Below are 111,953 nucleotides of genomic sequence, written 5' to 3' on the forward strand. Positions count from 1 at the left end.
TGTCGGCGGCTTGCCGGTGCGCGCCAACGCCGCGCGGCTGCCGTTGCGCGGCTGGAGTAGCGAGGGCCGCTGGACCGCGGTGACCGGGCTGTCGAGCGTGTGCGCGGAGAAGGGCACCGACACGGTGGTGTCGGCGAACGAGGCGCACCTCGACGCGCGCAACGCCAAGTATCCGGCGCACGCGTACGCGGATCACGCCTACCGCGCGCGCCGCATCCGCGAGCGCCTCTCCGAGCAGCCGCGCGTCGGGGTGGATGCGTGTCGCGAGCTGCAGCGCGACGTGCTGGATCTCGCGGCGGTCGAGCTCTTGCCGCACGTCAAGCGCGCGCTGTCGCGTCCCGAGGCGACGAGCCACCCGGTCCTCGCGCGCGCCATCCCACTCGTGCAGGACTGGCAGGGCGAGGCGCGCGCCGACTCCGGTGCCGCGGCGCTGTTCTACGTCGCGATCTTCGGCCACCTGCTGCGCGATCTGTTCCCGGAGCAGCGCTTCGGACCGCTCGCGCGCTTGTGGCGCTACGCGTGGTGGGGCGTCGCCAAGATCGTGACGGCGCCGACGTCACCGTGGTTCCCGAGCGAGGAGGACAAGGACCGCGCGCTCGTCGGTGCGTTCACGCGCGCGGCCTCGTGGCTCGCGGAGCGCCAGGGCGGGGACCCGGCGGCGTGGTCGTGGGGCGCCGTGAACGAGCTGGCGCTGCGCCACCCGCTCGCCTTCCACGAGACGTTCGCCGCGGGCGCGCCGGAGCCGTGGGCGGCGCCGGGCTCGCCGTTCACCGTGCTCCAGCACCGCATCGCGGGCGCCGAGCCGCCGTACCGGATCGTGCTCGCGCCGGTGGCGCGCATGATCGCCGACCTGTCGACCGACGAGGTGAAGCTCGCGCTGCCGAGCGGGCAATCGGGACAGGTCCGCAGCGCGCACCTCGTCGATCAGCTCGAGGCCTGGCGTCGCGGCGACTACTTGACGCTGCGCCTCGGCGTCGAGGTCACGGGCGACACGATCGAGCTCGTGCCCGGCTGACGTTTGCGCGCCTGAGAAGGACGCTCGCTCAGGAGAGGACGCCGGAGGCGTGCAGCTCGGCGATCCGGCTCTCGTCGTAGCGCAGCACCTCGCGCAGCACCCAGTCGGTGTCCTCGCCGAAGCACGGCGCGGCGCGCCAGACGCGCAGCGGCGTCCCGTGCAGCTTGTACGGGATGCCCATGTGGCGTCGCGTCCCGACCTCGGGGTGCGGCAGCTCGACGAAGTAGTCGCGCGAGCCGAGGTGCGGATCCTCGTGCAGGTCCTTGTTGGTCATCGCCGGGTAGGCGGCGACGCCGGCGGCCTGCAGCACGTCGCGCACCTCCGTATCCGTGCGCGACGCGCACCACGCGGAGATGATCTCGTCGAGCACGTCCTCGTTGCGCTTGCGCTCGGCCATGGTCGCGAAGCGCGGGTCGTCGGCGAGGGCAGGGTCGATCACGCCGGCGAGCGCGCGCCACTCGTCGTCGTTCGCGACCACGATCGACACCCAGCGATCCTCGCCCGCGCAGCGGTAGACGTTGTGCGGCGCCCAGAGGACGTCGTGGTTGCCGTCGCGCTCGGGGGCCTTGCCGGTCATCGTGTACGCCGTGATCGCTTCGGGGAGGAGCGCCATCGTGCTCTCCCACTGCGACAGGTCGATGTACTGGCCGCGGCCGGTCTTGCGCCGGTGGACGAGCGCCGCGAGCACCGCGATCGCGCCCTGCAGTCCTGCGGTCGGATCGCCGTACGAGATGCCGATGTGCATCGGACGCCAGCCGCGGTAGCCGGTGACCGACGAGAAGCCCGAAAGCGGCACCTGCGCGGGGCCGTACGACACGTACTCGCGCTCGGGGCCGGTCGAGCCGTAGCCCGAGAGCGAGATCATGATGACGTCTTCGCGCAGCGAGCGGCAGACCTCGTAGCCGAGGCCCATGCGCTCCATGACGCCCGCCGCGAAGTTCTCGACCACGACGTCGCTCGCGCGAATGAGATCCTTGGCGATCTCGAGCGCGGCGGGGTCCTTCAGGTTGAGCGCGAGGCTGCGCTTCCCCTGGTTGTACTGGTTGAAGTAGCCCGACCGGTTGATGCCCGGCTGGCCGTCCGGCCACGGCGGCAGCAGGCGCGTGACGCACGTGCGCGTCGACGACTCGACGCGGATCACCTCGGCGCCGAGGTGCGCGAGCTGCAGGGTGCAGAACGGCCCCGCCCACACCCACGTGAAGTCGGCGACGCGGATGCCCTCGAGCGGTTTTTTGCGATTGGCGGTCGCGCTCATGCGATCACTCCCGAAGCACGCAGCGACGCGATCTCGTCGGGGCCGTAGCCGAGCTCGCCGAGCACGGCGTCGGTGTCCTCGCCGAGGCGCGGCGCGCGCTTGCGGATGCGCCACGGCGTCAAGGAGTGCCGGTACGGCGCCCCCGGCATGGTGACCGAGCCGCCGCAGCCGTCATCGACGGTCACGAAGAAGCCGCGCGTCTTCAGGTGCTCCGACGCGAGCAGGTCGCCCATCGTCGACACCGGCGCGAACGGAATCCGATGCGCCTGCGCCTGGTGGTAGAGCTCCTGCACCGTCAGCCCCGACGCGTACTCCGAGAGGAAGATGTTGAGCGCGTCCCAGTTCGCCGCGCGCAGCATGCGGTTCTCGAAGATCTCCATCGTCGCCCACTCGGGAGTCCCCGCGAGCTCGACGAAGCGCTGCCACTGGTGCTCCTCGACGCAGCAGATGAAGATCCAGCCGTCCTTGCACTCGAGGAAGTCGAGCGGGGCGATCGGCTTCTGGCCGAGCCGGGACGCGATCAGACCCATGTACGGGTAGTACTCGTAGGTCATCTCGAGGATCGACGTCAGGCACTCCTGCACCGACACCTCGACGAGCTGTCCCTCGCCGGTCGCCATCGCCGACAGCAGCGCGCCGAGCGAGCCGACCGCGGCGTTGAGCCCCGCCTGGAAGCCCGCCTGCTGGCCGAAGCCCTTGAGCGGCGGCAGGTCGTCGGTGCCGGGACCGCCGCCGTTCAGCGTCGCGACGCCGCCCGCGCACCAGAGGTTCAGGTCGTGCGCCTTCAGACGCGAGCCCGGTCCCGTGAGCCCGAAGGGGCTGATCGCGGTCACGACGAGCGCCGGGTTCTTCGCGCGCAGCTCGCGGTCGTCGAGCCCGAGCCGGCCGATCTGATCCGGCGGAACGTTGTGCACCAGCAGGTCCGCGCTCGCCGCGAGCCGGGCGAGCACCTCGCGGCCCTCGGGACGCTCGAGATCGAGCGCGATGCCGTGCTTGTTGGTGTTGAGGTAGAGGAAGAGGCCGCTGCGGTCGGGGTGCGGCTCGCCGGCGTAAGGACCGCGGTGGCGCGCGGTGTCGCCGCGCCCCGGCGGCTCGACCTTGATCACGTGCGCGCCGAGGTCGGCGAGCTGCTTCGTCGCGTAGCTCGCGGAGACGAAGTCGCCACACTCGACGACGCGGATCCCCGCGAGGGCGTCCTGGCGCAGGTCGCTGCCGCTCACCGCTGCGTTCTCAGACCAGTGTCTCGGCCGGCAGCGCCGCGAGCAGCTCCTCTGCGGTCTCTGGCTCCTCGGCGCGGCCCAGCGCGACCAGCAGCTCCGTGTGCGAGTACACGCTCGCCGGCCATTCGCGCAGCACGCGCCAGTCGCGCGTGTTCTCGCCGGGCGCCAGCACCCGAACGTTGCCCGTTTCGGTCAAACCGATCGCCGCACGACCGCGCGGCGTGGTCGAGAACCAGACGTAACCCGAAATCCCGCCCATGGTGACGAAGTACATCGACGCGGGTCTAGCCCGATCGAAAAAAGGGGGCAAGCTTGGCCGCTCGGCGGTCGGCCGTTATGCAGCGTCGGTGCTTCGTGTCGGGCTGACGGGCGGGATCGCGTGCGGGAAGAGCCTGGTCGCGAGCTTCTTCGCGGCTCGCGGCGTGCCGGTGGTGAACGACGACGACGCGGCACGCGACGCGGTCGCCAAGGGCACCGAGGGCCTCGCGGCCGTGGTGCGCGAGTTCGGCGAGGACGTCCTGCTGCCCGACGGTACGCTCGACCGCCCGAAGCTCGGCCGCATCGTGTTCGCCGACGACTCGCTGCGGCGCAAACTGATGGCGATCACGTTCCCGTACATCGGACGCCTGCTGCAGGAGCGCTTCGCCGCGGCGGAAGCCTCAGGCGCGCCGATGATGGTCTACGAGTCGGCGCTCTTGATCGAGAACGGTGGTCACGACGCGTGGCGGCCGCTGGTGGTGGTGCGGGTCGACGAGGCGCAGCAGCTCGCGCGCCTGTGCGCCCGCAACGGGCTCACGCACGACGAGGCGGTCGCGCGCATCGCCTCGCAGATGCCGGTCGCGCGCAAGGCGGAGCTCGCCGACTTCGTCATCGACAACTCCGGCACGCCCGAGGAAACCGAGCGTCAGTTCGCGCGCGTCTGGGAAGAGCTCGCGCGGCGCGCCGGTCGGAGCTGATCCGACGCGCCGGCGAGAGTGATCAGCTCTGCAGCGCTTCGCGGACGAGCGGCTCGAGCTCGCCGTTGGCGTGCATCTCGCGCACGATGTCGCAGCCGCCGATGAAGCGTCCGTTGATGTAGACCTGCGGGATCGTCGGCCAGTTCGAGTAGCGCTTGATGCCCTCGCGGATCTCGGGGTCCTTCAGGACGTCCACCGTCTCGTACGGGACGCCAAGCTCCTCGAAGACCTCGATGGTGGCGGCCGAGAAGCCGCACATGGGGAACGTGGGCGTTCCCTTCATGTAGATCAAGATCTTGTTCTTCTCGATGGCTTCGCGGATGCGATCGTTGACGTCCATTGCGACTCTTTCCTCTTCGATTCGTGCGGCGGCTCAGGCCTTCTCCGCCTGGGCCGGGGTGAGCGTCTTGAGCGACAGCGCATGGATGGTGCGGCCGTCGACCGCTTCGCCGAGCGCGGCGTAGATCATCTTGTGACGCTCGACGAGCGGCTTGCCCTCGAAGGCCGACGCTACGACCCGCACCTCGAAGTGGTCCCCGGTGCCCGTGTAGTCGCGGACCTCGGCAGCCGCCCCCGGGATGTGAGCCTCGATACGCTGCTGGATCTCCTCGGGTGTCATCGGAACGAACTAAGGTAGCACCCGGGTCGCCGACACGAAACGGGCCCCGCCGTGCGGCTCAGCCGTCGCGGCGCGCAGCGCCCTTGCGGTGCGAGCTGTAGCCCGGGAAGACGTGCGCTCCCGGAAGGATGGTCGCGGCGATGTTGTTCACCGCGATGCAGGCCTCGCCGAAGTCGACGGCGAGGACGCGCACCTTGCCGGGGTAGGTCGCGCCGTCGCCGGCGGCCCAGATTCCCGGCCGGTCGCTCGCCATGCGCGAGTCGACCAGCACCGCGTCGCCCTCGAGGCGTACGCCGAAGCGCCGCAGCGTGCGGGCGTCGGCGTGGAACGCGTAGCAGGGCAGGACCACGTCGGCCGGCTCCTCGAGCGTGCCGCCGCCGCGGCGGTCGATCAGGCGGATGCGCTCGACGCGGTCTTCACCGAGCAGCGCGTCGAGGTCGTGAAAGGGCAGGAAGCGCACCGGCGACGCCTCGAGCTCGCGCTGCATCTCGGCGCCGGCCGCGAGCTTGTCGCGACGGTGGACGAGCGTCACGCGCGCGCCCTGCGCGACGAGGCGGAGCGCGAGCTGCACGGCGCGCTCGGTGCCGCCGAGGACGAAGGCGTCACGCCCCGCCACGCGCTCGGTCGGCAGCGGGTAGTAGTGCAAGCCGCGTCCCTCGTAGCGCGACGCCGGCTCCTTGAGACGCTGCGGCGAGAAGCTGCCGATGCCCGCCGCGATGAGCACGGCGCGGGTCCGGTAGAGGCGCTGCCCGTCGCCGTTCGCGTCCGCCGTGCGCTGCGCGCGCACGAGCAGGTGCTGCTCGTCGCCCTCGACGATCTCCGTCACCTCCTCGCCGAGGCGGACGTCGATCGGGAAGGGGCTCATCTGCGCCGTCAAGCGCTCGACGAGCTCCGCACCGCGCACCTGTGGGAAGCCCGGCACGTCGTAGATCGCGCTCTCCGGGTAGAAGGTCACGATCTGCCCGCCGAGCATCGGCAGCGACTCGAGCAGCACGGTGTCGAGTCCGCGGAAGCCGGCGTAGTACGCGGCGTAGAGGCCGACCGGCCCCCCGCCGACGATCACCAGCTCAGCGGTTCGCGTGACCGACGAGGGTAGGGCAGATGCCGAGGGCGCCATGCTTGACGGCCCGCGAGTACGACAGCACCTCGAGGCCTGCGTCGCCGAACCCGCCGATGTTGACCCATCCGCCGTCGCGCGACTGGGTGGAGGACCAGTCCCAGTGCTTCGCGAGCAGCCGCGTGTTGCGCGCCGCCGCGTACGCCAGCGTGTCGAACGCGATCTCCGCCGCGCGCCGCCGCCGCCACGGGACCGACCCGGCGCGCTGCGCGAGCGCCTTCTCGCCGACCGGGTAGGTCTTGTTGAGCGTCTCTGGCCACGGCTCCTTGGCGACCAGCGCCCAGCCGGCCTCCACCGGCTCGGTCCCCGCGACGGGATCCTCGATGAACCACGGATCGTCGCCGGCGAACGCGACGATGCCGCCGCCGCGGTTGCTGGCGACGTCGGCGAGGGTGGCGAGCGTCAGCGGACGTCCGTCGGCGAGCGCCGCGGGCCGGTAGATCAGCAGACAGCCGGCACGCTGGGCGGCTTCCGCCGTCTCGCGGGAGAACGGGATCGCCGGCACGGACACGGGCTCTTCGCCGAGCAGCGCGTGCAGCGCTGCCGGATCGATCAGGTCATCGCCGAACAAGCGGCGGGCTTCTTCGGAATCGAGGCTGCTCATGGGAGGGCTTGCTTTAAGGCGTCGGCGAAGCGACGCGCAACCGCGGGTTGGTCAGCCGCCGAGGTGGTGCATCGAGCGCTCGACGGTTGACACGCCGGCATGCAGCTCGTGCCCCGTGGGCTTCGCCCCGACGGCGCGCAGCAGGATCGCCGCGATCTCCTCCTGCGCGGCACCACCGCGCAGCGCGGCGCGCACGTCGAGCTCGTCGTCGCGCAGGAGACAGAGGTGAAAGCGGCCGTCGGCGGTGAGCCGCATGCGATTGCAGGAGCCGCAGTACGGCTCCGAGACCGGATTGATGAACCCGACGACGCCGCGAGCTCCGGCGAAGCGGTAGTTGCGCGACTCGTCGGACGGGCTCGACGGCGCGATCGGCAGGAGCGGGCCGAGCGCGCGCTCGATGCGTGCGCGCGTCTCGACGTTCGAGACGAAGGAGTCGACCGCGACGCGCGCGCACTCGCCGCCGCCGAGCGGCATGAGCTCGATGAAGCGCACGTGCCAGTCGCGCTCGAGCGTCAGCCGGGCGAGGTCGACCACGTCCTCCTCGTTGTGTCCCTTGACGACGACGCAGTTGAGCTTCATCGGCACGAGACCCGCCGCGCACGCCGCCTCGATGCCCGCCCAGATGTCGTCGAGCTTGCCCCAGCGCATCACCCGCGCGACGCGCTCGGGATCGAGCGAGTCGACGTGCACGTTGACGCGCTTCAGTCCCGCCGCGGCGAGCGCCGGGGCGAGGCGCGGCAGCAGGATGCCGTTGGTGGTCAGCGCCACGTCGGCGATGCCGGGGACGCTCGCGACGCGGCCGACGATGTCCACGAGGTCCGGACGCAGCGTCGGCTCGCCGCCGGTGAGCCGCACCTTGCGAAAGCCGACGCTCGCCGCCGCGCGCACGACGCGCTCGATCTCGCTCGCCGTCAAGAGACCTTCGAGCGGCGCGTACGCCGCGCCGGTGAGCGGCATGCAGTAGACGCACCGCAGGTTGCAGTGGTCCGTCACCGAGATCCGCAGGTAGTCGATCTCGCGGCCGAAGCGGTCGAGCGGCATTCCTGGGCAAGATAGTGCGATGGGAAAGCCCATGCCAGGCGCGGTTCTCCGCGCCGCAGGGCAGATCCCGCTACGTCGTGCGCGCCAGGAGATCTTCGGCGAGATCGGCGAGCGCGCTGCGGAACGGCGACGGCGGCAGCAGGTCGATCTGCGTGCTGGCGCTGCGGATGCGCTCCGCCGCGAGCTCCCGGACCCGAGCGATCACGCGCGACCCGCGCAGCGCCGCGAGGGCGCGGTCGATCGTCGCCGCGCTCGGCAGCTCGCTGACGAACGCCGCGCGCACCTCGGGGATGTCGAGTCCGAGCACGATCGGCAGCGCGGGCGCGCCCTCGCGCAGATCGCTGCCGACCGGCTTGCCGATCAGCTCCGCGGGGCCGAGCACGTCGAGCAGGTCGTCGACCATCTGGAAGCCGAGGCCGATCTCGTAGCCGAGCCGGTACATGCCGTCGACGACCTCCGGCGACGCGCCGGCGAAGTGCGCTCCGATCCGCGCCGCCTGGCTGAACAGCGACGCCGTCTTGCAGCCGGCGATCGCGACGTAGTCGTCGAGCGTGACCGCGGGATTGCGCTTGAAGCGCCGCTGCATGACCTCGCCCTCGCAGAGGTCGATGCACGCATCCATCGCCCAGCCGACGACGGTCTCGTCGAAGCGTCCCGCGACGCCGAAGGCGCGGGTGAAGAGGAAGTCGCCGGTGAGCAGCGTCATGCCGACGCCGTGACGCGCGAGCGGCGAGGGGCGTCCGCGACGCGTACGTCCGGAGTCGAGGATGTCGTCGTGCAGCAGCGTCGCCGAGTGGATCAGCTCGAGCGCCGCGCCGACGTCGATCGTGTCGCGCGGATCCTGACCGCCGTTCGCGCGGAACACGAGCAGGGCGAGCGCCGGTCGCACGCGCTTGCCGCCGGAGTTGATGAGCTCGTTCGCGATCTGCGTGAGCTTGCTCTCGCGCGATGTCGTGAGCTCGAGGATGCGCTTCTCGACGGCGGCGATCTCCTCGGTGATCAGAGCGAGCGGCCCGAGATAGCTCGGCGTCGTGTCGGCAGATGGAGTGGAGGCGATTGGCATGGAAGAGCTGGCGGGGCGATCGGCCGTGGCGGGTCGTTTCACCGTCGGGTCCGCTGTCAAGTTTTGGCCGTCACCGGCCGCCTGTTATAGGGTTCCCACGTAGCCGAGGCCATGGGCGACGACAAGCCGACACCGGAGCGCGTGCGCGAGCTCCTCGGCCGGGTGAAGTATCCTGGCTTTCCGCGCGACATCGTGTCGCTCGGCATCGTCGCGGACGTGCGCGTCGACGGACAGGACGCCGAGATCGCGCTCCGTCTGCCGGGCGGACGCACGGACGTGCCGCCGGTGCTCGAGCGCGAGGTCACGTCGGCGCTCGCCGAGCACGGCATCCGGGCGCGGCTCGTGCTCGCGGACCGCGCGGCGGAATCGCCTCGTGCCGCAGCGCGACAAGCGCTCGCCGATCCGGTCGATCTGCCGGGCGTGCGCACCGTGCTCGCGGTGTCGAGCGCGAAGGGGGGCGTCGGCAAGTCGACCGTCGCGACCAACCTCGCCTGCGCGTTCGGCGCCTCGGGGCTGCGTGCGGGGCTGCTCGACGCCGACGTCTACGGTCCGAGCCTGCCGATCATGATGGGCACGACGGACCGTCCGCACGCCGCGGGCGGCAACCGCTTCCACCCGATCGAGCGCTACGGCGTTCGCTGCATGTCGATGGGCTTCTTCCTCGACGAAACGTCGCCCGTGATCTGGCGCGGTCCGATGGTCGCCGGGATCGTGCGCCAGTTCCTGAACGACTGCGTGTGGGGCGATCTCGACGTCCTGGTCGTCGATCTGCCGCCGGGAACCGGCGACGCGCAGCTCACGCTCGCGCAGTCGATCCGCCTCGACGGAGCGGTGATCGTCACGACGCCGCAGAACGTCGCGCTGCGCGACGTCGTGCGCGGCGCGGCGATGTTCCGCCAGGTCAACGTGCCGATCGTCGGCGTCGTCGAGAACATGAGCGCGTTCGTCTGCCCGGAGTGCGGCGAGCGCGAGGAGATCTTCGGCCACGGCGGCGGTGAGGCCCTCGCCGCCGCGACCGGCGCGCCGCTGCTCGCGAGCATCCCGCTCGACGTCCGGATCCGCGACGAGGGCGACCGCGGCCATCCCGTCGTGCTCGCGGCACCCGAGTCCGAGCCCGCCGAGATCTACCGCCGGCTCGCCGCGACGATCGCCCAGCGCCTCGGCGTCGCGACCGGGGCTCATCCCGTCGCCAGCGCGTGAGCCGCACCGTTCAGATCGCGATCTCGCTGCTGATCTCCGCGGCGGCGGTTTGGTTCAGCATGCACGGGGTCGACCTGGGTAGCTTCTGGAGCGACCTCGCGAGCGCGCGCCTGGTCTGGCTCGGTCCGATGGTGTTCTTCGCCGCGGCGTCGATGTGGCTGCGCGCGCGGCGCTGGCGGCTGCTGCTCGAAGGTCTCGGCCCGCTCGGCGACACGCCGGTCTTCTACGCGACGTGCATCGGCTTCATGGGCAACATGGTCCTGCCGCTGCGCGCCGGTGAAGCGATCAAGCCGCTGGTGATCGCGCGCGGCGGGCGCATCACGATGCCGGCCGCGCTCGCGACGGTCGCGATCGAGCGCCTCCTCGACATGGTGATGCTCGGTCTGTTCGCGGGCATCACCTTGCTGATCGTCCCGACGACCGACTTCCTGCGCAACGCGGCGCAGACGCTCGTCGTGCTGGTCGCGGTCGGGATCGGGCTGCTGGTGACGGTGATCCGCTACGCGCCGTGGATCGAGCGGCAGACGCACTCGGTCGCCGACCGCTTGCCGTCGTTCGCCGGCCGCATCGTGCGCGAGGGCGCGCACGGCTTCCTGCGCGGCGTCGGGGGGCTGCGCGACGCGCGCACGCTGCTCGCGGTCTTCGTCTACTCGGCGCTGGTCTGGCTCGTCGCGGCGTTCGGCTTCATCACGGGCGCCTGGGCGCTCGACATCGCGGCGCCGGCGCTGCCGCTCGGCTTCGCCACCACGGTGGTCGTCGCCGCAGCGGTCTCGGTGCCGTCGGCGCCGGGCTTCATCGGCGTCTTCTGGGCGGGGTCGGAGATCGCGCTCGGGCTCTTCGGCGTGCCGAAGTCGATGGGCTTCACCTTTGGCGTGCTGAACTGGCTCGTGCAGATGGTGGTGATCATCGCGCTCGGCATGTGGTCGATGTCGCGCCTCAACCTCTCGCTCGGCGACGTCAAGGCGGCGCCGAACGAGATCTCGAGCTCGGCATGAGGCTCACCGACAAGACGGTCGTCCTCGGCGTCACCGGCGGCATCGCCGCGTACAAGGCCGCAGAGCTCGTGCGCGCGCTGCGCGAGCGCGGCGCGCGCGTCCGCGTCGTCATGACGCGCAACGCGCAGCAGTTCATCACGCCGCTCACGCTGCAGACGCTGTCGGGCCATCCGGTCGCGACCGATCTGTGGGATCTGACGCAGGAGTCGCAGATCGGCCACATCGACCTCGCGGACTCGGCGGACGCGCTGCTCGTCGCTCCCGCGACCGCGAACGTCATCGCCAAGCTCGCCTACGGCATCGCCGACGACCTGCTGACGACCGTTGCGCTCGCGACGCGCGCGAAGATCGTCGTCGCCCCCGCGATGAACGTGCACATGTTCGAGAACCCGGTCGTGCAGGAGAACCTCGGCCGGCTGCAGGTGCGCGGCGTGCGCGTCGTGACCCCGGACTCGGGCTCGCTCGCCTGCGGCTACGAAGGACAAGGTCGTCTTCCCGACGCGGACGTCCTGGTCGACGAGGTCGCAGCCGCGCTCGCGCCGCAGGACCTCGTCGGCGAGACCGTGCTCGTCACCGCGGGTCCGACGCGCGAGTACCTCGACCCCGTGCGCTTCCTCTCGAACCGCTCGTCGGGGAAGATGGGCTTCGCGATCGCACGCGCCGCCACGCGCCGCGGCGCGAAGGTCGTGCTGGTCTCCGGGCCGACCGCGCTGCGCGATCCGCGCCACGTCGAGGTGGTGCGCGTCGAGTCGGCGGACGAGATGGCGCGCGCCGTCGACGCGCACGCCAAGGACGCGACGATCGTCGTCGCCGCCGCGGCCGTCGCCGACTACCGACCGAAGCGACGCGCCGACGACAAGGCCGCGAAGGTGCAGGGCGGGCTCAGGCTCGAGCTCGAGACGACGCGCGACATCGTCGCGACGCTTCCGCGCGGACGCCGCGATCGCATCGTGGTCGGCTTCGCCGCCGAGACCGGCGACCCGGTCGCCCGCGCCCGCGAAAAGATGGCGCGCAAGGGGCTCGACCTCATCGTGGCCAACGACGTGACCGCGCCCGGCGCGGGCTTCGACGTCGAGACCAACCTCGTCACGCTGATCGACGCCCACGAGGAGCGCAAGCTGCCGCTGCTCGACAAGGACGACGTGGCGGACGCGATCCTCGACAAGGTGGTCGCGATGCGCGGCGCGCGCGGTCGCGTCACGCGTGCGACGATGACGAAGCCGCGGCTGCGTACGGTGGGGCGGGGTCTCCGCGTCGCCCGCCGCCGGTCGCGCTGACGCCGCACGGGCACGTCGGCCCGGGCCGCGTCAGGCGTGCGCGCTGCCCTGGACGTGCGCCTGCGCTTCGAGCGCGGCTTCGAGCTCCGGGATGAAGCCCTGCACGAGCGCGTGCTCGCGCTCGACGTCGAGCGCCCCGCGGCGTGCGAGCGCGCGCAGGCGCTTGCGGATCTGGTTCGCCCGCGACAGGTTCTCCTCGCCGGTCGGATCGGCGGCCTGACAGCCTGACTGCTTGCCGTTGATCAGCAGGTCGACGATCGCGTCGGCGCTCAGGCGGTTGAAGCGGTCGATGTCCCTGCGCTCGAGCGGGTAGCGGTTGCTGCCGGTCACGCGCTGCATGACGGTCTGCCAGTACTCGAGGCGCTGCAGGGCGAGCAGGGAGTCGAAGATCCGCTTGTTGGTCTTGAACGAGAACAGCGTGCGCTCGACGACGCGCTCGACGAGGTCGTCGCAGTGCGGGTAGACGTGCGCCGCGACGACGGTCAGCACCGGCCAGCGCTCGGGCTCCTGGTTGGCGTCGAAGCGCGCTTCCCAGTAGACGTGGCGCATCGGCGCGGCGCGGAAGCTCGTGATCAAGCGGATTGGGAGATAGTAGTTGTGCGAGAAGGTGTCGCTCGCGAGGTGCGAGAGGTAGCCGTACGCGAAGGCGCGCTCGGGATCGGTGCGCGCGGCTTCGAGCACCGACCAGCCCGTCCGCCAGTGGTGGCAGTGGGTGTACAGGCTGCGGGTGAACTTCTTTGCTTGAATGATGTCGGCGCCGATGCAGCCGTAGAGGTACTCGTACGGATGGCGCGCGAGCAGGCTCTGCAGAGCTGGCGTCAGCAGCGCGATGCGGTCGAGCACCATCGAGCCGTGCACCAGGTGGGTGACCGGACCCCAGGCGAACGCCTCGTCCGGCAGGCCGAGCAGGAACGCTACGGCGAACAGTACGGCCGCCAAGGACGACCCGAGCATCATCGTGTCGAACAGAGTAAGTACTGCGCGGGGATGGCTCAATAGTGCGACGCGAGATTCGCAAGCTGGCATGGGAGCTCGCGGCGCATGGCGAGCTCCTCGCGCTGGGCGGTGCGCGCTCGATCCCGGTCGGGCTCGAGCTGCCGCGCGCCGCGACGCCGGCGACGGCGCCGAGCGACGCGAACGGCGACGCGCCCATTGACGAATCCAGCGATGCTGCCATGGACGCGGCGATGGATCAGGAAGCAGCTCCGCAAGCGGAGGCGGCCGACGCCTCATCGCACGATCTCGCCGCGCGGGTCGCGGCGGCGTCCGACCTCGACGCGCTCCGCGGCGTGATCGGCGACTGCACGCGCTGCCGTCTCGCCGGCGGACGCACGCACCTCGTGTTCGGCGTCGGCAACCCGAAGGCGCGGCTGATGTTCGTCGGCGAGGGCCCGGGACGCGACGAGGACCTCCAGGGCGAGCCGTTCGTCGGCCGCGCGGGAGCCCTGCTCACCGACATCATCGAGAAGGGCATGCGGCTCAAGCGCTCCGACGTCTACATCTGCAACGTCGTCAAGTGCCGGCCGCCGAACAACCGCAACCCCGAGCCCGACGAGGTCGAGGCGTGCTCGCCGTTCCTGCTGCGTCAGGTCGACCTGGTCGCGCCGGAGGTGATCGTCGCGCTCGGCAAGTTCGCGGCGCAGACGCTGCTGCGCACGACGACGCCGATCATGCGGCTGCGCGGCGTCTGGCACGAGTACCGCGGCATCCCGCTCATGCCGACGCTGCACCCGGCGTACCTGCTGCGCAATCCGGGTGACAAGAAGCTCGTATGGCAGGACATCAAGCAGGTGATGGCGCGCCTCGGGCTCGACGTTTGAGGCGCGGACGCCGCGGTGTCGGCGCTCGTGTCGCGGGCCTCGGGCGCGCTGTCGCGCTGGCGCTGAGCGTCGCGGCGACCCTCGTCGCGCTCGGCGCAGCACTGGTCGTCGACACGGCCGTCACCGCCGCGGTGGCCGCCGCGGCTCCGACGCGGACGCCGGTCCCGAGTCCGACGACGGCGACCTCCTCGCCGGCGCCGGCGGCGAGCGCCGCGGCCGAGGTTACTCCCGCGCCCGGCGCGCACGTCAATCAGCTGACCATCGACGGCACGATCAACCCCGCCGTCGCCGAGTACGTCCGCGACGCCATCGAGCGCTCGCAGGAGGACGGCGCCGCGGCGCTGCTGCTCGTGATCGACACGCCGGGCGGGCTCCTCGCCTCGACGCGAACCATCGTCAAGGAGATCCTCGGCGCGCCGCTGCCGACGCTCGCCTACGTCGCGCCGAGCGGCGCCGGCGCCGGCTCGGCGGGCGTCTTCATCGTCATGTCGGCCGACGTCGCGGCGATGGCGCCGGGGACCAACATCGGCGCGAGCACGCCGGTGCAGGGCAGCGGCAAGGAGATCGAGGGCGCGATGGGCGAGAAGGTGAAGAGCTTCGTCGCCTCGTTCGCGAAGGCGATCGCCACGCGCCGTGGTCGCAACGTCGAGTGGGCCGAGCGCGCGGTGCGCGAGGCGGTCTCCGCGACCGACGAGGAGGCGCTGTCGCTGCACGTGATCGACTTCGTCGCGACCGACGTCCGCGATCTGCTGCGCAAGGCGAGCGGGCGGGAGATCACCGTCGGCGACACCAAGCGCACGCTCGAGCTCGCCGACGCGCGCGTGGTGCCGCTCGAGATGCGCTTCAAGCACCGCGTGCTCAATCTGCTCGCGGATCCGAACATCGCCTACCTGCTTTTCCTCGCTGGTCTGCTCGGTCTCTACCTCGAGCTGTCGAGCCCCGGGACGCTCGTTCCCGGCATCGCGGGCGCGATCTGCCTGCTCGTCGCCCTCGGCGCCTTCCAGGTGCTGCCGATCGACACGACTGGCGTCGCCTTGCTGCTGCTCGGGATCGCGCTGCTCGTCGCGGAGCTCTTCCTGCCGAGCTTCGGCGTCGTCGGCGCGGGCGGGGTGATCGCCTTCGTGCTCGGCTCGATGCTGCTCTTCGATCCGGAAGAGGGCGTGGTGGTCGACCGTCGCGTGATCGGCGCCATCGCGGGCTTCTTCGCGATCGCCATGCTGCTGGTCGCGACGCTCGTCGTGCGCTCGCAGCGCCGTCCGCCGGCGACCGGACGCGAGGCGCTGCTCGGCGAGATCGGCGAGGCGCGCTCGGCGCTCGCGCCGCGTGGTACGGTGATGGTGCAGGGAGAGATCTGGCAAGCCGTCGCGAGCGTCCCGCTCGAGCGCGGTGCGCGCGTCCGGGTCACCGGCGTGGACGGCTTGACGCTTCGGGTCGAGCCCGTCGGCGCGCCGGCTGCGCGCAAGGAGGGGAGCGAGGAATGATCCAGCCCTTGTCCATCTTGGTGGTGCTGCTCGCGGTGCTGGTGCTCAGCGCCGTGAAGATCGTTCAGGAGTACGAGCGCGGCGTCGTGTTCCGCCTCGGACGAGCCGTCGGCGTCCGTGGCCCCGGCCTCGTGTTCATCATCCCGTTCATCGAGACCATGCGCCGGGTCGACCTGCGTACGGTGACGATGGACATCCCGCCGCAGGACGTCATCACGCGTGACAACGTCTCGGTGAAGGTGAGCGCGGTGCTGTACTTCCGCGTCGTCGATCCGATGAACGCCGTCATCGCGATCGAGAACTACGTCTACGCGTCGAACATGATCGCGCAGACGACGCTGCGCAGCGTCTGCGGTCAGGGCGACCTCGACGACCTGCTCGCGGAGCGCGAGAAGATCAACGAGCAGATCCAGCGCATCGTCGACGAGCAGACGGAGCCCTGGGGCGTCAAGGTGACGGCGGTCGAGATCAAGGACATCGATCTGCCGCAGGAGATGCGGAGGGCGATCGCGCGTCAGGCCGAGGCCGAGCGCGAGCGACGCTCGAAGGTGATCGCGGCGGAGGGCGAGTACCAGGCCGCGCAGCGTCTCGCGGACGCGGCGGGCGTGCTCGCGACGCACCCGATGGGGCTCACCCTGCGCTACCTGCAAACGGTGGTCGAGGTGTCGAGCGACCGCAACACGACCACGATCTTCCCGATCCCGCTCGAATTGCTGCGTGCCTTCGCCGATCCAAAGTCCAGCTGACGCCTCGGACGTCGAGACGTCCGCGCCCGCGGCGGGCTTCGACTACGAGCTGCCGCGCGAGCTGATCGCGCAGCATCCGGCGCCATCCCGCGAGCAGGCGCGTCTCATGGTGGTCGAGCGCGGCGGCGACGCACCGCCGGTGCACTCGTCGGTCGCCGAGCTGCCGCGGTGGCTGCGCGCCGGGGACGTCCTGGTCGTCAATCGCAGCCGCGTCGTGCCGGCGCGGCTGCGCGCGCGTCGTGCGGGCGGCGGTGCCGCGGAGGTGCTGCTCGTCGCGCCGCTGCAGGACGCGCGCTGGAAGGCGCTCGTTCGTCCGGCGCGTCGGCTGCGTCCGGGGCAGCGCTTGACGCTCGTGCGGCCGCAGCACGCGCCCGAGGCCGGCGCCTTCGAGCCGCAGGAGGTCACGATCGTCCGCCTCGCCGACGGCTACGCCGAGGTCGAGCTGCCGGCGGGCGTCGATCCGCTGCAGCTCCTCGAGCGCTTCGGCGAGCCGCCGCTGCCGCCGTACATCCGGCGTCCCGACGGCGCGCTCGCGGAGGACTGGGGTCGCTACCAGACGGTGTTCGCCGCGGAGCCCGGCTCGATCGCGGCGCCGACGGCGGGCCTTCATCTCACGGAGAAGAGCCTCGCCGAGCTGCGCGAGCTCGGCGTCGAGATCGCCGAGGTCGTGCTGCACGTCGGGCCGGCGACGTTCCTCGCCGGACGCCCGGGACGCACGCCGCTCGCCGTCGAGCCGGAGCGCTACGTGATTCCTCCCGAGACCCGCGAGCTCGTGCGGGAGGCGAGGGGGCGGCGCCGCGTGGTCGCCGTCGGCACGACGACGACGCGCGCCCTCGAGTCGGCGGCGCGCGCGGGCTGGCCGGAGGGCGAGCAGTGGACCTCGCTCGTGATCACGCCCGGCGCGCGCTTCGAGGTGGTCGACGCGCTGCTGACCAACTTCCACCTGCCGGGCTCGTCGCTGCTCGCGCTGGTGGCGGCGTTCGGCGGCGTCGAGACCATGCGGCGGGCGTACGAGGCGGCGGTCGCCGCCCGCTACCGCTTCTACAGCTACGGCGACGCCATGCTGATCGCGTGACCGGCGCCGATCTCGCGAGCCGGGCCGCGTCTGCTAAACGACCCGGGATGTCCCGCAACGCCGCAGACGGCGCCGCGACGAGCGCCCCGGCGCCGCAGCTCGGCTTCGAGGTGCTGCGTCGCGACGGCACGACCGCCGCGCGTCGCGGCCGGCTGTACACGGCGCACGGGACCGTCGAGACGCCGGCCTTCATGCCCGTCGGCACGCTCGGCGCGGTGAAGGCGATGGCGCCGTGGGAGGTCGAGGAACTCGGCGCCGAGATGGTCCTCGGCAATACGTACCACCTCGCGCTGCGGCCGGGCGTGGAGGTGATCGCGCGGCACGGCGGCCTGCACCGCTTCTCCGGCTGGCCGCACGCCATCCTCACCGACAGCGGCGGCTTCCAGATCTTCAGCCTGAACGCGCTGTGCCGGATCGAGGAGGAGGGCGTCGAGTTCAAGAGCCACATCGACGGCAGCCGGCACTTCTTCCGTCCCGAGGACGTGATCGCGATCCAGGAAGCGCTCGGCGTCGACGTCGCGATGGTGCTCGACGAGTGCGTCGCCGCGGACGCCGGACCCGACGCGGTCGCGCGCGCCGTCGGCCGCACGACGCGCTGGGCGCGCCGCGCCCGCGACGCGCGCCGACGCGACGACCAGCAGGTCTTCGCGATCGTGCAGGGCGGCATGGATTACGCGCAGCGCGAGCGCAGCGCGGCAGAGCTGTGCGCGCTCGGCTTCGACGGCTACGCGGTCGGCGGCCTGTCGGTCGGCGAGGAGCGCGGGCTCACGCACGACGTCGCTCGTCACACGGTGCGGCTCCTGCCCGAGGATCGCCCGCGCTACCTGATGGGCGTCGGCACGCCGGAGGAGCTGGTCCGCTTCGTCGCGATGGGCTTCGACCTGTTCGACTGCGTCCTGCCGACGCGCAACGCGCGCAACGGCATGGCGTTCACCTCGCAGGGCAAGCTCGCGATCCGCAACGCCGAGCACCGTGACGACACGCGGCCGCTCGATCCCGCGTGCGAGTGCATCGCGTGCCGCCGCTTCTCGCGCTCGTTCATCCGACACCTGTTCGTATCGAACGAGATCCTCGCGGCACGCCTGCTGACCACCCACAACCTGCATTTCTACCTCGATCGGATGGCGCGTCTGCGTCGCGCGATCGAGCGAGGCGAGCTGCGCGCGGAGGCGGCGGCGTTAGGGGTTGACCTCGACGCGCCGGTCGGCGACGCGGCTCAGCGTCGAGAAGAGGAACGAGAGAAATGAACGACGGAGGCGCGCTCGGACCGAACAGCCCGCTGCTGCAGCTGGCGCCGTTCGCGATGATCCTGATCGTGTTCTACTTCCTGCTGGTTCGCCCGCAGCAGAAGAAGGCACGAGAGACCCAGCAGATGCTGGACAACCTGAAGGTCAACGACGAGGTGGTGACGACGGGCGGTCTGTACGGCAAGATCGTCCGCCTTGCGGATCGGAACATCGTGCTCGAGATCGCGCCCAAGGTTCAGGTACGGATGGAGCGCACGTCGGTGAGCCGGGTGGTTCCCAAGTCGGAGAAAGGCAGCGAGGAGAAGTCGGCATGAACCCGAGCAACGTCATCTACCGCATCATCGGGCTCGCCGTCCTGACGATCGGGGCGCTGGTCTACCTGTCGCCACTGGTGCTGCCGTCGGACGTGCCGCTGCCGAGCTTCCTTCCGCGCGAGCCGCTCCACCTCGGCCTCGACCTGCGCGGCGGCACGCACCTCCTGTTCTCGGTCGACGTCGACAAGGCGGTCGCGAACAGCGTCGGACGCACCGCCGAGGAGCTGCGCCGCGAGCTCAAGGAGCAGAGGATCGCGACCGGCGAGATCACGCAGCAGGGGATCGAGCTCACCGTGCCGCTCTCGTCGTCGGATCAGCGTGCGGCGTTCGAGGAGCTGATCAAGAACCGCTTTCCGAATCTGACGCTGCAGGTCGCGAGCAGCGGGGAGCAGGTGACGTTCAAGCTCGCGCCGAGCCCGCGCGAGCAGGAGCAGATCCGCCGCTTCGCGATCGACCAGTCGCTCGAGACGATCCGCAACCGCGTCGACCAGTTCGGCGTCGCCGAGCCGAGCATCCAGCGTCAGGGCGATCACGACATCGTCGTCCAGCTGCCGGGCGTGCAGGATCCGCAGCGCGCGAAGGACCTGATCGGGCGCACCGCGGTCCTCGAGTTCCGTCTCGTCTCGGAGAGCGGCGGCGCCGGCACGGAGAAGGTGCCCGCCGCGGAGCCGGTCGCGGGCGCGCCGCGCGAGTACATCCTCGAGAAGAAGGTTCTCATGACGGGCTCGGCGGTGGCCGACGCGCGCGTGCGTCCCGGCACGCAGCTCGAAGGGCCGTACGTCGAGCTGGTGCTGTCGGATCGCGGCGCCCGCGAGTTCGAGGCGATCACCGGCGAGAACGTCGGGCGCAACCTCGCGATCGTCCTCGACGGCAAGGTGTTCTCGGCGCCGGTGATCCGCGAGAAGATCGCCGGCGGCCGCGCATCGATCACCGGCAACTTCGACATCAAGGAGGCGCGCGACCTCGCGATCGTGCTGCGCGCGGGCGCCCTGCCGGCGCCGATCACGATCATCGAGGAGCGCACCGTCGGTCCGTCGCTCGGCCGCGACTCGATCCGTCAGGGCATCGTGTCGCTGCTCGTCGGCGGCGCGCTGGTCGTGCTGTTCATGGCCTGGTACTACCGCGGCGCCGGCGTGCTCGCGGACTTCGCGCTCGCGCTGAACGTGCTGTTCATGCTCGCGATCCTCGCGGCGTTCAACGCGACCCTGACGCTGCCCGGCATCGCGGGCATCGTGCTCACGATGGGCATGGCGGTCGACGCCAACGTGCTCATCAACGAGCGCATCCGCGAGGAGCTCCGCGCCGGGAAGACGCCACGGGCCGCGCTCGAGGCGGGATACGACCGCGCTTGGGACGCGATCCGCGACTCGAACATCACGACGCTGATCTCGGGCATCATCCTCTTCCAGTTCGGCACGGGACCGGTGCGCGGCTTCGCCGTGACGCTGTGCATCGGCATCCTGACGACGGTGTTCACGGCGGTGTTCGTGACCCGGATCTACTACGACTGGAAGCTGTCGCGGCGCCGGCTGGTGGCGGTCAGCGTCTGAGGCGTTCGCCGCAGTCCGTGCGGGGTCGCGCGGGCGGCGGCGAGGGTGTCTCCCGGAGCGGCCCGAAAGTCGGTTTTTCTCGCCCCCGGGCGCCTCCGGCGCCGACCCGTGCTGGTCTGTAAGTCCTCGAAAAGGCTAGGATTTTTTGGATCGAGCGGCCGTCGCCGAAAGCTTTTGCGGGCACCGTCCAGTTGACCCGGCGGAGCGCCGCATGGTAGCCAGATTCATCCCCTTCAGCGCGTGGACGTGAGTCATGATTGAGAGAGACGACATTTTGCTCAACAGCCGTGACGTCGCGAAACTGCTCGACATGAGTCCGGACACCGTCAACGAGTACGCGCGCAAGCAGATCCTGCCCGCCTTCAAGACCGGTCGCCAGTGGCGCTTCCGTAAGCAGGACATCACGTCCTTCAAGCGGCAGCTGCGGGGTGCGACGGCGGCCTGAGACGTCGTTGATCAGGGTCGGCACGGTCGTCGCGGCGCTACATTCGTTCGAGTTGCCCGAATGCCAAGGATGGCGGTTGCCACGGGGTCGGGCGTCCGGCGCCACCCGCGGGCGAAGCGCTTCTAGGAGGTCGGCATGGCCGCTCCGGTAGCACTTCCACACGAGAGCAAGATCTATTCGGAGTTCGCCCGCTACTACGACAAGATCTTCGAGCGTGTCTTCTACCCGCGGATCGAGCGGGTCATCCGAGAGCTCGGCATCGAGCGCGGTGCGGAGGTGCTCGAGGTCGGGGTCGGAACGGGGCTCGCGCTGCCGGCGTATCCGCGCCACTGCCACGTGACGGGCATCGACCTCGCGCCCGACATGCTCGAGCGGGCCCGTCGCAAGATCAACCGCGAGGGCTGGACCCACATCGACCTCGCCGTCGGCGATGCGCAGAACCTCGAGTTCGCCGACGACAGCTTCGACTACGTGACGTCGTTCCACGTCGTCAGCGTGGTGCCGGACGCGCAGCGCATGATGCGCGAGATGGTGCGCGTCTGCCGCCCCGGCGGAACGATCGTCATCATCAACCACTTCCGCAGCGAGCGGCCGGTGATCGCGTCGGTGGTCGACCGTCTCGATCCGATCACCCGCAAGCTCGGCTGGCGGACCACGCTGCGGCTGACCGAGCTGCTCGAGAACGTCTCGGTGGAGCTGATCCGCCGCTACAAGACGTCGCCCCGCTCGCTGTTCACCGTGATGATCGCGCGCAAGCCGGGTGAGCGGCGCGCGCGCGCCGCGTCCTGAGCGCGTCCACGGCCGGGGCCCGGCGTCGTCGCGGGGCCGGCGCCGCGTCGCGCTCAGTGGTGCGCCTTGCTCGGCTCGCTCGGGATGATGCCGCGACGCACGAGCAGCGAGGCGTCGACCGCGCCGCGCGTCAGCAGCCAGCGCCGGTAGATGCGTAGCGTGTCGCGGTCGCTCGAGAAGAGCTCGCGCGTGCTGATCTCACCGAGGACCCGCACGAGGTCGGTGAACTGCGCGGCGAGGTTCTCGAACATCTCCCGCACCGTCGGGCTGCCGACGTCTGCGACGCGGCGGTAGGCGAGCTGTCCGAGCGACACGTAGTACACCGGCTGCACGAGCGTACGCTCGAGGCAGTCGGCGAACAGGCCGAGGATGAAGAGCGCCGTGTCGCCGACGAGCTTCATGCCGTGGAAGCGCTCGACGCCTCCCGCGTTGGCGGCCTCGAGGTAGGTGAGGGCGAGCGGCTTGCTGAGGAGGTCGCCTCGCATGCGCAGGTGCTGCTCGAGGAGCTGGACCAGGTAGAACTCGGTCTCCTCCTGCGAGGTCAGCCCTTGGGAGTGCATCGCTTCCTGAACGAGCTCGCGGAAGAACTCGGTCGGGTGCGATTCGATGATGGGCTTCTGAGTCATGCCTGCATCGACTCTACGCCCATTGCGCGCTCGACGCTAACGCTGAAGATCAGCTTCGCTTCAACAACTGGAACATCGTCGCGTCGCCGCGCTGGACGAGCAGCAGCGCGTCGCGATCGCTCTGGCGAAGCGCATCCTGCAGCTCGCGCGTCGAGCGCACCGGACGACGATTCACCTCGCGCACGATGTCGCCGGGGCGCAGACCCGCCTCGGCCGCGGGGCCGTACGGATCGACCGCCGTCACGACGACGCCGCTGTTGCGCGCGAGCCCGCGCCGGCGCGCGAGCTGCGGCGTGATGTCGGCGGCCGCGAAGCCGAACTTCGCGTCCGCGCCCGCGTCGGTGTCGTCGACGGCGGAGAGCCGTCGCTCCGGCTCCTCGGGGAGCTCCGCGACGTCCACCTCGAGCACGCGCCGCCGACCGTCACGGATCACGACGACGCGCGCGGAGCGTCCCACCGGCGTCTCTGCGACCAGCGCGGGCAGCTCGTGGCTGTCCTTGATGGGTCGCCCGTCGTACTCGACGATCACGTCGCCGCGGCGCATGCCGGCGCGCTCGGCGGGACCGCCGGGTGCGATGCTCGCGACCAGCGCGCCGTGCGCCTCGTCGAGGTCGAACGACGCCGCGAGGTCCGGCGTGACGTCCTGGATGCCGACGCCGAGCCAGCCGCGCCGGACGCGGCCCGTCGTGCGCAGCTGATCGAGGATGTTCTTTGCGAGCCCGATCGGGATCGCGAAGCCGATGCCGTCGTTGCCGCCCGAGCGGCTCGAGATCGCCGTGTTGATGCCGACGACGCGGCCCGAGCTGTCGACCAATGGACCGCCGGAGTTACCGGGGTTGATGGCGGCGTCGGTCTGGATGAAGTCGTCGTAGGGACCGGCGCCGAGGACGCGCTCCTTGGCGCTGACCACCCCGACCGTCACCGTCTGCTCGAGGCCGAACGGGCTGCCGATCGCCATCACCCACTCGCCGACCTCGAGCGAGCTCGAGTCGCCGAGCTCGACCGGCTGCAGCGGCTCGCGCGGGTTGATCTTGATCAACGCGACGTCGGTCTTCGGATCGACGCCCACGACCCTCGCCGGATACTCCTCCTTGTTCGCGAGGCGCACCGTGATCTTGCTCGCGCGGTCGACGACGTGCGCGTTGGTCGCGATGTAGCCGTCGGACGTCAGGATGAAGCCCGAGCCGAGGCTGCGTGTCGTGCGCGGCAGCTGGCCGCCGAAGAAGCGCTCGAAGAACTCGTCGTGCGGCAGCGCCGCCGGGCCAACGTTTGCCGTGACCGACAGGTTGACCACCGAGGGGCTCACGCGCTTCGCGACCTCGGTGAAGTCCGGCAGGCCGGCGAACCCGCCGCCGGCGGCCGTGGCGTTGCCGGCCAGGAGGGCCAGCGCGATCGTGCAAGCGGTCGTCAGGATTGCGCGCATCGAAGCGAATCTCATTCGATCGTCACCTCTCGATCCGGCCGCGGCAGAGCGGGCCGTTCAAGGACGCCGTTTAGACGCCGGATCCGCGACCAAGCTTCGGCGACGCGGGGCCTCGTCCTCGTCTGGCCGCCGCGCGGAAGGCTTCCTTGACTGCTCTACCCGGGGTGGCTACCCCGAAGAGGTGATGAACGACGGTGTACCAGCCGATCGACACGAGGAGCCATCGTCCGCCGAGCAGGTGGCGATCGAGCCCGTGATTCTCTCTCCGACCGCGATCGGACGCGTGAAGGTCCTGTTGCAGCGTGAGGGGCGCCCGGCCGAGGCCGGGCTGCGGGTGTCCGTGGTCGGCGGCGGCTGCTCGGGGTTGCAGTACTCGCTGGGCCTCGAGGATCGGCCGAACGAGGACGACACCATCTACGAGTACGACGGCGTCCGCGTGTTCGTCGATCCGACCAGCGCTCCGTATCTCAGCGGCACCAAGGTCGACTACGTCGACGGGCTGCACGGCGCAGGCTTCAAGTTCCTCAATCCGAACGCGGACCGCACCTGCGGCTGCGGATCCTCGTTCTCGGTCTGAGCTTTCGCCACCTCATCTTCGATCTCGACGGCACGCTGATCGATTCGGTCGGCGACCTCGTCGCGTCGGCGAACGCGACCCTCGAGCGGCTGCGTCTTCCGCCGCAGGATCCGCACACGATCGCGGGATTCATCGGCGAGGGGGCGCGACGTCTCGTCGAGCGCGCGCTGCGTGCGGCCGGCGCTTCGTCGGACCGCGCGACGGTGGACGAAGCGCTCGCGCTCTTCCTCGAGATCTACGGCGCGCACCTGCTCGACACGACGGTCGCGTATCCCGGCATCGAGGAGATGCTCGAGCGGCTGCGCGCCGCGGACGTCCGGCTCTCCGTGCTGACCAACAAGCCGCGCGGGTTCGCCGCGCGCATCCTCGACGGCCTCGGTCTCGCCTCGCGCTTCGGCGCCGTGCTCGGCGGCGACTCGCTGCCGACGCGCAAGCCGGATCCGGCCGGCTTGCGGCGGCTGATCGACGACGCCGGCGTGCCGGTCGAGGAGACGCTCGTCGTCGGCGACTCGCTGGTCGACGTGGAGACGGCGCGCAACGCGAAGGTCGCGGTATGCGCGGTCAGCTGGGGATTGACGCCGCGCGCGACCCTCGAGGCCGCGGCGCCGGACTACCTGGTCGACCGGCCCGAAGAGGTGGTCGCGATCGCGACGTCACGCTAGCGACGCGCGCGCTGCTTCACTTTTGCGCCGCCCCGGCCGTGGCGCGCGACTCGCCCTCGGTCTCGCCCGTCGGCTTGTCCTCTGGCTCGAGCGCCAGCGCGAGCACCTCGTCGATCGTCTCGACGAACTCGAAGTTCATCTCCTTGCGCACGTTCTCCGGGACGTCGTCGAGGTCCTTCTGGTTGCGCTGCGGCAGGATGACCGTGCGGATCCCGGCGCGCCGCGCCGCGAGCACCTTCTCCTTGACGCCGCCGATCGGCAGCACCGTGCCGCGCAGCGTGATCTCGCCCGTCATCGCGACGTCCGGACGAACGGCGCGACCGGTGAGCAGCGACGCGAGCGAGGTCGCGATGGTGACGCCCGCGGACGGCCCGTCCTTCGGAATCGCGCCCGCCGGGACGTGGATGTGGATGTCGGAGTTCTCGAAGAACTCGGGATCGATGCCGAGCTTCTCCGCGCGCGAGCGGATGAGCGACAGCGCGGTCTGCGCGGACTCCTTCATCACGTCGCCGAGCGACCCGGTGAGCGTGAGGCCCTTCTTGCCCTTCATGCGGGTCGACTCGATGAACAGAATGTCGCCGCCGTTGGGCGTGTAGGCGAGGCCCGTGACCACGCCGGGCTCGCCGACCCGCTCCGCGACCTCGTTGAAGTACTTCTCGGGCCCGAGGAACTCGCGCACCTTCTCCGGCGTGATGAGCGCCGGCTCGGTCTGCCCCTCGGTGACGGCGCGCGCGACCTTGCGGCACACGCGTCCGATCTCGCGCTCGAGGTTTCGCAGCCCGGCCTCGCGCGTGTAGTCGCGGATGATCTTGGTGATCGCCGCGTCCTCGAAGCGGATCATCTCGTCGTTGAGGCCGTTCTCCGTGATCTGCTTCGGGATGAGATGGCGGCGCGCGATCTCGAGCTTCTGCTCCTCGGTGTAGCCGCTGAGCTCGATCACCTCCATGCGGTCGCGCAGGGCGTGCGGGATCGGATCGAGGTAGTTCGCCGTCGTGATGAACATCACGCGCGACAAATCGAACGGCACGTCGAGGTAGTGATCGACGAACGCCGAGTTCTGCTCGGGGTCGAGCACCTCGAGCAGCGCGGACGACGGGTCGCCGCGGAAGTCGGCGCCGAGCTTGTCGATCTCGTCGAGCACGAACAGCGGATTGTTCGAGCCCGCGGCTTTCAAGCTCTGAATGATGCGTCCGGGTAGCGAGCCGACGTAGGTGCGGCGGTGACCGCGGATCTCCGCCTCGTCGCGCACGCCACCGAGCGACAGGCGGACGAACTTGCGTCCCATCGCGCGCGCGATCGAGCGTCCGAGCGACGTCTTGCCGACGCCGGGCGGTCCCGCGAAGCAGAGGATCGGGCTGCGCGGATCCTGCCTCAGCTTGCGCACCGCGAGGTACTCGAGGATTCGGTCCTTGATCTTCTCGAGGTCGAAGTGGTCCTCGTCGAGAATCGCGCGGGCGTGGTGCAGGTCGAGGTTGTCCTCGGTGGAGATCGCCCAGGGGAGGTTCGCGAGCCACTCGAGGTACGTGCGGACCACGGAGTGCTCCGCCGACTCGGGCGGGATGATGCGCAGACGCTCGAGCTCCGTGTCGGCGGCCTTGCGCGCCGGCTCGGGCAGCTGCGCCTCGTCGAGCCGCTTGCGGAGCTCGTCGAGCTCGGCGGAGCGTCCGTCGCCTTCGCCGAGCTCACGCTGGATCGCGCGCATCTGCTGACGCAGGTAGAACTCGCGCTGGTTCTTCGAGAGCTCGGTCTGCACCTGGCTCTGGATCTTCGAGCCGAGCTCCAGCAGCTCGATCTCGCGGTTCAAGATTCCCGACAGCCGCTGCAGGCGAGCGCGCACGCTGAGCGTGTTGAGGAGGTCCTGCTTCTCCTCGAGCGAGATGTTGAGGTTCGAGGCGATGAGGTCCGTGACCTTGCCCGGATCCTTGATGTTCATCACCACGAGCTGCAGCTCGTCGGGCAGGTACGGGATCATCGACACGAACTTGGCGAACTGATTGACGACGTGCGCCTGGATCGCGTCGAGGTCCTTCGACTCCTCGTACTCGTCCATCAACGTCCGCACGCGGCCGACGTAGAAGGGCTCCGTCTGCTCGTACCCGCTGATCTCGATGCGCCGCAGACCCTGGACCAGGATGCGGACGCTCTGGTCCGGGTAGCGCAGCATCTTCAGGAGACGTCCCGCGGTGCCGCGCGTGAAGAGGTCGTCGGGCGTCGGGCGCTCCTCGTCGGCGGTCTTCTGCGCGACGAGCCCGAGGATCTTGTCCTCGCGCGCGATGCAGTGCTCGACGAGCTGCAGCGACGGCTTGCGCGAGATCGGCAGCGGCACGATCGCCGAGGGGAAGATCACCACGCCGCGCAGCGGTAGGATCGGCAGCTGCTCGGGGATCTCGATGCCGCCGGTGTCCTCCTCGAAGCCGTAGAACTTCTGCCCCGCCTCGCCGGATTCTTCGTCAGCCATGCCTCGACTCGATCTCCACGCTGGATGCTCGTGCGCTAGTACATGCCCGCAACTGGCTCAAGGACGTGCCAACGGCGTGCCGTCCGCGGGGTTTGCGCCCGTCCGGGCGCGCCTTCGCCCCGTCGTCTGGTGTCATCGGCCAATACCGCCCGGGATATAACGACGGGCGGGTCGCGGAAATTCAGTCGACCACCCGTGCGGCGGTCATGATGAACCCGGTATGGGCCACCATGCGGTGCTCCGGGCGGACGGAATTCGGTGCAACGTGCCAGTAGCGCTGCAAGGTTTCGAAGGTCTCGACCAGCGCGAAGCGGGGCTCCGCCCGCAGCGCCGCGCCGACCTGGTCGACCTGAACGGTCGTCGGGACGTAGACCACGAGGATGCCGCCCGGCCGCAGCGCCTGTGCCGCGCCGGCGAGCACCGGACCGGGCTCGGGCAGATCGAGGATCACCCGGTCCGCGCGCAGGCCGGGTAGGGCGTCCGCCGCGTCGGCGAGGATCGTCGTCCAGTTCGGAGCCTCGCCGTGGAAGCGCCGCACGTTGTCGCTCGCCATCTGGATGTGGTCCTCGCGACGCTCGATCGAGGTGAGGTGGCCGTGCGGGCCGATCGCGCGCAGCAGCGCGAGCGTCAGGGCGCCGGGCCCGACGCCGCTCTCGATGACGCGCGCGCCGGGGTATACGTCGCCGTACATCAGGATCGACGCGGCATCCTTCGGATAGATGACCTGCGCCTGACGCGGGAGGTTCGGGATCAGCCGCGCGTAGGTCGGCCGCAGCACCAGGAACGGCTGACCGAGCGACGAGCGGATGCGCAGGCCAGCGGGACGTCCGATGAGCGCGTCGGCGTCGACGACGCCGGCGTGCAGCGAGTAGCGCCGTCCGGGACGCAGCTCGCGCAGATACTCGCGACCCTTCGGGTCGATCAGCAGCACCGATTCGCCGGCCGCGAGCGGAGCGCCGAGATCGGTCGCGTCCTCCGGGGGCGGGGCGCCGGTCGGCGCCGTCTCCTCGCTCATCCCTCGGGCGCCGCCGGAGCCGGCTTGGCGCGGGCGGCGAGCTTGCGGTCGACCTCCGCACGCAGCGAGCAGAACGAGCACAGCGTGCCGAACGACGGCATGCCGCAGCCTTCGCAGGTGCGCGCCGCGCGATCGCCTTCCTCGCGGGCGAACGCGTCGCTCGCGCGCGCGACGAAGTCCCGCACGAAGCCGACCTTCGTCCCCGGCGAGACGTCTTCGAGCCGATCGAGCACGCTCTTGTAAGTGAGCTGCGTCGCGCCCACCGCGTTCGGGCACTCCTCGACCACGTAGTCGATGCCGCGCATGAAGGCGTAGGTCGCGGTCTCGAACTCGCTCGTCAAGTACAAAGGCTTGACCTTGCGGACGAACTTTTCGTGCCGCGGCTGCATGACCGGCTTCTGCCGCGCCAGGTGGTCGACTTGCCAGTGCAGGACGTTGCCGAGCAGGCGGGCCGCCTCGTCGTCGAGGTTGTGCCCGGTCGCGATCACGTTGCAGCCGAGCTCGAGCGCCGCGGCATCGAAGTAGTGACGCTTGAACGTGCCGCACGCCGAGCACGCCGGACGACGCGTCGCCGAGACGATGTCCGGGATGGCGAGCCCTTCGTCGGCGAGCGAGTGCACGTGCAGCTCGAGACCGCGCTCCGCGGCGAACTTCTCGGTGCGCTCGCGCGAGCGCTGCGAGTAGCCGCCGATGCCGAGCGCGAGGTGGAAGCCGACGGTCTGGTAGCCTTCGTTGGCCAGCACGTCCCAGAGTGCGAGGCTGTCCTTGCCGCCCGACACCGCAACCAGCACGCGCGACGAGCGGTCGAACATCTTCTCGTGCTCGATCGCGCGCGTGACGCGACGCTGGAAGAAGAACAGGAAGCACGGCCGGCAGAACGCCGAGTTGTGCGCGCGCAGCTTGACCTCGGCCGGCTGTCGACAGCGCGTGCACTTCACGGCAACACCTCGACCATCAGCCGCCGCTCACCACCGAGCGCAGCTCGATGTCGTCCTCCGGCGAAAGCGGCGCGTCCTCGGTGAGCAGCCGGTCGCCGCGAATGACGAGCACCGTGCCGGGCAGGATGTCCAGGCGGCGCAGGAGGTCGCCCACACGCGCGACGCCGTCGATCTGAAGCTCGCGACCCTGTGGGTTGAGGCAGACTCGCACTGCACCGCGGGTACCAGAGCAGGCAGGTCAACGCCACCTTGATTTCCCGTGGTCGAATCCCGAAGATCGAGCCGTTCCTACCGCGCTCGCGGGCACGAGCGCGAGCTCGCAGCCGGCGTGGAACTGCGCGAGATGCGACGAGTCGACAAGCGTGCCGGACGTCACGGCACGGCGATGACGTGGGGGGCCTCGGAGGCTCTGCCCATGGGCGGCCGAGGGGCGTCGGTCCCCTCGTTGGCATAGAAGGACGGGCGATGCCTCGTACCACCAAGAAGAAGTCGACGGCGAAGGCCAAGGCGCCGAAGAAGGGCTTCAGCATCTTCGACGAGGAGGAGCGCCCTCGGGGAGACGAGGAGGATCTTCCCAAGGACGAGGTCGGACGCCGCAAGATCAAGCGGCAGTACGAGGAGCTGCTCGGAATCCGCATCGACAAGCTGCGCGGCCGGATCCTGAACCGCGAGCGCATCGACAAGACCGTCGAGGGCATCTACTTCGTGTGCGCGGTCTGCAAGAAGGTCTGCCACAACCTCGACGAGGGGCTGATCGAGGATCCGGAGAACGTCAAGAACGTCTGCGGCGGCTGCGCCAAGACCAAGGGCGACAACGGCAAGGAGTCGAAGGGCGGCCGCGCCGCCTAGCAGGCGGTCTGTTCACCGCGCGCAGTGAGTCTCCGAGCGGAGTGAGCCACCGAGCGCGCTGAATCACCGAGCGCCGTGAGGGCGTGGGTCCGCACGACGCGCGTCGCGGACATCGGGCTCGAGCTGCGCGAGCGCCGACTCGACCGTCGCCGGCAGCGGCAGCTCGAGCCAGCGCTCGCTCCCGGTGCGCACGTCGTGCCAGCGCAGCGCCGACGCGTGCAGCACGAAGCCGGGCAGGGCGGCGAGCGTCGGGCCGCCGTAGGTCGTGTCGTTGACCAGCGGGTGTCCGATGCTCGCGAGGTGCACGCGGATCTGGTGACGCACGCCGCTGCACGTCGTCGCGCGGACGAGCGTCGCGTCGGCGAAGACGCGCAACGGCACGACGTCGGTCGTCGCGGGACGCGGCGTGTAGCGCTCGCTCGGCATGCCGGGCGCGACCGTGCGCATCCGCGTCCGACTGCGCCGGTGCTGACCGATCGGCGTCGCGATGCGCACCTCGTCGGTGAGGCGTCCGGCGACCAGCGCGAGGTACTGCTTCTCGACGCGGTGCTCGCGGAACTGCGCGCGGAGATTGGCGTACGCCTCCGCCGTGCGCGCGACCAGCAGCAAGCCCGACGTGCCGGTGTCGAGCCGGTGCACGAGCCCCGACTCGCCGGGCTGGCCGATCGCGGCGCACTCCGGAAAGCGCGCCGCGATCCGCGCCGCGAGGCTGTCGCCCGCCGCGCCGCGTAGCGCGACCGTCGGCAGACCGGCCGGTTTGGCGACCACGAGCACGTCCTCGCCGTCGAGCACGACCTCGAGGCTCGTTTCGGACGCGGCCGGCCCCGGCGCGGCCTGCACGACCACGCGATCGCCCGCGCGCAGGCGCTCGCCTTTGCTTGCGCGTCGTCCGTTGACGCGCGTGCGCTCGACGAGACGCACCGCGGTGCGCCGGCCGACGCCGAGAGCTTCCGCCAGCACGTCGTCGAGCCGTCGCCCGGCGTGCTCCGCGCCCGCCACGAGCTCGGTGGCGCCGTCGCCTGCCGACACGCTCATGCGGGTGGTTGTACAGAAGCGTCGGGATCCGCTTAAGTGACGTGGAGCTCGACGCAGCGCGCCGTCAAGCAGCACCGGGCGGCTCGGTCGCCCGGAAACAGGGCGCAACCACCATGAGTCGGGTCTGCACCGGACACGCATCACGACCGTCGCGGCACCGTCGCCGCGGCGCCACGAACGTGGACTGCGCCGGGCGCGCGCGTACCATCGTCCCATGGACCGCTTGCTCCGCTGGCCGCGGCCAGTGCAACCTGGCTCGGATGACGACGAAGCGTTACCCGCACCACATGCTCGATCTCGCGACCACGATCGACGTCGCCACGACCAGGAAGGGTTTTGCTTGATGGCGGACGAGCGACATCCCTCGGCGATGACCGAACGCTTCGGCTGGCTGCAGCGGCTGGTCGCGTCCGGCTTGACCGAGCACGTGCACGTCGACGCGAACGGCGTGAGCCAGGTCCGCCAGCTCGCCGCGCGTGGGACGATCGTCTACGTCCTGCGCAACCGCTCGCTGCTCGACTACTGCCTGATCAACTGGCTGATGATTCGCGAGGGCCTTCCGCTCGCGCGCTTCGCGAACGGGGTGTCGTCGTGGTGGTTCGTCTCGCTGCGCGAGATGCTGCGACGCCTGGGGCGCGCGCTCGCGGCGCCGCGGAAGCTGTTCGCCCGGAAGGCGCAGCGCGGCAGCAACGCCGTTCTCGCGGGCGACCTCATCGAGCACGGCGAGCCGGTGCTGCTGTTCCTGCGGGCGCGCAGCCCGCGGCTGCTGTCGAACCGGCGCTCGCGGCTCGCGGCGGCGCGTCCCGGAGCGGAGTTCCTGCAGGAGATCGTGCGGCGCGCGCGGCGCAGCGACCGTCCCGTCTTCCTCGTGCCGGTGTCGTTCTTCCGCGGGCGCGTGTTCCGCCGTCAGGAGGGACGCCTGTCGGCGTTCGCGTACAGCGTGCACGACGCGCCGAGCGACCTGAAGAAGCTTCTCACGTACCGCTTCAACCGGGAGGATCTGCTGTTCAACGTCGGGCGCGTCATCAACCTGTCGAGCTTCCTCTCGAGCCATCGTTCGCTCAGCGAGGCGCGACTCGCGCGGCGTCTCAACAACTCGCTGCAGCGGGAGCTGGCGCAGGAGGAGCGCGCCGTGTGGGGCCCGCTGCTGCTGCCGCGCGAGGTGATCGCCGAGCGCGTCTTCGAGGGGCGCGAGGTCGCGGCGACGGTGGCGCGCATCGCACGCGAGCGCAACGTGCCCGAGCGTCGCGTCATGCGCGAGGCGCGCGGCTACTTCTGGGAGATGGCCGCGAACTTCAACGGCCTGGCGTTCGCGATCATCGAGGCGCTCTTCCACCAGGTCTGGAAGCGGACGTTCAGCGGCGTCGAGGTGCGCGGTCTCGAGCGCGTGGTCGAGTGCGTCAAGCAGCACCCGGTGGTGCTGGTGCCCTGTCACCGCAGCCACTTCGACTACATGGTGCTCTCGTACATCTTCCGCGAGCACTTCCTGTCGCCGCCGCACATCGCCGCGGGGATCAATCTGTCGTTCTGGCCGGTGAGCTGGCTGCTGCGCGGCTCGGGCGCGTTCTTCATCCGGCGCTCGTTCGACAACAACGAGCTCTACAAGCTCGTCTTCCACCGCTACCTGACGACGATGATCCGTCAGGGCTACACGCTCGAGTTCTTCATCGAGGGCGGACGAAGCCGGACGGGCAAGATCCTCACGCCGAAGCTCGGCATGCTCGGCGGCATCGTGCGCGCCTTCCTGCAGGGCGCGCGGCGCGATCTCTACCTCGTGCCGGTTTCGATCCACTACGGACGCATCGCGGAGGAGAGCGCGTACGACGCCGAGCTGTCGGGGCAGAAGAAGCAGAAGGAGTCGTTCGGCGCGCTGATCAAGGCGCGCAGCGTCCTCAAGCAGCGGCACGGCACGGTCTACGTGAGCTTCGCGGAGCCGATGTCGTTGCGCGAGACGCTCGGCGAAGACCGCATGCGCCGCTTCGTCGAGAACGCCGACAACCCGGACGTGCAGGAGGAGCAGCGGCGCTTCGTGCAGAAGCTCGGCTTCCGGATCCTGCACGAGGTGAACGAGGTCGCCGTCGTGGGCGCGACCTCGCTGTCCGCGACGGTGCTCCTGTCGAGCGAGAAGGGCGCGGTCCGCTTCGACGACTTCGTCGTCGCGGCGCGGACGCTCGCCGAGCTGCTGCGCTGGCGCGGCACCGCGTTCACGCCGTCGCTCGAGCGCAACCTCGGGCAGGCGAACTTCAACGAGATCGTCGCGTTCCTCGCGTCGTCGGGGCTGACGGAGGTCCGCGAGGACAACGGCACGCGGCTCCTCGTCGTGCCGCCGAACAAGCGCAAGGTCCTCGACTTCTACAAGAACAACACCATCCACTTCTTCCTGCTGCCGTCGCTGCTCGCGCACGCGTACGTGCGCTCCGTGCCGCGCGCGGAGCTCAAGGAAGATCTGTGGTGGTGGCTCAACATGCTGCGCTGGGAGTTCGCGCTGCCCGAGCGTGAGAACGTCGCCGCCGAGGCGGGGAGGCTGCTCGACTACTTCCGCGCGCACGGCGCGAGCTTCGACGGCGATCGCCGTCCGGTGCCGCTCGTCAACTCGCTGGTCGGGATCCTCGAGAATTTCCGCGAGGCGTACTGGATCGCGGCGCGCACCGCGCTCCAGCTCGACGGCGAGCCGCGCAGCGAGTCGCAGCTCATCAGCCAGATGTCGAAGAGCTTCGAGGCCGCGCTGCTGCTGGGCGAGGTGCGAAAGCCCGAGGCGGCGACGACGGTCACCTTCGGCAACGCGATCTCGCGCCTCGTCGAGATCGGCTGCCTCGAGCGCGAGGCGGGGAAGGGCGAGCGGGACCGCGACCGCGTGGTGCGGCGCGGCCCGCAGTTCCAGGAGCTCGACGCGATCGCGGCCCGCCTCGGGAACTCCTTGACGCACGGCGGGCGCGTCCCGCGTTGACAATCGATATTCGCTGCTCTAATGCGCCGACCGCGAGAAGGAAACGCCGGACACCGCCGAGTCGGCGGGCGAGGAGACGTCATCGAGCGCAAGGGCGGCGACGAGGTCGACGCACGGATCGACCAGCTCACGCGCGAGCTAGCCGAGGCGATCAACGAGGCGGAAGCCGAGGGTCGTCTCGTGAGGCGCGACTACGCGATCGACCTCCTTCGCGACGAGGTCGAGACGCAGGGGCCGTCGCCGAGCACGGCCGCGGCGGCGGCTGCGGGCGTCCCCGGACCGCTCAACCCGTTCGCCTTCGGCATCCCCCTCTTGCTCACCGGCTCCGTCCTGACCTTCATCTTCACGCCGCTCGGGGTCGCGTTGCTCGGGCTCGGCGTGTTGACCTGCATCGTGGGTGTCATCGCGGCCGTCGCGCGCAGCGCGCGCGACCGCTGGAGCGCCGGTGGTCAGCAGTAACAGACACTCTTATGTAACGATCAAAGGGATTTTCATTTGGAGCGCCTCGGCGCACGGGACTAGGTATGGCCGGCTTCGACCGCCCGCTCGCGAAGGCGGATCGCTCTCAAACGAGGCAACGGACACTCGATGGCGACTGACGCACTAGCGAAGAATGAGGCGAACGAACGGCTCGCGCTCGAGCAGCAACGGCGCGAGGAGCAGCGTCGAGAGCGCGCCAAGCGCGAGCGCGAGAAGGCAGCGCTCGGCGGCCTCTGGTCGCGGCGGGACATCATCGGCCGGTTCGGCTGGGTGCTCTTCGGGGCGTTCTCGCTGACCACCATCCTCGCGGCGATCCGTTCCGCGTTCCCACGCGTCCTCTTCCTTCCGCCGACGACCTTCAAGGCGGGCTATCCGCGCGACTTCGCCGTCGGCGAGGTGAGCGAGAAGTTCAAGAAGGACTACCGCGTGTGGATCGTCCGCGACGAGGAGGGCTTCTACGCGCTGTTCGCCAAGTGCACGCACCTCGGCTGCACGCCGCGCTGGCTGCTCGCCGAGTCCAAGTTCAAGTGTCCGTGCCACGGCAGCGGCTTCTACAAGAGCGGCATCAACTTCGAGGGTCCGGCGCCGCGGCCACTCGAGAGGGTCAAGATCACGCTCGCGGACGACGGCCAGCTGGTGGTCGACAAGGGCGTCAAGTTCCTCTTCGAGAAGGGGCAGTGGGGTAAGCCGGGTTCGTTCGTGAAGGCTTGATCGGCGCCGTGTGCACGGGGCGCGAAGCGCGTCCGAGCGACGCGTAGAGCACGATTCAGGGGGGAGCACCCGTGAGTTGGTGGACAGACGTCAAGCAGCAGATCACCGAGTCGCAGGTGTGGCAGTCGATCTTCCGCCACGGCTACGACGACACGCCGCGCAACCGCATCTTGATGGTGTCCGGCAACGTGTGGCTGCACCTGCATCCCTCGAAGGTGCGCCGCCACGCGACGCGCATGCGCTTCACGTGGTGCATGGGTGGCATCACCTTCCTGATGTTCCTCATCACGGTCGTCACCGGCGTGTACCTGATGTTCTACTACCGTCCGGTCGCGCAGTACGCGTACGCGGACATGAAGTACCTCGAGTTCGACATGCCGTTCGGGATGCTGATGCGGAACATGCACCGCTGGGCGGCCCACGGCATGGTGATCGCCGTGTGGCTGCACATGTTCCGCGTCTTCTTGACGGGGTCGTACAAGCCGCCGCGCGAGTTCAACTGGGTGGTCGGCGTCATCCTGCTCGTGCTGACGCTGCTCCTGAGCTTCACCGGCTACCTGCTGCCCTGGGACCAGCTCGCGATCTGGGCGGTCACCGTGGGATCGAACATGGGCCGTGCGACGCCGCTGCTCGGGCACGAAGGTCCGTTCGGCGAGATGGTCGGCGTCAACGCGATCTACGACGTGCGCGCCTTCCTGTTCGGCGGCGGCGAGGTCGGACCGCACACGCTGCTGAGGTTCTACATCCTGCACTGCGTGTTCATCCCGCTGGTCACGAGCTTGTTCCTGGCCGTGCACTTCTGGCGCATCCGACGCGACGGCTTCTCGGGCCCCGCACTTTGAGGGAGGCAACGGGAGGGACCAGCAATGCGCGTGATGGTTCTGCCCATCCTGTTCTGCGTGATGATCTGGGCGTTGTACGTCCTGGCGAAGCCACGCGACCTCTGAGCGCGCCGACGGAGCCCTGAAGATGGCAACAAGCGCTGCAGCGACGAAGCCGGCTCAACCGACCGGCAAGCGGATCGAGGTCTCGATCAAGAAGGCGGTCGGCCCGGGGGACGACAAGGTCCACACCTGGCCGCACCTGGTGCGCGCGGAGTTCCTCTGCGCCGTGCTGGTGATGGTCGGCATGATCGCCTGGGCGTTGCTCCTCGACGCCCCGCTCGAGGAGCCGGCGAACCCCTCACGCACGCCCAACCCGTCGAAGGCGCCGTGGTACTTCCTCGGCCTTCAGGAGATGCTCGTCTTCTTCGACCCGTGGCACGCCGGAGTCGTGCTGCCGACCCTCATCATCGTCGGGCTGATGGTGATCCCGTACATCGACATCAACCCGAAGGGGAACGGCTACTACTGCTTCCGCGACCGCAAGTGGGAGATCCTCACCTTCATCTTCGGCTTCCACATCTTGTGGGTGTCGCTGATCATCATCGGGACGCTGCTGCGCGGTCCGGGCTGGAACTGGTTCTGGCCGTGGGAGAAGTGGGACCCGCACAAGGTCGAGGCGCTGACCAGCGTCAACCTCCCGTACCTGCTCGGCCTGCGCGACTACTTCTGGTCGGCGGTCTTCGGCGGCGTGGTGGTCGTGCTGTACTTCGTCATCGGCACGATCGCGATGTACGCCTGGGTCGTGTGGCTCAAGGGGCAGGAGTTCATGAAGCGGTGGGGGATGGCGCGATTCTTCATCACGTCATTCCTGTTCCTGAACATGCTGGCCGTGCTCATCAAGATGCTGATGCGTCACATGTTCAACATCAAGTACGTGATGGAAACTCCGTGGATCAACATCTAGCTTCGTGAGATTTCTCTCTGCCAAGCTGCTGCAGCTGATGGGCATCAGCACCGTGGGATTCGGGTTGGTCTATGGCTTGACCCACGAAGGCGGGCTGCGGTTCGAGCTCAAGATGCTGATCGTCGGCTCGGTGATTTTCCTCCTGGGGCGTGTGATCGAGGGCCGTGGTCCGGCCTGAGTCGAGCCGGCCGCGCGGGGACCAATGGCAAGACGAGACCTGAGTTCCGACGAAGAGAAGCGAAGCTACGCCGTCATCTGGTTGCTGGGGGCCGTCCTGCTCGTCGTCGGCGCCGTCTGGGCGATCCTCGACGACACCTTCTTCCGCCGCCCCTGGAAGATGTACCAGCGTCAGTTCTTCGCCCTGGAGGAGCAGCGCGAGAAGCAAGCGCTCGACGCCGAGCACGCGAAGCTCGAGTCCGACGCGCAGTACCAGGAGCTGAAGAAGCAGCTCGCGGAGGCTCAGGCGAAGCTCGAAACCGGCGAGACCGCGCAGCAGCTCGCCGCCGCGCAGCAGAAGCTCCAGGCGGCGATCATGGAGGAGCAGGACGCCGACCTTCAGGTTCGCTTCGTCAAGAGCGAGCTCGAGGAGGCGTGGTACGAGTACGACCACGCGCTCGAGGCCGGCGGGGACGTCGAAGCCAAGCGTCGGCGGCGCGACGAGCTCGAGAAGGAGAAGCAGGAGCTCGAGGCGAAGTGGCGCGCCGCGCAGCAGGTCGTCGCGAAGTACCAGGCCGAGGTCGACGAGCTGCGCGCGCCGGTCGAGACCCTCGAGAAGAAGCTCGCGGCGCTCGAGGAGGAGCGCATCCGCATCGCGAACAAGCTCGACGGCATGAAGTCGATGCTCGGTCCGGTGCCGGTGTCGCGCATTCCCGCGATCCAGCAGATCGTTCTCCCCGACTTCGACATCAACAACTTCGAGGAGCCGGTGGCGCGCGTCGACCGCTGCACGTCGTGCCACATGGCGATCGACAAGGCCGGGTTCGAGGATGAGCCCCATCCGCTGAAGACGCACCCGAAGCGCGACCCGCTGCTCATCAAGCATCCGCCGGAGAAGTTCGGCTGCACGCCGTGCCACGAAGGGCAGGGCGTCGCCTTGAACTCGCCGCAGCAGGCGCACGGCTACGTGAAGTTCTGGGAGCACCCGCTGCTCACGGGTCCCGAGCAGCAGTCGCGCTGCCTCAACTGCCACGTCGACGTGTCACTCTTCCCGGAGGCCGCGACGCTGCGCCGTGGCGAGTATCTGTTCGAGCAGCTCGGCTGCCACGGCTGCCACCTGGTCGAGGGCTACGAATCGCTGCCCCCGGTCGGCCCGAACCTGCAGCGGGTCGCCGCGAAGGTCGACCCGCAGTGGATGGTCGACTGGATCCGCGATCCGTACGCGTTCCGCCCGCGTACCAAGATGCCGAGCTTCGGATTCACCGAGGAGCAGTCGAAGGCGGTCGCCGCGTACATCTGGACCTCGAGCAAGGCGGACGGAGACGCATGGCTGGACGCGCGTCCCGATCCCGGCGGCATCTCGCCCGACGATCCGGAGCTCGTCGCGAGGGGCAAGGAGCTGTTCGACTCCGTTGGGTGTCGTGCCTGCCACGCGATCGCGCCCGACGAAGTCGCGACCCCGCTCGGCGCGACGAAGGACTGGGGGCCGAATCTGCAGAACGTCGGGCGCAAGGAGTCGGCGCGCTTCATCTACTGGTGGATCAAGGACCCGCGCGGCTACAACCCCGACTCGCGCATGCCCGATCTTCGCTTGACGGACGACGAGGCGCGCGCGATCACGTCGTACCTGGTGAGCCTCGCGCCGCCGGCCGAACCGGGTGAGGTCACGTCGGCGACGCTCGAGGATCCCGAGCTCGTCGAGCAGGGCAAGGCTCTCGTCCGCAAGTACGGCTGCTACGGCTGCCACGTCATCAACGGGATGGAGAACGAGTCCCGCATCGGCGTCGAGCTGTCGACCTTCGGCGCGAAGCCGATCGAGGAGCTGTTCTTCGGCAACAACCCGCAGATCCCGCGCACCTGGAACGACTGGACGTTCTACAAGCTCAAGAATCCGCGGATCTACGCGACCGAGCACGTCGAGCAGCTGATGCCGAACTTCCAGCTCGCCGACGAGGACATCGTGGCGCTCCGCGTCTGGCTCCAGAGCCGCACCGAGCGCATGCCGCCGAAGAGCTTCCAGGATCCGCAGAACGACCCGCGCCTGATGCGCGTGCGAGAGGGACGCTGGGTCATCGAGAACTACAACTGCATGGGCTGTCACGAGATCGACGGCCGTGGTGGCTACATTCGCCGTCTCTACGAGGACAACCCGACGAGCGCGCCGCCGATCCTGAACGGCGAGGGCGCGAAGGTGCAGCCCGACTGGCTGTACGCGTTCCTCAAGGATCCCGCGCGGCAGCCGCTGCGCTTCTGGCTGAAGGTGCGCATGCCGACCTTCCACCTGAGCGCCGAGGAGACCACGAAGGTCATCGAGTACTTCAGCGCCGTCGCCAACCAGACGCAGCCGTACTTCTTCTTCGATCCGCGCCAGGACTCGACGCCGGAGCTCCTCCAGGTCGGCGAGCTGCTGATGTCGGACGAGTACTTCTCGTGCTGGTCGTGCCACGTCCGCGGCGACAAGACGCCCGAGGGGCCCATGGAGCAGTGGGCGCCGAACCTCGCCTACGCGCACGAGCGTCTGAACCCCGAGTGGATCCTCGCCTGGATCAAGGATCCGCCGGCGCTGATGCCGGGCACCAAGATGCCGTCGTTCTACCCGGGCGGCCCGGAGGACGTCTTCGACGGCAACGAGGATCTCCAGATCCTGGCGATGCGCGACTACATCATGTCGCTCGGCTTCACGGGCCCGCAGACGCAGCAAGCGTCCGCGCCGGCTTCGTCCGCGCCGGAGCGGCCAGCTCCCGCACCTGCGGAGAACCAGGCTGCGGCGCAAGCGGCGGCGGGCGGCGCGAGCTGACCCGACGCGCCGCGTCCCCTAGGGCGAGCGCGATGAAAAAATGGCGCGATCCGTTTTGGGTCGCGCCATTTTTGTGGTCTCGATGGAGTGCCGTTAACCCTTGCGAACGGCGGAGAAGAGGTCGGCTTTCGCGTGCGAGCAACCCGCAAATTTTCGCGAAAGCTATTGGTTCTTCTCCCGATGTCGATACAGTGGCGAGGGAATAGCGTCCCTTTGCTTCGCTATTGCGAAAAGGTATAGAAAAACGTCCCTTGTTTTGGCGTACGGGGGACAGCCGGACCCGATATTCGGCGCGATGCTGGGGTACAGCCGCTCGAGCCGTGGCGGCTCGGTAGGCGGCGTGGACGGACAAAGAGGAGGTGTCTGATGTATCGGAGGTTGATTGCCGGGTTGATCCTGGCAACGTTCGCGAGCGCCTGCTCGGCCCACAAGCCGTGGGGCAAGTGCGCGGTGGGCGGCGCGATCATCGGCGCGGCTGCGCTGGGTACGGCCGGTGGCGCGATCGCGAACAACGTGAATCCGCCGTTCAAGAAGCAGGATGAGGATCGCGGCGCGGGTATCGGTATCGGTATCGCGACTGGTGCCATCCTCGGTGCGCTCATCGGCCACGCGCTGTGCGACGAGGAAGAGGTTCCGCCTCCGCCTCCGCCGCCTCCGCCGCCGCCGCCGGCTCCGGTTGCCAAGAAGAAGATCGTGCTCCGTGGCGTGCACTTCGACTTCGACAAGGCGACGCTGCAGCCGCAGGGCAAGCCGATCCTCGACGAGGCGGCTCGCATCCTGAAGGAGAACCCCGACATCCGCGTCGAGGTCCAGGGCTACACCGACTCGATCGGCACCGAGGCGTACAACCTGCGTCTCTCCGAGCGTCGTGCTCAGACCGTGAAGAACTACCTGGTCAGCCAGGGCATCGCGGCGAGCCGGCTCGTGACCAAGGGCTTCGGTGAGTCGAACCCGGTGGCGAGCAACGACACCGCGGACGGCCGCGCGCAGAACCGGCGCGTCGAGCTGGTCCCGCTCAACTAGTCCCACCACGAAGGTCCGGCCCGCCTCGTGCGGGCCGGACCGGCCGCAACGCCGTGCCGGCGCTCGAGGCGCAGACCTCGACGCCGGCACGTTGCGTTTTCCGGCAAGCGACGACGGCTCTCGCGGCCGTGCGTACGCTGCCCCCCGCCGGCCCGAGATCACGAGAAGTGGAGAGCAACGTCGGGCCTGGCGCCCTCATCAAGCTGATCGGCGGCGCGCTGCGATTCGATCGCGAGCTGTACACGCGCGCCATCGAGGACTCGACCTACAACCGGCTCGGTCTCGCCGTCGTCATCCTCGCCGCGCTGTCGAACGGCTTCGGCTACGCAGCCGAGGGCGTCGCGAGGGGAATGATCGGCGAGCGCGAGTACGCGGTCTACCGTCTGCTCGTCATCGTCGGCGTCGCCGAGGTGATCGTGCACTTCTTCCTCTTCACGGCGGCGGCGTGGCTCGTCCGCTTGCTCGTCGATCGACCGCGGGCGCCGTACACGCGCCTCATGCGCCCGCTCTCGCTCGCGCTCGCGCCGAGCTGTCTGCTCTTCCTCGGGGCGCTGCTCGGCTTTCCGGACGCGGTGCGTGGCGTGCTCGCGCTGTGGCGCATCGCGGCGTCGGTGTGGGCGCTGCGCCTCGCCGTGGACGCGTCATGGCCCGGCGCGATCGTGACCGTGCTGGTCGCCGACCTGGTGGCGGCGCCGGTCGTGCACCTCGCCTTGTTCGGCGTCTCGGACGGGGGCCCCATCCCCGCACTTCCTGCAATCTCGGCGTAGCGCGCGACACGAACGCGCTCGCCGTCCTGGACGCTTCGTCAGCGGATCTATAGAAGCGCGCACGATGCCCGCGCCCGAGGTCGACGTCGAAGCGCTCATCGAGGAGCTGCGACGCGATGCGGCGGAGATGCGGCGGAAGCTGGGCGCGACCGCGTTGCCCCCGGAAGAGGACCGCAACGCAGCTCTGCGCGCCATCGCCGAAGCGCAGCCTCGCGACGACGCGCCCGTGGAGGGCGTGACCGCACGTCTGGTCGACGGCGGACGCCTCGCCACGCTGAGCGCGCTCGCCGACCCCGGCAACGTCGAGTTCCACTCGCACCGCGCGTCGATCGGTCGCGCGGTGATCTTCGTGAAGCGGGTGCTGCGTCGGCTCTTGACGCCCATCCTCGACCGTCAAGCTGCGTTCAACCGCGCGGTGCTACAGGCGTTCGCCGGGCTCGACGAGGACCTCGGCCGGCGCCTCGAGGCGAACGAGCGTCGCCTCGGACGGATCGAGCGCCGTCTGCTCGTCCTCGAGGAGGCGATCGCGCGCACCGGCGCCGTGGTCCCGACGGAGGCGGCGTTCGACTACGCCGCGTTCGAGGACGCCTTCCGCGGCTCGCGCGAGCACGTGCGCGCGCAGCTCGCGCGCTACGTGCAGTACTTCGCGACGCCGTCCGCCGGACCGGTGGTCGACCTCGGCTGCGGTCGCGGCGAGTTCCTCGAGCTGCTGCGCGACGCCGGCGTCGAGGCCTTCGGCATCGAGGTCGACCAGCAGCGGGTCGACGAGGCGCGTGCGCGCGGGCTCGACGTCCGTCTCGGCGACGCGGTCGATGCGCTCGAAGAGATCGCGGACGGCTCGCTCGGCGGCGTGGTGTCGTTCCAGATGGTCGAGCACCTGCCGCTCGCGAAGACCGTGCGGCTGCTCGCCCTCGCGCGCCGCAAGCTGCGCCCCGGCGGCTGCCTCGTCGTCGAGACGGTGAACGTGCAGAGCCTGATCACGTTCTCGCGCGCCTGGAGCATCGATCCGTCGCATCGTCAGCCGCTGCACCCGCTGACGCTGCGCTTTCTCACCGAGCAGGCGGGCTTCACGCGCTGCGAGCTGGTGTACGGCGGCGAGGTCGAGCCGGACGTGCGCCTCGAGCCCGAAGCCGGCGAGGCGGAGCAGCGCAACGTCGCGCGCCTCAACGCGCTGCTGTTTGCGCCGCAGGACTATGCGGTCGTGGCTTGGGCGTAGGCGCGCGGCCCGGCGCCGGGTCGCGATCCTGGTGCCCTCGCTGGTGCGCGGCGACGCGACCGGCAACGACGTGCTCGGGATGCAGCGCGCGCTCGTGCGCCGCGGCTGGACCGTGCGCCTGTTCGCCGACGGTGGCGATCCCACGCTGGGCTTCGAGCCCGCCGTGCAGGCCCGCGACTGGCTGCAGCAGGGCGTGCCGGTGATCTTCCACCAGGCGACGCAGTGGGACAACGGCTTCCAGCTGCTGAGCCGCGCGCGCGGCCTGCGCATCGTGCGCGACCACAACGTGACGCCCGCCTCCTTCTTCGAGAACGTCAGCACGGACTTCGTCCGCGCGTCGCAGGTCGGCGAGCGCCAGCGCGCGCAGCTCGCGCGCGATTCGCAGGTCGCGTGGATCGCGGCGTCGGAGATGAACGCGGGAGAGCTCGTGCGCCTCGGCGCGGACCGCGCGCGCATCGCGGTCGTGCCGCCGTTCAACCAGGCGGAAGAGCTCGCGCGCACCCCGCCCGACGAGGCGGCGTTGCGACGCTGGGCGGCTCTCCCCGCGGACGTGCTCTTCGTCGGCCGGCTCGCGCCGAACAAGGGACACCGCAGGATGTTCCGCGTCGTGGCGACGTACGCGGAGCTCTTCCAGCGACGTCTGCGCGTGCGTCTGGTCGGCTCGTACGACCGTCGCTGGAGCGCGTGGCTCGAGCTCTTGCGACGCGACCGCGAGCGGCTCGGGCTCGACGGCAGCGTCGAGCTGGTCGGCAGCTTGACCGCGGCGGAGCTGCACGCCGCATACTTGACGTCGCGACTCCTGCTGTGCTGCTCGGAGCACGAGGGCTTCTGCGTGCCGCTGGTCGAGGCCGCACGGCTCGGCGTGCCGGTCGTGGCGACGTGGCAGGCGGCGGTCGCGGAGACGCTCGGTCCGAACGCGCCCGTGCTGCGCGACGCCTCGGACGACGTCGTCGCGCTCGCGATCGACCGCGTGCTGCGCGACGCGGCGCTGCGCGAGAAGCTCGTCGCCGCGCAGGCCGAGCGCTTCGCGGATCGTCATTCCGACGAGGCGGTCGAGCGCGCGTTTCTCGCCGCGGTCGAGCCGCTGCTCGAGCGCGCCGAGGCCGCGTGATGCGCATCGCGGTCGTCGTCCAGCGCTACGGCGCCGACATCCTCGGCGGCGCCGAAACCCACGCCGCGCTGATGGCGGGAATCCTCGCCCGGCGGCACGAGGTCGAGGTGCTGACGACGACGGCGCGCGACTACCATCAGTGGCGAGAGGCGTACCCCGCCGGCGCGAGCCGGGAGAACGGCGTCACCGTGCGCCGCTTCGCCGTCGCCCGCGGCCGCGAGGACGCCTGGCAGGTGCTGAACCGCCTGCTGCACGACGGCTTCACGTCGAGCGAGTTCGCGCTGCTGCCGGAGCCGGTGCGCGCGGCGCACGCGGAGCGCGTGCGCGGCTGGCCCGACGCGCTGCAGGAGGCGTTCATCCGCGGTCAGGGTCCGCACGCGCCGGAGCTGCACGAGTGGCTGCGGCGCACGCCGTACGACCGCGTGCTGTTCGTCACCTACCTCTACCCGACGACCTACGACGGTCTCGCCGCCGTCCCCGAAGGGCGCGCGTTCGTCGTGCCGACGCTGCACGACGAGGCGCCGGCCTACCTGCCGGTGTTCGGACGCCGGCTCGCGCGTGCGCGGCTGCTGTGCTCGACCGACACGGAGGTCGCGCTGGTCTCGCGCCTGTATCCCGACACGCCGATCCGCGCGCGCCGCATCGGCTACGGGATCGAGCTGCCGCCCGATCGTGGGCCGCGCCCGTCCGGCACCGATCCGTTCCTGCTCTACGCGGGGCGCATCGACGTGCAGAAGGGCGTCCCGCAGCTGCTGCGCTGGTATGCGGCGCTGCGCGCCGCGCTGCCGAAGCCGCCGCGGCTCGTGATGATCGGCGAGCTCGCGATGCCCGTGCCTTCTCAGCCGGGCGTCGAGCTTCGCGGCTTCGTCGCCGAGGACGAGAAGTTGCGCTTGATGCGCGACGCGCTGGCGCTCGTCCACCTTTCGCCGTACGAGAGCCTCGGCATCGTGCTGCTCGAGGCGCTCGGCTCGCGGACCCCGGTGCTGGTGCACGCCGACTGCGCGGTGATGGTCGAGCACTGCCGACGCAGCGGGGCCGGGCTCTGGCTGCGCGACGCGGCGGAGTTCGCCGCCGCCGTCGGTCGGCTGGCGCGCGACCCCGAGCTGCGCACCGCGCTGGGCGAGCGCGGACGGCGCTACGTCGAGCGCGAGTTCGCGCTCGACGCGTACGCGGAGCGCCTTCTGGCCGCGTTCGAGCAGGACGAGCCTCCTGCGTCCGACGACGGCGGGGTCGGCGCTCATTTCACACGCCCGTAACGTTCCGGTAACCGAGCGGCGATCTGCGGCCGCTAGGAGGCGACCCATGACGATCCGAGACCGCAGCGCCGGACGACCGAAGGACCTCGTCGAGCACCTCCGCCGCTACCCCGAGGACCTGAAGGACATCCGACGGCTGCAACGTCGCTTCGACCTGTCGGCCGACGAGGCGGCGCGCGCCCTCGAGGCATCGGTCGCGCCGGAGAGCGGCCAGCAAAGGCTCAAGCGCCTGCTGACCCACTGAGGCGGCATGCGGACCCTCGAGTCGCCGGGGCGCGTGCGGCGTGATACCGCAGCGCAGCAGAACCGAGACGCCGTTCTGGCTTCGCGTCGCGGCCGACGCAACGAGGGAGCGCCCATGGCTGTGCACACCGATCGTCGATACGAGGAAGAGCTCGCGTACCTGCGCAAGCTGATCCTCGAGATGGGCGGGCTGGTCGAGCGCCAGATCGGCGACGCCATCGCGTCGCTGGCGAGCTCCGACCGCACGCTCGCCGAGCGCACCATCGAGCGCGACCACGAGGTCAACCGCTACGACGTCGACATCGACGAGGAGTGTCTGCGTCTGCTGGCGCTGCACCAGCCCGCGGCGCGCGACCTGCGCTTGATCACGACGGGCCTCAAGATCACCACCGACCTCGAGCGCATCGGCGACATGGCGGTCAACATTTCCGAGCGCGCGCTCGAGCTCAGCGAGGCGCCGTTCCAGCTCCAGGTCGACCTGCCGCGGATGGCGGACACCGTGCGCAAGATGCTGCGCGAGAGCCTCGACGCGTTCGTGCGCGAGGACGCCGAGCTCGCGCTCTCGGTGTGCAAGGAGGACGACGCGATCGATGCCATGCACGCCGAGATGTTCGCCGATCTCCTCGCCCGCATGACGCGCGATCCGTCGCTGGTCGTGGCCGGCACCGCACAGCTCTTCGTCTCGAAGTACCTCGAGCGCATCGCCGACCACGCCACCAACATCGCCGAGATGGTGATCTTCATGGTGAAGGGAAAGAGCATCCGGCACCTGTCCGTGCCGACGTCGATCTGATCATGCCAGGGAGCGTTCGGGCGTGATGGCGCGAGCGGGAGAGCGCACCGCCGCCGCGAGCGGCGAGCGTCGCAAGGCGCTCGTGATCGAGGACGAGCGCGACATCCGCGAGCTGGTCCGCGTCAATCTGGAAGCCGAGGGCTTCACGGTGCTCGAGGCGGGAGACGGCGAGCTCGGCCTCGCGCTCGTCAAGCGCGAGCGTCCGGCCGTGGTCATCCTCGACCTGATGCTGCCGGGCCTCGGTGGCCTCGAGGTGTGCCGCCGGATCCGCGCCGAGGAGGCGACGTCGCGCGTGCCGGTCGTCGTCCTGACGGCGCGCTCGTCGGAAGCGGACAAGGTGGTCGGCCTCGAGATCGGCGCCGACGACTACGTCACCAAGCCGTTCAGCCCGCGCGAGCTGACCGCGCGCGTCAAGGCGCTGCTGCGACGCGCGTACAGCCCGCCGCCCGAGACGCCGCACGAGGTCTACGAGCGCGGCGGGCTGCGCATCGACTTCGACACCTACGAGGTCTACCTCGACGGCAAGCGCGTCGAGCTGTCGCTGCGCGAGTTCGAGCTGCTGCGCTTCTTCGTCAAGCACCCCAATCGGGTCTACGAGCGCGCACAGCTGCTGGATCTCGTCTGGGGTCCGGACACCTACGTGGAGCCGCGAACCATCGACGTCCACATCCGCCGCCTGCGTCGTCGCATCGAGCGCGACGACTCGTCGCCGGAGCTGATCGTGACCGTGCGCGGCGTCGGCTACATGTTCGACGAGCGCCGTCTGGGGAACTGATCGGGTGGCCCGGGGGACGGGCGCGGAGCGGCGCTTCGGGATCGAGCCGAAGGCCGTCGCCCGCGCGCTGGCGCCGGCGCTGGTCGGCGGGCTCGCCGCGGCGCTGCTGCCGATCACGTCGGACCTCTGGCGCGTCGTGGCGGCGCTCGTTGCCGCCGCGGCGACGGCGGTGCTGGTCGCTGCGGGCAGCGCGCGGCGCATCGGCCGGGTCGCGGCGTGGGCGCGGGGCGTGCGCTCGGGCGAGCGCGTCACGCCGCCGCTGCCGACGCGGGCTCCCGACGCGTTCGACGCGCTGACGATCGAGCTCGGCGAGATGGCATCCGAGCTGCGCGACGACATCGCCCGGCTCGAGAACGAGCGCGACCGCCTCGAGGCCATCCTCGCCGCGATGGTCGAGGGCGTCATCGTCATCGACCGCAACGGCACCATCCTGCGCGCCAACGATCCGGTCGTTGCCACCTTCGGGCTCGAGCCGGGGCGTCCGCTCGTCGGGCTGCGGCTCTGGGACCTGACGCGCGACGTCGAGTTCAACGCGGTGGTGCGCGAGGCGATGGCAAGCCGGACGCCGACCTTTCGCGAGGTCGAGCTGCGCGGGGCGATCGAGCGCCACCTGCGGGTCGCCGTCGGCCCGACCGCCGACCAGAGCGCCTGGGTGCTCGTGTTCCACGACGTCACGGAGACCAAGCGCCTCGAGCGCGTGCGCACGGACTTCGTCGCCAACGTGTCGCACGAGCTGCGCACGCCGCTGACCGCGATCAAGGGCTTCGCCGAGACGCTGCTCTCGAGCGGCTTCGACGACCGCGAGCGGGCGCAGCACTTCGTCGCGATCATCGACCGCCACGCGGAGCGCCTCGGCCGGCTGATCGACGACCTCCTCATCCTGAGCGACCTCGAGCTCGGCAAGATGCCCATGCGGGTCCGCGCGAGCGAGGTCGCGCCGATCGTCCGCGACGTCGTCGAGCTGCTCGGCGAGCCCGCACGTCGCAAGCGGATCGACGTGCAGACGAGCGTCCCGGACGGGCTTCGCGTGCAGGGGGATCCGGATCGGCTCGCGCAGGTCGTGTCGAACCTGCTCGACAACGCGATCAAGTACACGCCTGAAGACGGCCGCGTGCGCGTCCTCGCGCGCAGCATCGAGGGCGGCGCCCGGGTCGAGCTCGCCATCGAGGACACCGGTGTCGGCATCCCGGCGGACGAGCTGCCGCGCCTCGCCGAGCGCTTCTACCGGGTGGACAAGGCGCGCCTCCGCGAGCGCGGCGGCACGGGGCTCGGGCTGTCGATCGTCAAGCACATCGTGCACGCGCATTCCGGGTCGGTGCGCTTCGACAGCCGGCTGGGCCACGGGACGACGGTGACGGTGACGCTGCCGGGTTGCCCGCAGGCCGATGCGGGTGGCTGAGGGGGAACCGCGCGCACGCCGTCGTTTGCCCGCCGGACGCGCGCGCGGTACGAGCTTCGCCGTCGGACCGGCCATCGGCATGACGCACGGCCGTCGTCCGGCGAGGGACGGGTGGTGGCGCTGCGAGCGGTCAGCAGGGACGACATGCGGGCGAGCGCCGCGGCGCGCAGGCCGCGGGGCGCGCAACCGCAGAGGCGACGCCGGCGCAAGCGCGCGACCTTTCCCCCGCTCGCGTACCGGATCGGCGAGCACGCGCTGGTCGCGGCGCTGCTCGCGACGCTCGGCCTCGCGGTCCTCGGCCGCGTCGCGCTCGACGGCACGCCGCTGACGTTCGCCGTTACGCTGGCGGGTGTCATGCTCGCAGCTGCGGCGGCGATCCTTCCGCTCGACCGGCTGCGCCGGCGGAGCACCCCGGGCTGGCGCCACACGCTCAACGGGAGCTTGCTCGCGCTCCTGGCGCTCGTCCTGTGGTACGCGGACCCGGGCTGGGCGCTCTACAAGCTGCGCGAGCTGCTCGCCGGCGAGCGCGCGACGCAGGTCCGCGTCGTGCAGCACCAGGTGTTCGCGGCGTACCGCCGCATGGACCTCGAGGCGCAGCGCAAGATCCTCGAGCGTGCCGAGGTCTACGCGCCGACCATCGAGCAGGCCGCTGCGGCCTTCGGCGTCGATCCGGAGCTGATGATGGGGATCGCCGCCGCCGAGTCGAGCTTCTACCCGCGCGACAGCCGCGACGGCGGCAAGGGGCTCTTCCAGATCACGTCGGTCCCCAAGGCGGCGGAGGAGGCCGCGAAGCAGAAGCTCGGCGTCAAGTCGCTCGATCCGTGGAACCAGCGACACAACGCCTACGTCGCGGCGGCGACGCTCGACCTCTACCGCAAGCAGATGCGCGGCGACCTGTTCTTGACGCTGCTCGCCTACAACATCGGACCGCACAATGGCGGGCTGCGTACCATCATGGACACCTACGGCGCGCGGAACTTCGCGCAGGTGCAGCCGTACCTCCAGGCGCTGCCGCGCGACTACCCGATCCGCGTCCTGTCGAGCGCGCTCTCGTACCGCGTGTGGCGCAAGCTCGGACGGCTGCCGCGCTTCGAGGAGGGAACGGCGGCGCGCGAGATCCAGAAGATCGGCATCCCCGGGCTCGAGGACGCGCTTCAGCCCGGGCTCGAGACCGCCGCCGCTTCTGCCAAGGGGCGCTGACGCCGGCGGACGAGGAGGACGAGGACGACCGCGAGCACGGCGACGCTGAGCGCGGTCTCGTACGGGACCTCCTCCGCGAAGCTCGTGTCGCGCAGCAGCTCGAGCGGCGGGCGCAGCGCGGCCATGCACGCGACGAAGACGAGCGTCGCCCGACCCGGACGGGTCGCGCGCCGCGCCGCCCAAATGCTCACGATGAACGCCACGAGCCCCGCGAGGCCGAGGTAGAGCTGCAGCGGGTGCACGGCCAGCGAGCGTCGGCCGTCGTCCGCGATCAGACCCTGCGCGACGTGGCTCCAGTACGCCGGGCTGCCGGGTGGAAACGAGACCGCCCACGGCAGCAGCGAGGGGACGCCGAAGCAGCACCCGTCCGCGAAGCAGCCGAGCCGCCCGACGAAGATCGCGACGCCCGCGAGCGGCACGACCGCGTCGAGCAGCTCGGCCCGCGTCAAGCATCGTCCGAGCGCGCGCGGGCCGAAGACGAGCAGCACGCCGAGGCTCGCGAGCAAGCCGCCGGTGATGCGCAGTCCCGCACCTTCGACGCCCGTGCCCGGCAGCAGCAAGCTCGGATCCTCGAGCAGCAGCTCGGGCGCGGCGGCAGCCCAGTGCAGGCGCGCGCCGATCACGGCCGCGACGACGGTAGCGACGAGCAGCGCGACGATCCGTAGCCGGGACGCGCCGCCTCGCTCTCGCGTCCTGCGGACGAGGAGGAGGGTGCCGCAGGCGATCCAGGCGATCGCCGCGGCACCCCAGGCGCGACCGTAGAGATGAAGCTCGGGAACCATCCTAGAAGAGGCTGAAGAACGAGAAGCCGAGGCCGAAGTCGATGTCGACGTCGACGCCGGCGTGGACGCTCACGTCCGGGATGTCACGCGGCCCCATGATGCTCGTCGCGATGAACATCGCGCCGGGACGCGACGCGGTGATCATCCCGAGCACCCACGGGAACTCGGCGCCGCGGCCGAGCGGTGGGCTCGCGACCGAGATCGAGGGCGACTGCACGATGTGCCAGTGCGAAGGGCAGCCCTGCGAAGGATCGCAGATCCCGTAGCGCGTGTACTCGACGACCCCGCCGCTGTGGTCCTTGAGCCAGAAGTTCGGCGTGTCCTCGTCGACGTCGAGCGCGATCGAAGGATCGTCGCCGTCGTCCGGCCCGTCGGCGATGGTGACGTGCATGTGCGTCGCACCGGAGACGCGGCCCTCGACGTAGGCGAAGCCGCCCTCGTATCCCGGCCAGCTCACGTTGAACGCTTCGAGGAAGGGCTCGTTGACCCACGGTGACCACTTGCCCTTCGGACCCTGGCTGCGCAGCCGCAGCGCCGTGTAGATGCCGTCGAGGCCGTCCGGCCGGCTGGGCAGCGTCGCGATGAGCTGCAGCGCGTACTCGGAGTCGATGTTCCGGAAGACGAAGCGACCCGCGCCGTCGGAACGCGTGCGCGCGATCGTCGTCCAGCGACACTGATTGATGCAGTACGAATAATTGTTGCCTGACGGACAGTCGGGCGGGCAGACCTTCAGGCGCTTGAGGTGCTGCTGCGAGGCCGCGAGCTCGACCGGGGCGTTGCGGGGAGCGCAGGCGCCGCGCAGCTCGAGCAGGTCGTTGCCGCGCATCTTCACCGACTGGATGATCGGGATGCCGTTCGCCGGACAGCCGCAGCCCGCCGCCGACGCCTCGCGCGCCGTCCCCAGCGCACCGACGAGCAGCGCGGCCGACAGCACGCCGAGCGCGCGAGCCAAGAATGTGCTTCGAGCGCGCATCTCAAGCCCCCTTTCTCGCCGCGATCGCGGCGTTGGCCATGCCGAGCGCGGTCTGCGCGTCCGCTGCGGCCGGCCGATCGAGCGCTCTCACCAGGAAGGCGAGGACCCCCGTCGTCTTGTCGGTGCGGCCCGCGTAGAGGCGCGCGAGACGGGCGACGAACTCCTGCGGTGGAAGCCGCAGGTCGATCAGCCGCACCGTCGACGCGCCGTCGACCGCGGACGTCGACGGCGTCTTCTGGGCGAGACGCTCGAGCGTCTTGCGGGCCGCGATCGGCGCTCCGGCGTCGATCTGCGCGAGCCCGATCGCGAGCTCGACGTCGTCGCCGAACGTCGAGCCGCGGACCAGGCGACGCAGCGCGCGCAGCCAGCGCAGCTCCTGCTTGTGCTCGCCGCGCGCCGCGTGGGCGCGGGCGAGCGTGAGCCCGGCGGCGACCCGGAGCATCGGCTCCGAGCCGCGCGTCACGAGCGCTCGCAGCTCGGTCGGAACCTCGGTCGCGTCGCCCTGCGCGATCAGGCGCGACCACGCGAGCCCGAGCACGCCGAGCTCGTTCACGAAGCGCTCGTTCGTGCGCGAGGCAATCAGGCCGAAGTGGCGCGCCGCGTTGCCGCCGTCGCCGCGCGCGAGCGCGAGCCAGCCGCGGGCGAGGAGGACCTGCGCCGAAGCCTCCCCGGCGGCGAAGTCGCGCTCCGCCGCCGCGAGCACCTCGTCGGCGGTCGCGCCGTTGCCTCGCGACAGCTCGAGATCGGCGAGCATTAGCGCCGCCTCGAGCCCGCGACGCGTCCGTGGCTCCTTCGCGCGCGCCTCGCGGAGCTTGGCGACGGCGTCGGCGGTGCGGCCCTCCGCGATCGCGTAGCGCGCCTGTCGCAGCAGCACGCCTGCCGACGCCTGGTTGCCGTACGCGCCGGTCGGGACGAGGGCGATCAGCAGCGCTGCGAGGAGCGCCGGCCGGCCCCAATCACCGGGCGCACGTATCCTCTTCTTGACTCCGTGGGACATAGCACCCTCCACGCCGCCGCGCCCGAGCGGCGGCGTCGCTCGGCGCCGCCCGAGGCGACGGCGCGGTGGCTGCGGTGGGGGAGGCCGCAAGCCGCGCCTTCTGCACGCGCCGTGCCTGCGCGAAAGCGCGGACACGCAAGCGCGCGAGCCCGAAGCGTTCGTTGCACTGCGACGCCGCGGCGAACGGCGTCGCTGCACCGTGCAACACGCGGTTGTCCGCCGACGCCCTGCGGACGCGGGTTGCGTCGCGGCACGCGAGCAGCGAGAGGATCTGACCGCCGTGGACGACGTCGCGAAGATCGCCGCCGACGACGAGCCGCTCGCGCGCCTGCCGGACGCCGACCAGCTCGCGATGCTGGCCTCCGCGCTCGGGCCGTTCGCCGTCGTCGACCTCGAGACGACCGGCCTCGACCCGGAGACGGCGCAGGTGATCGAGGTCGGCGCGGTGCGCATCGCCCCCGGCGAGCCGCCCGCGACGTTTCATCGCTTCGTCGATCCGGGCGCGCCGCTACCACCGCTGACCACGACGCTGACCGGTCTCACGCACGACGACCTCCGCGGAGCGCCGCCGTGGACGCAGGTCGTGGGCGAGCTCGCGGCGTTCGTCGCCGACGCGACCATCGTCGCGCACAACGCGGCCTTCGAGCGTGGCTTCCTCGGGCGGTTTCTCCGGAGCAGCGAGTACCTCGACACCCTCGAGCTCGCCTGCATCCTCCGACCCGAGCTCGCGGGCCACAGCCTCGAGACGCTGGCGCGCGACCTCCTCGGGCGCACCAAGCGACACCGCGCGCTCGACGACGCGCTCGACACGCTCGCCGTGCTGGCGCGCCTCGCGGCCGAGATCGCCCGCGGCGAGCATCCCGAGCTTCGTCTGGTCCTGCAGGACCTATCGGCGAGCTGGCCGTGGGCGCGCCTGCTGCGCGTGCCGCGCGCGACCGCCGCGAGTCGTCCGGACGAGCTGCGCGACGGCGGGGCAGCGACGCTTCGGGTGCAGCCCGCCGAGATGCGTCGCACCCGGATTCCCGCCGAGTGGTACAGCGCGGACTTCGTCACCCAGCTCCTCGCCGACGAGGCCCGCTGGCGACGACACGTGCCCGGCTACCGCGCGCGCGACGGCCAGATCGAGCTCGCGCGCGCTCTCCTGGTCGCGCTGCGCGAGGACCGCGCGCTGGCCGCCGAAGCCGGGACCGGCATCGGCAAGACGCTCGCCTACGCGCTCGTCGGGCTGCTGCACGCGCTGCACACCAACGAGCGCGTCGTCGTGAGCTCCGCCAACCGGACGCTGCAGGAGCGCGTCGTCGACGAGGAGCTGCCGCGCATCGCGGCCGTGCTCGGCATCCCGCCGCAGCCGGCGATCGTGCTCAAGGGACGCGCCAACTACGGCAGCACGACGCGAGCGCTCGATCTCGCGACGCGTCCGGCGGACTTCGGCTTTCCGGATCTGCCGGCGGCGACGCGTCTCTACTTGACGTCGTACTTCCACCGCTGCCCGGAGCGCGACCTGCAAGCCTTCGGCGGCTGGCTGCTCGCGCGTGATCCGGCGCTGCGCGGCATCCGTGACGTGATCGCCTGCTCGACGGACTGCAGCGAGCGCGCGTGCCGCGAGGCGCCCGGCGGACCGTGCGGGTACCTGCGCCGCGTCGACGCGCTCGCCGACGCGGCGATCGTGTCGATCAACCACTCGCTGCTGCTCACCTGGCCGGCGCGCTACGGCGCGATCGAGCGGCTGATCATCGACGAGGCGCACGAGCTCGCGCACGAGGGCGACCGCGCGTTCCGCGAAGAGGTCGCGGCGCGGGACGTGCGTCAGTGGCTGTCGCAGCTCGCGGCCGGCGGCAGGGGAGGGTTGCTCGCGGCGCTCGCGGCCGGCGCGGGTGATCTCGTCGCCGCGCGCCGTGCGATCGATCTCGCGCGGCGCTGCGAGCTCGCGGTCGAGGCGGCCGGACGCGCGCTCGTGCCGCTGTGCGGCGAGGGCGAGACGCTCGTGCCGTCGGCCGAGGTCGCGGCGCAGAGCCCGACGTGGTCGCACGCCGCGCGCTGCATCACCGACGCGGCGAGCGCCCTCGCCATGCTCGGCGAGGAGGTCGAGCGGCTCGCCGGCCGCTACCGCGAGAAGACCGGCGACGGCGCGCCGCGCGACGACGCGGTGTCGGCCCGCGCGGCGACGCTCGGCGCGTCGCTCGCGGCGGTCGGCACGGGCCTGCTCGCCGATCTCTTCGAGCAGACCCGCGACGCGACGGTGTACTCGGCCTGGGCGCGTCCGGTCCGCGAGAGCACCGACTGGGGCGTGCGCGCGACACCTCTCAACGTCGCGGAGCTGATCCACGCGCGGCTGCTCGAGCCGGCGCGCACGGTGGTCGCGGTGTCGGCGACGCTCGGCGTCGGCGGCAACCCGAAGCCGACGCTCGAGAAGCTCGGCTGGCAGCTGCTGCCGGAGGAGCGCCGCCTGCCGGAGCTCGTCATCCCGTCGCCGTTCGACTACCCGGGGCGCTCGGTGCTCGCCTTCGCGGAGGCGGGAACCTACCGCACGAGCGGCTTCGCCGCGGAGTGCGCGCAGGCGATCGCCAGCATCGCGCGTCTCCTCGGCGGGCGTACGCTGGTTCTCTTCACCAGCCGCAATCGCCTCGCGGACGTCGCGGAGCGGCTCGAGCCGCTGCTGCGCGACGACGGGATCACGGTGCTCGTGCAGCGACGCGGCGGCGGCGCGTCGCGTCTCGTCGAGCAGTTCGCCGCGAGCCGGCGCGCCGTGCTGCTCGGGACGCGCTCGCTCTGGCAGGGCATCGACGTCCCGGGCGACGCGCTCTCCTGCGTCGTGATCGACAAGCTGCCGTTCCCGCGGCCGAACGATCCGCTGCAGCAGGGACGCGCGCGCGTCATTCGCGAGAGCGGCGGCGACGACTTCCGCGCGCTGTCGCTCGAGCCCGCGGTGGTCGCGTTCAAGCAGATGTTCGGCCGCCTGATCCGCAGCGAGAACGACCGCGGCTTCGTCGTCGTCCTCGGCGCCGACACGAGCAAGGCGTACCTGCAGGACTTCGTCGGCTCGCTCCCGGGGCCGCCGCGCGTGCTGGTCGCCGGGATGCCGTCGATCCTCGCCGAGATGAACGCCTTCTTCAGCTCGCAGCCCGACGCGGCGACAGACCGAGCTGGTTGAGCTTCTTGCGCAGCGTGTTGCGGTTGATGCCGAGGATCTGCGCGGCGCGCACCTGGTTGCCGTTGGTGCGCTCGAGCGTCGCCTCGAGCAGCGGGCGCTCGAACTCCATCAGCAGCGTCGCGTAGACGTCGACCGGGTCGCGATCGCCGTGCGCCTCGAACTGGCTGCGCGTGCGGCGTCGCACCACCTCGGCGAGCGAGTCGCCGTTCGACGGCGGCGCGGTGGTCTCGGCGAGCTGGAAGTCGCTCGGCATGAGCGTCCGACCCGGCGCCAGCACCGCGGCGCGCACCAGCGTGTTCTCGAGCTCGCGGACGTTGCCCGGCCAGCTGTACTGCATCAGCATCGCTTCCGCCGCAGGCGCGATGCCCGTCATCTCCGTGCCGAGGTCGCGGTTGATCTTGGCGATGAAGTAGCGGATCAGCTCGGGGATGTCGCTCTTGCGCTCGCGCAGCGGCGGCACGTGGATCGGCACGACGTTGAGCCGGAAGTAGAGGTCTTCGCGGAAGCGTCCGGCGCGCACGGCGCGCGCGAGCTCCTGGTTGGTCGCCGCGACGATGCGCAAGTCCGCGCGCAGGCTCTCGCGTCCGCCGACGCGCGAGAACTCGCGCTCCTGCAGGACGCGCAGCAGCTTCGCCTGCAGCTCGAGCGGCATGTCGGCGACCTCGTCGAGGAACAGCGTGCCGCCTGCCGCCTGCTCGAACTTGCCCGCGCGGCGCTCGATCGCGCCCGTGAAGGCGCCGCGCTCGTAGCCGAAGAGCTCGCTCTCGAGCAGCTCGCGCGGGATCGCGGAGCAGTTGAGCGCGACGAACGGTCCCTGCCAGCGCGGCGAGTGGTAGTGGATCGCCTTCGCGATCAGCTCCTTGCCGGTGCCGCTCTCGCCCTCGATGAGGACCGTCGCGTCGCTCTTCGCGACGCGGCCGAGCAGCTTGTAGATGTTCTGCATCGCCGGCGAGCGGCCGATGATGTCGACGCCGACCTCGTAGCGCTTGCGCAGCTCGCCCTTGAGGACGCTCACCTCGGTCGAGAGCTGACGCGTCTCGAGGACGCGCTGGACCAGCAGCCGCACGACGTCGAGGTCGAACGGCTTGGTGAGGTAGTCGTAGGCGCCGCGCTTCATCGCCTCGACGGCGTTCGCCATCGTGGTCTGCGCGGTCATCACGACGAGCGTCGTCTGGCAGCCGGCCTCGCGCGCCTTGGTGACGACGTCGAGACCGTTCATGTCCGGCATGCGGATGTCGAGGAAGGCGACGTCGATGCCGCCGCGGTTCAGGATCGCGAGCGCCTCGCTGCCGGTCGATGCTTCGGTGACCTGGTGGCCGTCTGCGGTCAACGCTTCGGACAAGACCCAGCGGATCGAGCGCTCGTCGTCCGCCACCAGGATGCGTGCGGTTGCGTTTCCGTTGTTCTCAGGCATGGCTGCTGCCCCGGTCGACGGGAAGCGTCACGGTGAAGATCGACCCGACGCCGGGCTCCGATTTGACGCGCAGGACGCCGCCGTGCTCGCTGATGATGCGCTGGCTGATCGCCAGCCCGAGCCCGGTCCCGCCATCCTTGGTCGTGAAGAAGGGTGAGAAGATGCGCCCGAGGTTCTCGGGCGCGATGCCGGGCCCCTGGTCGCTCACGTCGAGCGACAGGAACTGCTCCCGTCCGTTCGCGCCGGCGACGTAGTACGACGTCTCCATGCGCGTCGTGATGGTGATGGTGCCGCCGGGGGGCGACACGTCGACCGCGTTGCGCACGAGGTTGAGCAACACCTGCGTGAGACGTCCGGCGTCGCCGAGCACGTTCGGCAGGCTGGGGTCGAAGGCGCGGACGAAGTTCAGCCGTCCGCCGCGTCCGGCGCCCTCGATCGCGATCACGCGGTCGATGATCTCGTGGATGTTGACGCCGCGCCGCTCGAGGCGTGGCGGTCCGGTGAGGTCGAGCAGCTGCGCCATCAGGCTGTTCAGCCGGTCGATCTCGCCGAGGATGATCTGGGTGCACTCCCGCATGCGGTGCGGATCGGGCGGGTTGCTCGACAGGAGCTGGGCTGCGCCGCGCATGCCGGAGAGCGGGTTCTTGATCTCGTGGGCGAGCCCCGCGAGCAGGATCTCGAGCTGGTTCAGCCGGTCGGCCTCGCGCGTGCGGGACTCGAGCTCGCGCTGGTAGCTGAGGTCGTGCAGGGTGACGAGGCTGCCGACCTCACGGCCGTCGTCGTCGACGAGCAGCGTCGCGGCGGCGCGGACCGGACGCTTGCCGCCGTGCCGGCTGACCAGCGACGCGTCGCCGCGGACGTTGCGCACCCCGGAGGCGCGGGTCGCCTGCAGGAGGTCGATCAGCCAGGGGTTGGCCGCGAACAGCTTGCTCGCGTGCTGACCGACGGACTGCACGGCGGACAGACCGGTCAGCTGCGCGGCGCCCTCGTTCATGAACTCGAGCGTCTGATCGCGGTTGAGGACGATCAGGCCGTCATCGAGGCTCTCGAGGACGTTGAGCCATTGCTCGGCAAGGTAGCGTGATCCTGCCCGTCGCATAAGCAGCTGCACATCTTTTAAGCAGCGATCCGCCCACAAGCGAATCAAGAAGCGGCAAAATCGCTGTCTTCCGGGCGCGATGCGCCGGCGTAGCAAGCGGGTCGCCCACCAGAAGGCCGGTGCCCACGGCGCGGGCGGGCAGGGTCGAGAGGTGCTTCGGGAGGCCAGGCGGGCTTTTCGGGGGCCGGCGGGGCTACCTCGAGCGGACCCGTCTTGACGCGCCGCGACCCGGCAGGGAGATTCCCGGCGTGGTTTCCGTCGCAGACGCCATCGAAGCCGTGATGTCCGCCGTCGTCCCGACCCCCGCCGAGGAGGTCCCGGTCGCGGAGGCCGGGGGGCGGGTCCTGGCCCAGGAGGTCACGGCGCCGTTGGACATCCCGCCGTTCGAGAACTCGCAGATGGACGGCTTCGCCGTCCGCAGCGAGGACCTGGTGGGGGCATCTCCCAGCACCCCGGTCGGCCTGCACGTGATCGGGACGGTGCCCGCGGGGCGGGCGGCCCAGGTCGCCGTCGGGCGGGGCGAGGCGCTGCGGATCATGACCGGCGCGCCGCTGCCGCAGGGCGCCGACGCCGTGGTCAAGGTCGAGGACACCCGCGTCGAGGGCTCGCTCGTCGAGATCCGGCACGCGCCGGCGCGCGGCGAGTTCGTCCGGCCGGCCGGCGAGGACGTGCGCGCCGGCGAGACGGTGCTGCGGCCGGGACGAGCGCTGCGCGCGGCGGACGTCGGGCTGATCGCCTCGATCGGGCTCCCGACGGTGCGCGTCCGGACGCGTCCCCGGGTCGCGATCCTCGCGACCGGCGACGAGCTCGTCCCGCTCGGCGGGACGCTCGGACCGGGGCAGATCTACAACTCGAACGCGTACGCGCTCGCCGCGGCGGTGCGCGAGGTCGGCGGGACGCCGACCATCCTCGGCATCGTGCCCGACGAGCCCGACGCGATGCGCGCGGCGTTCGCATCCTGCGCGAGCTTCGACGTGATCCTCTCGACCGGCGGCGTGTCGGTCGGCGACTTCGACTTCGTCAAGCAGATCATGGACGAGCTCGGGCTCGAGCGCCGCTTCTGGCAGGTCGCGCAGAAGCCGGGCAAGCCGCTCACCTTCGCGGCGCAGGACGGACGGCTCTACTTCGGCCTGCCCGGGAACCCGGTGTCGTCGCTGGTGTGCTTCACGCTCTACGTCGCGCCCGCGCTGCGTCGGGCGATGGGGCTCGACGCCGTGTTCGCGCCCTCGGTCGAGGTCGAGATGGCGCGCAGCGTGCGGACGGCGCGCAGCCTGACCGAGCTCGTGCGCTGCACGCTCGAGTGGCGCGAGAACGGCATGCTCGCGACGCCGACCGGGACGCAGAGCTCCGGCGTGCTGCGCTCGCTCTCGCTCGCCGACTGTCTGGTGATCAGCCCGCCGGGTCAGGAAGAGCTCGCGGTCGGGGCGCGGCCGCAGGCGCTGCTGCTCGGCCAGGAGCTGGCGCTCTCGCCCGCGCATCCCTTCGCGTAGGTCGCGACCCGTATCGCGTCGCGACGCTGCTGGACGTGGACGCTAGAGGTCGCTGACGTCGTCGGCGCCGCCCGCCTCGGCGACGGTATCGCTCGACGGGCCGGCGTCGTCGCCGCCGTCGTCGCCCGACAGGTCGCCGCCGGCTTCGAGCTCGTCGATCATCTCGTCGAACTCGGGTCCGGCGACCTCGTCGCCGAGCTCCTTGCCCATCTTGCGCATCCAGCGCGCGATGCTCCGCGGGTCGTTCTCGTCGAGCCCGGCGAGCTGCGACGGGTCGCCGAGCGCGTCGAGCCGGCTCTCTTCGGAGCGCGCGACCGCGAAGCGCGACATCAACCGGTCGAGCTCGCGGCTCCCGCAGCGGTCGCAGACGGCGTCGGGCTGCTCGCTGACGCGCAGCGTGAGGACCTGCACGCGGCGACGGCACGAGCGGCAGCGGTATTCGTAGATCGGCATCGCTTGTTGGAACTTACTTCAGCGTCTTGGTCGTGAAGCCCTGCTCCGAGAACGTGAGCAGCGTCTTCTTTCCATTGATGAAGGTCTCGAGCGCGACCTCGCGACCCCACAGACGGTGCAGGTGCTGCAGGGTGCGCTCCGCGTACTCCAGCAGCAGGTCGCGGCCGTCGTGCTCGTGTACCATGTAGAGCGTGCGATTGCCGCCGAAGTCGGCGTCGGTGATCTTGATCACCGGAATCGTGCCGGTGCCGATGTTCTTGAGCAGGGTCTCCTTGACCTCGCGCCAGCTTTCCTTGTCCGACACCTTGGTGACGACGTAGTCCTCGTTGCGCTGCTCGTACTGGAAGAGGTCGAGCTCCTGCATCAGCTTCTCGCTCAGGAAGCGGCGCAGGAAGGACACGTCGCGGTCGGCCTCGCGCGCGGCGAACATCGCGCGGCGTCCGCTCATCGTCGGACGGAAGCCGGCGCGCAGCTCCTCGTCGGTCGGCTCGTCGTGCAGGCGCTTGATCTCGTCCCACACCTTGAGGCCGATGTGGTACGGGTTCAGCCCGCCCGGGTGCGGGCGCACGACCTGGTTGTGGCGCACGAGGAACTCGAGGTGCAGGTCGGGCGGCAGCTCGAGCGCGTTCAGGATCTCGCGGTGCCAGTACGAGGCCCAGCCCTCGTTCATGATCTTGGTCTCGATCTGCGGCAGGAAGTAGCAGGCTTCCTCGTGCACGATCGTGAGCAGATCCTTCTCCCACTCCTCGAGGTAGGGGTTGTGGTCGCGGATGAAGAGGAGCAGGTCCTCCTCCGGCGACGCCGGCACGCGGCGCAGGTTGGGCGCCTGGTACTCGACCGGCCGGTGGATCTTGTAAAACGGGTCGGGACGCGGCTGCGCCGCCTGCAGCAGACGCTCGCGCTCCTCCTCGTCGCTGAGCTTGCGCACCGCGCGGTTGCGCCGCATCTGCAGCGATAGCGCGTGCGCGGCGTCGAGGATCTGCTCGACGCGGTCGAGGCCGATCGACGGGTCCTCGATGTACGAGCGCACGCGCTGCGCGTGCGCCTTGAAGGTGCCGATCGTGAACTCGGCGCGCGTCTGCTGGAAGTTGAAGTTGTTCTTGAAGAAGTCGTTGTGCCCGTAGACGTGCGCGATGGTCAGGATCTGCAGGCACAGCGTGTTGTCCCGCATCAGGTAGGCGAGGGCGGGGTTCGAGTTGATGACCATCTCGTACGGCAGCCCGGAGACGCCGTAGTCGTAGAGGGTCTTCAGCTTCTCGTAGGCCTTGCCGTAGGACCAGTGCGGGTAGTGCGACGGCATGCCCGAGTACGCCATGTACCCGAGCATCTCGTTGTGGTCGCAGATCTCGAACTCTTGCGGGTAGACGTCGAGACCGAACTCGTCCGCCTTCTCGCGGATGCGTTCGTCCCACATCTCGAGATCGGCGATCGAGTAGTCCGGCATGTGCGACCTCCGGTCAGGCGGACGAGGTTTCGCTGAGCTTCGCCCGATCCTTGGAGAGGAACGCGCGGAAGGAGGGCCAGATGTCCTCCTTGCGCTCGATCACCACGGTCTGGAAGTTGTCGGCGTCGAGGCGGCGGAAGAGGTTCAGCATCGAGCTCTCGTAGTAACGCGAGCCGAGCGGCTTGATCTCGCCGTAGCCGAACAGGTTCGCGACCTCGGCGAGCTGCTTCGCGGTGCGCAGCGCCGCCGGGTTGTCCGAGTCGAAGTTGTCGCCGTCGGAGCAGTGGAACACGTAGATGTTCCAGAGCGACGGGTGGTAGCGCTCCTCGATGATCTCGAGCGCCTTCTGGTAGCCCGACGAGATGAACGTCCCGCCCGACTCCGCCTTGTGGAAGAACTCCTCCTCGGTGACCTCGCGCGCCTCGGTGTGGTGCGCGATGAACACGATCTCGACCGAGCGGTACTTGGTGGAGATGAACTGGTAGAGCAGGAAGAAGTAGCTGCGCGCCAGGTACTTCTTCATCGTGTCCATCGAGCCCGACGTGTCCATGATGCAGATCACGACGGCGTTGGACTCGTTGCGCACGTCGCTCACGACGTGCCGGTACGTCAGGTCTTCGATGTGGAACGGCTTGCGCTTCTGCTCGATCTCGGCGGGATCGATCGGCGAGTCCTCGAGCCGGGCGTGGCGCTTCGTCGCGAGAAGACGCTTCACGCGCTCGCGCGCCGTGCGCCGCTTGTCGAGGCGCACCCGGATGCCGACCTGACGATAGCCCTTGCGCTTCGCCGTGCGCTCCGCGGGAATCTGCCGCAGCGCGCGGCGCTCGAGGTCGGGGAGCTCGAGGTCCTCGAACATGATGTCGATGAGCTCCTCGAGCGTGATGTCGGTCTCGTAGTAGTCCTGCCCGGGGCGATCGCCGGCCTTGTCGCCGCCGGGTCCTTCCTTCTGGCCCTTGCCGATGACCTGACCGGGCTGGGTCTCGCCCTCGCCCTGGCCGACGCCGGGCGCGTTGTCGCCGTAGACGAAGCGGTACTCGCGAACGCCGCGAATCGGAACCTTGATGATCTTGTCGCGGCTCTTCCCGATGATCGACTCTTCCGCGACGATGTCGGCGATGTTGTCGCGGATCGACTCGCGCACCTTCTCGCGGTGACGGAGCCGGTCGCCGGCGCTGCGGTCGCTGCGCTCGGCTTCCGAGTGTCGGAACGGTCGGAAGATCGCGCCGGGCAAGTCAGTCCTTCCAGAGGTTGTTGGCCGCGTACTTGAGCACGACGTCGACGCAGCTCTCGCAGTAGCCGTTGTCGAGCAGGTTCGAGACCATCGCGTTGTACTTCTGCGTCTGCTCTTCGTCGCGGGTGCGGGCCTTGGTGATGATGCGCGAGATGTCGCGCACCGACGTCATCAGCCGCTTCTCGATCGCCTCCTTGAGCGGCTCGTAGCTCTGGTAGGTGATCTTCTCGCCGCGTCGCGAGGCCGCCCAGAGGTACGCGATCACCTCCTGGCGGAAGCCTTCCGCGGCCGAGCCGATGATCGCGATCTGCTCCTCGATCGACTTGAGGAAGCCCTCGTCCGGCTGCAGCTCCTCCTTCGTGTTGCGGTCCTTGACGCGCGTCTTGTTCACGAAGGCTTCGGCGTGGTCGAGGTAGTTCTGGAACAGCGACTCCGCCTGCTCCTGGTACGAGTAGACGAAGGCCTTGGTGATCTCCTTCTCGAGGATCTCGAGGTACTCCTTGTGCAGGACGTCCTGCAGGAACTCGAGCAGGCGCTTGCGCTCGTCGTCCGCGAAGTCCGCTTCCTTCACCATCGTGATCAGCGCCTCGCGGACGTTGATCGGGTTGATGCAGTTGCCGTCGACGTTGTCCGACAGCGCGTTGTCGAGCGCCTTCATGATGAAGCGCGTCGAGATGCCGCTCATGCCCTCGCGCTTGGCTTCGTCGCGCAGCTCGCGGACGTCGATCTTCTTGGTCTTGCCCTTCTCGACGACCTCCTCGCCGTTGTAGAGCTTGAGCTTGGTCATCAGGTCGCACTTCGCGGTGGGCTCGAGACGCGACAGGATCGCGAACATCGACGCCATCTCGAGCGTGTGCGGCGCGACGTGGGCGCGGAAGTCCGAGTTGCGGATGATCTTCTGGTAGATCTTCACTTCCTCGGACAGCCGCAGGTTGTAGGGCACCTTCACCACGACGATGCGGTCGAGGATCGCCTCGTTGGTGTGGTCCGCCTTGAACTTCTGCCACTCGGCCTCGTTCGAGTGCGCGATGATGACGGTGTCGACGTAGACCATCCCGTGGCGGCCGGGCGCGGGGATGACCTTCTCCTGCGTCGCCGTGATCATCGCGTGCAGGTACTCGGTCTCGTTCTTGAACACCTCGATGAACTCGACCATGCCGCGGTTGCCGACGTTGAGCGCCCCGTTCAGGTCGAGCACCCGCGGATCGCCCTCGGAGTAGACGTCAAGCTTAGAAATGTCCTCGCTGCCGATCAGCACCGAGGTGTCCTGGTTGTTCGGATCGACCGGCGGCACCACGCCGATGCCGACGCGCTCGCGCTTCGAGAAGTACTTGAGCTCGACCGGGAACTCCTCGTAGCGGCCGCCGAACTCGTGCTCGAGGCGGAAGCGCGTCACCGGCGACACGTCGCCCTCGATGTGCACCCCGAGCATCTTCTCGAACTCCTTGCGGAGATGCTTCGGGATGAGCTGCAGCGGCTCCTCGTTCATCGTCGAGCCGGCGATCGCGTAGAACGGCTCGGATTCCTCGAGGCCGCGCTGCAGCCGCTCGACCAGCGAGCTCTTCCCGGAGCCCACGGGGCCCATCAAGTAGAGGACCTGTCGACTCTCCTCGCCTTTGAGCGATGCGGAGTGGAAGTAGCGGACGATCTGGGAGATCGTCTTCTCGATTCCGAAGAACTCGTCGCGGAAGAAGTTGTAGACCTTGAGCGGCTCGTCTTTGTAGAGCCGTTTGGCGCCGGCGTCGTCGGTGTTCTGGATGTCCTCGCAGCCGGCTCGCATGATGATGTCGTAGATTCTGGCGTGGGCGAGCTTGGGAATGGTGGGATCTTCGCGGACCTTCTCGAGGTAATCCAAGAAGGTGCCTTTCCAGGTTTTGCTCTCGTGAGCGGCGCGATCTTCTTGGATGATCCTCGCGAACGTATCCTTGCTAGCCATAGGGCCGGCTCCTCTCGGCTGTCCCACGGCGACGGGGCCGGGGAAACCTGCCGTGCGCGTCGCACCGACGGTGGAGAGATCGGGTCGTCGAGGTCCCCTCGATGCTCACTTCAGAGAAATTATACGTGCGTCCCGTTGGAGGAACAAGGCGAGAAGCACTTGCGCGGCCCGCACGCTTGTTGTTCCACGCTTTCGCTCCGCAGACCCACGGCTGTGGAGCGGTGTGAGAACACGCGCCCGCGCCTCGGCGCGCGCTGCGCGCTTCTTTCGGAGGACAACCGGTGAACATCAAGGATTGCGTGGCGCTCGTCACGGGCGGCGCTTCGGGACTCGGTGCGGCGACGGTCGAGAACATCGTCGCGAACGGCGGTCGAGCGATGATCCTCGATCGCGAGAACTCGCAGGGCGCGGAGCTCGCGAAGCGTCTCGGTGATGCCGCGCGCTTCGTCGCGGCCGACGTGACGAGCGAAGAGCAGGTGCGCGCCGCGGTCGCGGCGACGGTGGATGCCTTCGGCAAGCTGAACGTCGCGGTGAACTGCGCGGGCGTCGGCGTCGCGGCGAAGACCGTCAGCAAGCGTGGTCCGTTCCCGCTCGAGCTGTTCGCGAAGTGCGTCGAAGTCAATCTCATCGGCACCTTCAACGTCATCCGACTCGCCGCCGAGCAGATGACGAAGAACGAGCCCAACGCCGACGGCGAGCGCGGCGTGATCGTCAACACCGCGTCGGTCGCCGCGTTCGAGGGACAGATCGGGCAGGCGGCGTACTCGGCGTCGAAGGGCGGCGTCGTCGGCATGACGCTGCCGATCGCGCGCGACCTCGCGTCGTACGGCATCCGCGTGATGACGATCGCGCCCGGCTTGTTCAACACGCCGATGCTCGCGCTCATGCCCGAAGAGGGACGGCGCAAGCTCGGCGCGCAGGTGCCGTTCCCGCCGCGTCTCGGCGAGCCGCCCGAGTTCGCCGCGATGGTGCGCGCGATCATCGAGATTCCCATGCTCAACGGTGAGACCATCCGCCTCGACGGCGGCATCCGGATGCAGCCGAGTTGAACGCGCGGGCGTGGCGCTGGTTGCGGCTCGCGCTGTTGCTCGTGCTCGCGGCCTGCTCGCGCCCGTTGCCGGACGAATCGTCGCCGGGCGCGCTCGTCTACGTGCAGCAGTGCGGTCTGTGTCACCCACCACATCACCCGGGCCTGATGAAGGCCGAGATGTGGAAGGTCCAGGTTGCACGCATGGCGGAGATCCGCGCCCGGCGCGGTTTGCCGCCGTTGAGCCCGACCGAAGAGAAGCTGATCCTCGACTATCTCACCCGGCACTCGGGTTGAGAACGGAGCCGTAGTCCATGGACATCAAACGCGTCAGCGAGCCGGCGGAGCGCGTGCGCGCCGACCTGCTCGCGGTCCCGCTCGTCGCAGGTGCGCCGACGTCGCGCGAGATTTCTGCACTTGACGCCGCGACCGGCGGGCGCTTGCTGCGCGAAGTGCGCCGTCGCTCGGCGGACCCTGCGAAGCAGGGCACCGTGTCCGTCTACCAGACGCACGGCGAGATGCGGGCGGATCTGATCGCGGTGATCGGCGTCGGGCGCGCCGACGGCCAGACGCTGCCGCCCGACGCGTGGCGCCGCTTCGGCGGGCAGGCGGTCGAGGCCGCGCGCTCGGCGCGCGCCAAGACGCTCGCGATCTCGGTCGGCGCGGCGGGCGGCGCCGCCGTGGGCGCGGCCGCCGAGGGCGCGCTGCTCGCGGCCTACCAGATGAACGGGTTCAAGAGCTCGCGGACGCCGTTTCAGGTCGAGCGCTGCCTGCTCGCGGGCGTCGCGTCGAGCCGCGAGGCGCAGCGCGCGCTCGAGCGCGCGCAGGTCGTGGCCGAGGCGACCTGCTTCGCGCGCGACCTGATCAACGGTCCGGCCGAGACCATCACGCCGGACCACCTCGGGCGCGTCGCGAAGCGCCTCGGCCGCGAGCACGGCTTGAAGGTGCGCGTCCTCGAGCCCGCCGACATGCGCCGCCTCGGCATGGGCGCGATCCTCGCGGTCGGACGCGGCAGCCGGAACGAGCCGCGCGTGATCGAGCTGATCCATCGTCCCAACGGGGGACGCGTGCGCGCCGGCGCCGGTCCGGTCGCGCTCGTCGGCAAGGGGATCACCTTCGACTCGGGCGGCTTGTCGCTCAAGCCGCCGGGCAGCATGGAGATCCAGAAGCGCGACATGTCCGGCGGCGCCGCGGTGCTGGGCGCGATGCGCGCGATCGCGCAGCTCCGTCCGGCGATCGAGGTGCGCGGCTACATCGCGGCGGCGGAGAACATGCCGGACGGTCGCGCGTACCGTCCCGGCGACGTGCTGCGCACGTTCACCGGCAAGACGGTCGAGGTGCTCAACACCGACGCCGAAGGCCGGCTCGTGCTCGCCGACGCGCTCGGCTGGGCGGCGAGCGGCGGCTCGACGCGGCAGAGCAAGCCGCGCTGGATCGTCGACCTCGCGACCTTGACGGGCGCGGTGACGACCGCGCTCGGACGCAGCGTCGCGGGCATCATGGGCAGCGACGAGGCGCTCGTGCGCCGCCTCATCGAGGTCGGCAAGGAGACCGGCGAGCCGATGTGGGAGCTGCCGCTGGTCGAGGACTACATGTCGGCGCTCGAGAGCCCGATCGCCGACCTGAAGAACACCGGCGACGGCACGGCCGGGACGATCTTCGGCGGCCTGTTCCTGCGCGAGTTCGTCGGCGGGCTGCCGTGGGCCCACCTCGACATCGCGGCGGTCGCGTACACCGACAAGCCGCGCCCGTACGTGCCCCGCGGCGCGGTGGGGTGGGGCGTGCGCACGCTGGTCGCGCTGATCGAGAAGGAGGCGTCGCGAGCCTGAGCGCGCGGGCCTGGCTCGCGCAGCGACCGAGCGCGCGCGAGCCAGGCGCCCCGTGCCTCAGGCCGCCTTCAGCGCCAGGATCTCGTCGGCGGACTTCGGGATCGCCGCCGACAGCACCTCGTGGCCGTCCGGCGTGACCAGCACGTCGTCCTCGATGCGGACGCCGATGCCGCGGTACTCCTCCGGCGCCTCGGTGAGCGAGCGCGCGAAGTAGAGCCCCGGCTCGATCGTCAAGACCATGCCGGGCTCGAGCTCGCGCGGCTTGCCATCGCGCCGGTACGAGCCGACGTCGTGCACGTCCATGCCGAGCCAGTGGCTCGTGCGGTGCATGTAGAAGGGCTTGTAGAGCCCTTCCTTGACGATCTGCTCGTGCGTGCCCTGGAGCACGCCGAGCGACAGCAGGCCGTCGACCAGGACGTCGACCGCGCGGGCGTGGACGTCCTCGAGCGTGACGCCGGGACGCACGGCCTCGATCGCCGCGAGCTGCGCCGCGAGCACGAGGTCGAAGATGCGGCGCTGCGCCGGCGTGAAGTCGCGTCCGACCGGAAAGGTGCGCGTCACGTCGGCGCAGTAGCAACCGAGCTCGTCGCCCGCGTCGATCAGCAGCAGCTCGCCGTCGCGCAGCTCGGCGTCGTTCGACGTGTAGTGCAGCACGGTCGCGTTGTCGCCGCCGGCGATGATCGACGGATACGCCCAGCCGGCCGCGCCGTTCTTGCGGAACACGTACTCGACCAGCGCCTCGATCTCGTGCTCCCACATGCCGGGCCGCGCCTCGCGCATCGCCGCGGTGTGCGCTTCGCCCGCGATCGCGATCGCGCGCCGCATCCACGCGAGCTCGGCCTCGGTCTTGTAGAGGCGCATCTCGTGCACGAGCGGGCCCGCGTCGAGCAGCGACGTCGGCAGGTCGTTCGCCGTGCGCGGACGCTGCGCCCACGCGCTGCGCGCGATCTCGAGCATGCGCAGGTTGAACGGCTCGTCGAAGCCGAGGTGGTAGTAGAGGGCGCCGCCGCGCGCGATGATCGGGGTCACGCGCTGCGCGAACTCCTCCATCGGGAAGGCGGCGTCGGCGCCGAAGTCATCGATCGCGCCCTCGACGCCGGCGCGCTTGCCCGTCCAGGTCTCCTTCTCCGGATCGCGCGGCTGCACGAAGAGCACGAAGCGCTCGCGATCCGCGGTGCCGTCGAGCACCGCGACCGCGTCCGGCTCGGCGAAGCCCGTCAAGTAGTAGAAGTCGGAATCCGGCCGGTAGCGATACTCGACGTCGTTCGCGTGCACCCGCGCGGCGGGCGCACGAAACACGGCGACGCCGTTGCCGATCTTGTCGAGCACCGCGGCGCGTCGTGCGGCGTAGTCGAAGCGGGGAAGGCCGTGAAACGGATCGGGCATGGGAATCCTAGCGAAAGATGTCGAGGCCGCGCCCGGCCGACGGCGGCCCGGCGATCGCGATCAGACGCGCGCGCGCGAGGGTGCCGTCCTCGGCAGGCTCCTCGAGCGTGACGACGATCCGGTCGCCGCGGCGCAGCTCCTTGATCGAGCCGTCCGCCGAGCCGCGGCGGACGATGGTGTCGCCGCCGTAGACGAAGGCGATCTTCTTCCCGGCGTCGAGGAGGGTGATCACCTGCGCGTCCTCGTCGACCACCCAGACGTTGCCGGCGAGGCGCGTCGACGCGTGGGCGGCCCGCGGCGCCGCCATCTGGACGGCCAGCACGAGCGCGACGAGCGCGAGAGCGAGGGGCCGACCAGCGCGCCGGAGCATCGCGCCTACGCTAGCGACGCCTCGTCGGACAGACAAGCCGACGCCGCCCGCGCCGCGGGCCATTCGCCGCCCGACGCGGCGCGCTGTACTATCGCGCGGACTCAGCTAAAGGGCTGCCGAACATGATGGACATCGTCACGTTCTTCGATCTGATCCAGCAGGGCTACTACGCCACCTATCCGCTCCTGCTGTGCTCGATCGTCGCTCTCGCCGTCGCCGGCGAGCGGATGTGGGCGCTGCGCGGCCTCGACGCCCGCATGCTGAACGTCGCGAAGCAGATCGGCTTCTTCCTGCGTCGCGGCGATCTCGAAGGCGCGCGCGACATGGTCGAGCGTGACGCCGGCGACCTGCCGCTCGGCCGCATCTACCTCGAGCTGCTGCCGCGCGCCGCCGACACGCCGATCGAGGATCTGATCGCCCTCGCCGACGGGCACCGCGTCGAGCAGACCCAGGCGCTCAAGCGCAACGTCTGGCTGCTCGGCACGATCGGCAGCGCGGCGCCGTTCATCGGACTCTTCGGCACCGTGGTCGGCATCATGCGCGCCTTCCACAGCATGGCGCAGACGGGCACCGGCGGCTTCGCCGTGGTCGCGGCCGGCATCTCCGAGGCGCTGGTCGCGACGGCGCTCGGTCTCGGCGTCGCGATCATCGCGGTCGCGCTCTACAACTACTTCCAAGTGCGCTTGAACGACATGGGCACGACGATGCGCGTCGGCATCACGCGCTTCGTCGACGGCGTCTGCGCCTGGCGAGGGGAACGTGGCAGTCGGCAGGTTGCCTGAGCACGACAACGGCGACGGCGACGCGATCGTCGCCGAGATCAACATCACGCCGCTCACCGACATCTTCCTCGTCCTGCTGATCATCTTCATGATCACCAGCTCGGCGATGATCGAGTCGGGGCCGCGCGTGGATCTGCCCGAGGCGGGCGTGACCTCGACCGAGACGAAGGGCGTGGTGGTCACCGTCGACGCCGAGGAGAACATCTACGTGAACGGCGAGCAGACGAGCCGCGAGCAGCTCGCCGCTGGCCTCAAGGCCGCGGTCGACAGCAGCGACGTCAAGCGCGTCGTGCTGCAGGGCGACAAGGGCGTCCAGCTCGGCGACGTCGTCTACATCCTCGACGAGGCGCGCAACGCCGGCGCGCTGGAGGTCGCCATCGCCGCCACGCGGCGGAAGTGACGGAAGCGGAGCCATGCCGCGCGAAGATCTGCTGCTCGCCCCGGAATCTCTCGAGACGCTGATCGCGGGGCTCGGCGACCTGCGCGTCGTGCTCGGTCCCGGGGCCGGTCCGGGCCTCGAGCAGGTGAAGGCGCGGCTCCAGCACGCGCTCGCGGCGCAGCGGGCCGGCGAGCGCGAGCGAGCGATCCGGGAGATCACCGCGGCCATGCATCTGCTCAGCGAGCTCGCGGCGACGCTCGACCCGCAGGAGGCCGCGATGATGCGCGCTCTCGCCGCGCAGTTCGAGAGCGCGCTCGTGCGCGGCGACGCGGCGCACGCCGCGCAGTCGGTCGACGCCATGCGCCGGCGCTCGGGCGCGGTCAAGAAGCGCGGCGACGAGTTCAAGCTTTGACTCGGGGTCGCGAGCGGCTATTTTGCCGCCGCGACGGCCGGCGAGGAGCCCTGCGCGGTAGGCGGGCCCAGGACCGCAGGGAAGACGCGACATGGCGAAGGCGAGCGAGCGCAAGGGAGTTCGGACCGAGGAGTACGAGTGCTGCGCGGCGGAGCGGAAGCGCCAGATGGACCGCATCCGCAAGAACTACGTGACGTTCCCCGTGATCCGCTCGGTGCCCTGTCCGACCTGCAAGATGATCCTCAAGATCCGCGTCTACGAGCGTCCGAGCGACGAGGCGACGGCCTGACACGCCGCGCGACCGCGCGTCCATGGCAGCGAGCGACGACGTCGCGCCACCCGAGCTCGGTGAGGAGCCTGGCTCCGAGGACGCTCTGCTGCTCGCCCTGCTGCTGCGCGGCGCGCTGAGCATCGAGGAGCTCGCCGTCGCGAGCGGCGTGTCAAGCAACGACGCGGAACGCGACGTCGAGCGCCTGCGGGCCGAGGGGTTGCTGGGCGTCGAGCCGCGTCCGCTGGGCGAGGCGCTGGCGCTCACCGCGTCGGGCCGCGAGCGCGCGTCGGCGGTCCTCGCACGCGAGGCGGATACGCTGCGGCCGTGGCTCGAGCCGCGCTACGGCGCGTTCATGGCCCTCGACCGACGCGTCAAGCAAGCGCTCCACCGCTGGCAGGTCCGCACCGACCTCGGAGCCGATCGGCCGAACGACCACCGCGACCGCCGCTACGACGCGCTGGTGCTCGCCGAGCTGCGTGCCGTGCACGCCGAGGCGGACGCCTGGCTCGCGCCGCTCGCGGCCGCGCGCCGACGCTACGCGAGCCTGCGCGCGCGGCTCGCCGGCGCGCTCGAGCGCGCCGCAAGGGGCGACGTCCGCGCGGTGGCCGGCGTCGTCGGGGACAGCTTCCACCTCGCCTGGTGGCAGCTGCACGCCGACCTGCTGCGCATCCTCGATCGCGAGCGCGGTCCCGAAGACGCCTGAGACGCTCGGTCGAGGCGAAGGGCGGCGGACCGCGGCCTGCGGAGCGGCGCCGCGTGTCCCGCACGCGTCCCACGGGTTGCGCACCGCACCGCCGCATGGCACGAGCGCGCGCATGGACGAGACGCTGCGCCGTGCCCTCGAAGCCGACATCCGCATGACGCAGGAGCGGTTCTGCGCCGCAATGGAGGCGCGGCTGCCGTCGATCGAGAGCGACTCGCTCGAGCGCTACTTCGCCGTGCTCTCGAAGCTGGTGGCGAAGCTCGAGGACCCCGAGAAGAGCCTCGGGCAGATCATGAACGAGATGATGGCGGAGAGCGCCGCCATCCTGATGCAGGAGATGCAGAGCCGCCGCTGAGCGGCGACGGGCGCGCGCCGGCACGAGCGCGTCCACGCTCCGACGATCGTACGAACGCCTGCGTCGCGTTTCCGTGTCCGTGCAATGACCACCTTGGGCCGATCCGCTCGCTCCTGCTAGAGTCCCCGCGATGGCTTCGACGTTCGCCCCACGGCTGGTGAACGGCCCCTTCGGCGACCCGGGGCTGTTCGTCGAGCTGCGCTGGCAGGGCACCGCAGTGCTGTTCGACCTGGGGCGCAACGACGGGCTGCCCGCGGCCGACCTGCTGAAGGTGACCCACGTGTTCGTGTCGCACACGCACATGGATCACTTCATCGGCTTCGACCGCGTGCTGCGTCTCTTCCTGAACCGCGACAAGCGGCTCTACCTCTACGGACCCGAGGGCATCCTCGACTGCGTGCAGGGCAAGCTCTCGGGCTACGTCTGGAACCTCACCGAGAGCTATCCGTTCGTCTTCGACGTCACCGAGGTCGCGGCGTCGGGCTCGCGCCGCTCGGTGTTCCGCGCGAGCACGGGCTTCCGGCGCGAGGACGCGGAGCTGCTGCCGGCGCAGGCGTCGAGCGGGCCGAGCACGACGCCGCTGCTCGTCGACGAGGGACACTTCCGCGTCCGCGCGGCGATCACCGACCACCGCATCCCGTGCCTCGCGTTCGCGATCGACGAGCCGACCCACCTCAACGTCGACGGCGATCGGCTCGCGCGCGGCGGCTATGCGCCCGGACGCTGGCTCGCCGAGCTCAAGGACGCGATCCGCGCCGGCGCGCCCGACGACACGCGGATCACGGCGCAGCGTGCGGATCGCACGCAGGCCGAGCGCACGCTCGGCGAGCTGCGCGATCTCGTGCGCATCACGCCGGGGCAGAAGATCGGCTACATCGTCGACACGCGCTTCCTGCCGGAGAACCTCGCCGTGCTGCTGCCGGTGATGCACAACGCCGACGTGCTGTTCTGCGAGTCGCCGTTCCTCGACGAGGACCGCGATCAGGCGGCGATGCGCTACCACTTGACGGCGGCGGAGGCCGGCACCATCGCGCGGCTCGCGCGCGCGCGGCGCCTCAAGGTCTTCCACTACTCGCCGCGCTACCAGGGTCGCGGCGATCTGCTGCGGCAGGAGGCCGAGGCGGCGTTTCGCGGTCGCATCGACCCCGGCGTGCTCGCGGAGCTCGGCGCCGCGGTCGCCTGACGGAGGCACGGATGCCGGCCGCGCGGGTCGCCGCGCCGAGCGACGAGGTCCGCGCGTTCCTCCTCGCGGCGCGCCGCGCGCACCTCGCGACGGCAAGCGTCGACGGCGCGCCGCACGTCGTGCCGGTGTGCTTCGCGCTGCTCGACGAGCGGACGCTGGTGTTCGCGGTCGACGACAAGCCCAAGCGTCCCGGCGTCAAGCTCAAGCGCCTGCGCAACCTCGAGGAGAACCCGCGCTTCGCGCTGGTCGTCGACCGCTGGGACGAGGACTGGAGCAAGCTCGGCTACGTCCTCGTCACGGGGCGAGCCGAGCGGCTGCGCGACGACGCGCGCCGCGCCGCCGCGATCGCGGCGCTGCGTGAGCGCTACCCGCAGTACGTCGCGATGGATCTCGACCCGTCACGCCACGAGGTGGTCGCGCTCGCGATCGAGCGCGTGCACGCGTGGGGACGGCTCGCCGACTGACGGCGCGCGCCGCCGCCGCGCGGCTCAGCGCTTCTTGCGCGCCTCGTCCTGCGCCGCGCGCCAGCGGGCGAGGCGCTGCGCGATCTCGCGCTCCTCGCCCTGGTCCCCGGGCTGGTACCAGCGTCGTCCGCGCAGCTCGTCGGGCAAGTACTCCTCGACGACGAAGTGACCGGGCGACGCGTGCGGGTACTGGTAGCCCTCGCCGTAGCCGAGCGAGCGCATGAGCCCGGTCGGCGCGTTGCGCAGATGCAGCGGCACGGGCAGCGTGCCGGTCGCGCGCACCTCGGCGGTGACCCGGTTCAGCGCCTCGTAGCTGGCGTTCGATTTGGGGGCGGTCGCGAGGTAGGTCACGCCCTGCGCGAGCGGGATGCGACCTTCCGGCAGGCCGACGAAGTGCACCGCGTCCTTGACGGCGAGTGCGACCTGCAGCGCGCGCGGGTCGGCGTTGCCGATGTCCTCGGCGGCGAAGATCACCATGCGCCGCGCGATGAAGAGCGGATCCTCTCCCGCCTCGAGCATGCGGACGAGCCAGTAGAGCGCCGCGTCGGGGTCGCTCCCGCGCATGCTTTTGATGAAGGCGGAGATGACGTTGTAGTGCTCCTCGCCTTGGCGGTCGTAGCGCAGCGAGCGGCGCTGCGCGGCCTCCGCGACCTGGTCCGCCGTGATGCGGCGAGCCTCCGTGCGCGCGGCGATCTCGGCGGCGACCTCGAGCGTCCCGAGCGCGATCCGCGCGTCGCCCTGCGCGTGCTCGACGAGCAGGTCGCGCGCGTCCGGCGCGAGCGTCACGCCGAGCCGACCGAGACCGCGCTCCGGATCGGCGAGCGCGCGGTCGATGAGCTGCCCCAGCGACTCCGCGTCGAGCGGCTCGAGCGTGAGCACGCGCGAGCGCGACAGCAGCGGCGAGATCACCTCGAACGACGGGTTCTCGGTCGTCGCGCCGATCAGGACGATCGTGCCGCGCTCGACATGCGGCAGCAGTGCATCCTGCTGCGCCTTGTTGAAGCGGTGGATCTCGTCGATGAACACCACCGTGGACCGACCGCTTGCCCGCTGCTCGAGCTCGGCGCGCTCGACGATCGCGCGCAGCTCCTTGACGCCCGACAGCACCGCCGACATCTGCGCGAAGGGGAGATCCAGAGACTCCGCGAGCAGACGGGCGAGCGTCGTCTTGCCGCTGCCCGGCGGTCCCCAGAGCACGAGCGAGTGCAGCTTGCGGCCCTCGACCATCGACTGCACGAGGCGTCCGGGCCCGATCAGGTGGCGCTGCCCGACGTACTCCTCGAGCGTGCGCGGTCGCATGCGCTCGGCGAGCGGCGCGCTCGCGGCGACGGTCTCGCGCCGCGACGTCGCCGCACCGCGGGCATCGGTCGCCTTCGCTGCTTTGGCGCGCGCCGGCGGCTCGCCGAGGCGCGAGAACAGGTCCGGTTCGCTCATGGACGTCGGCTTCGAGTGTGGCTTCCCCCGGGCGCGAAAGCGAGCGCGACGGCGTGCGAGCCGTGCGAATTCGACACGCCGGCTACGCCCGTGCTAACGCCGGCGAGGTTGAGTGTGGATGCGTCCATGGTCGGCCTGGTGCTGAAGCGCAAGGCCCCGCGCGCTCGTGACGTCGCGCGGCAAGTGGTCGCATGGCTCGAGGAGCGCGGCGTGCGAGCGCTCGCCGAGCCGGACGACGCGGCGTGGCTGGGGGCCGTTGCGAGCGACAAGTCGGCGATGTTCGCGCGGGCGCGCGCGATCGTCGTGCTCGGCGGCGACGGCACGCTGCTCGCGACCGCGCGTCTCGCGGGCGAGCGCGAGGTGCCGATCGTCGGCGTCAACCTGGGCGGGCTCGGCTTCCTCACCGAGATCACGCTCGACGAGCTCGAGGCGACGCTCGAGCGCACGCTGCGCGGCGAGGCGGCGATCGACCGGCGCAGCATGCTGCGCGCGACCGTGCGCCGCGGCAGCGGCGAGTCGGAGATCTACCAGGCGCTCAACGACGCGGTGCTGAGCCGCGGCGCGCTCGGCCGCACGATCGACATCGAGACCAACGTCGACGGACAGTTCCTCGCGCTCTTCAAGGCGGACGGCGTGATCGTCGCGACGCCGACGGGCTCGACGGCGTACTCGTTGTCGGCGGGCGGACCGCTCGTGCACCCGTCGGTGCGCGTCGTCGTGCTGGCGCCGATCTGTCCGCACAAGCTCAGCGTGCGGCCGATCGTCGTCGACGACGGGTCGACGCTCTCGTTCCGCCTGCGCTCGCCGGGCGAGGAGCTGCTGCTGACGCTCGACGGCCAGCAGACCGTGCGGCTCGGCGTCGACGACACGGTCGAGGTGACGCGCTCGCCGTACGTCGTCTGCCTCGTGCGCTCGCCGCAGCTCAACTTCTACGATCTCTTGCGCACCAAGCTCGGCTGGGCGCGCTGACGACGACATGCTGCGGCTCCTGCGCGTCAAGGACTTCGCGCTGATCGAGGACCTCGAGCTGCGCTTCGGTCCAGGGCTCAACGTCGTCACCGGCGAGACCGGCGCCGGCAAGAGCCTGCTGCAGCGCGCGCTGGCGATCGCCGCCGGACACCGCGCGGGCAGCGAGATGGTGCGCGCCGGCTGCGACGCGGCGTTGGTCGAGGCGACGTTCGATTCCGGCGAGCGCCGCGCGGAGGTCGAGGCACGGCTCGCGCGGCTGGGCGTCACGCCGAGCGCCGGGGGCGAGATCGCCGTGCGGCGCACGATCGCGCGCAGCGGCCGCTCGCAGGTGACGATCAACGGACGCGCGTCGACGGTCGCGGCGCTGCTCGAGCTCGGCGAGCTGCTGATCCACCTGCAGGGCCAGCACGAGTCGCTGCGCCTCGCCACAGCCGAGACGCACCTCGAGATGCTGGACCAGGCGGCCGGCACGTCGGCCGACGCGGCCGCCTTCCGCGCCACGTACGCGCGCGTCGCGGAGCTCGTTTCGCGCGTCGACGCGCTCGAGCGCGGCGCCGCGGAGCTCGAGCGCCGACTCGAGATCGCGCGCTACGACCTCGACGAGCTCGTGCAGGCGCGGCTCGAGCGCGCCGACGAGGAGGAGGCGCTCGCGACCGAGCGCACGCGGCTGCGCAACGTCGAGCGCCTCGCGCAGGGCGTGGGCGAGGCGGTCGAGCGGCTGCACGCCGCGGACGGAGCCGCGCTCGCCACCGTGCAGACGATGGCGCGCCGGCTCGGCGACCTCGCGGCGGTCGATCCGGAGCTCGACGAGATCGCGGCCGAGCTCGGCCGCGCCGCCGAGCCGCTCGCGGAGGCGGTCCGCGCGCTGGTCGACTACGCGGAATCGCTCGAGGCCGACCCCCAGCGTCTCGAGGCGATCGAGGAGCGCCTCGCGCTGCTCGCGCGGCTCGAGCGCAAGCACGGCGTCTCGGACGTCGCCGGTCTGATCGCGAAGCGCGACGCGCTGCAGGCGGAGCTCGCCCGCTCCGCGTCCGACATCGCCGACCCGGCGGCGCTGCGCGGCGAGCTCGAGCGCGCGGCCGACGACGCGTGGCGCGCGGCGATCGAGCTGTCGCGCAAGCGGCGCGCGGGCGCCGAGCGTCTCGCCCGTGCGCTCGAGGCGGAGCTCGCGCTGCTCGGCATGGCCGACGCGCGCTTCTCGGTGCGCTTCGACCCGCTACCGCCGGGTCCGTCGCGGGGCGCCGGGGCGGTGCTGACGCGCGACGGCGCAGGTCTCGGCCCGGACGGCGTCGACCGCGTCGAGTTCGATCTGGCGGCGAATCCCGGCGAGGGCGCGCGACCGCTCGCGCGGATCGCGTCGGGCGGCGAGCTCTCGCGCCTCATGCTCGCGCTGCGCAACGTCGCGGGCGGGATCGAGGTGCCGACGCTGGTCTTCGACGAGGTCGACGCCGGCATCGGCGGCGCGACCGCCGAGGTCGTCGGACGCCGCCTGCGCGCGCTCGCGGGGCGTCACCAGGTGATCTCGATCACGCACCTCGCGCAGATTGCCGTCTTTGCCGACCATCATTACGCAGTGCGTAAGACGCGCGACCGGGGACGGACGCGCACGCAAGTGGTCGAGGTGCAGGACGAGGAGCGGGTGAGCGAGCTGGCGCGCATGCTGGGCGGGACGTCGAGCGAGGCCGCACGCGCGCACGCGCGGGAGCTGCTCTCGCGGGCGCGGGACGGCGACGCCGCCGAGGTCGCCGCCCCGACGCAGCGGCGCGCCGGCGGACGCGGCCCGCGGACGCGCGCCGCGACGCGGTCGTCCTGAGCGAGCAAGGGAGCCAGGGCGAGTGCGATTGATCGAGCGGGTGGCGGTCGTGACCGGCGCCGGAAGCGGCATCGGCCGGGCGATCGCGACGGCCTTCGCCGCCGAAGGCGCGGACGTGGTGCTGGTCGGGCGGCGGGTCGAGCCGCTCGAGGAGACGGCGGCGATGGCGACGGCGCACGGCACGCGCGCGCTCGTCGTGCCGTGCGACGTTTCGATCGAGGAGGACGTGCGCGCGATGGTCGAGCGCGTGCTGGCCGATTTCGGCCGCATCGACGCGCTGGTCAACAACGCCGCGACCGTGGGCGAGGACCAGACGGTCGCCAACATGACCCTCGAGAACTGGAACTCGACCATCGCGACGACGCTGACCGGCGCCATGCTGTGCGCCCGCGAGTGCTTGACGCGCTCGATGCTGCCGCGCCGGACCGGCGTGATCGTCAACGTCGCGTCGACCGTGGCGCGCCAGGGGCTGCCGCGCCGCTCGCACTTCAGCGCCGCCAAGGCCGGGCTGATCGCGTTCACCAAGGCGCTCGCCGGCGAGGTCGGCCCGCAGGGGATTCGCGTCAACGCCCTGGTGCCGGGCCTGGTCGCGACGGAGCTGCTGCACCGCTACCACCAGCGCCTCGCCGCCGAGCGCGGCCTCGCCTACGAGCGGGTGGTCGCGGAGGCGACGCGGACGACGGCGCTGCGCCGGCTGATCACGCCGGAAGAGGTCGCGGCGGTGGCGGCCTTTCTCGCGAGCGAGCAGGCGAGCGCCATCACTGGCCAGACGATCGACGTCACCGGCGGGTGAGCCTCTCGAGCCGCGTTGCAATCGGGCGGGGGTTCGCTTACCTAGGGCGCCACGGGTTTTCGGGGCCGTAGCTCAGTTGGGAGAGCGCTTGAATGGCATTCAAGAGGTCGAGGGTTCGATTCCCTTCGGCTCCACCTGAACCACCCGGGAACGCGCACCGCTTGCCCGCGCGTGCGCTCCGCTGCAGCGCCCGATCGCGGCGTCCGCACGAGGCCGCAGGTGCTGCGTGCGGGCGCGACGATTGACGCCGCCGAGATCGGCCTCGAGGTGAGATCCGGGGCATCGGCCCGAGGGGCCGCGGCGCGCGCCATGGCGGATTCCGCATCGCCGTGGCGTAGCGCACTTGCGAGCTTTCGGAGGCCGAAGACACGTGTATGGTGAAGCGCGTGGGGAAGGTGCGTGTGGCAGTGAGGCTCGTTCCACGGACGTGCGCGCAGGGCGCCGCGCGGCTTCTTCTCGCAGCGGCGATCTGGCTTGGCGCGAGCGCCGCTGCCGAGGCGTCCGAGACCGCCCCGCAGAGCGGGCTCGCGCCGCTCATCTCCCAGATGCTGCTCGATCCGCAGCCGCTGGTGCTCGAGGGCGCGCGGCTCGACTCGAAGGTCCTGCGCGCGCTGTACGACACGCGCGGCTCCGCGCCGCTGTGGGTCGAGCAGCCCGACGCCGATGCGCGCATCGACGCCGTGCTGTCGGTGCTGCGCGCGGCCGATCGTGAAGGGCTCGAGCCGCAGGCGTACCGCATCGCGCAGATCGAGCGGCGGCGTGGCAGCACCGATCCGATCGCGCGCGCGGAGCTCGATCTGCTGCTCAGCGAAGCGGTGATGCTCTACGGCGTGCACGTGCGCACCGGAGCGCGCCGCCCGCGCGTCGACATCCCGGACGTCCCGCCCGCGGTCGTCGACCCCGATCCCGTGCGCATCGCGCTCGACGTCGCCGGAACGCCCACGGACGGCATCCCGGCGCTGATGGCCGAGCTGCCGCCGCAGACCAACGCGTATCGCGCGATGCGCGATCTGCTCGCGCGCTACCGCGAGATCGCGGCGAGCGGCGGCTGGCCGCGGGTTCCGGACGGTCCCAAGCTGACGCTCGGCGTGGTCGATCCTTCCGTGCGCGCGCTGCGCGCCCGTCTGCGCGTCACCGGCGACCTGACGGAGCCCGACCCGCCGGGCAAGAGCAACGTCTACGACGCGACCGTCCAGGAAGCGGTGCGACGCTTCCAGCGGCGCCACGGCCTCGTGGTCGACGGCACGGTGGGGCCGCGCACGCGCGCCGCGCTCAACGTGCCCGCCTCGGCGCGCGTCCAGCAGATCGTCGCGAACATGGAGCGCATGCGCTGGCTGCCGGAGGACCTCGGCGAGCGCTACGTGCGCATCAACATCCCGGAGTACCGCCTCGAGCTCGCCGAGCAGGGCGAGACCAAGCTCGAGATGCCGGTGATCGTCGGACGCACGAACTGGCAGACGCCGGTGTTCAGCAGCGAGATCCGCGACATCGTCTTCAACCCGCCGTGGAACGTGCCGCCGCGCATCGCGTCCGAGGAGCTCTTCCCGCGCTCGCTCGCCGATGAGTCGTACTTCGCGTCGCAGTCGATCACGGTGCGCGCCGGCGGTCGTCTGCGTCAGGCGCCCGGGCCCAAGAACCCGCTCGGTCGGCTGAAGTTCAACCTGCCGAACCCGTACGGCGTGTACCTCCACGACACGCCGAACAAGGACAAGTTCCGCCTCGGAACGCGCAGCCTGAGCCACGGCTGCGTCCGGCTCCAGGACGCGAAGGCGCTCGCCGCGGCGCTGCTCGAGGATACGCCGGAGTGGAACGAGGAGCGCCGCAAGCGGGCGCTCTCGACCTGGACCACGCGCACCGCGCGGCTCAGGGCTCCGGTGCCGGTCCACTTCACGTACGCCACCGCCTGGGCGACGCCCGACGGCGAGGCGGAGTTCCGCGAGGACATCTACGGCATCGACGGCAAGCTCGCGAAGGAGATCGCGCGTCCGCGCGGCGTCCGACTCCCCGAGCCGACGGCGCCGGTGCTGGTCGCGCGCGACACCGTTGCGAGCGGGCTCACGAGCGGCGCACGACCGTAGCCACCTCGCGCTCGCGCGCTGACAAGTCAAAAGTTCGCGGTCGTCGATCCTGCCTGGCGGCCGCCCCGGACTGACCTCGCGGTCGGGCCCGAAGAGCGGAAAATCGCGCTCCAACTCTGGACGCGCGCGATCTCGTGTTGTACGGGATGCCGCACGTTGGGGTGGCGGCTCGGGAAGAGGGAGCCCGAGTCGTCGCGGTACGATCAGTCCCAGGGAGGGGGAATGACGGAACCGGAACTGGAGGGGAGGGGTGTGTCTTCCGCTAGCCGGCGTAGATTCCTCTGGCTCGGCGGGATCGCGGCGGGCTTGCTGCTCGTCCCGAACTCTTCTCTTGCAGCGAAGGTAGCGAACGCGGTCAAACGCTCGTCCGGTTCGAGCTCGGGCAAGTCCGCCAAGTCGACCGCGACCAAGGGCAAGTCGGCGACCAGCCGCACGAGCAGCCCGGCGAAGCGTCCCTCGACCGTCAAGGGCAAGTCGACCGCCAAGGCGAGCGCCAAGCCCAAGGCGGTGGTGAAGAAGTCGGTGCCGGCGCGGACCGCCGCCCAGCGCAAGGCGCCGGCGCGCACGACGCGCACCGTCGCCCATTCCGGCGGCGCACGCCGCGAGATCGTGCGCGTGCCGTCGCGCCTCGAGTCGCCGGAGCCGTTCGCTCCGGGGCGCGCGTTCTCGTTCGGCGGCGCGGGGTCCTCGCAGGTTCGCAGCCTGTCGCTCTACAACATCCACACCGGCGAGAGCCTGTCGGCCGAGTACTACGTCAACGGCCGCTACGAGCCGGAAGCGCTGCGCGCCTTCGACAACCTGCTGCGCGACTACCACACCGACGAGGTCTGCCAGTTCGATCCGCGCGTGCTGAACCAGCTCTTCGAGCTGCGCAACGCGCTCGGCAGCCGGGAAGCGTTCCACGTCTGCTCGGGCTATCGCTCGCCGACCACGAACGAGAACTATCGCCGGGCCGGTGCGCGGGTGGCCGAGCACAGCTTCCACATGACCGGGCAGGCGATCGACGTGTTCCTGCCGGGCCGCGACCTCCGTCAGCTGCGCAACGTCGCGGTCGCGATGCGCGCGGGCGGCGTCGGCTACTACCCGGGCGACGGCTTCGTGCACCTCGACAGCGGCCCGGTTCGTCGCTGGTAGGGTAGGCGGTTCGTCGCCTGCCGCGGTCGCCGGCTCTCGCCGCCGTCGCGGCGCCCGCGACAAAAAATCGTTGCGCCGCGCACAGCAGCGCCTGTAGGGTCGTCCCGATGCGGTCCTTTCGGCCGCGTCCGGAGGGACCCGACGTGCACGCGCTGCGCTTTGTCACGGGACTGCTGGCCTTCGCGGTCGGACTGCTGCCGCTCGAGGCGGCCGCAGAGTTCGTCGCCACCCAGGTGAACGCCGGCAACGTCGCCGAGACGCTGTTCACCGGTACGGACGCCGACGGCGGGATCGACGACTGGTACCTGTCGAACGGCGTCGTCCAGGCGATCATCGACGACGTCGGTCCGCAGGCCGACCTGGTGCCGCTGCTCGGCGCGAGCGCGCCGCCGAAGGTCAGCGAGTTCGCCTTCACCGGCTGCTCGCTGATCGACCTCGGCAACAACGGGCAGAACAACGACCACCTGACGCAGATCTTCACGGTCGGCGGTCTCAGCACGTCGAATTTCATTCTTTACAACGGCATCAGCGCCTCGACGACGGCGTCGTCGGCGACGATCACCTGCACGGGCAACCTGCTCGGCTTCGACACCGGTCCATCGCCGGTGCCGCCCGAGGACCTCCAGGTGGTCACGGAGTACACGGCCGCCGGAAGCGATCCGTTCCTCACGGTCGTGACCACCGTGACCAACACCCATCCGACGAACACGGCGATGGGGCTCGGCGGCTTCCTCGACGCGAGCCTGTGGACGCAGCAGGCGCAGGTGCCGTTCTCGCCGCTCGTCGGACGCGGCTTCCGTCACCCGGTGCTGGACTTCTCGGCGATCGTGCTGGCGCTCGAGACGCCCGCGTTCGCCGCGGCGCCCGGCATCGCGCGTCCGAGCGACGGCGTGATCGATCCGCCGAGCGGGCTGGCGGCGGGCGAGAACGCGTACGGTCTGCTCGGCGTGGAGGCGAGCATCGACCAGGACGGTCCCGGTCCGAACCCGCCGGTCGTGTCGACCGTGAACACGCTCTTCGGCGTGAGCAGCAACCTGCTCACCGCGTTCGGCAACTTCCCGCTCGGCTCGCTGCAGCCGGGCGGCGTGCTCACCTACAAGCGCCGCATCTACGTCGCGCCGAAGAACGACGTCGCCGCGGTCGCGAACGCGATGATCACCGAGCTCGCGGCGCGCCAGTCGTTCGCGACCGGCACGATCTCCGGCGACATCGACGCGGTCGACACGCCGGACGTCGAGGCGAGCGTCATCGCGACGCGCACCGGCGGCGCGGCGGTGCCCGGCTTCGCGAACGACTCGCCGGTCACGCAGTTCCGCACGGACGCGACCGGCGCCTTCTCCGGCGTCGTGCTGCCAGCCGGCGTCTACAGCTTCGAGATCCGCGCGGCGGAGCGCGATCCGGTGACCGTGAGCGGCATCGTCGTCGCGGCGTCGACGAACACGGTGGTGACGACGCCCCAGCTGAGCGCGCTCTCGACGCTCGAGTTCCGCGTGCTCGAGATGGTTCCCGGACCGGATCCGACGATGCCGGCCAAGATCACGTTCAAGGGCATCGCGCCGACGCCGGATCCGCGCTTCCGCAGCGATCTGCTCGCGATCGCCGTTCCGCTTGCCGGGCCGGAGTTCGACCTGCGCGCCGAGACGTTCGGCGGCGGCCCGGCGCAGGCGAACTTCCTCTACCTCGCGAGCGGCGAGGGCAGCGTGCAGATCCGTCCGGGCAAGTACGAGATCATCGTGTCGCGCGGTCCGGAGTACTCGATCCGGCGGCGCAAGGTGACGATCCGCGCCGAGCGCAAGCGCAAGATCAGCATGCGGCTGCGGCGGGTCGTCGACACGGCGGGCTTCGTGTCGGGCGACTTCCACGTCCACTCCGCGCGCAGCCTCGACTCGACCGCCATGCTGCGCGACCGCGTCGCGAGCTTCGCCGGCGAGGGCGTCGAGGTGATGGTCAGCACCGACCACGACTACCACGTCGATTACGCGCCGATCATCGCGAGCCTGAATCTCGGCAACCACATCACCTCGATCGTCGGCAACGAGACGACCGGCTCCGTGCCGAACCCGCCGGCGTTCCCGGACAGCACCGGGCACATCAACGCGTGGCCGTTGACCGTGCAGCCGGACGCGCGCCGCGACGGCGCGGTCGAGGACGAGTTCGTCGCGCCGAACTGGATCTTCAAGCGGCTGCGCGACCAGGGCGCGCAGGTGATCCAGTACAACCACGTGCGCGCGGGCGTCTCGGGGATCACGTCGATCGGCTTCTTCAACAACTTCGGCTACGACCCCGGCCTGCCGATCAGCGCGTCGCCGAACGACCTGCTGCTCGACGACGACGTCACCGGTCCGGGGACCTCGGGCGTCTCGAACCCCGACGGCATCCGCAACATCGATTTCGACGTGATGGAGATCATCAACGGTACGAGCGTCCCGGGGTACATCGCGGTGCGGCGCGACTGGCTCTCCCTGCTGAACCAGCTCGATCCGCCGACGGTGCCGTTCATCGGCGGCACGGGCACGTCGGACTCGCACCGGGTCACGCTCGAGAACGCCGGCTACGCGCGGACCTACGTCGGCGGTGCCGGCGACGATCCCGCGACGCTCGACGTCTCGGTCTTCGACGCCAACATCAAGGCCGGCAACATGATGGCGACGACCGGTCCCTTCGTGCGCTTCTCGGTGCTCGACGCGGGCGGCGCGTCGGCGACGCTCGGCGGGACGCTCGTGCCGAGCAGCTCGACCGTGCGCCTGCGCATCCAGGTGCAGGCGGCGAGCTGGATCCCGGTCGAGGAGGTGCGGGTCATCGCGAACGGCTTCACCGTCCTGACCTTCGACGGGACGACGAAGCCGGCCGTCAAGGCGGCTCCGAAGAACGCGTTCAGCCAGGCGCTGAACCGCGTCGTGCGCTTCGACGCGGAGATCCCGGTCGACGTCGCGGTCGACACGTACTTCATCGTCGAAGCGGGCGCGAAGCTGTCGCCGCTTCCCGCGCCGACGCCGCTGATCGACACGATCGTGCCGGGCATGGTGCCGATCGCGTTCACCAACCCCGTGTTCGTGGACCTCGCGGGCGACGGCTTCGACGCGCCGGGCTTGCCGGTCATGGCGAGCGCGTCTCCTGTGCTTGACGCGCTGCCCGCGTTCGCGCAGGTCGAGCGCGCAGACCGGCCGTGGTACGCACGCGCGGGCGGCTGGCTGCGTCGCGCGGTCGCGTCGCTCGGCGGTCCGCGTTCCGCGATCGCCGACGACGAGGAGCGCGTGCTCACCGGACGCGAGCTCGCGGAGAAGGTGCAGCGCGACAAGAAGCAGGCGACCTCGGACTACGTGCCGCTGCACCAGCTCCAGATCCCGACGAGCGCGGTCGAGGAGGCGCTGAAGCAGCTGCCGGAGTCCGAGCGCGCGCGGATCGAGGCGGAGCGGGCGCGCGCCGCGGAAGGAGTCGAGCCGCAGCGGTGATCGGCAGCGAGCTTCGTTCGGACCGCAGCGGACGCGCGCTCCGCGCGGCGACGCTGGGGCTCGGCCTCGTGCTCGCGGCCGCCGTCGCCGGGGCGCACCAGCTCTCGGCGGACGACGTCATCGCGCGCCTGCGCGCCCCGGCGGCGCGCGAGGCGTACGACGTCGTCGACGTCGAGCGTCATCCCGGGCTGCCGCGGATGCTGCTCGTCCGGGTGGGAGAGCGCTGGCGCACGCTGCCGGCCGAGCGTCGGCGCGAGGCCGCCGAGGACTGGCTGCGCGCCTGGCGCCACGCGGTCGCGCAAGGCGTGGTGTCGATCCTCGACGTGCAGACCGGCCGCGCGGTGGTGAACTTCGACGCGCGCGGCAACGCCCTGGTCCGTCCTTGACGCCTTTCTCGACGCCTTGACGACACCTTGACGAGACGCCGGACGTTCGACATCCGCCGCGTGCACGAGGCGTCGCGATGAGCGAGCTGGCACGCTCGGTCGGCCTGCTGAGCTTCCGTCAAGCAGCGCAGCTCGTGCTGGGCGCGATCCGCGCCAAGATCGTGGCGGCGCTGCTCGGGCCGGCGGGCACGGGGCTCCTCGCGCAGGCGTCGTCGCTGCAGGATCTGCTCCGGCAGCTCAGCGTGCTCGGCTCGGCAAACGGCTTCCTGAAGCTCGTCGCGGAGGCGTACGGACGGCGGGATTCCCGCGCGCTCGAGCGCTTGATGGTGACCTCGCTCGCGCTGTTCGGCGCGCTCGCGCTCGTGCTCGCGGGGGCGAGCGTCGCGCTCGCGCCTCGAGTCGCCCGCTGGGTGTTCGACGACGCCGGGCAGGCGCCGCTCGTCGCGCTGGTCGCGCTCACGCTGCTCTTCGCCGTGCCGAAGACGCTCGCGATGCGCGTCCTCTCCGGGGCGCTGCAGTTCCGCGCCTTCGTTCAGGTCGCGCTCCTCGAGTCGCTGGTCGTCCTCGTGGCGATGGCGCTGCTGGCGTGGGGCTTTGGCTTGACGGGTGCGGTCGCGGCGTTCGCGATCGCGGAGATCGTCGCACTGGCGACGGCGGCCGTGCTCGTGCGCCGACACGTCGCTGCACCGCTCGAGCTGCGGCTCCGTCCGAGCGCCGCCGACGGAGCGACCGCACGCAAGCTCGTGCGCTACGCGGGCGCGCTGGCGCTGACCAGCATCGCCGCCGCCGGCTCGACGCTGTTCGTGCGCGGCGAGATCGTCCGCCAGTACGGCTCCGAGGCGAACGGCTTCTACCAGGTCGCCTGGCAGGTCGGGCAGAACTACCTCGGCATCCTGGCGACGTCGCTGTGGACCTACGGCATGCCGAAGGTCGCGACGAAGCTCGACGAGCCCGGCGCCGTGCTCGCGCTGCAGAACGACTTCCTGCGCATCGCGCTCGTCGTCCTGGCGCCCGGGATCGTCGTCCTGCTCGCGACGCGCGAGCTGTGGATCCCGGTCCTCTACACGAAGGAGTTCCTCGCGGCGGGAACGATGCTGTGCTGGCAGCTTGCAGGTGAGCTCGTCGCCATGCTGCGGCAGTCGATGAACATCTCGCTCCTGCCGCGCGAGCGTCTCGGGTTCCTCGTCTTCCAGGCGTTTCTCTACTGGGGCGGCTGGGCGGTGCTGTCGTGGCTGCTGCTGCCGGGGCTCGGCGCCGTCGCGGTCGCGCTCGCGTACTGCGCCGCGAACGTCGTCGCGCTGATCGCGACGTACGCCTACCACCGCGCGGCGCTCGGCTACCGCGTGCAGCGCGAGAACGCGCTGCGGCTCGCGCTCGTCGTGCCGGGCTTCGCGCTCGCCGTCCTGCTCGCGAGCGGTGCCGACGTGGTCACGGCGCGGCTCTTGCCGATCGTTCTCGCGAGCGTCTGGACGCTCGCCCACCTGCGCGTCTACCGCGAGCTGCTCGGCGTGCGCCGGCTCGCGCGCCGCGGAGCGGAGCGCTAAGGGCAGCCGATGGCCGTCGTCCGCGCGGAAGAGCTGACCTCCACGAAGCTCCGACAGCTGAGCGGAGCGCGCAGCGTCGCGTTCCTGCCGGTGAGCGCGCTCGAGGTGCACGGGCCGCACCTGCCGCTCGGAATGGACCTCTTCATGGCCCGCTGGATGGCGGAGGAGACCGGGCGTCGCTTCGCCGAGCGCCATCCCGACTGGATGGTCGTGCAGCTGCCGCCGCTGCCGCTCGGCGCCGACGAGCTGCCGCTCGCGGGCTCGGTCGAGGCGTCGCCGCGCACCGTGTACACGGCGCTCGTCGCGCACGGGCGAAGTCTCGCGCGCGCGGGCTTCGCGAACGTCGTGGTCACCAACGGACACGGCGGCCCGCGTCACGCGGCGGCGCTCGAGGCCGCGTGCCGCAAGGTCAGCCGGCGCACCGGGATCCGGATGTTCACGCCGTCGATCGTCACGCTGCACCGGATCGTCACCGGCGGACGTTTCGCGCGCGTCGAGGAGCTGATCGGACGCGCGCTCACCGAGCGCGAGCGCACCGGTCTGCTGAGCGGCGAGCACGCGGCCGCGTGGGAGACGAGCTTCATGCTCGCGCAGGACGCGCGGCTCGTCGAGCCCGGCTACGAGACGCTGCCGCCGCTGCAGCCGCCGGTGTGGCGTCCGCTGGCGCGCGTCGGCGCGTGGGCCGTCCGGCTGCGCGAGCGCACGGGTGGGGATGCGGCGAAGCTGCGCGAAGCGGTCGAGGCGCTGTCGGGCGCGATCGGCTGGCTGCTCAACGCGCGCTACGGCTACGGCGGGGAAGCCGTCACGTACAAGGGCGATCCGTCCGTCGCGTCGGCGGAGATCGGTCACGCGTTCCGCGAGATCCTCGCCGAGGACTGCCTCGAGATCGTCGAGAACGTCTGCCTCGGTCGCGTCGCGGCGCACGAGGTGCGCAGCATCGCTTCGGAGCACGCGGTGATCCAGCCCGGCTTCGCGGCGCGCGTCGGCATCGCGGCGGCGCTCGTGGTCGCGCTGCTGCTTCTCTGACGCGCTCGTTCTTGAGTGCGTCTCGGGGCTCGGATAGCTGTAGCGCTTCCCAACGACATCAGCCTCGCGAGGAGCCCATGGCGATCAAGGAAGGCGACAAGATTCCCGACGTGAAGGTCACCGAGATGGTCGACGGCAAGCCGACGCCGATCTCGCTGGCGGAGCTCTCGGCCGGCAGGCGGGTCGTGGTGTTCGCCGTCCCCGGCGCGTTCACGCCGACCTGCTCGATGAAGCACCTGCCCGGGTTCATCGAGCACTACGACGCGATCAAGAAGAAGGGCGTCGACGAGATCGCGTGCCTGTCGGTCAACGACGTGTTCGTCATGGACGCCTGGGGCAAGAGCAGCAACGCGACCGGCAAGGTGCGGATGCTGGCCGACGGCAACGGCGAGCTGACGCGCGCGCTCGGCCTCGACATGGACGCGAGCGGCTTCGGCATGGGGCCGCGCTCGCAGCGCTACGCGATGATCCTGCGCGACGGCAAGGTCGAGGCGCTGATGGTCGAGCCGGGTCCCGGGCTCAACGCGTCGAGCGCCGAGAAGGTTCTCGAGCGACTCTGAAATCGACGCCCGTGCGGCGTCGCTCGAGTCCGGGCGGCGCCGCGTGGGCACGCTCGGCGCTGCCGAGCGAGTCTTGCGCGGCGCCGAGTGACGCGCCCCGGCGCTGCGTTCCAGCTTCGTGCGCGACGCCGCTCAGACGAACCGCGTGCGACCGAGCGCGCCGTCGCGGCGCCACATGTAGCACGAGTCCGGGAAGCCGCCGGTCTCGTTGCCGCGCATCCACGGCACCTTGGTCCAGGTGTCGATGAACGAGGCGACGCACTGCACGGTCGCCGGCGCGAGCATCAAGAGCGCGTCGAGCAGCGGCTGGTCGTCGCCCGCGCCGCCCTGGCCGCCGAACTGATCGAGCAGGGCAGCCGTGATGCCGGCGCGCAGCGAGAGCCCGACGACGGGCTCGGCGCGGTCGGGACGCGGACGCCACTCGGCGGTGTCGAACGAGCGCGCGTCGCGCCGACGCTCCTCGAGCGCGAGCTCCGCGATGCGGAGCTCGCTCATCGCGACGCGCGCCGCTCCACGCAGCTCGAGCTGCGCGGCGAAGCGCTCGCTCGCCGCCGTCGCGTCCACCTCGGGCGCGAAGCACAGATCGTTCAGCTGTAGCGTCAACCACAAGTCGCCATCGCTCTCGTAGCCGTCGACGACGACGTCGCGGCGGAACACGCGCTCGCCGCGCCGGCGCGGCGCATCGGAGCCGTGCAGGCGCCCGTCCTCGCGCAGCGCCCACGTCGCCGTCGGCCCGACGAGCTGCGCGAGCGTGAGGACGTGCGAGCAGCCGCGCGGGCCGCCGATCTCCTCGCTCAGCCGGCGCGGGTATCCTTTGTCGAGCGTCGTTCCGGCGAGCGCGTCGACGCGCGCGACGAGGTCGCGGCAGCTCTCCCCCTGCGTGGCCGCGCTCGCCTCGAAGGCCACCGTCGGCATGCGCGCCGTGAGCCGCGTGAGGCGTTGCGCGCGCCGGTCGATCGCGCCCGCGAGCTGCATGTGGTGGATGATGCCGGTTCCCTGCAGGTCGCCCGCGACCGGCACGAAGCCGCGCTTGCGCAGGTCGAGCACGTAGGCGGCGAGCTCGAGCTCGGCGCCGTCGCCGCCGAGCAGGGTCACCGAGAGCGTGCGGGTGTGGATCGGGATGCCGCGGGCCGCGATCTGCATGCTCCGTATGTGCTCCGGCTTCCGGCGTCCCGGCAAGCCGCGCGCTCGTGGCGATCGGCCGGAGAGGGCAGGGCGCCGCTCGGGCCGCTTGCTCAGGCGCTCGCGCGGGCCACGAGCAGCTCGTCCGCGAGCCAGCGACGCAGGAGCTTGAGCGCTTCGCCCGCCGCCGCGTCGTCACCGACGCGTGCCGCGAGCCACTCGCAGAGGTCGGCGAAGGTGACGCCGCCGCCGCGCAGCCAGTCGAGCGCCGCGAACTCGAGCTCGTCGACGCGGCGGTGGAAGACCTGCCAGCCCTGACGCCAGACGCGAAGCCACAGCGTGGCGCGCGGCACGTCGCCTAGCTCCTCGCCGCGCAGCAGCCGCTCGCGCGCGTCGTCGACGGGAGCCGACGTCGCGACGAGCCGGAGCGACCGCACCGGGCGGACGTCGAGCGCGGGCCACGCCTCGGGCGCGAGCGCGGCGAGATCGTCCGGCCGCAGCACGGGCTCGTCGACGGCGTCGAAGGCCTCGACCAGCGCCCACTCGAAGCGGGCGAGATCCTGCTGCCAGGGCGCGTCGAGGAGCTCCGGGTGGTGCTCGAGAAAGCCCGGCAGGTGACGCCCGAGGTCGCGCAGCGACGGGCTGTCGCTCGGGTGGCGGACGAGGTAGGCGCGCACGAGGCGCGCGAAGCGCTCGTCGCCGAGCGAGCATCGCAGCGCGCCGTAGTCCTCGGCGAGCGCGTCGTGCAGCCGCAGGAAGTACATCTCGGCATAGATCGCGACGCGCCCCGCGGCGGAAAGCCGCTCGTCGCCGGCGACCGGCAGCTCCGCGACCAGGCGCTCCACCTCGTGCGGCGCGAGCCCACGCGCGTTTGCGATCAGCTCACGCAGGCGGAGCTGCAGCTCGCGCAGCGGCAGCGGGGCGGCGCTCATGCCGCCTGCTCGCCGCGCTGGGCGACGGTCGCGAGCGCGATCTCGCGCGCCCGCAACGCCTGCTCCTCGACCGTCGCGAGCGGCGGCACCTCGCCGTCCCACTCGACCAGCGTCGAGACCCGGCCGAGGCGCGCGATCGTGTAGCGGTAGAGGTCCCACACGGCGTCGGTGATCGGCGCGTCGTGGGTGTCGCGCAGGTGCGTGCCGTAGTCGCTGTGGCCGGCGAGGTGGATCTGCGCCACGCGCTCCGCCGGGATGGCGTCGATGAAGCGCCGCGGGTCGAAGCCGTGGTTGTGCGCGCTCACCCAGACGTTGTTGACGTCGAGCAGCAGATCGCAGTCGGCTCGCCGGGTGAGCTCGGCGAGGAACTCCCACTCGGGCATCGTCGAGTGGGTGAACGTCAAGTAGCTCGACACGTTCTCGAGCACGAGCCGTCGGCCGAGCGCGTCCTGCACGCGCTCGACGCGCGCGGCGACGTGCGCGAGCGTCTCCTCGGTCCACGGCAGCGGCAGCAGGTCGTGCAGGTTGTGCGCGTCGACGCCGGTCCAGCAGAGATGGTCGGAGACCCACGCCGGCTCGAAGCGGTCGACGAGCGCGCGCAGCGCGCGCAGGTAGTCCTCGTCGAGCGGGTCCGTGCTGCCGATCGACAGCGACACGCCGTGCAGGACGAGAGGGTAGTCGCGGCGCACGCGCTCGAGGACGTGCAGCGGACGTCCGCCGGGGACGAGGAAGTTCTCCGAGATGGCCTCGAACCAGTCGACGCGCGTGCCGTGCTCGAGGATGTCGGCGTAGTGGCCGCGCCGGAGCCCGATGCCGAAGCCGAGGTCGCGATGACGGCGCATGGGATTCACGCAGTTGCGGGCGGGGGAGCGTCGGCGCTCCCCCGCCTGCGGTGCGTTACTTGACCACCTGGCCGCCCTTGGTCTTGCACTCCTCCTCGCTCGCGGTCGAGACCACGCCCTTGCCCTTGCACTCGTTCATGCCGCCGCAGGCGTGACCCGCGCCGGCGCACTCGCCCTTGCCCTTGCACTCGTTGATGCCGGCGCAGCGGACCTTGGCGTCCTTCTTCTCGCCCTCGGTCGGGGTGTCGGCGAGCGCCGTGCTCGCGGTGAACATCGCTGCGACGCCGAGCGCGATCAGCGCTCCCTTGGTGGTGCGGTTCATGACGTGCTCCTTCGTTCTCCAGGTTGAAGGCCGGACGGACCCGAGCTCCGGCCCCTTCGACGGCGCCGCGGTTCCGGCGCGTGCTGCGACGTGGATTCGGATGCCAGGCGCGAGCGGACGCTCGTGGGGCGCGCCCCGGCCCGCTCGGGCCGATGTCCCAGGGCGGCCCCGGGTCGGGCGGGGCGGAGAGATCGCCTCACTTCGCGCCGGAGCTCGTCCCGAGGCGCTGGCGGATCAGGTCGCCGACCTCGGTCACCGACCGGCTGGTGCGGCGCGGGAAGATCGTGTGGATGCTGCCGGCTCCGTCGCCCGTCCAGCGCGGCACGATGTGCACGTGGACGTGCGGGATCGTCTGGCCGGTCGCCTCGCCGTTGTTGATCCCGATGGTCGAGCCGACGGCGCCCACCGCCTCGCGGACCGGTCCCGCGAGCCGCACGACCGCATCGAAAAGCCTGCGCGCGTCCTCCGGGGACAGATCCTCGACCCGCGCGACGTGCGCCTCCGGGACGACCAGGGTGTGACCGTCGGCCAGCGGCGCGACGTCCAGGAAGGCGACCACCCCCGGCTCGCGCGCGACGATCTCGCCCTTCACCTCTCCGCTCGCGATCCGACAGAAAATGCAGCTCATCACCCGCTCCGCCGCCACGCTGGGCGGCTCGTCCTGACTAGACCGCCCCTCGCAGCGCGTCAACGACCGGCGCCGGCCGGCATTTGACGCCGCCCCGATCGCAGCCTAGGGAAAAATTGACGATCGGGCCGAGCAGCGACTCCGGCAGGGCGATTGATTGACCGGTCGTCATGCCAGAATCCATCGAACGACAACGAGTGTGCCGAGCCGGAAAAGTGCGCGAAATTCGTCGTCCCCCGTTGCTCCCCACGCCCGTCATCTGGCAAGATCGAAGAATTCGGGGAATTCAGACCTGAAAGGCGGCGACTCGAAGCGTTGAGCCGCTAGAGGGCATTTTTCCATGGAGAAGAAGAAGACGGGCGTGAGCCGCCAGACGTTGTGGCAGCGTAAGCATCGCGCGCTCGGGCTGTGCGTGGTGTGCAGCCAGCCGGCGTACAAAGGCTGGCGGTGCGTAAAGCACTACGAGCAGCACAAAATCGTCATGCGGCTGCGCTACATTCCGAAAGTGAGAGGCCGCTACGACGTCGGTGGGTCGTCCGAATTCCTCGAGGCTGCGGAGCGCGCCGCCAAGAAGGCCGCCGCCAAGCGGGCCAAGGAAGGCAAGACGAACCTCGCGGTGCTCTTGACCAGCGTCGGTCGTCAGGCCCAGACGGCGGCGCCGGTCCAGGCGGCCGCGCCCGCGAAGAAGCGCGCCACCACGGCTCGCGCCAAGACGACCAAGAGCCGCAAAGCGAGCCTCTGACCTTCTGCGCAAATCTCGCCGGACCTGGGTAGCTTCGCCTGCGGCACTGGTGTAGGCAGGAGCATTCCCAGCCACTCGTCGTCCAGGCGCTCGCATCGAGTATCGCTCGACCGGCTTCGTGTCGGCTGAGCAAGCACCGTTTGCTCCGGCGGGGACGTGGTTCGCGCGGTTGCGGTTCGGAGCCGGTCGTTGTCGTTTCGGAGGAGTACGGTGAACGCGCAGAAGGTCTTCCCGTTTCGCGCTCAGCTCGAGCGCGGTCACGGTAGCGTACGGTCGGAGCGGACAGGCTGGCTCACGCCGTACGAAGTCGAGACCCTGTTCGCCGATGCCCTCTGGGCGGGCCGTGGCGCGCGCCTCGACGTGCGCGTACCGGCCCGCATCAGCGACGACAGCGTGAGCTGGATCCGCCAGCGCTTCGACCGCCTGCGCCACCGCGGCATCGGCGTCAGCGTGCGGCGCGACGAGAGCTGGGTCTTCCGCGACGACGTCAAGACCGGCTCCTGACGTCGCTCGACGCCGACGTGCCCTGGGTCGTGGGCACGTCGCTTCACGAAGGCTTCGGTCGCTTCGGCGGCCGCTTGGGCTCGCTGCGCTCGCGCGGCGCGTCCTGACGAGCGCGCTCGCGCGCGCCGGCGGCGGAAGCGCGGGCGGGGGAGCGGCGCTGCGCGTCCGCCGTGTCGCTCGCCGTGCCGTCTTTCTCGCGCGGCGTGTCGTCGCCGAACATCTCGGCGACGATCCACGCCATCAAGAGGTCGACGTCGCCCGACGAGCGCTTCTTGCGCATGCTCCAGCATGAACCCCGCGCCCCCGCGTTGCTAGCCTGTCCGAGAAAAGTTTGGCCGCACGCCCCGAGCGCGTTCGTGCTCGCGGCTTCGCTTCGCGTCTGGCTCGGGTTACGATCGCGCGTGATGTCGTTCGAGAGCGGCTCGTGGCGTGCGTGGGTGCTGCTGCTGCTCGTCGCCGGCGCCTGCGCGGTGGGCCCGTTCCGACGCCCGCCGGCCGATCCGTACGCCACGGCGAGCGTGGCGCGCGGCAAGGTGGTCTACGACCAGTACTGCGCGCCTTGCCACGGGGCGACGGGTCTCGGTGACGGTCCGCTCGCTGCGGAGTACGACCCGCCGCCCACCGATCTCGTGTCGCCGGGCTGGCACGTGTCCGTCAAGGACATCGAGATCGTGATCGCGACGCCGCACTACTCGGGGCGGCTGATCAAGTCGCGCGTCCAGACGGGCAACCGCGAGATGCCCGCCTGGAACGAAGTCTTGACGCCGCAGGAGATCGACGACGTCACGGCCTACATCCGCTCGCTGGCGCGCTGAGCCGGTCACGTCGCTCATCCGCAGCGCGCCGGCGGTCGACCTCCACGGTCGGCTGGCCACGCGGCCGCCAAACGCAGCGCGGCGCGCGTCCCGGGCCGGTTTTCGGCTCCGAGATCGCGCGCCGCGATCGAGTGGTCCCAAGGGGACTCGAACCCCTGTTACCGACGTGAGAGGCCGGTGTCCTAACCGCTAGACGATGGGACCGTGAGCTGGGGAGGTAGGACTCGAACCTACAATCGCCTGATCCAGAGTCAGGTGGCTTACCAATTAGCCGACTCCCCAACCAGTGCCGGCAAGGTAGCAATCGCGAGGGCGCCTGGCTAGTGGCGCCGGTCCACGGACGTGCAGCGACGCCGATTTTTCGGCGTGTTTCTCACGAAACGCCGCTCTCGACGCTGCTGCTCCCCATGCGCTCGAGCGCCGTTTTGAGGCGGCGCAGCGAGCGCTCGCGGCCGAGCACGTCGAGCACCTCGAAGATCCCCGGGCTCACCGTGCCGCCCGTGACCGCGACGCGCACGGGCTGCGCGAGCGCGCCCAGAGACTTCCCGCTGCTCGCGATCACGTCCTGGAAGACGCGCTCGATCGACGCCGCGTCCCAGGTCTCGAGCGCCTCGAGGCGAGAGGTCAAGTCCTGCAGCAGCGGCGCGTTTTCCGGCTTCAGGAACTTCGCCGCCGCCTTCTCGTCGATGGTGATGTCGTCGCTCAGGTAGAAGTGCGCGAAGTCGGTGAGCTCGCCGAGCGTCTTCGCGCGCTCGCGCAGCGTCATCGCCATCTTCGCGAGCCAGGCGTCGTCGCCGGGGATGTGGATCCCACGCGACTCCATAAAGGGCCGCAAGTCCGCTGCGAGCTGCTCGGGCGTCCGCGCCTTCAAGTACTGGAAGTTCAGCCAGTCGAGCTTCTCGAGGTTAAAGACTCCCGCGGATTTGCCGACATTTTCCAGGGAGAAAGCGTGGATAAGCTCCTTGCGAGTGAACACCTCCTGATCGCCGTGCGACCATCCGAGTCGCGCGAGGAAGTTGATCAGGGCGTCGGGGTAGTAGCCGAGCTCGCGGTACGACGTCACCGCCGTCGCCGCGTGGCGCTTGGACAGTCGCGCGCGATCCATGCCCAGCACCTGCGGCAGGTGCGCGAACTCCGGCACGGGTGCGCCGAGCGCGCGGTAGAGGTGGATCTGCTTCGGCGTGCTCGGCAGCAGGTCGTCGCCGCGCAGCACGTGGCTGATCGCCATGTCCGCGTCGTCGACCGTCACGACGAGGTTGTACGTCGGCCAGCCGTCGGAGCGCGCGATCACGAAGTCCTCGATCTCGGCGTTCTGGAAGACCACGCGCCCCTTCACGAGGTCGTCGACCACGACCTCGCCGTCGAGCGGCACGGCGAAGCGGATCGCGGCCGGGCGTCCCTCGACGGGACCCGGGCCAACGCCGGGACGGCAGTGCCGGTCGTAGGCGACGCTGCCGCCGCGCTCACGCGCGGCCTTGCGCTTGGCTTCGAGCTCCTCGGGCGTGCACGTGCAGCGGTACGCGTGTCCGGAGGACAGCAGCCGCTCGATGGTCGAGCGGTAGAGATCCATGCGCTGCGTCTGGAAGAACGGCCCCTCGTCCCACTCGAGGCCGAGCCACTGCAGCGCACCGATGATCTCGTCGACCCATGCTTGGGTCGATCGCTGGCGGTCGGTATCCTCGATGCGGAGGATGAACCGTCCGCCGAAGTGGCGTGCGTAGAGGTAGTTGAACAGTGCAGTGCGCACGCCGCCGACGTGCAACGCACCGGTCGGGCTGGGCGCAAATCGCGTGCGTACGGACGCCATGCGCCGCGGCTAACAGAGCGACTGTGCGGTCGCCAATTCGATCGCGAGCACGGACGCATCGCGGGCAGGAGAGGGACGTGAACGCCACGCGAGAGGTCGGTCCGGCAGAGGGATCCATGGCGAGAAAGCGGATACTGGTCGTCGAGGACAACGAGGACAACCGGCGCATCCTGCTCTACCGCCTGCGCAAGATCGGTGACTTCGACATCGTCGAGACCGCCAACGGTGCCGAGGCGGTCGCGGCGGTCGAGGCGAATCCACCCGACCTGATCTTCATGGACCTCAAGATGCCGGTCATGGACGGCTGGGAGGCGACCCGGCGCATCCGTGCGCTCGAGTGCGGCAAGGAGATCCCGATCATCGCGCTCACCGCGCAGGCGATGGCCGGCGACGAGCAGAAGGCGCTTGCGAACGGCTGCAACGACTACCTCGCGAAGCCCGTGGTCGATCCCTCCCTGGTGCGCGAAAAGATCGAGCGCCTCCTCGGCGTCACCACCAAGCACTGACCTGACCCTCGGGCGGAGCACCGGGCTCCGTCCGCCCATCTTCCGATCCTCTCGCCGTCGCTTGCGCGCCACTGCGCGCGCGGCCCTGCCATTCGCCCGCCATTCACTTGCCATGTCCGCGGGAAATGGAGTATGGCGCGCGCCGTAACTCTTGATCAGCGGAAGAGTCGGCGGGCTCCTTGGCGGGTGACCCGCCGCCGAGGAGGGTAGCTGATGAAGGTGAGTATGGGGGGAAGGGTTGCTCTCGTTGCGGCGGCGCTGAGCTTGGCTGTCGTCGCGGCTACGCCGGCGAGCGCAACCATTCAGTTGGGCGACGCGTTGGTCTTCGGCGACGTGTCCGCCCAGAACCTTTTCCGCATGCGGAAACCAGGCAACTTCAACCTGGTTCAGCAGCGCAACACGCTCCGTCTCGGCCTCGACTACAAGTGGCTGCACGACGGGAAGCTCATCAACAAATTCGACACACCCGACTGGATCCGGCAGTCCAGCGTCTACGTCCTGTACCGCGGCGTCTACGACAGCGTGTACGACCTGAAGCCCGGCGGCGCGTTCTACACCTTCACGGGCGCGCGTGACGGCTCGTTCAGCGACATCCCGCGCAGTGCCCGTGACGCGGTCAAGTGGGAAAACACGCTGCGCGAGGCGTACATCGACATCGACTTCGCGAGCATCCCGCTCAGCCTGCGTCTCGGCCGGCAACAGATCGTCTGGGGTGAGACGGACAACTTCCGTCTGCTCGATCGCGTCAACGCGCTCGACCTCACCTGGCACCTGCAGCAGGAGATCGACGTCGGCCGCGGCTGGGATCAGCTCCGCATCCCGTACTGGATGATCAAGTGGCTGTGGCGGCTCGAGGACTTCGGTCCGGTCTCGAACGCGTTCCTCGAAGGCTTCTGGAACCCGGGCGACTGGTATCCGAACAAGCGCCGCTTCCTGCCGTACTCGCCCTGGAGCCTCCCGCTCGAGAATCCGATCCCGTTCCCGAACCTCGAGCGCGGCACGACGCTGTTCCGCCAGGGCGACTACACGCGTAACCCGGCGGAGAACAGCCAGGTCGGCGTGCGCTTCAGCGGCTTCGCGGCCGGCATCAACTTCACCATCGCCTACATGTACCAGCGTTGGGCGGGCGACGACGGCTCGAACACCGCGTTCGTCCGCGCGGACCTCGATCCCGTCACGGCCACCGAGGCGCTCGCGAACAACACGCTGCCGGCCTGGTACACCGCGCCCTACGTCCACGTGATCGGCGCGTCGGCCAACTACTTCGACGAGTGGTCCGAGGCCGTCCTCAAGACCGAGATGGTCTACATCATGGGGACGCCGTGGGCCGACGGCGACAAGCGCTCGCCGGTGCTGCCCGATCTGCTGTTCGGCGTCAGCAAGCGCGACATGTGGCAGGGCATGATCGGCTTCGATCGCCCGACCTGGATCCGCTTCCTGAACCCGAACGCCACCTGGCTCATCCTCGGCCAGTTCTTCTGGCACTACCTGATCGACAACGAGCGTCCGGTGGGCGATCAGATCGGCTTCGTCGGCAACCTGTCGCCGACCATGCCGCTGATCGGGCGCGACGGTGGGCCGTGCGTGAACTTCGTGCGCTGCAAGGCGGTCGACCGCGTGCGCGACTGGGAGATGCTCATGACGCTCGCCGCGACGAGCTTCTACATGGGCGGCTCGCTGGTTCCGCAGATCACCTACGTCCTCGACCCGGTGAACTCGTTCAACCAGGAGGTGGCGTGGAGCCTCGACTACTACGTCACGCCGGACTTCATCGTGAACGTGGCGCAGAAGTACTACATCAACACCACCGAGGCGCCGGTCTACGAGACGTGGGGCATCGCCGGCGTCAACCGCGGCCGCTCGGAGACCCAGCTCCGCTTCACGTATCAGTTCTGATCGACACGGCAGGGCGGGGCGGCTCGAAGGCCGCCCCGCACGCGAAGGGCGCGGACGAGAGTCCGCGCCCTTTTTTTGTTCTTGTGCGCGCGGCGGCGGCGCGGGCGTCAAGACAGGATTGCGCGGAGGCGAGTTGTCGGTCCGCTGGGCGGGCGGTATACGAGGAAGGAGCCGTTAGCTCAGTCGGTAGAGCATCTGCCTTTTAAGCAGAGGGTCCGGGGTTCGATCCCCCGACGGCTCATCAGAATCCCCGCGATTTCCGTAGGATTTCTCCAGAGCCCGTGGCGGGGAAGGGCGTCTGCGGGTCCCGGGGGCTGCCATGGGGGCTCGGCGCGACGCGTCGGCGGCCCGAACCGCCGACGTCACTCACGACCGGCGGACGCGCTGCATCCCAGCCCGTACGCGGCCGGGCGCGGCGGGGCTCGGCTCGTACGCGGCCGCCGCTCTCACTTGCGCGGCGCGAAGGTCTGCGCCTGCTCGACCATCGTCTGCAGCGACGCGACCGAGGAGCGCAGGTTCGAGAGCTTGAGCGTGGCGCGCGCCTCCGGCTCGAGACGCGACTCCTCGATCTCCGCGAGCCGGGCGACCGCGTTCTCGATCGCCGTCAAGCGCGTGCCGAGCAGGGTGACGCAGCCTTCGAGCGTGTGCGCGAGCTGTGCGATCGCGCGCTCGAGTCGTTCGCCGCAGGCGTCCACGGCGCGAGCGAGCTTGACGGTGTCTTCCATTGCGAGACCTCCGTGGCCGAGCCGTCGCAGGGTGCGCTTGCGGATTTCGCGCGGCTTCGCCGCGCGCGATGGTACACGCGGCGCAGACGTCGGTCGATGCCGTTCGCCCATGGCGCGTGCGCCGTGCGACGTGCGATGTGCGAGGTCGTCACACCGGGCGCTTGATCGGCTCGGCGCGCGCGGTAGACGAGCACGACCACCGGGAAGGAGCGAGCGATGAGCGACGAGGGTAAGCGGACGGGCCAGGGCGGGGTCGACGACCCGGCGGTCCAGGCCGTGGCGGAGCGCGCGCTCGCGCTCGTCGGCGACGGCGCGAAGGTCGGGCTCGGCTCGGGCCGTGCCGCATCGGCGTTCATCGCCAAGCTGGGGGCGCGGGTGCGCGAGGGGCTGCGCGTCGTCGGCGTGCCGACCTCGGAAGCGTCCGCGGCGCAGGCGCGCGAGCTCGGCATCCCGCTGGTCGAGCTCGACGAGGAGCTGGTGCTCGACGTCACGATCGACGGCGCGGACGAGGTCGCGCCGAACCTCGATCTGGTGAAGGGCTGGGGCGGCGCGCTCGTGCGCGAGCGCATCGTCGCGTCGGCGTCGAAGCGTCAGGTGATCCTCGTCGGACCGGAGAAGCTCGTGCGCACGCTCGGCGAGCGCGGCCGCATCCCGGTCGAGGTGATCCCGCTCGCGCGCGGTCCGGTGACGCGCGCGCTCAAGCAGCTCGGCCTCGAGCCGACGCTGCGGCTCGGCGCGGACGGCAAGCCGTTCGTCACCGACAACGGCAACCTGACGATCGACTGTCGTCCGCTCGCGCCGATCGCCGACGGCGACGCGGCGCGCGCGCTCGAGGCGCGCATCCTCGCGATCGCCGGCGTGGTCGACACGGGGCTCTTCCTCGGCACCGCGGATCGCGTTCTCGTCGGTCGGCCCGACGGCAGCGTCGAGGAGCTCGTGCGCGCGTGACCCGGACCTCGCGCGAGGAGGCACCCATGCGAGACGTCGAGGAACGCATCCAGGCTCTCGAGCGCGCGAACCGCGCGCAGCGCCGCGCGATGATCGTGCTCGGAACGCTGCTCGCCGCGGTCGTCACCATGGGCGCGGGCGGCTTCAGCGACGTCTTGCAGGCGCGTCGCATCGAGATCGTCGACGACACCGGGAAGCCGCTCGTCACGCTCGAGGCGCGAATGGGCCGCGGCGCGATCGAGCTGCAGAGCGAGGAAGGGCAGCGCAACGTCCTGCTGTCGACGACCTCGAACGGCGGCGCGCTCGCGCTCTACGACGAGCGCGCGCACGCGGTGCTGACGCTCGGCGCCGACGACGACAGCGGCCTCATCGAGGTGAGCGACGCGGCCGGCCGCACGCTGGTGCGCATCGGCTCGGGCCAGGCCGGCGGCGGCGCGCTCGCGACCTACGGCGCGTCCGGCAAGCGCCTCGTCGAGCTCGGCGCGACGACGGACGGCGAGGGCACCGTCACGACCTTCGACGCAAAGGGCAGCGAGCTCGTCGGCCTCGTCGTCTCGTCGCGCGGCCAGGGCCGCATCGTGGCGTGGGACGGCGGCAAGGAAGACGCGACCTGGCCCGACCGTTGAGCCGGCGCGTCGACGCTCGCATCACGCTCGCGCGGTCGGGCCGCGACCGCGCGCGAGGGCGCGACCGCGACCGCATTCACGACCGTGTTCGCGACCGTGACGCCGGCGTCGCGACACCTAGCGCCCCTTGAACACCGGCTGACGCTTCTCGACGAACGCCCGCGCGCCCTCGCGGTGGTCCTCGGTCGCGAACAGCGTCGCGAGCGTCGAGCCGATGTAGGCGCCGAGCTCGCGCGGGTCGCCGTAGGTCGCGCGCCGCAGGCCCTCCTTCATGTAGCGCAGCGCGAGCGGCGCGTTCGCCGCGATGCGCTCGGCGAGAGAGCGCGCCGCGGGCATGAGCTCGTCGTGCGGCACCACGCGCGAGACGAGGCCGATGCGCTCCGCCTCGACCGCGTCGATGACGTCGCCCGTGAACAGCAGCTCCGCGGCCCGCGCCGAGCCGACGATCTGCGGCAGCCGCCAGAGACCGCCCAGGTCCGCGATCAGGCCGCGCTTGACGAACAGCTCGCCGAAGCGCGCGCGCTCGGAAGCGATCCGCATGTCGCACAGGAGCGCCAGGTCCATGCCCCATCCGACGGCCGGACCGTTCACCGCGGCGATGATCGGGCGGTCGCACTCGAGCACCGCGAGCGCCGCGGGCGTCGGCTGGGGACGCACCTGACGCAGCGACGCCACCGTCGACTCGCGCTCGCCGCCGAGCATGATCTCCTTGACGTCGTCGCCGCTGCAGAACGCGGGATCCGCGCCGGTGAGGATCACGCAGCGCACCTGCTCGTCCGTCTGCGCGCGTCGGAACGCGGCCTCGAGCTCCGCGTAGGCCTGCCGGTTGAGCGCGTTGCGGCGCTCGGGGCGGTTGAGCGTGATCGTCGCGATCCCTCCGTCGACGACGAAGTCGAGCATCGTGAACGTCATGGCGGAGATTCCTCCTGCGGGCGCGTCGCTCGCGCCGCGCTCGCGCTTCAGAGCGCCCGCACCTCGTCGGCCGCGCGCTCGCCCGAGCGGATCGCGCCCTCGATGTAGCCGTTCCACTCCTCGGCCGTTTCGGTGCCGGCCCAGAAGATGCGACCTACCGGCGCGCGCCACGCGTCGCCGAAGCTCGTCAGAGCGCCCGGCGGCAGCATGCCCGCGTAGCAGCCGCGCGTCCACGGGTCGGTCGACCAGTCGCGATCGACGTAGCCGCGCGCGTCGCGTGCGGCGTCGCCGAAGTAGCGCGCGAAGGACTCGAGCACGGCAGCGCGGCGCTCCTGCGCCGGTCGTGCGCCCCAGCGGCGGGCCTCCTCGCCCTCGATGAAGCCGAGCAGCACGCCGAAGCTGCCGTCGCGCGGCGAGTTGTCGAACGTCACCTTGACCGGGCCGGTGTCGCTCGTCACCTGGCCGGTGAGGCCCCGGTCGCGCCAGAACGGAGCGTCGTAGATCGCCTGGCACTTGATGACCGAGCCCATCGGGAAGCGCTGCGTGAGCTGGTCGCGCGCCGCCGGCAGCGCGGGCTCGTACTCGATGCGCGACGCGAGCGTCGGCGGCAGCGCGACCACCACCGCGCCCGCACGCCAGACGCCGACGTCGGTCTCGACCGAGACCGAGCCGTCGCGGTCGACGATGCGTCGCACCGGCGTGCCGAGGACGATCCGCGGCCCGAGCTGCTCGGCCATGCGGATCGCGATCGACTGCGTGCCGCCGACGAAGCGCAGCTCCTGCGCGCCGTCCTTGACGCCGACCAGCGACGCGAGGCCGTTGCCCGCGTGCAGGTAGAAGAGGAAGTGCAGGAACGAGAGATCGCGCGGCTCGGCGGCGAACACCGCCTGCACCGCGAGGTCGAACAGGAAGCGCGCGCCCTCGGTGGTGAAGTGCGCGAGCTTCCAGGTCTCGACGGTCTGCGAGTCGAGCGCGACGGTGTCGACGCCGTCCGCCTCCCACGGACGATCGAGCGGGATGCGCGCCGCGAGCGGCTCGAGCTCGCCGAACGCGACCGTCAAGAACTCGTTCAGGTCGTCCGCCGGGATCGGCGGAATGGACAGGGAGGTCGAGCCGTCGTAGGGCAGCAGCGAGCCGCGGTAGTAGAGCAGGTTGTCGCCGGTCGTATAGGTCGGGAAGGTCTCGACGCCGAGCTCGGCCGCGAGCTCGAGGAGCCGCGTCTGCGCGACCGCGGCCCACTGTCCGCCGACCTCGACGACGCTGCCGTTGCCGATGGGGACGTTGAGCGTCCGTCCGCCGACCCGATCGCGCGCCTCGAGGACGACGACCGACGCGCCGAGGCGCGCGAGCTTGCGCGCCGCCGCGAGCCCGGCGAAGCCGGCGCCCACGACCACGACGTCGGCCGATGCCGCCCCGCCGCGCGCGCCGTCGCGACACGTCGGGCGGATCGCGGTGAGCTGTGCGGCGGCCGCAGCCGGCGTCGCGAGCGTCGCGCCCGCGGCTGCGGTGGTGGTGAGGAAGCGTCGTCTCGAGATGCGGGGTCTGGCCATGCGCGCGAGGTATCAGGAGGCGCCCACGCGCGGCAATCGGCGACGTCAGTGAAAGGCGCGCGTCAAGAACCAGAACACCCCGACGCCGCAGATCGCCGCCGAGCCCAGCTCGGCGACCGTGCGCTCCGCGCGGCCCGCGGCGTCGCGACGCGCGATCCAGCGCAGCAGCGGCCACACCACCGCGACCACCGCGAGCTGCCCGATCTCGACGCCGACGTTGAAGCCGAGCAGCGCGAGCGCGAGGCGATCCTGCGGCAGCTCCATCTCGGCGAGGATGCCGGCGAAGCCGAAGCCGTGCACGAGGCCGAACGCGAACGCGACCACCGCGCGCAGCGCTTCGGGGTGGGCCGCGACGTCGAGCAGCGCGAAGTGACAGCGCGCGAAGACCGCGAGGCCGATCAGCGCGAGCGGCGGCAGCGCGCCGACGCCGAGCCACGCGAGCGCCGCCATCACGACGAGGATCGCCGCGACGAGCAGCGGAATCACGCGGTCGCGCCCTGCGAGCAGCCAGGCGTTCTCCGCCGCGACGAGCGCGATCGAGAAGCCGATCAGCGACTCGATCGCCGCCGCATCGGGCTGCACGAGGCCCAGCACCGCGAGCGCCAGCGTGACGCTGTGCGCGAGCGTGAACGCCGTGACCAGCGTCGCGACCTCGCGCAGCGTGCGCGCGAGCAGCAGCAGCGCCGCGACGAACGCGAGGTGGTCCCAGCCCGAGACGATGTGCTCGATCCCGAGCAGGACGTAGCCCGCGAGCGACGTGCCCTCGCCGCCGTCGGACTCCGCGCGCGACGACGCGTCGAGCGTCCATTCCGGTTCCTGGAAGGTGAGGACGCGCTCGGCGACCGCGCCGTCGGCGCCGCGCACGCGGGCGAAGTGCAGGTGCGAGGGGGCGACGTCGAGGAGAAGGCCGGTGCGCATCGTGCGTCCGCCGCTCGGGCAGTCGACGCGCCACTCGAAGACGCGCCAGCCTTCGCTCGCGGGAAGCGTGCGCGGCGGTCCGCTCGGCGCGCAGGGCGCACCGTCGCGCTCGAGCACGAGGTGCTCGGCGACGTAGCGCGCGGCGGCGTCGGCGTCGCCTTCGAGGCGCAGCAGCGACAGGTCGAGCGCGGTGAGACGCGCCCGCACGCGCGCGCCCGCGTCGTCGAGCTCCCAGCTCGAGTACGAGATGCTGCGGTTGTGCGCGTCCGCCTGTGCGGTCGCGAGCGCGATCGCGAGCGCGATCGTGAACGAGATCGTGAGGCGGCCCAGCGGGACGCTCGCCCACGCGTCGGCGAGCCGCCGCAGTCGTCCGCTCACGGCGTCGGCTCGCGCAGCCGCACGACGCTCGCGTCGCGCAGCGCGGCGAGGTAGTCGCGCAGCGCGTCGTCCTGCCGCTTGCGGCGCTGCTCGGCGCGCACGACGTCGGCGATCTCCTCGAACGGCGGCGTCTCGTCCGGCGCGCGCTCGAGGACCTCGACCACGTGGTAGCCGGTCGCCGAGCGGACGGGATCGCTCGGTGCGCCGACCGGCAGCTCCGCGATCGTCCGCGTCACCGTCGGACCGAGGTACTCGCGTAGCTGTCGTGCATCGAGGAGACCCGTGGGCAGCGGGACGATCGGCGTGTCGCCGAGCTCGCGCGCGACGACGTCGAAGTCCTCGCCGGCGCGCAGACGCTCGGCGGCTTGCCGGGCGCGCTCGCGGGCCGCGGCGTCGGGACGCTCGGGCGTGACGCGCACCAGTACTTGACGCACGCGAACGCGGCCCGGACGCACGAAGAGATCGCGGTTCTCCTCGTAGAACGCGCGTGCTTCCTCCTCGCTCGGCTCCTCGGCCGACGCTTCGGCGACCACCGACTCGATCACCGACGAGACGATGTCCGAGCGCACGCGGCGGTCGCGACGGGGCAGGCCGAGCTCGAGCCCCCGCTGCACGAGCAGCTCCTCGTCGATCAGGCGGTCGAGCACCCGGCGTCGATCGGCGTCGTCGAGCGGTGTGCGGCGGTCGGCGGCGAGCGCCGAGAGGGCGCGCTGGTACTCGCTCTCCGGCACCGCGACGCCGTTCACGATCGCAATCGCGCCTTCCGGCAGCGGCTCGGCGGCGTGCGGCGCGCGCAGCAGGTCGACGGCGGCCAGGACGAGGCCGGCCGCCGCGCCGATCGCGAGCAGCAGTCGAGCTCGGCGCTGCGTGTGCGTCGCGTCCCGCATTCGCGGCGCTGCGCTACCACGAGACACGCGCGCTCGCACGCATGCCGCCGTGCGTCCAGAGCGTCCTTTCGCGGCGTTGACATGCCGGCGCGACGCTGAGTAGTTTGCGCGCGTTTTCGGCGCGGCACGGATGTACCGCGCGATACATTGAACGCCCGCACGACGGGCGGGGCGGGCTAGCCGGGCATCGAGGAGGGAGGCCACCATGGTTGCTCGATCCGGGAGGAGAACGGGGTTGGTGCGGCGCCTCGCGAAGCGTGGTGCCGGCGCCGTGGCGGTCGCATGGTTCCTCCTGACGCCGGGCGTCGCCGACGCGATCAAGTTCGGACAGAACGACGCCGTCGAGCTGCGCGGACGCTTCTACTCGCAGGTCACCCTCGCGACCGAGTACTCGCAGTTCTACACGCAGCCGCCGATCGATCCGGGCAATCTCAAGCAGTGGCGCAACTTCTACAACCCGGAGCTCGAGATCGACTTCCGTCGGCTGTTCGACTGGCGCGGATTTTTCGACGACGTCAGCGGTCGCCTGACGATCTGGGGTTTCTACGACGGGATCTACGACTTCGGTCCCGAGCGCTATCGGCAGAACCTCGCGCGCACCAAGAACTACGGCCCTGCGACGGACACCGCCTTCTACTCCGAGGGCCACTCGATCGAGCAGGCGCTGACCAACAGCGCGCGTCGGCGTGACGGGCGCGAGTTCTACGGTCGGCGCACGCGCGTCAACGAAGCGTATCTCAATCTGTCGAAGGGGCCGTGGTTCATGCGCATCGGCCGCCAGGCGATCTCCTGGGGCGAGGCGGACACCATCGGTCTGCTCGACGCGAACAATCCGTTCGACATCCTGCTGGTCCCTGGAGTCCAGATCGATCTCGACGAGGCGCGCATCCCGCTCTGGACGGTGCGCATGACGTACGAGCTGTTCTCGAACTGGGGACCGTTCTCGAGCGCGTTCATCGACGCGTACTGGGTGCCGGGCTGGCTCGACGTCGAGACCGGCTACGTGCCGATCATGGGCGTGAGCCCGTACTCGCAGCCGCCGCCGCTGCAGCCGGGCTTCATCCAGGTCTTCGACAAGCTGCCGCGCTACGAGACCGGCAACTCGCGCTACGGCTTCAAGTTCCAGACCGTCATCAACCGCGACTACAACTGGTCGATCTGGTTCTACCGGACCTTCCAGCAGGTCCCGGTTCCGACGCTGGTCGGCATCTCGGAGCAGAATCCGAACGGACCGGGCGGCTTCGTCACGACCGCTCTGCACCACGGGCTGACGAACGTGATCGGCACGGCGCTGAGCTGGTACAGCGAGGCGCTGAACTCGATCGTGCGCACCGAGATCGAGCTGTTCAACGACGAGCCTGCCTTCCTGCCGTACAAGGCGATCGGCGCGGTCGTCGACTCGGGCTTCACGAAGCGCGGCACGTACGAGACGGCGAACGTGCTGCGCGGCGAGTTCGGCCTCGACCACAACTTCTTCATCCCCGAGATCAATCCGGCCGCGAGCTTTCTCGGCATCGTCTCCGTCGTGTGGCAGGCGAACCTGTCCGAGACGAGCCGCAAGGACTTCCGCACGCCGATCATCAAGCCGAGCGCCATCCGGCGTCAGCTGAACGGCGGTCCGCTCGCCGGTCAGGTCGTGACGCCGTACTGCGACAACCCGAACGCGCAGGGTCCGAAGGAGTGCGACTACGTGAACCAGGACCCGTTCGAGGCGTTCATCCAGGCGACCGTGCGCTCGGACTTCGCGGGCGGACGGCTGCAGCCGCAGCTCACGACGATCGCGACGATGCGCGGCGCGCTGCTGTTCGCGCCTTCGCTGCTCTACCGCTTCTCGGACTCGTTCCTGTTCGACGTCAAGTACGTCAACACGCACACGTTCGGGACGGGCAACAACGGCTACACGCAAGGCGTCGGCCTCCTGCGCGACCGCGACCAGTTCTGGTTCCGGGCGACGTACCAGCTGAACTGAAAGGTTTGACCGCCCGTCGAGGAGTCGAGCACAATGAGGCGCCTGGGCGCCGCGTCGGCGGCGCAACGGTACCCCACGGAACGGTACCCCACGGAAAGGATTCGTTCGATGCACAAGTCGAGGGCACGCCGGTTCTGGCCGCGCGCGCTGTGGGTGCTGGCTTTGCTGATGGCGCCCGCCGTCCATGCCGCCGAGCCGATCGAGGAAGTCCCGTCGGGGACGATGCTCAGCAAGGACAACTGGGAGATCGCCAAGGGACATCTGCCCGACGAGATCCTCGAGTTCTACAAGCGCGGCGAGTACGCGAACCCGATCGTCAAGCTCGAGGCCCTCGGGCGCACGGTCGTCGATCCCAACCTCGAGGCGGCCTCGGAGAAGAACCGCGGCAAGTTCGACGTCGACGAGAACGGGACGGTGGTCGAGAAGGCGACCGGCAAGCGTCCGCCGGTGATCATAGGCCGGCCGTTCCCCGACATCGATCCGAAGGATCCGAAGGCCGGCGCGAAGATCGTCTGGAACTGGTTCTACACGCTCTACTGGGAGGGCGGGTTCCACACCAACACGCCGATCAACTGGATCTCGCGTGACGGCCCCCTGCGCCGCATCTCGACCGACGTGACCTTCAAGTACTACGACGGCCAGCCGCCGTTCTTCCAGGAGCGCATCGGCGAGAACCCGCTCAACATCCTGTCGCGGACGCTCGGCGTGGTGAAGGAGCCGGCCGACGTCAACGGCATCGTCAATCTCAATTGGCGCTACCGCGACGGCGACAAGCAGGACCAGGCGTGGACGTACGTGCCCGCGCTGCGTCGCGTGCGGCCGATCAACCCGGCGAACCGCTCGGACGGTCTGCTCGGCTCGGACATCTCACTCGACGACGGCCCGTACTTCGACGGCAAGCCCGAGGACTTCGAGTTCAAGCTCGTCGGCGAGAAGGTGATCCTCGCGCACTTCGACAAGATCGCGCTCGAGAAGGGCTCGCCGGTCCGCCGGCTCAAGCCCGACGAGGTGGTGTCGGACCTGATCGACTCGTCCGAGGTCGGCTGGCGTCTCGAGACGCCGACGTATCCCCTGATCCCGCCGCAGACCGAGGGCTGGAAGAAGGGCGAGGGGCTCGTCGCCTGGGCGCCGATCCAGTGGGCGCTCGTGCCGCGCTCGGTGTGGGTCGTCGAGGCGGTGCCGAAGAACCCGTACTACCTCTTCGGCAAGCAGGTGCTCTATCTCGACAAGGAAACCGGGCGCGGCTACTGGAAGAACAAGTACGACTGGAAGGGCAACGCGCTGGTCAACTACGCGCTGCCGCAGTTCCCGGTCACCAAGGTCGACGACGAGCCGTACTACGTGCGCACCGGCGGCGGCGGCAACGCGGGCTACGCCGTGAACTACAAGCTCGACCGCGCGACCGTCACCGGCATGCCGGTGAACCCGACCGAGTACTACATCGACATCCCGGATCAGATCTTCGAAACGGACCGCATCGTCCGCTTCGGCAAGTGAGCCGGGGCCGAGCCACGTGACCGACGGCCGGCCGCCGCTCCGGCGGCCGGCCTCCCGAGTTGCGACCGCGGGGCGCGGCTAGTAACCAACCGGTTTCCCGTCCCCGTCGTCTAGGCAGGCCAAGGACACCAGCCTTTCACGTTGGTAACACGGGTTCAAATCCCGTCGGGGACGCTCTCGAGGGCGCTCCACTGAGCGGCCCGCGCGCCGGACGGCGGTCGCGCCGTCCGGCGGCTCGTGCGCGCGCGTCCGTCCGGCGGGCGCTCGAGCGCCTGCGCCGCAACCCGCGCCGCAAGCTTCTCCGCGCGCCGCTTTGAGCGAGCCGCGCGGCAATCGCTACAGTCGGGCGGGGGACAGATGACCAAGTCCATCGCTCCGGCGGCCGGGCCCGACTCGCGCGACTGGGTGCGCGTGCTCTTCGAGGTCACGCGCCAGCTCTCCTCGACGCTCGAGCTCGACCAGGTGCTCGGCAAGGTGCTCGACCTGACGGCGCGCGCCGTCGGCGCCGACGCCGGCAGCATCTTCAAGCTCGACGCCGAGGGCCGCGTCGTGAAGAGCATCCTCGCGCGCGGCAACGTCCCGGCGCGCGTCGAGCGGCCGATCGTCGCGGCCGTGATGGAGCGCGGGCTCGCCGGCTGGGTCTACCAGCACCGCCAGTCGGTGGTGATCGCCGACACCGAGCGCGACGACCGTTGGCACTTCTTCCCGGACGACGTGATCGTCACGCGCTCCGCGATGGCGGCGCCGCTCGTCCGCAAGGACCGGGTGATCGGCATCATCACCATGATGCAGTCGCAGCCGGACCGCTTCACCCAGCACGACCTCGAGCTGCTCGACGCGATCGCCGCCCAGGCCGCGGTCGCGATCGAGAACGCGACGCTGTACGCGCGCGCCACCGCCGAGCGCTCGATGCTGAGCGCGGTCATCGCGAGCGCCCGCGACGCGATCCTGGTGACCGACCGCGACGACCGCGTCGTGCTGCTGAACCCGGCGGCGCAGGCGGTGCTCGGCATCGGCGAGGACGCGCGCGGCAAGCAGGTCACCGAGCTGCTCGCGGACCCCGCGCTGCGCGAGCTCTACGCGACCCGCGAGCCCGGCGTCCGCGAGGTGACGCTCGCGGACGGTCGGGTGTTCGACTGCGCGCTGGTCGACGTCGCCGACGTCGGGCGCGTCCTCGGCATGCACGAGATCACCGCGCTCAAGCACCTCGACGCGCTGAAGAGCGAGTTCGTCGCCCACGTCGCGCACGACCTGCGGGCGCCGCTCGGCGTGATCCAGGGCAACGCCTGGCTGCTCGCCGGCCTGCCGCAGCTCGGCGACGACGACCGGGTCGTCGCCGAGGAGATCCTGCAGGCGATCCAGCGCATGCGCTCGCTGATCGACAACGTGCTCGACCTCGGCCGGATCGAGATGGGGATCGAGTCCGAGTTCGAGCCCGTCGACCTCGAGCCGGTGCTGCGCTCGGTGGTGTCGGCCGCCGAGCCGGTGGGGCGTGACAAGGGCATCTCCTTGCAGATCGAGTGCGCGCCGGATTTGCCGCGGATCAACGGCTCGGCGATCCGTCTCGAGCAGGCGGTCACCAACCTGGTCAACAACGCCGTCAAGTTCACGCCGCCGGGCGGCGAGGTGCGGGTGCGGGCGCGGCGCGCGGATTCGAAGCTCGTGGTCGAGGTGCGCGACACCGGGCCCGGGATCCCGCCGTCGCAGCAGTCGAGGCTCTTTCAGAAGTTCTCCCGCCTCGGCAACGACCGCACGCAGGAGGGCAACGGCCTCGGCCTCGCGATCGTCAAGACGCTCGTCGAGGCGCACGGTGGGCGGGTGTTCGTCGAGTCACAGGTCGGGAAGGGCAGCGTCTTCGGCTTCACGCTGCCCGTGCCGGAGAGCGCCGCTTCCTGATCGCGGGCGCGCGCGTCAAGCATCGTTCGCGTCGCGCGTCGAGCGCGCGTGAGCAAGCGCGCGTCGGGCGCCGGACGCGTCAGCGCGCGCGGAGCCAGGGGTACTGCTCGAGGTATTCCTCGGGAATCGGCTCGGTG

109 protein-coding genes and 5 tRNA genes (2 of these 114 cut by a window edge) are annotated in these 111,953 nt (G+C 70.6%); 70 read left to right on the plus strand and 44 right to left on the minus strand.

Annotated features, from left to right (window positions below; genetic code table 11):
• Positions 1-1,015, plus strand: the final stretch of a protein-coding gene (locus tag VIS07_18625) for a penicillin acylase family protein (protein HEY8517530.1). It extends 1,445 nt beyond the left edge of the window; only the last 1,015 of its 2,460 coding nucleotides appear in the window; its start codon lies off the left edge, out of view; it ends in the stop codon at positions 1,013-1,015.
• A 28-nt stretch (positions 1,016-1,043) separates the two neighbouring features.
• On the opposite strand, the gene VIS07_18630 is transcribed toward VIS07_18625, so the two are convergent.
• The 3 genes from VIS07_18630 to VIS07_18640 are packed head-to-tail and all read right to left on the minus strand — an operon-like array spanning position 1,044 to position 3,764.
• Positions 1,044-2,270, minus strand: a complete 1,227-nt coding sequence (locus VIS07_18630) for a CoA transferase (GenBank protein ID HEY8517531.1) — start codon at positions 2,268-2,270, stop codon at positions 1,044-1,046.
• Positions 2,267-3,490, minus strand: a complete 1,224-nt coding sequence (locus VIS07_18635; GenBank protein HEY8517532.1) for a CoA transferase — start codon at positions 3,488-3,490, stop codon at positions 2,267-2,269. The genes VIS07_18630 and VIS07_18635 overlap by 4 nt, the downstream gene beginning before the upstream one ends.
• A gap of 10 nt (positions 3,491-3,500) precedes the next feature.
• Complete coding sequence (locus VIS07_18640) at positions 3,501-3,764, minus strand: hypothetical protein (protein ID HEY8517533.1); 264 nt, start codon at positions 3,762-3,764, stop codon at positions 3,501-3,503.
• A gap of 73 nt (positions 3,765-3,837) precedes the next feature.
• On the opposite strand from VIS07_18640, the gene coaE reads away from it, so the two are divergent.
• Complete coding sequence (coaE, locus tag VIS07_18645; GenBank protein HEY8517534.1) at positions 3,838-4,446, plus strand: dephospho-CoA kinase; 609 nt, start codon at positions 3,838-3,840, stop codon at positions 4,444-4,446.
• Between the two features lie 22 nt (positions 4,447-4,468).
• Here the strand turns inward: coaE and grxD are convergent, their stop codons facing one another.
• The 6 genes from grxD to VIS07_18675 all read right to left on the minus strand — a co-directional run bounded on the left by grxD (position 4,469) and on the right by VIS07_18675 (position 8,890).
• Positions 4,469-4,786 (minus strand): Grx4 family monothiol glutaredoxin, encoded by a 318-nt coding sequence (grxD, locus tag VIS07_18650; GenBank protein ID HEY8517535.1) that lies wholly within the window; start codon positions 4,784-4,786, stop codon positions 4,469-4,471.
• Between the two features lie 33 nt (positions 4,787-4,819).
• Positions 4,820-5,065 carry a BolA/IbaG family iron-sulfur metabolism protein gene (locus VIS07_18655; protein HEY8517536.1) on the minus strand — a complete coding sequence of 82 codons (246 nt, stop codon included), beginning with the start codon at positions 5,063-5,065 and terminating at the stop codon, positions 4,820-4,822.
• 58 nt (positions 5,066-5,123) lie between these two features.
• On the minus strand, positions 5,124-6,128 hold the full coding sequence (locus VIS07_18660) for an NAD(P)/FAD-dependent oxidoreductase (protein ID HEY8517537.1): 1,005 nt from the start codon (positions 6,126-6,128) through the stop codon (positions 5,124-5,126).
• 4 nt (positions 6,129-6,132) lie between these two features.
• Entirely contained in the window at positions 6,133-6,786 is a 654-nt protein-coding gene (locus tag VIS07_18665) for a hypothetical protein (protein HEY8517538.1), read from the minus strand.
• Positions 6,787-6,837: 51 nt separating this feature from the next.
• The gene (moaA, locus tag VIS07_18670; protein HEY8517539.1) at positions 6,838-7,827 is read right to left on the minus strand and encodes a GTP 3',8-cyclase MoaA; all 990 of its coding nucleotides are present in this window, start codon (positions 7,825-7,827) and stop codon (positions 6,838-6,840) included.
• Positions 7,828-7,897: 70 nt separating this feature from the next.
• On the minus strand, positions 7,898-8,890 hold the full coding sequence (locus tag VIS07_18675) for a polyprenyl synthetase family protein (protein HEY8517540.1): 993 nt from the start codon (positions 8,888-8,890) through the stop codon (positions 7,898-7,900).
• Positions 8,891-9,001: 111 nt separating this feature from the next.
• Between VIS07_18675 and VIS07_18680 the strand changes: the two genes are divergently transcribed.
• From VIS07_18680 to coaBC, 3 genes are read left to right on the plus strand one after another with little or no spacing between them, the layout of a single operon-like run.
• Complete coding sequence (locus VIS07_18680; protein ID HEY8517541.1) at positions 9,002-10,090, plus strand: P-loop NTPase; 1,089 nt, start codon at positions 9,002-9,004, stop codon at positions 10,088-10,090.
• Positions 10,087-11,085 (plus strand): lysylphosphatidylglycerol synthase transmembrane domain-containing protein, encoded by a 999-nt coding sequence (locus VIS07_18685; GenBank protein HEY8517542.1) that lies wholly within the window; start codon positions 10,087-10,089, stop codon positions 11,083-11,085. The genes VIS07_18680 and VIS07_18685 overlap by 4 nt, the downstream gene beginning before the upstream one ends.
• On the plus strand, positions 11,082-12,362 hold the full coding sequence (gene coaBC / locus VIS07_18690) for a bifunctional phosphopantothenoylcysteine decarboxylase/phosphopantothenate--cysteine ligase CoaBC (GenBank protein ID HEY8517543.1): 1,281 nt from the start codon (positions 11,082-11,084) through the stop codon (positions 12,360-12,362). Before VIS07_18685 ends, coaBC begins: the two co-directional genes overlap by 4 nt.
• A gap of 30 nt (positions 12,363-12,392) precedes the next feature.
• On the opposite strand, the gene VIS07_18695 is transcribed toward coaBC, so the two are convergent.
• Positions 12,393-13,301, minus strand: a complete 909-nt coding sequence (locus tag VIS07_18695; GenBank protein HEY8517544.1) for a zinc dependent phospholipase C family protein — start codon at positions 13,299-13,301, stop codon at positions 12,393-12,395.
• A 59-nt stretch (positions 13,302-13,360) separates the two neighbouring features.
• On the opposite strand from VIS07_18695, the gene VIS07_18700 reads away from it, so the two are divergent.
• The 9 genes from VIS07_18700 (at position 13,361) to VIS07_18740 (ending at position 21,829) form a co-directional block, all read left to right on the plus strand.
• On the plus strand, positions 13,361-14,182 hold the full coding sequence (locus VIS07_18700) for a uracil-DNA glycosylase (protein HEY8517545.1): 822 nt from the start codon (positions 13,361-13,363) through the stop codon (positions 14,180-14,182).
• Positions 14,179-15,663, plus strand: a complete 1,485-nt coding sequence (locus VIS07_18705) for a nodulation protein NfeD (protein ID HEY8517546.1) — start codon at positions 14,179-14,181, stop codon at positions 15,661-15,663. The genes VIS07_18700 and VIS07_18705 overlap by 4 nt, the downstream gene beginning before the upstream one ends.
• Complete coding sequence (locus VIS07_18710; GenBank protein ID HEY8517547.1) at positions 15,660-16,409, plus strand: slipin family protein; 750 nt, start codon at positions 15,660-15,662, stop codon at positions 16,407-16,409. The genes VIS07_18705 and VIS07_18710 overlap by 4 nt, the downstream gene beginning before the upstream one ends.
• The gene (gene queA, locus VIS07_18715) at positions 16,393-17,484 is read left to right on the plus strand and encodes a tRNA preQ1(34) S-adenosylmethionine ribosyltransferase-isomerase QueA (protein HEY8517548.1); all 1,092 of its coding nucleotides are present in this window, start codon (positions 16,393-16,395) and stop codon (positions 17,482-17,484) included. The genes VIS07_18710 and queA overlap by 17 nt, the downstream gene beginning before the upstream one ends.
• A 47-nt stretch (positions 17,485-17,531) precedes the next feature.
• Positions 17,532-18,731: a tRNA guanosine(34) transglycosylase Tgt gene (tgt, locus tag VIS07_18720; protein HEY8517549.1), complete on the plus strand. Its 1,200-nt coding sequence runs from the start codon at positions 17,532-17,534 to the stop codon at positions 18,729-18,731.
• On the plus strand, positions 18,728-19,045 hold the full coding sequence (gene yajC, locus VIS07_18725; GenBank protein ID HEY8517550.1) for a preprotein translocase subunit YajC: 318 nt from the start codon (positions 18,728-18,730) through the stop codon (positions 19,043-19,045). The genes tgt and yajC overlap by 4 nt, the downstream gene beginning before the upstream one ends.
• Complete coding sequence (gene secD, locus VIS07_18730) at positions 19,042-20,595, plus strand: protein translocase subunit SecD (protein ID HEY8517551.1); 1,554 nt, start codon at positions 19,042-19,044, stop codon at positions 20,593-20,595. The genes yajC and secD overlap by 4 nt, the downstream gene beginning before the upstream one ends.
• 253 nt (positions 20,596-20,848) lie before the next feature.
• A complete protein-coding gene (locus VIS07_18735) occupies positions 20,849-21,040 on the plus strand; it encodes a helix-turn-helix domain-containing protein (protein HEY8517552.1) in 192 nt (63 codons plus the stop codon).
• A 135-nt stretch (positions 21,041-21,175) separates the two neighbouring features.
• Positions 21,176-21,829, plus strand: coding sequence for a class I SAM-dependent methyltransferase (locus VIS07_18740; protein HEY8517553.1), 654 nt, complete (start codon positions 21,176-21,178; stop codon positions 21,827-21,829).
• A gap of 53 nt (positions 21,830-21,882) precedes the next feature.
• Here the strand turns inward: VIS07_18740 and VIS07_18745 are convergent, their stop codons facing one another.
• Complete coding sequence (locus VIS07_18745) at positions 21,883-22,455, minus strand: hypothetical protein (GenBank protein ID HEY8517554.1); 573 nt, start codon at positions 22,453-22,455, stop codon at positions 21,883-21,885.
• Between the two features lie 49 nt (positions 22,456-22,504).
• Positions 22,505-23,893: a DegQ family serine endoprotease gene (locus VIS07_18750; GenBank protein HEY8517555.1), complete on the minus strand. Its 1,389-nt coding sequence runs from the start codon at positions 23,891-23,893 to the stop codon at positions 22,505-22,507.
• A 169-nt stretch (positions 23,894-24,062) separates the two neighbouring features.
• Between VIS07_18750 and VIS07_18755 the strand changes: the two genes are divergently transcribed.
• Positions 24,063-24,455, plus strand: coding sequence for an iron-sulfur cluster assembly accessory protein (locus VIS07_18755; protein ID HEY8517556.1), 393 nt, complete (start codon positions 24,063-24,065; stop codon positions 24,453-24,455).
• A gap of 14 nt (positions 24,456-24,469) precedes the next feature.
• On the plus strand, positions 24,470-25,117 hold the full coding sequence (gene gph / locus VIS07_18760) for a phosphoglycolate phosphatase (protein ID HEY8517557.1): 648 nt from the start codon (positions 24,470-24,472) through the stop codon (positions 25,115-25,117).
• Between the two features lie 16 nt (positions 25,118-25,133).
• Here gph and lon read toward each other — a convergent pair whose 3' ends face one another.
• From lon to VIS07_18780, 4 genes are all read right to left on the minus strand, one after another.
• Complete coding sequence (lon, locus tag VIS07_18765; GenBank protein HEY8517558.1) at positions 25,134-27,575, minus strand: endopeptidase La; 2,442 nt, start codon at positions 27,573-27,575, stop codon at positions 25,134-25,136.
• 181 nt (positions 27,576-27,756) lie between these two features.
• Positions 27,757-28,590: a tRNA (adenine-N1)-methyltransferase gene (locus VIS07_18770; protein ID HEY8517559.1), complete on the minus strand. Its 834-nt coding sequence runs from the start codon at positions 28,588-28,590 to the stop codon at positions 27,757-27,759.
• Positions 28,587-29,528: an ATP-binding protein gene (locus tag VIS07_18775; GenBank protein ID HEY8517560.1), complete on the minus strand. Its 942-nt coding sequence runs from the start codon at positions 29,526-29,528 to the stop codon at positions 28,587-28,589. The genes VIS07_18770 and VIS07_18775 overlap by 4 nt, the downstream gene beginning before the upstream one ends.
• Positions 29,529-29,544: 16 nt before the next feature.
• Complete coding sequence (locus tag VIS07_18780) at positions 29,545-29,739, minus strand: thiamine biosynthesis protein ThiS (protein HEY8517561.1); 195 nt, start codon at positions 29,737-29,739, stop codon at positions 29,545-29,547.
• A gap of 254 nt (positions 29,740-29,993) precedes the next feature.
• On the opposite strand from VIS07_18780, the gene VIS07_18785 reads away from it, so the two are divergent.
• Complete coding sequence (locus VIS07_18785) at positions 29,994-30,377, plus strand: hypothetical protein (GenBank protein ID HEY8517562.1); 384 nt, start codon at positions 29,994-29,996, stop codon at positions 30,375-30,377.
• Positions 30,378-30,440: 63 nt separating this feature from the next.
• Here VIS07_18785 and VIS07_18790 read toward each other — a convergent pair whose 3' ends face one another.
• Positions 30,441-31,412 carry an RluA family pseudouridine synthase gene (locus tag VIS07_18790; GenBank protein ID HEY8517563.1) on the minus strand — a complete coding sequence of 324 codons (972 nt, stop codon included), beginning with the start codon at positions 31,410-31,412 and terminating at the stop codon, positions 30,441-30,443.
• Between the two features lie 370 nt (positions 31,413-31,782).
• On the opposite strand from VIS07_18790, the gene VIS07_18795 reads away from it, so the two are divergent.
• The 17 genes from VIS07_18795 (at position 31,783) to VIS07_18875 (ending at position 50,074) form a co-directional block, all read left to right on the plus strand.
• Positions 31,783-34,359 carry a 1-acyl-sn-glycerol-3-phosphate acyltransferase gene (locus VIS07_18795; protein HEY8517564.1) on the plus strand — a complete coding sequence of 859 codons (2,577 nt, stop codon included), beginning with the start codon at positions 31,783-31,785 and terminating at the stop codon, positions 34,357-34,359.
• 21 nt (positions 34,360-34,380) lie between these two features.
• Positions 34,381-34,818, plus strand: coding sequence for a hypothetical protein (locus VIS07_18800; GenBank protein HEY8517565.1), 438 nt, complete (start codon positions 34,381-34,383; stop codon positions 34,816-34,818).
• A gap of 129 nt (positions 34,819-34,947) precedes the next feature.
• Positions 34,948-35,550 (plus strand): Rieske 2Fe-2S domain-containing protein, encoded by a 603-nt coding sequence (locus VIS07_18805; protein HEY8517566.1) that lies wholly within the window; start codon positions 34,948-34,950, stop codon positions 35,548-35,550.
• Between the two features lie 71 nt (positions 35,551-35,621).
• Positions 35,622-36,392: a cytochrome b N-terminal domain-containing protein gene (locus VIS07_18810; GenBank protein ID HEY8517567.1), complete on the plus strand. Its 771-nt coding sequence runs from the start codon at positions 35,622-35,624 to the stop codon at positions 36,390-36,392.
• 127 nt (positions 36,393-36,519) lie between these two features.
• Complete coding sequence (locus tag VIS07_18815; GenBank protein ID HEY8517568.1) at positions 36,520-37,338, plus strand: cytochrome C; 819 nt, start codon at positions 36,520-36,522, stop codon at positions 37,336-37,338.
• 4 nt (positions 37,339-37,342) lie between these two features.
• On the plus strand, positions 37,343-37,516 hold the full coding sequence (locus VIS07_18820) for a hypothetical protein (GenBank protein ID HEY8517569.1): 174 nt from the start codon (positions 37,343-37,345) through the stop codon (positions 37,514-37,516).
• 24 nt (positions 37,517-37,540) lie between these two features.
• Positions 37,541-40,291, plus strand: a complete 2,751-nt coding sequence (locus VIS07_18825) for a c-type cytochrome (protein HEY8517570.1) — start codon at positions 37,541-37,543, stop codon at positions 40,289-40,291.
• A 450-nt stretch (positions 40,292-40,741) separates the two neighbouring features.
• The gene (locus VIS07_18830) at positions 40,742-41,314 is read left to right on the plus strand and encodes an OmpA family protein (protein HEY8517571.1); all 573 of its coding nucleotides are present in this window, start codon (positions 40,742-40,744) and stop codon (positions 41,312-41,314) included.
• A gap of 167 nt (positions 41,315-41,481) precedes the next feature.
• Positions 41,482-42,081 (plus strand): hypothetical protein, encoded by a 600-nt coding sequence (locus VIS07_18835; GenBank protein ID HEY8517572.1) that lies wholly within the window; start codon positions 41,482-41,484, stop codon positions 42,079-42,081.
• 64 nt (positions 42,082-42,145) lie between these two features.
• On the plus strand, positions 42,146-43,297 hold the full coding sequence (locus tag VIS07_18840; GenBank protein HEY8517573.1) for a class I SAM-dependent methyltransferase: 1,152 nt from the start codon (positions 42,146-42,148) through the stop codon (positions 43,295-43,297).
• A 31-nt stretch (positions 43,298-43,328) separates the two neighbouring features.
• Positions 43,329-44,408, plus strand: coding sequence for a glycosyltransferase family 4 protein (locus tag VIS07_18845; protein ID HEY8517574.1), 1,080 nt, complete (start codon positions 43,329-43,331; stop codon positions 44,406-44,408).
• Positions 44,408-45,664 (plus strand): glycosyltransferase family 4 protein, encoded by a 1,257-nt coding sequence (locus VIS07_18850; protein ID HEY8517575.1) that lies wholly within the window; start codon positions 44,408-44,410, stop codon positions 45,662-45,664. Before VIS07_18845 ends, VIS07_18850 begins: the two co-directional genes overlap by 1 nt.
• A 46-nt stretch (positions 45,665-45,710) precedes the next feature.
• Positions 45,711-45,908: a hypothetical protein gene (locus VIS07_18855; GenBank protein HEY8517576.1), complete on the plus strand. Its 198-nt coding sequence runs from the start codon at positions 45,711-45,713 to the stop codon at positions 45,906-45,908.
• Positions 45,909-46,022: 114 nt separating this feature from the next.
• A complete protein-coding gene (gene phoU / locus VIS07_18860; GenBank protein ID HEY8517577.1) occupies positions 46,023-46,700 on the plus strand; it encodes a phosphate signaling complex protein PhoU in 678 nt (225 codons plus the stop codon).
• A 25-nt stretch (positions 46,701-46,725) separates the two neighbouring features.
• On the plus strand, positions 46,726-47,475 hold the full coding sequence (locus VIS07_18865; GenBank protein ID HEY8517578.1) for a response regulator: 750 nt from the start codon (positions 46,726-46,728) through the stop codon (positions 47,473-47,475).
• A 4-nt stretch (positions 47,476-47,479) separates the two neighbouring features.
• Entirely contained in the window at positions 47,480-48,874 is a 1,395-nt protein-coding gene (locus VIS07_18870; protein HEY8517579.1) for an ATP-binding protein, read from the plus strand.
• A 114-nt stretch (positions 48,875-48,988) separates the two neighbouring features.
• Positions 48,989-50,074 (plus strand): transglycosylase SLT domain-containing protein, encoded by a 1,086-nt coding sequence (locus VIS07_18875; GenBank protein ID HEY8517580.1) that lies wholly within the window; start codon positions 48,989-48,991, stop codon positions 50,072-50,074.
• On the opposite strand, the gene VIS07_18880 is transcribed toward VIS07_18875, so the two are convergent.
• From VIS07_18880 to VIS07_18890, 3 genes are read right to left on the minus strand one after another with little or no spacing between them, the layout of a single operon-like run.
• Entirely contained in the window at positions 50,029-50,856 is an 828-nt protein-coding gene (locus VIS07_18880; GenBank protein ID HEY8517581.1) for a prolipoprotein diacylglyceryl transferase family protein, read from the minus strand. The genes VIS07_18875 and VIS07_18880 overlap by 46 nt on opposite strands.
• Before the next feature lies 1 nt (position 50,857).
• Positions 50,858-51,808, minus strand: a complete 951-nt coding sequence (locus VIS07_18885) for a hypothetical protein (protein HEY8517582.1) — start codon at positions 51,806-51,808, stop codon at positions 50,858-50,860.
• 22 nt (positions 51,809-51,830) lie between these two features.
• Positions 51,831-52,826, minus strand: coding sequence for a hypothetical protein (locus tag VIS07_18890; GenBank protein HEY8517583.1), 996 nt, complete (start codon positions 52,824-52,826; stop codon positions 51,831-51,833).
• Positions 52,827-53,106: 280 nt separating this feature from the next.
• On the opposite strand from VIS07_18890, the gene VIS07_18895 reads away from it, so the two are divergent.
• Positions 53,107-55,977 carry a helicase C-terminal domain-containing protein gene (locus VIS07_18895; GenBank protein ID HEY8517584.1) on the plus strand — a complete coding sequence of 957 codons (2,871 nt, stop codon included), beginning with the start codon at positions 53,107-53,109 and terminating at the stop codon, positions 55,975-55,977.
• Here VIS07_18895 and ntrC read toward each other — a convergent pair.
• Together ntrC and VIS07_18905 are read right to left on the minus strand one after the other, a co-directional pair.
• Positions 55,937-57,391, minus strand: coding sequence for a nitrogen regulation protein NR(I) (gene ntrC / locus VIS07_18900; protein HEY8517585.1), 1,455 nt, complete (start codon positions 57,389-57,391; stop codon positions 55,937-55,939). The two genes, VIS07_18895 and ntrC, sit on opposite strands and share 41 nt — an antisense overlap.
• Positions 57,384-58,490 carry an ATP-binding protein gene (locus VIS07_18905; GenBank protein ID HEY8517586.1) on the minus strand — a complete coding sequence of 369 codons (1,107 nt, stop codon included), beginning with the start codon at positions 58,488-58,490 and terminating at the stop codon, positions 57,384-57,386. Before VIS07_18905 ends, ntrC begins: the two co-directional genes overlap by 8 nt.
• A 248-nt stretch (positions 58,491-58,738) precedes the next feature.
• On the opposite strand from VIS07_18905, the gene glp reads away from it, so the two are divergent.
• Positions 58,739-59,980, plus strand: coding sequence for a gephyrin-like molybdotransferase Glp (glp, locus tag VIS07_18910; protein HEY8517587.1), 1,242 nt, complete (start codon positions 58,739-58,741; stop codon positions 59,978-59,980).
• Between the two features lie 42 nt (positions 59,981-60,022).
• Here glp and VIS07_18915 read toward each other — a convergent pair whose 3' ends face one another.
• Genes VIS07_18915 through VIS07_18930 form a run of 4 tightly spaced genes read right to left on the minus strand, consistent with a single transcriptional unit; the run spans position 60,023 to position 65,044 of the window.
• The gene (locus VIS07_18915; GenBank protein HEY8517588.1) at positions 60,023-60,433 is read right to left on the minus strand and encodes a zinc ribbon domain-containing protein; all 411 of its coding nucleotides are present in this window, start codon (positions 60,431-60,433) and stop codon (positions 60,023-60,025) included.
• Positions 60,434-60,446: 13 nt separating this feature from the next.
• Complete coding sequence (locus tag VIS07_18920; GenBank protein ID HEY8517589.1) at positions 60,447-61,877, minus strand: SpoVR family protein; 1,431 nt, start codon at positions 61,875-61,877, stop codon at positions 60,447-60,449.
• Between the two features lie 13 nt (positions 61,878-61,890).
• A complete protein-coding gene (gene yhbH, locus VIS07_18925; protein ID HEY8517590.1) occupies positions 61,891-63,108 on the minus strand; it encodes a sporulation protein YhbH in 1,218 nt (405 codons plus the stop codon).
• Between the two features lies 1 nt (position 63,109).
• Positions 63,110-65,044: a serine protein kinase gene (locus tag VIS07_18930; GenBank protein HEY8517591.1), complete on the minus strand. Its 1,935-nt coding sequence runs from the start codon at positions 65,042-65,044 to the stop codon at positions 63,110-63,112.
• Between the two features lie 281 nt (positions 65,045-65,325).
• Here VIS07_18930 and VIS07_18935 point away from each other — a divergent pair, with 281 nt between their 5' ends.
• From VIS07_18935 to VIS07_18945, 3 genes are read left to right on the plus strand one after another with little or no spacing between them, the layout of a single operon-like run.
• Entirely contained in the window at positions 65,326-66,093 is a 768-nt protein-coding gene (locus VIS07_18935; GenBank protein HEY8517592.1) for a 3-hydroxyacyl-CoA dehydrogenase, read from the plus strand.
• On the plus strand, positions 66,090-66,368 hold the full coding sequence (locus VIS07_18940) for a hypothetical protein (GenBank protein HEY8517593.1): 279 nt from the start codon (positions 66,090-66,092) through the stop codon (positions 66,366-66,368). The genes VIS07_18935 and VIS07_18940 overlap by 4 nt, the downstream gene beginning before the upstream one ends.
• A 17-nt stretch (positions 66,369-66,385) precedes the next feature.
• Positions 66,386-67,900: a leucyl aminopeptidase gene (locus VIS07_18945; protein ID HEY8517594.1), complete on the plus strand. Its 1,515-nt coding sequence runs from the start codon at positions 66,386-66,388 to the stop codon at positions 67,898-67,900.
• Positions 67,901-67,957: 57 nt separating this feature from the next.
• Here VIS07_18945 and VIS07_18950 read toward each other — a convergent pair whose 3' ends face one another.
• Positions 67,958-69,286: an aminopeptidase P N-terminal domain-containing protein gene (locus tag VIS07_18950; protein ID HEY8517595.1), complete on the minus strand. Its 1,329-nt coding sequence runs from the start codon at positions 69,284-69,286 to the stop codon at positions 67,958-67,960.
• Between the two features lie 7 nt (positions 69,287-69,293).
• Positions 69,294-69,656 (minus strand): hypothetical protein, encoded by a 363-nt coding sequence (locus VIS07_18955; protein HEY8517596.1) that lies wholly within the window; start codon positions 69,654-69,656, stop codon positions 69,294-69,296.
• Positions 69,657-69,778: 122 nt separating this feature from the next.
• On the opposite strand from VIS07_18955, the gene VIS07_18960 reads away from it, so the two are divergent.
• From VIS07_18960 to VIS07_18995, 8 genes are all read left to right on the plus strand, one after another.
• A complete protein-coding gene (locus tag VIS07_18960) occupies positions 69,779-70,438 on the plus strand; it encodes a MotA/TolQ/ExbB proton channel family protein (GenBank protein HEY8517597.1) in 660 nt (219 codons plus the stop codon).
• Positions 70,431-70,838 carry a biopolymer transporter ExbD gene (locus VIS07_18965; protein HEY8517598.1) on the plus strand — a complete coding sequence of 136 codons (408 nt, stop codon included), beginning with the start codon at positions 70,431-70,433 and terminating at the stop codon, positions 70,836-70,838. Before VIS07_18960 ends, VIS07_18965 begins: the two co-directional genes overlap by 8 nt.
• Before the next feature lie 13 nt (positions 70,839-70,851).
• Complete coding sequence (locus VIS07_18970; GenBank protein ID HEY8517599.1) at positions 70,852-71,229, plus strand: hypothetical protein; 378 nt, start codon at positions 70,852-70,854, stop codon at positions 71,227-71,229.
• A gap of 91 nt (positions 71,230-71,320) precedes the next feature.
• Entirely contained in the window at positions 71,321-71,518 is a 198-nt protein-coding gene (locus VIS07_18975) for a hypothetical protein (protein HEY8517600.1), read from the plus strand.
• 22 nt (positions 71,519-71,540) lie between these two features.
• The gene (locus VIS07_18980; GenBank protein ID HEY8517601.1) at positions 71,541-72,203 is read left to right on the plus strand and encodes a hypothetical protein; all 663 of its coding nucleotides are present in this window, start codon (positions 71,541-71,543) and stop codon (positions 72,201-72,203) included.
• 112 nt (positions 72,204-72,315) lie between these two features.
• A complete protein-coding gene (locus tag VIS07_18985; protein HEY8517602.1) occupies positions 72,316-72,558 on the plus strand; it encodes a hypothetical protein in 243 nt (80 codons plus the stop codon).
• 130 nt (positions 72,559-72,688) lie between these two features.
• A complete protein-coding gene (locus VIS07_18990; GenBank protein HEY8517603.1) occupies positions 72,689-73,741 on the plus strand; it encodes a ribonuclease Z in 1,053 nt (350 codons plus the stop codon).
• An 11-nt stretch (positions 73,742-73,752) separates the two neighbouring features.
• A complete protein-coding gene (locus tag VIS07_18995) occupies positions 73,753-74,205 on the plus strand; it encodes a TIGR03668 family PPOX class F420-dependent oxidoreductase (GenBank protein ID HEY8517604.1) in 453 nt (150 codons plus the stop codon).
• A gap of 24 nt (positions 74,206-74,229) precedes the next feature.
• Here VIS07_18995 and VIS07_19000 read toward each other — a convergent pair whose 3' ends face one another.
• Complete coding sequence (locus tag VIS07_19000; protein ID HEY8517605.1) at positions 74,230-75,504, minus strand: replication-associated recombination protein A; 1,275 nt, start codon at positions 75,502-75,504, stop codon at positions 74,230-74,232.
• A gap of 261 nt (positions 75,505-75,765) precedes the next feature.
• Between VIS07_19000 and VIS07_19005 the strand changes: the two genes are divergently transcribed.
• From VIS07_19005 to VIS07_19055, 11 genes are all read left to right on the plus strand, one after another.
• A complete protein-coding gene (locus VIS07_19005; GenBank protein HEY8517606.1) occupies positions 75,766-76,608 on the plus strand; it encodes an NAD(+)/NADH kinase in 843 nt (280 codons plus the stop codon).
• Positions 76,609-76,615: 7 nt separating this feature from the next.
• Positions 76,616-78,421: a DNA repair protein RecN gene (recN, locus tag VIS07_19010; protein ID HEY8517607.1), complete on the plus strand. Its 1,806-nt coding sequence runs from the start codon at positions 76,616-76,618 to the stop codon at positions 78,419-78,421.
• 22 nt (positions 78,422-78,443) lie between these two features.
• Entirely contained in the window at positions 78,444-79,214 is a 771-nt protein-coding gene (locus VIS07_19015; protein HEY8517608.1) for an SDR family NAD(P)-dependent oxidoreductase, read from the plus strand.
• Positions 79,215-79,275: 61 nt separating this feature from the next.
• Positions 79,276-79,348 (plus strand) — tRNA-Ala (locus VIS07_19020).
• 273 nt (positions 79,349-79,621) lie between these two features.
• Positions 79,622-81,292, plus strand: a complete 1,671-nt coding sequence (locus tag VIS07_19025) for a L,D-transpeptidase family protein (protein ID HEY8517609.1) — start codon at positions 79,622-79,624, stop codon at positions 81,290-81,292.
• Positions 81,293-81,544: 252 nt separating this feature from the next.
• A complete protein-coding gene (locus VIS07_19030) occupies positions 81,545-82,426 on the plus strand; it encodes a DUF882 domain-containing protein (protein HEY8517610.1) in 882 nt (293 codons plus the stop codon).
• Positions 82,427-82,533: 107 nt separating this feature from the next.
• On the plus strand, positions 82,534-85,878 hold the full coding sequence (locus VIS07_19035; protein HEY8517611.1) for a CehA/McbA family metallohydrolase: 3,345 nt from the start codon (positions 82,534-82,536) through the stop codon (positions 85,876-85,878).
• A complete protein-coding gene (locus VIS07_19040) occupies positions 85,875-86,264 on the plus strand; it encodes a hypothetical protein (protein ID HEY8517612.1) in 390 nt (129 codons plus the stop codon). Before VIS07_19035 ends, VIS07_19040 begins: the two co-directional genes overlap by 4 nt.
• A 77-nt stretch (positions 86,265-86,341) precedes the next feature.
• Positions 86,342-87,808: an oligosaccharide flippase family protein gene (locus VIS07_19045; GenBank protein HEY8517613.1), complete on the plus strand. Its 1,467-nt coding sequence runs from the start codon at positions 86,342-86,344 to the stop codon at positions 87,806-87,808.
• A 9-nt stretch (positions 87,809-87,817) separates the two neighbouring features.
• Positions 87,818-88,834: a creatininase family protein gene (locus tag VIS07_19050; GenBank protein ID HEY8517614.1), complete on the plus strand. Its 1,017-nt coding sequence runs from the start codon at positions 87,818-87,820 to the stop codon at positions 88,832-88,834.
• 77 nt (positions 88,835-88,911) lie between these two features.
• Entirely contained in the window at positions 88,912-89,394 is a 483-nt protein-coding gene (locus VIS07_19055) for a peroxiredoxin (GenBank protein HEY8517615.1), read from the plus strand.
• Between the two features lie 132 nt (positions 89,395-89,526).
• Here VIS07_19055 and VIS07_19060 read toward each other — a convergent pair whose 3' ends face one another.
• From VIS07_19060 to VIS07_19080, 5 genes are all read right to left on the minus strand, one after another.
• The gene (locus tag VIS07_19060) at positions 89,527-90,537 is read right to left on the minus strand and encodes a DUF2889 domain-containing protein (GenBank protein HEY8517616.1); all 1,011 of its coding nucleotides are present in this window, start codon (positions 90,535-90,537) and stop codon (positions 89,527-89,529) included.
• 92 nt (positions 90,538-90,629) lie between these two features.
• Entirely contained in the window at positions 90,630-91,448 is an 819-nt protein-coding gene (locus VIS07_19065) for a DNA-binding domain-containing protein (GenBank protein ID HEY8517617.1), read from the minus strand.
• Positions 91,445-92,290, minus strand: coding sequence for a DUF692 domain-containing protein (locus VIS07_19070; protein HEY8517618.1), 846 nt, complete (start codon positions 92,288-92,290; stop codon positions 91,445-91,447). The genes VIS07_19065 and VIS07_19070 overlap by 4 nt, the downstream gene beginning before the upstream one ends.
• Positions 92,291-92,345: 55 nt before the next feature.
• Positions 92,346-92,612, minus strand: coding sequence for a hypothetical protein (locus tag VIS07_19075; protein ID HEY8517619.1), 267 nt, complete (start codon positions 92,610-92,612; stop codon positions 92,346-92,348).
• Positions 92,613-92,808: 196 nt separating this feature from the next.
• A complete protein-coding gene (locus tag VIS07_19080) occupies positions 92,809-93,240 on the minus strand; it encodes an HIT family protein (GenBank protein ID HEY8517620.1) in 432 nt (143 codons plus the stop codon).
• A 340-nt stretch (positions 93,241-93,580) separates the two neighbouring features.
• On the opposite strand from VIS07_19080, the gene VIS07_19085 reads away from it, so the two are divergent.
• Both VIS07_19085 and VIS07_19090 read left to right on the plus strand, forming a co-directional pair.
• The gene (locus VIS07_19085; GenBank protein ID HEY8517621.1) at positions 93,581-93,982 is read left to right on the plus strand and encodes a hypothetical protein; all 402 of its coding nucleotides are present in this window, start codon (positions 93,581-93,583) and stop codon (positions 93,980-93,982) included.
• Between the two features lie 210 nt (positions 93,983-94,192).
• Positions 94,193-94,486 carry a hypothetical protein gene (locus VIS07_19090; GenBank protein ID HEY8517622.1) on the plus strand — a complete coding sequence of 98 codons (294 nt, stop codon included), beginning with the start codon at positions 94,193-94,195 and terminating at the stop codon, positions 94,484-94,486.
• Between the two features lie 43 nt (positions 94,487-94,529).
• Here the strand turns inward: VIS07_19090 and VIS07_19095 are convergent, their stop codons facing one another.
• Positions 94,530-94,766: a hypothetical protein gene (locus tag VIS07_19095; GenBank protein ID HEY8517623.1), complete on the minus strand. Its 237-nt coding sequence runs from the start codon at positions 94,764-94,766 to the stop codon at positions 94,530-94,532.
• A gap of 124 nt (positions 94,767-94,890) precedes the next feature.
• On the opposite strand from VIS07_19095, the gene VIS07_19100 reads away from it, so the two are divergent.
• Entirely contained in the window at positions 94,891-95,301 is a 411-nt protein-coding gene (locus tag VIS07_19100) for a c-type cytochrome (GenBank protein HEY8517624.1), read from the plus strand.
• Positions 95,302-95,433: 132 nt separating this feature from the next.
• Here the strand turns inward: VIS07_19100 and VIS07_19105 are convergent.
• The 3 genes from VIS07_19105 to gltX form a co-directional block, all read right to left on the minus strand.
• Positions 95,434-95,505, minus strand: a tRNA-Glu gene (locus VIS07_19105).
• A gap of 5 nt (positions 95,506-95,510) precedes the next feature.
• Positions 95,511-95,583: transfer RNA gene (locus VIS07_19110), tRNA-Gln, on the minus strand.
• Positions 95,584-95,674: 91 nt separating this feature from the next.
• A complete protein-coding gene (gltX, locus tag VIS07_19115) occupies positions 95,675-97,108 on the minus strand; it encodes a glutamate--tRNA ligase (protein HEY8517625.1) in 1,434 nt (477 codons plus the stop codon).
• A 116-nt stretch (positions 97,109-97,224) separates the two neighbouring features.
• Between gltX and VIS07_19120 the strand changes: the two genes are divergently transcribed.
• The 3 genes from VIS07_19120 to VIS07_19130 all read left to right on the plus strand — a co-directional run bounded on the left by VIS07_19120 (position 97,225) and on the right by VIS07_19130 (position 99,751).
• Positions 97,225-97,614: a response regulator gene (locus tag VIS07_19120; GenBank protein HEY8517626.1), complete on the plus strand. Its 390-nt coding sequence runs from the start codon at positions 97,225-97,227 to the stop codon at positions 97,612-97,614.
• A gap of 225 nt (positions 97,615-97,839) precedes the next feature.
• Positions 97,840-99,510 carry a DUF1302 family protein gene (locus VIS07_19125; protein ID HEY8517627.1) on the plus strand — a complete coding sequence of 557 codons (1,671 nt, stop codon included), beginning with the start codon at positions 97,840-97,842 and terminating at the stop codon, positions 99,508-99,510.
• A 168-nt stretch (positions 99,511-99,678) separates the two neighbouring features.
• Positions 99,679-99,751 (plus strand) — tRNA-Lys (locus VIS07_19130).
• Between the two features lie 205 nt (positions 99,752-99,956).
• Here the strand turns inward: VIS07_19130 and VIS07_19135 are convergent.
• Positions 99,957-100,235: a hypothetical protein gene (locus tag VIS07_19135; GenBank protein HEY8517628.1), complete on the minus strand. Its 279-nt coding sequence runs from the start codon at positions 100,233-100,235 to the stop codon at positions 99,957-99,959.
• A gap of 216 nt (positions 100,236-100,451) precedes the next feature.
• Here VIS07_19135 and rpiA point away from each other — a divergent pair, with 216 nt between their 5' ends.
• Positions 100,452-101,183 carry a ribose-5-phosphate isomerase RpiA gene (gene rpiA, locus VIS07_19140; GenBank protein HEY8517629.1) on the plus strand — a complete coding sequence of 244 codons (732 nt, stop codon included), beginning with the start codon at positions 100,452-100,454 and terminating at the stop codon, positions 101,181-101,183.
• Between the two features lie 26 nt (positions 101,184-101,209).
• The gene (locus tag VIS07_19145; GenBank protein HEY8517630.1) at positions 101,210-101,809 is read left to right on the plus strand and encodes a hypothetical protein; all 600 of its coding nucleotides are present in this window, start codon (positions 101,210-101,212) and stop codon (positions 101,807-101,809) included.
• 117 nt (positions 101,810-101,926) lie between these two features.
• Here the strand turns inward: VIS07_19145 and VIS07_19150 are convergent, their stop codons facing one another.
• The 4 genes from VIS07_19150 to VIS07_19165 are packed head-to-tail and all read right to left on the minus strand — an operon-like array spanning position 101,927 to position 106,454.
• Positions 101,927-102,721 (minus strand): enoyl-CoA hydratase-related protein, encoded by a 795-nt coding sequence (locus VIS07_19150; protein ID HEY8517631.1) that lies wholly within the window; start codon positions 102,719-102,721, stop codon positions 101,927-101,929.
• A 47-nt stretch (positions 102,722-102,768) separates the two neighbouring features.
• Positions 102,769-104,271, minus strand: a complete 1,503-nt coding sequence (locus VIS07_19155) for a flavin monoamine oxidase family protein (GenBank protein ID HEY8517632.1) — start codon at positions 104,269-104,271, stop codon at positions 102,769-102,771.
• 45 nt (positions 104,272-104,316) lie between these two features.
• Entirely contained in the window at positions 104,317-105,567 is a 1,251-nt protein-coding gene (locus tag VIS07_19160; protein ID HEY8517633.1) for a HupE/UreJ family protein, read from the minus strand.
• The gene (locus VIS07_19165) at positions 105,564-106,454 is read right to left on the minus strand and encodes a peptidylprolyl isomerase (GenBank protein ID HEY8517634.1); all 891 of its coding nucleotides are present in this window, start codon (positions 106,452-106,454) and stop codon (positions 105,564-105,566) included. Before VIS07_19165 ends, VIS07_19160 begins: the two co-directional genes overlap by 4 nt.
• A 271-nt stretch (positions 106,455-106,725) precedes the next feature.
• Here VIS07_19165 and VIS07_19170 point away from each other — a divergent pair, with 271 nt between their 5' ends.
• The 4 genes from VIS07_19170 to VIS07_19185 all read left to right on the plus strand — a co-directional run bounded on the left by VIS07_19170 (position 106,726) and on the right by VIS07_19185 (position 111,816).
• Positions 106,726-108,423, plus strand: a complete 1,698-nt coding sequence (locus tag VIS07_19170; protein ID HEY8517635.1) for a DUF1302 family protein — start codon at positions 106,726-106,728, stop codon at positions 108,421-108,423.
• Between the two features lie 108 nt (positions 108,424-108,531).
• A complete protein-coding gene (locus VIS07_19175; protein HEY8517636.1) occupies positions 108,532-109,920 on the plus strand; it encodes a DUF1329 domain-containing protein in 1,389 nt (462 codons plus the stop codon).
• A gap of 99 nt (positions 109,921-110,019) precedes the next feature.
• Positions 110,020-110,094, plus strand: a tRNA-Glu gene (locus tag VIS07_19180).
• 183 nt (positions 110,095-110,277) lie between these two features.
• On the plus strand, positions 110,278-111,816 hold the full coding sequence (locus VIS07_19185) for a GAF domain-containing sensor histidine kinase (GenBank protein ID HEY8517637.1): 1,539 nt from the start codon (positions 110,278-110,280) through the stop codon (positions 111,814-111,816).
• A gap of 79 nt (positions 111,817-111,895) precedes the next feature.
• Here VIS07_19185 and VIS07_19190 read toward each other — a convergent pair whose 3' ends face one another.
• Positions 111,896-111,953, minus strand: partial view of a hypothetical protein gene (locus VIS07_19190; GenBank protein ID HEY8517638.1) — the end only. Its footprint extends 245 nt past the window's final position; the window shows 58 of its 303 coding nt (coding positions 246-303); its start codon lies off the right edge, out of view — the gene reads right to left on this strand; it ends in the stop codon at positions 111,896-111,898.

The organism is Candidatus Binatia bacterium, assembly GCA_036563615.1.
In the GTDB taxonomy this organism is placed as follows: Bacteria; Desulfobacterota; Binatia; order UBA12015; family UBA12015; genus DATCMB01.

Excerpts from the sequence above, each read along its gene's own strand:
- VIS07_18630 (HEY8517531.1), bottom strand. The coding sequence starts at position 2,270 with ATGAGCGCGACCGCCAATCGCAAAAAACCGCTCGAGGGCATCCGCGTC.
- VIS07_18640 (HEY8517533.1), bottom strand. The coding sequence starts at position 3,764 with ATGTACTTCGTCACCATGGGCGGGATTTCGGGTTACGTCTGGTTCTCG.
- grxD (HEY8517535.1), bottom strand. The coding sequence starts at position 4,786 with ATGGACGTCAACGATCGCATCCGCGAAGCCATCGAGAAGAACAAGATC.
- VIS07_18655 (HEY8517536.1), bottom strand. The coding sequence starts at position 5,065 with ATGACACCCGAGGAGATCCAGCAGCGTATCGAGGCTCACATCCCGGGG.
- VIS07_18665 (HEY8517538.1), bottom strand. The coding sequence starts at position 6,786 with ATGAGCAGCCTCGATTCCGAAGAAGCCCGCCGCTTGTTCGGCGATGAC.
- moaA (HEY8517539.1), bottom strand. The coding sequence starts at position 7,827 with ATGCCGCTCGACCGCTTCGGCCGCGAGATCGACTACCTGCGGATCTCG.
- VIS07_18675 (HEY8517540.1), bottom strand. The coding sequence starts at position 8,890 with ATGCCAATCGCCTCCACTCCATCTGCCGACACGACGCCGAGCTATCTC.
- VIS07_18680 (HEY8517541.1), top strand. The coding sequence starts at position 9,002 with ATGGGCGACGACAAGCCGACACCGGAGCGCGTGCGCGAGCTCCTCGGC.
- coaBC (HEY8517543.1), top strand. The coding sequence starts at position 11,082 with ATGAGGCTCACCGACAAGACGGTCGTCCTCGGCGTCACCGGCGGCATC.
- VIS07_18710 (HEY8517547.1), top strand. The coding sequence starts at position 15,660 with ATGATCCAGCCCTTGTCCATCTTGGTGGTGCTGCTCGCGGTGCTGGTG.
- tgt (HEY8517549.1), top strand. The coding sequence starts at position 17,532 with ATGTCCCGCAACGCCGCAGACGGCGCCGCGACGAGCGCCCCGGCGCCG.
- yajC (HEY8517550.1), top strand. The coding sequence starts at position 18,728 with ATGAACGACGGAGGCGCGCTCGGACCGAACAGCCCGCTGCTGCAGCTG.
- secD (HEY8517551.1), top strand. The coding sequence starts at position 19,042 with ATGAACCCGAGCAACGTCATCTACCGCATCATCGGGCTCGCCGTCCTG.
- VIS07_18735 (HEY8517552.1), top strand. The coding sequence starts at position 20,849 with ATGATTGAGAGAGACGACATTTTGCTCAACAGCCGTGACGTCGCGAAA.
- VIS07_18740 (HEY8517553.1), top strand. The coding sequence starts at position 21,176 with ATGGCCGCTCCGGTAGCACTTCCACACGAGAGCAAGATCTATTCGGAG.
- VIS07_18745 (HEY8517554.1), bottom strand. The coding sequence starts at position 22,455 with ATGACTCAGAAGCCCATCATCGAATCGCACCCGACCGAGTTCTTCCGC.
- VIS07_18750 (HEY8517555.1), bottom strand. The coding sequence starts at position 23,893 with ATGAGATTCGCTTCGATGCGCGCAATCCTGACGACCGCTTGCACGATC.
- VIS07_18755 (HEY8517556.1), top strand. The coding sequence starts at position 24,063 with ATGAACGACGGTGTACCAGCCGATCGACACGAGGAGCCATCGTCCGCC.
- lon (HEY8517558.1), bottom strand. The coding sequence starts at position 27,575 with ATGGCTGACGAAGAATCCGGCGAGGCGGGGCAGAAGTTCTACGGCTTC.
- VIS07_18770 (HEY8517559.1), bottom strand. The coding sequence starts at position 28,590 with ATGAGCGAGGAGACGGCGCCGACCGGCGCCCCGCCCCCGGAGGACGCG.
- VIS07_18785 (HEY8517562.1), top strand. The coding sequence starts at position 29,994 with ATGCCTCGTACCACCAAGAAGAAGTCGACGGCGAAGGCCAAGGCGCCG.
- VIS07_18790 (HEY8517563.1), bottom strand. The coding sequence starts at position 31,412 with ATGAGCGTGTCGGCAGGCGACGGCGCCACCGAGCTCGTGGCGGGCGCG.
- VIS07_18795 (HEY8517564.1), top strand. The coding sequence starts at position 31,783 with ATGACCGAACGCTTCGGCTGGCTGCAGCGGCTGGTCGCGTCCGGCTTG.
- VIS07_18800 (HEY8517565.1), top strand. The coding sequence starts at position 34,381 with ATGCGCCGACCGCGAGAAGGAAACGCCGGACACCGCCGAGTCGGCGGG.
- VIS07_18805 (HEY8517566.1), top strand. The coding sequence starts at position 34,948 with ATGGCGACTGACGCACTAGCGAAGAATGAGGCGAACGAACGGCTCGCG.
- VIS07_18815 (HEY8517568.1), top strand. The coding sequence starts at position 36,520 with ATGGCAACAAGCGCTGCAGCGACGAAGCCGGCTCAACCGACCGGCAAG.
- VIS07_18825 (HEY8517570.1), top strand. The coding sequence starts at position 37,541 with ATGGCAAGACGAGACCTGAGTTCCGACGAAGAGAAGCGAAGCTACGCC.
- VIS07_18840 (HEY8517573.1), top strand. The coding sequence starts at position 42,146 with ATGCCCGCGCCCGAGGTCGACGTCGAAGCGCTCATCGAGGAGCTGCGA.
- VIS07_18850 (HEY8517575.1), top strand. The coding sequence starts at position 44,408 with ATGCGCATCGCGGTCGTCGTCCAGCGCTACGGCGCCGACATCCTCGGC.
- VIS07_18855 (HEY8517576.1), top strand. The coding sequence starts at position 45,711 with ATGACGATCCGAGACCGCAGCGCCGGACGACCGAAGGACCTCGTCGAG.
- phoU (HEY8517577.1), top strand. The coding sequence starts at position 46,023 with ATGGCTGTGCACACCGATCGTCGATACGAGGAAGAGCTCGCGTACCTG.
- VIS07_18865 (HEY8517578.1), top strand. The coding sequence starts at position 46,726 with ATGGCGCGAGCGGGAGAGCGCACCGCCGCCGCGAGCGGCGAGCGTCGC.
- VIS07_18880 (HEY8517581.1), bottom strand. The coding sequence starts at position 50,856 with ATGGTTCCCGAGCTTCATCTCTACGGTCGCGCCTGGGGTGCCGCGGCG.
- VIS07_18890 (HEY8517583.1), bottom strand. The coding sequence starts at position 52,826 with ATGTCCCACGGAGTCAAGAAGAGGATACGTGCGCCCGGTGATTGGGGC.
- ntrC (HEY8517585.1), bottom strand. The coding sequence starts at position 57,391 with ATGCCTGAGAACAACGGAAACGCAACCGCACGCATCCTGGTGGCGGAC.
- VIS07_18905 (HEY8517586.1), bottom strand. The coding sequence starts at position 58,490 with ATGCGACGGGCAGGATCACGCTACCTTGCCGAGCAATGGCTCAACGTC.
- VIS07_18915 (HEY8517588.1), bottom strand. The coding sequence starts at position 60,433 with ATGCCGATCTACGAATACCGCTGCCGCTCGTGCCGTCGCCGCGTGCAG.
- VIS07_18920 (HEY8517589.1), bottom strand. The coding sequence starts at position 61,877 with ATGCCGGACTACTCGATCGCCGATCTCGAGATGTGGGACGAACGCATC.
- VIS07_18930 (HEY8517591.1), bottom strand. The coding sequence starts at position 65,044 with ATGGCTAGCAAGGATACGTTCGCGAGGATCATCCAAGAAGATCGCGCC.
- VIS07_18945 (HEY8517594.1), top strand. The coding sequence starts at position 66,386 with ATGGACATCAAACGCGTCAGCGAGCCGGCGGAGCGCGTGCGCGCCGAC.
- VIS07_18950 (HEY8517595.1), bottom strand. The coding sequence starts at position 69,286 with ATGCCCGATCCGTTTCACGGCCTTCCCCGCTTCGACTACGCCGCACGA.
- VIS07_18955 (HEY8517596.1), bottom strand. The coding sequence starts at position 69,656 with ATGCTCCGGCGCGCTGGTCGGCCCCTCGCTCTCGCGCTCGTCGCGCTC.
- VIS07_18960 (HEY8517597.1), top strand. The coding sequence starts at position 69,779 with ATGATGGACATCGTCACGTTCTTCGATCTGATCCAGCAGGGCTACTAC.
- VIS07_18970 (HEY8517599.1), top strand. The coding sequence starts at position 70,852 with ATGCCGCGCGAAGATCTGCTGCTCGCCCCGGAATCTCTCGAGACGCTG.
- VIS07_18975 (HEY8517600.1), top strand. The coding sequence starts at position 71,321 with ATGGCGAAGGCGAGCGAGCGCAAGGGAGTTCGGACCGAGGAGTACGAG.
- VIS07_18980 (HEY8517601.1), top strand. The coding sequence starts at position 71,541 with ATGGCAGCGAGCGACGACGTCGCGCCACCCGAGCTCGGTGAGGAGCCT.
- VIS07_18985 (HEY8517602.1), top strand. The coding sequence starts at position 72,316 with ATGGACGAGACGCTGCGCCGTGCCCTCGAAGCCGACATCCGCATGACG.
- VIS07_18990 (HEY8517603.1), top strand. The coding sequence starts at position 72,689 with ATGGCTTCGACGTTCGCCCCACGGCTGGTGAACGGCCCCTTCGGCGAC.
- VIS07_18995 (HEY8517604.1), top strand. The coding sequence starts at position 73,753 with ATGCCGGCCGCGCGGGTCGCCGCGCCGAGCGACGAGGTCCGCGCGTTC.
- VIS07_19000 (HEY8517605.1), bottom strand. The coding sequence starts at position 75,504 with ATGCGACCGCGCACGCTCGAGGAGTACGTCGGGCAGCGCCACCTGATC.
- VIS07_19005 (HEY8517606.1), top strand. The coding sequence starts at position 75,766 with ATGGTCGGCCTGGTGCTGAAGCGCAAGGCCCCGCGCGCTCGTGACGTC.
- recN (HEY8517607.1), top strand. The coding sequence starts at position 76,616 with ATGCTGCGGCTCCTGCGCGTCAAGGACTTCGCGCTGATCGAGGACCTC.
- VIS07_19035 (HEY8517611.1), top strand. The coding sequence starts at position 82,534 with ATGCGGTCCTTTCGGCCGCGTCCGGAGGGACCCGACGTGCACGCGCTG.
- VIS07_19045 (HEY8517613.1), top strand. The coding sequence starts at position 86,342 with ATGAGCGAGCTGGCACGCTCGGTCGGCCTGCTGAGCTTCCGTCAAGCA.
- VIS07_19050 (HEY8517614.1), top strand. The coding sequence starts at position 87,818 with ATGGCCGTCGTCCGCGCGGAAGAGCTGACCTCCACGAAGCTCCGACAG.
- VIS07_19055 (HEY8517615.1), top strand. The coding sequence starts at position 88,912 with ATGGCGATCAAGGAAGGCGACAAGATTCCCGACGTGAAGGTCACCGAG.
- VIS07_19060 (HEY8517616.1), bottom strand. The coding sequence starts at position 90,537 with ATGCAGATCGCGGCCCGCGGCATCCCGATCCACACCCGCACGCTCTCG.
- VIS07_19065 (HEY8517617.1), bottom strand. The coding sequence starts at position 91,448 with ATGAGCGCCGCCCCGCTGCCGCTGCGCGAGCTGCAGCTCCGCCTGCGT.
- VIS07_19070 (HEY8517618.1), bottom strand. The coding sequence starts at position 92,290 with ATGCGCCGTCATCGCGACCTCGGCTTCGGCATCGGGCTCCGGCGCGGC.
- VIS07_19075 (HEY8517619.1), bottom strand. The coding sequence starts at position 92,612 with ATGAACCGCACCACCAAGGGAGCGCTGATCGCGCTCGGCGTCGCAGCG.
- VIS07_19080 (HEY8517620.1), bottom strand. The coding sequence starts at position 93,240 with ATGAGCTGCATTTTCTGTCGGATCGCGAGCGGAGAGGTGAAGGGCGAG.
- VIS07_19085 (HEY8517621.1), top strand. The coding sequence starts at position 93,581 with ATGGAGAAGAAGAAGACGGGCGTGAGCCGCCAGACGTTGTGGCAGCGT.
- VIS07_19095 (HEY8517623.1), bottom strand. The coding sequence starts at position 94,766 with ATGCGCAAGAAGCGCTCGTCGGGCGACGTCGACCTCTTGATGGCGTGG.
- VIS07_19100 (HEY8517624.1), top strand. The coding sequence starts at position 94,891 with ATGTCGTTCGAGAGCGGCTCGTGGCGTGCGTGGGTGCTGCTGCTGCTC.
- gltX (HEY8517625.1), bottom strand. The coding sequence starts at position 97,108 with ATGGCGTCCGTACGCACGCGATTTGCGCCCAGCCCGACCGGTGCGTTG.
- VIS07_19120 (HEY8517626.1), top strand. The coding sequence starts at position 97,225 with ATGGCGAGAAAGCGGATACTGGTCGTCGAGGACAACGAGGACAACCGG.
- VIS07_19125 (HEY8517627.1), top strand. The coding sequence starts at position 97,840 with ATGGGGGGAAGGGTTGCTCTCGTTGCGGCGGCGCTGAGCTTGGCTGTC.
- VIS07_19135 (HEY8517628.1), bottom strand. The coding sequence starts at position 100,235 with ATGGAAGACACCGTCAAGCTCGCTCGCGCCGTGGACGCCTGCGGCGAA.
- rpiA (HEY8517629.1), top strand. The coding sequence starts at position 100,452 with ATGAGCGACGAGGGTAAGCGGACGGGCCAGGGCGGGGTCGACGACCCG.
- VIS07_19145 (HEY8517630.1), top strand. The coding sequence starts at position 101,210 with ATGCGAGACGTCGAGGAACGCATCCAGGCTCTCGAGCGCGCGAACCGC.
- VIS07_19150 (HEY8517631.1), bottom strand. The coding sequence starts at position 102,721 with ATGACGTTCACGATGCTCGACTTCGTCGTCGACGGAGGGATCGCGACG.
- VIS07_19155 (HEY8517632.1), bottom strand. The coding sequence starts at position 104,271 with ATGGCCAGACCCCGCATCTCGAGACGACGCTTCCTCACCACCACCGCA.
- VIS07_19165 (HEY8517634.1), bottom strand. The coding sequence starts at position 106,454 with ATGCGGGACGCGACGCACACGCAGCGCCGAGCTCGACTGCTGCTCGCG.
- VIS07_19175 (HEY8517636.1), top strand. The coding sequence starts at position 108,532 with ATGCACAAGTCGAGGGCACGCCGGTTCTGGCCGCGCGCGCTGTGGGTG.
- VIS07_19185 (HEY8517637.1), top strand. The coding sequence starts at position 110,278 with ATGACCAAGTCCATCGCTCCGGCGGCCGGGCCCGACTCGCGCGACTGG.